Below are 112,275 nucleotides of genomic sequence, written 5' to 3'. Positions count from 1 at the left end.
CAAGACGCTGCTGGAGCGTGAGTGGATTCGCATCGTCGGCTACCGCGACGTGCCGGGCAAACCGGCGATGTTCGCCACCACCAAAGTGTTCCTCGACCACTTCAACCTGAAAAACCTCGATGACCTGCCGCCACTCGCCGAATTGCGCGAAATGGAGGCCGAACCGGTACTCGATTTCGACGACGCGCCGGTTCCGGCGGGGTTGCAGGAGCTGGCCGACGCCAGCGCCGAGCCGGAGGAGCCGAAGGACGAGACCAGTTTCCACACCCTGTTGCTGGAACTGGACGACATGGAGCAGGGCATCAAGACCGACTTCGATGACTTGCTGCGCGATGGTGAGGCCGAGCCCGAAGCCCCGGTCAGCGTGGAGGTCGAACCTGAACCTGAGGACGATATCCTCGGCGTTGCCGAAGCCCGCGAAAAACTCCTGGCCGCCGTCGCCGCCCTTGAACAACCGCCCTTGAGCGACGAAGAAGACGAAGCCCGGGCCCTGGCCGAAGCCATCGAGAACGAACGCCGCCAGTTCGAAGACTGACGCAGTCCAATGTAGGAGGGGGCTTGCCCCCTTCCACAAGGGTTCAGAGGTGCTTTGGGCATCACCGGTCGGCGGAAAAATCAATGACCTGGCGCTTATCGACTACTCTCTGATGCGCAACGCGCGCCATGCGCGTATGATTCGCGACCCTTTGCCGAGCTATTCGGCCAAAGCCCCGCTTTCAACACTCTTCAGGCCACGCCTGAATCGACCCACCGGGAGGTGCTTAAGATGAACGATAAAGACCAGAACGACAGCCAGGAAATCGGCCCAGCAGGCGAAAAGCTGCAAAAGGTGCTGGCGCGTATCGGCGTGGGCTCGCGCCGCGACGTCGAAGCCTGGATCACCCAGAAGCGCATCAAGGTCAATGGCGTGGAAGCCACCCTTGGCCAGCGCGTCGATCTGCATGATGCAATCACCATCGATGGCAAGGTCATCAAGCGCGAAGAGGCCGCCGAATCGGTGCGCCGCGTGATCATGTACAACAAGCCCGATGGCGAAATTTGCACCCGTGACGACCCGGAAGGCCGTCCGACCGTGTTCGACAAGATGCCTAAGCCGAAAGAAGGCCGCTGGATCAATATCGGTCGTCTCGACATCAACACCACCGGCCTGCTGATGTTCACCACCGACGGCGAGCTGGCCAACCGTCTGATGCACCCGTCCTACGAGATGGACCGCGAATACGCCGTGCGTGTACGTGGCGAAGTCGACGACGAGATGATCGAACGCCTCAAGGCCGGTGTGGTGCTGGAAGACGGCCCCGCCAAGTTCACCGACATCAAGCAGGCACCGGGTGGCGAAGGCTTCAACCACTGGTACCACTGCGTGGTGATGGAAGGCCGTAACCGCGAAGTGCGCCGTCTGTGGGAATCCCAGGGCCTGGTGGTCAGCCGCCTCAAGCGCGTGCGTTTCGGCCCGGTGTTCCTGAATTCCGACCTGCCGATGGGGCGCTGGCGCGAAATGAGCCAGTACGAAGTCGACATCCTCAGTGCCGAAGTGGGCCTGACCCCGGTGGCGATGCCGCAGATGAACGCCAAGAGCAAAGACAAGCTTGAGCGGATGCAGCGTAAATCGTCGCGCCCGGTAGCCCGTACCGAACGCGTTGCCCGCACCCTGCGCCCGGCCCTGAATGCACCTGCGACTGGCGGGCGTATCTCCCGCGAACCGCACATCGAAGGCGAGCGTCGCCCGACCGCGCCGTCGCGTCAGGAAGGCGAACGTGCGCCACGCGCTCCGCGACCTGCACCGACCGGTGGCCGCAGCAACCGGGGTGAAGCCGATCGCCCGGCCGACAGCGCCAGCACCAAGCGCCCAGCCAAGCCGGCGGCGAACAAACGCCCTGGCCCGAAACTGGTCGCGGACGAGCCATCGGGCAAGCGCCGTGGCGCTCCGGGCGGTTCCGGTCAGCGTCCAGGGTTTGGTCGCAAGAAGCCTTAAGAGCAGTGGTAAGTTTTTAGCTGCAAGCTGTAAGAAAAAGCGCTAGCCCTCACGGGTTGGCGCTTTTTTTTGTTTGTGGCTTGCAACTGGTAGCTGGCGCTAGAACGCAAACCTGCCATCGAACACGGGCTTGTCATCCAACGCCAACACCCCACTGGCAAAGATCAAGTCCAGGTGATGACTGCCTTTCTGCCCGCCCCCCAAGCCTAGATGCAAACCGCAATGGCGCTCCTCGAAGCCGGCATTGCGTGCGTATAAATCCTTGACCCCTTCATTGGTGCCGATGCCGAGTTCCTCCACACGGCGGTTGGACGGGTTGGCGTTGAGGTATTTGTTGAAGTCATCGGCCAGCCCCGGCACGTCGCTGGCCACGCTGCAGATGGTCGAATTCTCGATCCACAGCTCCAGCGGTGATTGCAGCACGCCGTATTTACGCGCGAAGGGGATGGTGCTGAGGAATGTGCCGACAAACCGCACCTGACCACTAATCGCTTCACTGTGGGTGGCGATCTCGCCGGGAGCCAGGTCGTGGTTGCCGACGCCGTTGATATTCGTCCACTTCTTGATGCTGCTCAGGGGCGCCTGAAGGCGTGAGCCGTGCTTGTCGGTGAAGCTCAGCACCGTGGCCTGGCCCATGCGTCGGATCAGCGTGGCGTTGAGGTCGGCGATGCGTTGTGGCTCGACGCTGAACGTATCGTAGAAATAGTCGCCGTAATCCTTGAACAGCAGGGACTTCTTCCAGTGTTCGGCCATCACCGCTTGCAGGGCGCGGATAAAGTCCGGGCCTTCGGCGCGTGGGTTGGGCAGCGTGGAGGAATCGTAGAGGAACAGGTACAGGTCGCAGGCTTCGATGGCCTGGGCCATGGCATCGCTGGCGGTCAGGTCCAGGCGCTGCACTTGGAAATTGAAGCGACCGGCGCTGCCTTGGGTAATGGCGCGGGCGATAGCGTCGTAGCGCTCGGTATGGCCCAGTAGCACGGTCGGGCAGCTCAGGCCGTTGAGGGCCGGATGATGAGCCAGGTAGTAGAGGAAATGTTCGACGGCGCGGGCCTTGTCCATGACGGATGTCCTTGTATGTCTTGGGTAAGGGAGCGGGCGCCGTGCACAGCACCCGCTGGATGCCTGTCGTGGGTTAGAAAGGCCACATCGCGGTGCCAAACGGCACAACGGCATCGGCTTGCATCATTTCTACGGCGGCCTCATGGGTCGGCGCTTCAAACCAATCGTCGAGTTGCAGTTCGGTTTCCAGGTCGTTTTCCAGTACTTGCATGGTGTATCTCCTAGAGGACGTTGTTTGAGAACGACTTGCCAGCGGTCTCGCTGGGCAAGTGGGAAACCTAGGTGAGGGGGTTTCAGAATGCAAAATTTTTATTGACACGGTCTCATTTGGATTTTTTGTTCTGATTTTTTGTGCGAATTTTTTTCCGAGGAAATTCAAGACACTGGGGATGGCCATCATGAAGGAAATTTCTGAGCGTCAATTTTCCCGTGAGTTACAGCTGTAACGAGGATTTTCCGCGCTGTAACGATTAATTTACGCCTTGTTCGCGACATTATTGAGTTATCCGGTGCTGTAAGGAATGCCTGACAGATCGTCGCACGCCCGCTGCAATGGCCGCCCCAGGCTGTCGAGCGGTGTACAATGCGCGCGTTTTACTGTGACCCCCCTTTGCGTACCTGCGCAAAAGGCCAAAACCTGGGATTAACCACCCCGATCACTCCGCCCGGCCACGAGCCGGACGGGTTCGATTTCGTCACAGATAAAAACAAACAGGTGACGCATGACCCTTAGAAAGACGCTGTATTCCTGGTGCCTGCGCTGGGGTTTGAGCGGCGCTGCTTGAGCAGAGATTCAAGACAGCAACGTGCATTCAACATCATCAAACCTTGCGTGAGACCCTTTCCATGAGTGGACCCGATTCCTCTTCAGGCGAACTGAAACGTGGCCTGAAAAACCGTCATATCCAGTTGATCGCCCTCGGTGGCGCCATCGGCACCGGCTTGTTCCTGGGCTCGGCCGGCGTGCTCAAGTCCGCCGGCCCGTCGATGATCCTGGGTTATGCCATCTGCGGCTTCATTGCCTTCATGATCATGCGCCAGCTTGGCGAAATGATCGTTGAAGAGCCGGTTGCCGGTTCCTTCAGTCATTTTGCCCACAAGTACTGGGGCGGTTTCGCCGGCTTCCTGTCGGGCTGGAACTGTTGGATTCTGTACATTCTGGTGGGCATGTCGGAGCTGACGGCTGTCGGCAAGTACGTGCACTACTGGTGGCCGGAGATCCCGACCTGGGTCTCTGCGGCGGCCTTCTTCGTGCTGATCAATGTGATCAACCTGGCCAACGTCAAAGTGTTCGGCGAAGCCGAGTTCTGGTTTGCCATCATCAAAGTGGTGGCGATTGTCGGCATGATTGCCCTGGGCAGCTACTTGCTGGTCAGCGGCAGCGGCGGTCCGCAGGCGTCGGTGAGCAACCTGTGGGACCACGGCGGCTTCTTCCCCCATGGCGTCGGCGGCTTGGTGATGGCCATGGCGATCATCATGTTCTCGTTTGGCGGCCTGGAAATGCTCGGTTTTACCGCTGCCGAAGCCGATCAGCCGCGCACCGTGATCCCCAAGGCGATCAATCAGGTGATCTACCGCATCCTGATTTTCTACATCGGCGCCCTGGTGGTGCTGTTGTCGCTGACGCCCTGGGACAGCCTATTGACGACCCTCAACGCGTCCGGCGATGCCTACAGCGGCAGCCCGTTCGTGCAGGTGTTCTCGATGCTGGGCAGCAACACCGCGGCACACATCCTCAACTTCGTGGTGTTGACGGCGGCGCTGTCGGTGTACAACAGCGGCACGTACTGCAACAGCCGCATGCTGCTGGGCATGGCCGAACAGGGCGATGCCCCGCGGGCGCTGGCCAAGATCGATAAGCGCGGCGTGCCGGTACGTTCGATCCTCGCCTCGGCGGCGATCACCCTGGTGGCGGTGCTGATGAACTACTTGATTCCGCAGCACGCGTTGGAACTGTTGATGTCGTTGGTGGTGGCCACGCTGGTGATCAACTGGGCGATGATCAGCTTTTCCCACTTCAAATTCCGCCAACACATGAACCGCACCGGCCAGGTGCCGTTGTTCAAGGCGCTGTGGTACCCGTACGGTAATTACATCTGCCTGGCGTTCGTGGTGTTTATCCTGGTGGTCATGCTGATGATTCCGGGCATCCAGGTGTCGGTGTATGCGATCCCGGTGTGGGTGGCATTTATGGCCGTGTGTTATTGGATCAAGAACAAACGCAGTGCGCAGCAGCGTCTGGACTTGGTCGCGTCTGCGCTGAAGTAAGGATTTTCGGCAGTCGAGCAAACCCGGCCATGCGCCGGGTTTGTCGTTTTAGGGCATAGGCTGAGCGCATTCGCGTATCCTTGGCCGCCCCCAGAGGAACCTATTGCCCATGCTGGTGATTTCCAACAACGTCCACCTGCCCGATGCCGAAATCGAGTTGACTGCCATCCGCGCCCAGGGTGCTGGCGGGCAGAACGTCAATAAGGTGTCGAGCGCGGTGCACCTGCGATTCGATATCCCTGCGTCGTCGCTGCCGGAGTTCTACAAAGAGCGGCTGCTGGCGCTGCGTGACAGTCGCATCACCAGCGACGGTGTGCTGGTGCTCAAGGCTCAGTCGTATCGGACCCAAGAGCAGAATCGCGCCGATGCGCTGGCGCGGCTGGTGGAATTGATCCAGAGCGCCACCAAGGTGGAGAAGAAGCGTCGCCCGACCAAGCCGACCCTGGGTTCGAAGAAGCGTCGCCTGGAATCCAAGACCAAGCGCGGCAGCATCAAGGCCGGGCGCGGCAAGGTCGATTTCTAGGCGTCGCGTGCTTCGCGGGCTTTGGGCGCCTGACGGTACAAGTACAGGCTTAGCAGCAAGCCACCGAGGGCGGCGAGGGCGGCGAACAGAAAGATCGAGGCAAAGCCGAAGCCCGCCGCCACGGCGCCGGCCAGCGGGCCGGTGACGCCCAATGATAAGTCGATGAACAACGAATAAGCCCCCACCGCCGAGCCACGGCTGGAGGCCGGCACCAGGTTGACCGCCTCCACCCCCAGCGCCGGAAACACCAGGGAAAACCCGAAGCCGCTCAACGCCGCGCCCGCCAGGGCCAGGTTGGCGTCCGGGGCCAGCCACAGCAACAGCAGGCCGAGGATCTCCACCGACAGGCAGGCGATTGCTACGCGAAAGCCGCCGATGCGGTTGATCAGGTTGCCAAACAACAGGCGCGCCCCGATAAAGCTGGCACCGAACAGGCTCAAGGCCCACACCGCGTTATCCCAGTGCTGGGTGGTGTAATACAACGTGATGAACGTGGCGATAGTGCCAAAGCCGATAGAGCCCAGGGCCAGCGCGCAGCCGTGAGGCAGCACGCGCCCCAACACATTCATAAATGGCAGGCGCACACCGCTCACAATCGGCGCCGCGACTTTGTTCCACGCCAGCAACAGCCCCACGGCGGCCAGCAGGATGATGCTCACCCCCATGCTCCACAGCCCCAGATGGCTGACCAGCAGCACCCCCAACGGCGCGCCGACGGCCAGCGCGCCATAGCTGGCGATACCGTTCCACGAGATGACTTTGGCGGTGTTGGCCGCGCCTACGCGGCCGATGCCCCAACCGATGGCGCCCGAACCCACCAGGCTCTCAGCGCTGCCCAGCACTAGGCGGCCGATCAGCAGGCTACCCAGGCTCAGCGCCGGCAGGCTGGAAAACCACGCCGCCAGTAGCATGAACACACCGCTCAGGCCGCAGCCCGTCAGGCCGATCAGCACGGCGCGCTTGCTGCCCAGGTTATCGATGATGCGCCCGGCGTACGGGCGGCTCAGCAATGTGGCCAGGTATTGCACGCTGATCACCAGCCCGGCGATCACCGCGCCAAACCCCAGTTCGCTGTGCACATAGCCTGGCAATACGGCCAGGGGAATGCCGATATTCAGGTAACCGATAAAGGTGAATAAGACGATGGAAACAACTTGCAGCGTGACCGCCATGGGGCGCTGGGTATCGGGCATGGGAAGGGTCCACATTCGCAGCAGGTAAAGATAGGCTGCTAATGATACCGGTGGTTTGGCCCGCGCAGGGCGGCAATCCACAAAAAGCTCAGTTCAAAAAGCTCACGCTTGGGCAGGGCTCAGCAATTGCGTGGTCACCAGAGCGGCCAGGGCGTTTTCCTGGGTGCCGAAACGCTTGAGCAGCATGGCTTGCTTATCGGCGCTCAGGCGATTCCACACCTCGACCATCTGCAAGGCCGCATCGAGGATGGCTGTGTCCGGGTTGTCGGGGAGGGTGTCGGTCATAGGAAAATCTCTTGGTTTCAGGCAGTGTGGAAAGCGCTCGATGGTGCGCTTTCCACACGGTCTGGTACGGCGTCAGTCGTGGCGTTCGCTGTCGACTGGTTTGGCTTCTTTGGCCTCAGGCTGCTTGTCGCTGGCCTGTTGCGGGGTTGGCTGCTCAGTTTCGTGCAGGCTTGGGAAGGGGAGATTAGGGATCTCGTGCATTGTCGTCGCTCCTCGCAAAGTCTGTTTTTTTCAATCGCAGGTGATTCCGCGCTTTCAAAAAGCTTTCGCAGGATACAGCACTGTAAATGACAAAAAGATTTTTATATCCACATGACCTAGAACGGCACCTTGCCCAGAATCATGTCGCGGTACATCACAAAATCCCCCAGCAGGCTGTAGAACGGGTGCTGAAACGTCGCCGGACGGTTCTTTTCGAAGAAGAAGTGGCCAACCCAGGCAAACCCGTAGCCGGCGATCGGCACCGCCAGCAGCAAGCCAAGTGAACCTCGGCCAATGGCATACGCCAGGATGGCGATCACCAGCGTGGTGCCGATAAAGTGCAGGCGGCGACAGGTGCTGTTTCCGTGTTCCTGCAAGTAGTACGGGTAGAACTCGGCGAAGCTGCTGAATCGCTTGGTATTTTCCACGGTGACCGGCCCTTTGATTGTTATGCCGCCCAACAGATGTTCGGCGGGGAGCTTATTTGAGTCTAGAGTGATCACTGGTAACAGCCAGTGACAATAGATGCCACTTTAGTATCCTTGCCTTCCTGGCTGGCGTTGAGCCTGCTTAATTAAGAAGACGCCATGAGCGAACGAACAACTTCTGCAAGCTGGGCGATGGGGATAGTCAAGGCATTGGAAATGGACGGCCTCGATTGCCAAGCCCTGTTCAAGCAACTGGGTTTGGACTACGCCGCCTTGAGCGATCCCGACGCGCGCTTCCCACAGGATTCCATGACCCGGCTGTGGCAGCGCGCGGTTGAGCTGTCAGGCAACCCGGCGATTGGCTTGAACATGGGCAAAGTGGTGCGCCCGGCGTCGTTCCATGTGGCTGGCTATGCGCTGATGTCCAGCAACACCCTGGCCGAAGGCTTTATGCGGCTGGTGCGCTATCAGCGCATCATTGCCGAAAGTGCCGACTTGAGTTTCCGCCTGTTACCCGAAGGCTATGCGCTGATTCTGACGGTGCATGGCGACCATCTGCCTCCAACCCGACAAAGCGCCGAAGCCTCCCTGGCCTGTGCGCTGGCGCTATGCGGCTGGTTGACCGGGCGAACCCTGCATCCGCGCAAAGTCCTGTTACAAGGCGAACCACCGCTGGACCTGGCGCCCTACAAGCAGGCGTTCCATGCGCCGCTGGAATTCAATGCGCCCTATGACGCGTTGATCTTCGAGCGTGCCGATATGGACACACCGCTGCCCACGGCCAATGAAGCCATGGCGCTGCTGCATGATCGCTTTGCCGGCGAATACCTGGCGCGCTTCTCGGAAAGCCGTGTGACCCACAAGGCGCGTCAGGTGCTCTGCCGCTTGCTGCCGCAGGGCGAGCCCAAGCGCGAGGTCGTGGCCCGGACGCTGCACCTGTCCCAACGCACCTTGCAACGGCGTTTGCAGGAAGAGGGCACCAGTTTCCAAACTTTGCTCGACGACACGCGGCGCGAATTGGCTGAGCAGTACCTGGCGCAGCCGAGCATGACCTTGCTGGAAATTGCCTACCTGTTGGGGTTCGCCGACCCGAGTAATTTCTTTCGCGCGTTTCGTCGTTGGTTCGATGCCACGCCCGGCGAGTACCGGGCGCGGTTGCAGGACGCGTCGACGGTCAGTGACGCCAGAACGCCGGGATACACAGAACAAAGACTGTGATGATCTCCAGTCGGCCCAGCAGCATGCCCAGGGACAGAATCCACTTGGCCGCGTCCGGCAGGCTGGCGAAGTTGCCGGCCGGGCCAATGGTCTCTCCCAGGCCCGGGCCGACGCCGGACACGGTGCTGGCGGCGCCGGTCAGGGCGGTCATCCAGTCCAGGCCCAGCAGCGACAGGGCCAGGGCGATGGCGCAGATGGTGATGGCGAAGAAAAACGAAAAGGTCAGGATCGAGCGCACGATCTCTTCGTCGAGGCGGTGGCCGTTGTACTTCTGCTTGATCACCGCGCGTGGGTGAATCAATTGGTTCAAGTTGGCCTTGAGCAGGATATAGGCGACCTGAAAGCGAAAAATCTTGATCCCGCCCGCCGTGGAGCCCGAACAGCCGCCGATAAACCCCAGGTAGAAGAACAGCATCAGTGAGAAATTGCCCCACAAGCTGTAGTCCCCCAGCGCAAAACCGGTGGTGGTCACTACCGATGTGACGTTCAGCGCGACGTGGCGCAGCGCCTCCAGCCAGTGCAGATTGGTGGTCCACCAATACCAGGTGCCGAGCACCAGCCAGGTCACCAGCAGCAAGCCAAGCAGACCTTGCACCTGCTGATCCTTGATCAATGCCCGACGGTTGCCGCGCAATGTGGCGACGTACAGGGTGAACGGCAGGCTGCCGAGGATCATCACCACCACCGCCACCCAGTGCACCGCCGGTTGCTCCCAGTGGGCCAGGGACTGATCGGAGGTGGAGAAACCACCGGTGGAAATCGCCGACATCGCATGGTTGATCGCGTCGAACAGGCCCATACCGGCCCACCAGAACGCCAGGCTGCCGAGGATGGTGATGCCCACATACGCGGCTACGATCAGCCGCGCCACCATGTGCGAGCGCGGCATGACCTTTTCCGAACGGTCCGAGGATTCGGTCTGGAACAGACGCATGCCACCAATGCGCAGCAGCGGCAGGATCGCTACCGCCATGCCGATAAACCCGATGCCCCCCAGCCAGTGCAGCAGCGAGCGCCACATCAGGATGCCCGGCGACATACTGTCCAGACCGCTCAGCACCGTGGACCCGGTGGCGGTGATGCCGGACATGCTTTCGAAAAACGAGTCGGTATAACTGATGTGCTGGGTCAGCAGAAACGGCAACGCGGCGAACACACACACCACCAGCCAACTGCTGACGGTGAGCAGGTACATGTCCCGCGGGCGCAGGTGCACCTGCTCGGGGCGACCGGGGATAACCAGCGCCAGGCCGGCGACAAACGTGATCAGGCTGGCCCATAAAAAGGAGGGCAGGTCGCTGGTGCGTTCGAAAATGACCAGAGTGGCCATGGGCACGACCATGGCGATCGCAAGGGTGATCAGGAAGATGCCGATGATGAATCCGATGATGCGCAGGGTCGGCAACGCCATGAAGTTCGCTCGAGATAGGGCAGAGGCGCCATTCTACCTGGGGTGCAGGGCATGTAAACCTGCGTAGCCGGGAACGCCGTGACTCAAATGTGGGAGCGGGCATGAACCCCGATGGCGGTGGGTCAGCCGATACCGCCCTCACTGAAACACTGCCATCGGGGGCAAGCGCCCTCTCACATGGTTTTGTGTGGCTATAAAAAAGGCGACCCGAAGGTCGCCTCTTTCAACTCGGCACTGATCAGAACTCGTGATCGGCGCTATCCGGGTTCAGGTCGCTGATGCCCAGCTTACCCGCTGCGGCTTCGATCGACCCGGTTTGCTTGACCAGGGCGGCGATGGCGTCGCGCACGATCTGGTTACCGGCGTCGTTACCGGCGGCGATCAATTGGTCATAGTGCTCGCCCTTGTTGGCGTGGTCGACCATGACCTGGATCTTCGCTTCGGTGGTCGCCAGGTCCGCTTTCAACGCGGTATCGGCAGCCGGGTCGGCCTTGGCCACCAGGGAGGACAGGCTGGCGCCGGTCATCTTGGTGCCGTCCACACGGGTGTACTCGCCCAGATAGACGTTACGGATGCCCTTGGCGTCATAGAAGTGCGAGTTGTGGGTGTTGTCGCTGAAGCAGTCCTGCTCGTCTTCCGGCGAGTTGGCTTCCAGGGATACTTTCATCCGCTCGCCAGCCAGTTCGCCCAGGGACAGGCTGCCCATGCCGAACAGCATTTTGCGCAGGCCGTCGGTGGCCGGTTCTGCTTCCAGCGTGGCGCGGTAGTTGTCTTCGACGTTGGGTTTCCAGTTGCCGACCATTTCTTCCAGATCGCTGACCAGCAATTGGGTGACCGCGCTCAGGTAGGCACGGCGACGCTCGTTGTGGCCGCCGGTAGCACCGGCGCCGGTCAGGTAGTCCGAGGCCGGGCGGTTGCCAGCGCCTGGGCCGGTGCCGTTGAGGTCCTGGCCCCACAGCAGAAATTCGATGGCGTGGTAGCCGGTGGCCACGTTGGCCTCGGAACCGCCCAGCTCATTTAGGCTGGCGAGTTTTTCCGGGGTGATGTCTTTCACATCGACCTTGTCTTCGCCAACCTGAACCTGGGTGTTGGCGATGATGTTGGCGGTGGCGCCGGGGTTACCCAAGGCGTGCTCGTAGGACTTGTCGACGTAGTCGATCAGGCCTTCGTCCAGGGGCCATGCGTTCACCTGGCCTTCCCAGTCGTCGATGATGGTGTTGCCGAAACGGAACACTTCGCTCTGCAAGTACGGTACGCGCGCGGCGATCCAGGCGGTGCGCGCGGCTTTCAAGGTTTCATCGTTGGGCTTGGCGAGGAACGCGTCGATGGCGGTCTGCAGGGTTTTTGCGGTGGATTCGGCATCGCTGTACACCGCGAACACCATGTCGGCGTAGTGCGCGACCACGGCCTTGGCGGCGGCTTCGTCGACTTTTCCGACAGGGGCGGGCGCCGCTGGCGCGGCAGTGCTGGCCGCCGGGGTCGGCGCCTGGGGCGCGGCGGCTTTGTCTTTACCTTCGCCGCAGCCGGCGAGAGAAATGGCAATGGCCAGCAGACTGGCGGTGGCCAGGGGCATACGAATCATGGCGAACATCCTGCTTCGGTTGTTGAGAGGGCGCGCGGGAGCCGCGCAAAACTGCAACATAATGCGAAAGATTTGCATTTTGTGTAAAGGGTTATACGCGGGAAATATTCAGTATCGTTTCGCCAGGTCAAAGAATGGCCGCGTTATTGCGCTCGACTTGCTTCAAAAAAACCGCCAACTCCCGTGCTGGTAAGGGTTTGCTGTAGTAGTAACCCTGACCCTCGTGGCAGCCCTCGGCGATGATATAAGCCTCCTGCTCTGCGGTTTCCACCCCCTCGGCGATCACCTGCATGCCCAGGCTCTTACCCAGTTGAATGATCGCCCGCACGATGGTGGCATCGTCATCATCGTCCAGCAGGTCCTGGACGAAGCTCTTGTCGATCTTGATCTTGTCCAGCGGCAGGCTTTTGAGATAACTCAGGGAGGAATAACCGGTGCCGAAGTCATCGATAGCGATCAGGGCACCGGAACGGCGCAGGCTCAGCAGGTGCTGGGCGGCAGTGCTGATGTCTTCCATCAGGCCGGTTTCGGTGACCTCCAGCTCAAGGCTGCGTGGCGGCAGGCGGTAGATTTGCATCAGATTGTTGACCACCCGTGGCAGCTCGGCGTGGTGCAGCTGCACCGTCGAGAGGTTGACCGCCATGCGCAGTTGGGTGAAGCCCTGGTCATGCCATTCGCGTAATTGCCGGCAGGCATGATCCAGCACCCATTCGCCAATGGGAATAATGGTGCCGTTCTGCTCGGCCAGGGGGATGAACAGGTCCGGCGGTACCAGCCCGTGCTCGGGGTGCTGCCAGCGCAGCAAGGCTTCGACGCCGACCACACGTTGTTCGCGATAGCTGACCTGCGGCTGATACACCAAGTGAAACTGCTCGCGGCTCAGGGCGTCGCGCAGGTCTTTTTCCAGCTCGCGGCGCCGGCGCATTTCGCTGTCGACGCTGGCGATATAGAACTGGTAACGGTTGCGTGAACGGCTCTTGGCCAGGGTCATGGTCTGTTCGGCTTTTTGGAGCAACTTCTCCGTGCTGTCGCCATCTTCAGGGAACAGAGTGATACCGATGGTGGCGCGCAGACGGATTTGTTCGTGCTCGAAGGCAAATTCCGCTTCGAGGTCATCCAGGATACTTTGCGCCAGTTCGGCGGCCTCGTAGGGCTGGTCGATATCGGCCTGCACCAGGGCGAACTGATCGCCCCCCAGGCGGGCCAGGGCGCCGAGCCGGCCGCTGTGGGCGCGCAGGCGGTCGGCCAGGGCCAGGAGCAATTTGTCGCCGGCCTGGTAAGTGAACTGCTCATTGACGCTTTTAAAATCGTCCAGCCCCACACACAGCACCGCGACACGGCGCTGACGACGGCCGGCGTCGATCAGGATTTTGTCCAACTGCTCCTGCAGTTTCTGGCGGTTCGGCAGGCCGGTGAGAAAGTCATACTGAGCCATGCGCAGCAGGCTGGATTCGGCTTCGTGGCGCAGGTGGGTGTTGCGTTCGATGGATTCGAGCAACTGATTGGCGGTATTGATCCACAACCCCAGTTCGTTGCGTTCGTGGCCCTTGAGCTGTGGGATTTTGTGTTCGCTGGGACGGTCCGGGTTGACGGATGTGAGGTGCTCGATAATCCGCGACAGCGGTTTGGTCAGCAACCAGTGATAGACCAGATACAGCACCAGCCCCATGGCCAATGCGCGCAGCACCCCGGAAATGAAAATAATCACCGAATTGACGATAAATCCCTCACCGTAGGTGGCGGTGTCGAGGGTAATGCTCAGATCACCGTAGTACTCGCTGTAAGGGCCCTTGCCCACCAGGGGCGTGGTGAAGGTGCGTTCCTGGCCAAGAATGAGGTCGGTCAGCCAGCGGCTTGGGGCGTGCTGCAACGCGCGGCTTTTTTCCGCCAACATGGTTTCGTTGGGATGGCCGATGGAGGCCATGCGCACCGCGTCGTCCTGAAACAGCCCCTCGATTACCTGCATGCCCATCTCGCGGTCCAGGCTATACACGGCCTGCGTAGAGGGATCGCGAAACATATCGAGGATACGCTGGGCATCGCTGGCCACGGCCTGGCGCGTCTTGTAGGCGTCATACACGATCTGCGCCACGCTCAGCGCCACGCCCACGACCAACGCCGACAGCAGCACAACCCGTAGCAACTTCACCGACAAGCTGTTCTTGAGTTCCAGCTTCAAAGGGGCATTCCTTGTCTCATGCGGGTGGCCTTCAATATGCCATGAGTATTGGCAATCTGGTGATGGCAGTCAAAGGGACATTAGGGGCTGAGATAAATTGAGGGTTTTGCTGGATGAAAGAGCAGCGGCGACAACTTATGTCGGGACTTTCAGAAGCGGGCAAAGGGGCAGCACATGCGCCGCAGACCGGGCGGGAGAAGGCGGAGGAGATCCGCCTTCCAGTTCGACGATTTTCTTAATAATTAATCTTGCTCTCTGGCTGGGGGGCTTCCCCGCCGATCTTGGCGCCCTGAGAGGCCATGTCTGCGAGTTTGTTCGCCAACTCCATACCGCTATTTGCAAGGTCCAGGCCCTTGTCGAGCAGGCCCATTCCGATGGGAAGTGCGCCCAAGATCGCTGAAATAGGGTCCATCGTCATTCTCCACATTGATTGAGGAGGTTCATTCCTCCTGATGTCTATGTGGTTAATTATTACCGTTGGGTTCCTGTATTTCTGGCATGGCAATCATAGCGGCCAAGAAAAAGCCCGGCGATTGCCGGGCTCTTCATACTGCAAGCGATGCTCAGGCAGTAAACGTCTTGCCTTCGAACTGCTCGGCAACGAACTTCCAGTTGACCAGGTTCCAGAACGCTTCCACATACTTTGGACGTACGTTGCGGTAGTCGATGTAGTACGCGTGTTCCCACACGTCGCAGGTCAGCAGCGGGGTATCGCCGCTGGTCAGCGGGTTGCCGGCGCCGATGGTGCTGGCCAGAGCCAGGGAACCGTCAGCCTTTTTCACCAGCCAGCCCCAACCGGAACCGAAGGTGCCGACGGAGGTTTTGGTGAACTCTTCCTTGAACTTGTCGAACGAACCGAACGCCGCGTTGATGGCTTCAGCCAGTGCGCCGGTAGGTTGGCCGCCGGCGTTTGGCGCCAGGCAGTTCCAGTAGAAGGTGTGGTTCCAGACCTGAGCGGCGTTGTTGAAGATGCCGCCCGAAGAGGATTTGACGATCTCTTCCAGGGTCTTGCCTTCGAACTCGGTGCCAGGCACCAGGTTGTTCAGGTTCACGACATAGGTGTTGTGGTGCTTGTCGTGGTGGTACTCCAAGGTTTCCTTGGAGATGTGCGGCTGCAGGGCATCGTGTGCGTAGGGCAGCGGCGGCAATTCGAAAGCCATGATGATTCTCCTAATCAGGTCAGTTGCGGTGAGCGCAAGGCCGATCACGGGCGGCCAAACATGCGCCGGGGAGTTTGTACTCTTTGCGGCGCAGGGGCAGGATCATAGCACCGGGGGTGTGGCAAAACCACGCAACAACTGTGTGGGATAGAGGTTCCAGAGCGTTTTGGAATATTGCTCACGCGCTGATCAATTGATAGGCCACGCTGAACATCATGATCGCCACCAGCAGGTCCAGCAGGCGCCAGGTCGATGGACGCGCCAGCCACGGAGCCAACCAGGCCGCGCCGAGTGCTAGAGTGGCGAACCACAGGAACGACGCGCTGGCGGCGCCGGCGACATAGGCGCCAGGCTCGGTTTGCTGAGCGCCCAACGAGCCGATCAGCAACACGGTATCCAGATACACATGGGGATTGAGCAATGTCACCGCCAGTGCGCTCAGCAGCACCGCGCGCAATGAGCGGACCTTGAGACTGCCGCCTTGCTCCAGGCTCTGCTTGGAAAACGCCCGGCGCAGCGCCAAAGTGCCGTACCACAGCAAGAACGCGGCACCGCCCCAGCGTGCAATTGCCAGCAGCAACGGGTTTTGCGCCAGCACTGTCGCCAGGCCAAACACCCCGGCGGCCACTAGAATTGCATCGCAGACCACGCACAGTGCCGCCACGGGCAAGTGATGTTCACGGCGCAGGCTCTGCGCCAATACAAAGGCGTTTTGCGAGCCGATCGCCATGATCAACCCCAGCGCGACCAACAGACCGTTCAGATAGCTTTGCCACATAAGGTTTACTCCGCGGTCGCCGCCAATTGGCGCAGTACAGCCATGGCGCGCTCGGCATCGGCGCGGCCGACAAACAGGTGATCGTGGTAATAGCCGGCAATCACGTTGCAACTGATGCTGGCCTTGCCCAGGGCGCTGGCGAAAGCGGCGGTCAGGCCCACGGCTTCCAGGGCCGAATGCACGTTCAAGGTGATCCATGCGGCGACGTACTCGAACGCCAGCCCGGCCTGTTCTGCCTGCTGACGTTCGACGATGAGGGTCAGGCCCTCCTGCTCACGGAAACTGCCGATGACCTCGCAGGCTGGCGGGATACGGCCGTCGGGCAGGGTACAAAATACGTAGTCACCCTCATTGAGGTGTGGGCTCATGCTGCGCAGCAGCGTTGCCAGTGCGGTTTCGCCGGCCATAGGCGGGGTTCCTTATAAAGAGAAGCAATGCTGGCTATTCTCCCGGCGCAAGCTGTATAAGAAAAACCAATATTGCTGATCGCTCATTAGAGAAACTGATGTTCGACTATAAATTGCTCTCTGCCCTGGCGGCGGTGGTAGAACAGGCTGGCTTCGAACGCGGTGCGCAGGTGCTGGGGGTGTCGCAGTCGGCGATTTCCCAGCGCATCAAACTGCTGGAGGCGCGTATTGGCCAACCGGTGCTGGTGCGGGCTACGCCGCCGGCGCCCACGGAGATCGGCCGTCGCCTGCTTAACCATGTGCAACAGGTGCGTTTGCTGGAACGTGACCTGCAGAGTCAGGTGCCGGCGCTGGACGAAGAGGGCATGCCCGAGCGCCTGCGTATCGCCTTGAATGCCGACAGCTTGGCCACTTGGTGGGCTGAGGCGGTCAGTGGGTTTTGCGCCGAGCAGCACTTGCTGCTGGATCTGGTGGTGGAAGACCAGGCCGTCAGCCTCAAGCGCATGCGCGCCGGTGAGGTAGCGGCCTGCATCTGCGCCAGCGAGCGTCCGGTGGCCGGCGCGCGTAGCCTGTTGCTGGGCGCCATGCGTTATCGCGCACTGGCAAGCCCGGCCTTTATTGCGCGGCACTTTGCCGGCGGTGTGCGTGCCGATCAGTTGGCCCGCACCCCGGCGCTGGTGTTTGGCCCGGATGATTTCCTGCAACACCGTTACCTGGCGTCGCTCGGTGTGGATGGCGGTTTCGAACACCATTTATGCCCCTCGTCCGAAGGCTTTATTCGCCTGACGGAAGCTGGGCTGGGCTGGGGCCTCGTCCCCGAACTACAGGTGCGCGACCAGTTGCAAAAAGGCGTGTTGGTGGAGTTATTGCCAGATAAGCCGATCGATGTGCCGTTGTACTGGCATCATTGGCGCAGTGGCGGGCAATTGCTGAACTTGTTGACTGACCATTTGGCCCACGCGTGCGGCCAATGGTTGGTGCCGTTGGACTGACGGCGTGCGTCAAGGCAACCGCGATGAAAAATGAAAGAACACGGGGTAATACATGAAGATTCTGGTCACCGGCGCAAGCGGCTTCATCGGCGGGCGCTTTGCGCGTTTCGCCCTGGAGCAGGGCCTGGACGTGCGGGTCAACGGGCGACGCGCCGAAGGTGTAGAGCACCTGGTGCGGCGTGGCGCCGAGTTTATCCAAGGTGATCTGAATGACGCCGACCTGGTGCGCGACCTGTGCCGAGACGTGGAGGCCGTGGTGCACTGCGCCGGCGCCGTGGGGCTGTGGGGCAAGTATCAGGACTTCCATCAAGGCAATGTGCTGGTCACCGAAAACGTGGTCGAAGCCTGCCTCAAGGAGCGGGTCCGGCGTCTGGTGCATTTGTCCTCGCCGTCGATCTACTTTGACGGCCGCGACCACTTGGGCCTGACTGAAGAGCAAGTGCCCAAGCGCTTCAAGCATCCCTATGCCGCTACCAAATACCTGGCGGAACAAAAAGTGTTCGGCGCCCAGGAGTTCGGTCTTGAGGTGCTGGCGCTGCGCCCGCGCTTCGTGACGGGGGCCGGCGATATGAGCATCTTCCCGCGCTTGCTGAACATGCAGCGCAAGAACCGCCTGGCGATCGTCGGCGACGGCCTGAACAAGGTCGACTTCACCAGCGTGCACAACCTCAATGAAGCGCTGCTCAGCAGTTTGCTCGCCGCCGGATCGGCACTGGGCAAGGCCTACAACATCAGTAATGGCGCGCCGGTGCCGGTGTGGGATGTGGTGAACTACGTGATGCGCCAAATGCAGTTGCCCCAGGTCACACGGTATCGTTCCTACGGTTTGTCCTACAGCGTGGCAGCGTTGAACGAGGCATTTTGTGCGATCTGGCCCGGTCGACCGGAGCCTGCCTTGTCGCGCCTGGGGATGCAGGTCATGAACAAAGATTTCACCCTCGACATCAGTCGGGCCAGGCATTATCTGGACTATGAGCCCAAGGTCAGCCTGTGGACCGCCCTCGACGAGTTCTGCGGCTGGTGGAAGGCTCAGGATCCGGGCACCCGGTAAGGTCACAAGCGGCAACACACCGGGAACCGAATGTGGGGTTCCCGGTCGATCGGTGCGGCGGGGCGGCGGTTTATACTGCCGCCGCTCGGCGTTCCAGCCAGCCATTTCAATGATTCAGGGTTGATCCATGCGTAACGATGCCAACGACGATTTCGACAACGTTCCCAGCCTGCGGGCCGACCTTGGGGACGACGATGATTTCGAACCCACCCCGGCCACCTCGGTGCGTTCGCGCACGACGCCGGTGGTCAAGGTCAAGAGCGCCAATACCGGGCCGTTGTGGGCCTTGATCGGCGCGCTGCTGATCGCCTTCGCCGGCCTGGCCTGGTGGAGCTTCCAGCAGATTTCCCTGATGGGCCAGCAATTGGTTGCCACCCAGGAGAGCTTTGCGCGCATCAGCGAAGAAGCGGCCGGGCGCTTGCAGGACATTTCCGGCAAGGTTGTGGCCAGTGAAGCCAATGTGAACAACGGCAGCGAAGCGTTGAAATTGCAGATCCAGCAGTTGGAAAAGCAATTGCTGGAGCAGGGCAAGCAGCAACTCGGCGTGGCCGGCCAGGCCACCGAGCTGGACAAGCGCCTGGCTCAGATGACGGCCAGCACCACCGACTTGTCCAACGCCAATGCCAAGTTGCAAGGCCAGGTGCAAGCCCTCACCGACGCCGTGGCGACGCTCAAGGCCGCCCAGGGCGATACCGCCAAGCGCGACGCCGAGATCAAGGACCTGGTCGCCGACGTTGCCGCGCTAAAAAAGCAGGGTAACCCAAGCGCCGCCATTGCCCGCCTTGAGCAGGACCTGGTGGTGCTCAAGAGTGCGCAGGAGACTCAGCCACTCAACAGTGATGCGCCCACCAACAAGGAATTCGATGTGTTCCGCATCCAGACCACGCGCAATATCACTACCCTGCAAAGCCAGGTGCAGAACCTGCAGCGCCAGATCGCCGCACCGACGCAATAATCGCTTGAGGAAATGTCACCGTCCGGTGACATTTCCTATCCCCTTCGTTACATGCCCCCGCAAGGCCCTTGTTTAGACTCCGGTCATCCCACAAAAAACAATAAGGGCCGCCCCATGACCACCCAACCACTGCCCGCCAGCAGTTGGCTGAATGCACCTGCCCATCACGCTTGGCTCGCCGCCGAAGGCCAGCGCCTGCTGACATTCGCCAAAGCCTCGCGGCTGCCCGACGGCTTCGGCAACCTGGACGCCACCGGCCAGTTGCCCGCCGACGCTCACGCCGAAACCATGAACACCGCCCGCATGACCCACAGCTTCGCCATGGCCCATGCCATGGGCTTGCCCGGTTACGCCGAGCTGGTGGCTCATGGCGTTGCGGCCCTAAGCGGCCCGTTGCGGGACCCTGAACACGGCGGCTGGTTCGCCACGCCTCGTGCATTGGATGGCAACCGAGGTAAAGCCGCCTACCTGCACGCATTCGTGGCGCTGGCCGCCAGTTCTGCGGTGGTGGTCGGTGCGCCCGGCGCGCAGCAGTTGCTCACCGATGCTATCCATATCATCGACCAGTTTTTCTGGAGCGAAGAGGAGGGCGTGATGCTCGAATCCTTTGCCCAGGACTGGAGCGGGCTGGAGGCCTATCGCGGCGCCAACAGCAATATGCACGCTACCGAAGCCTTCCTCGCCCTGGCCGATGTCACCGGCGATACGCGCTGGCTGGACCGCGCGCTGCGGATCGTCGAGCGATTGATTCACCAGCATGCCGCCGGCAGCCAATTCATGGTGATCGAACACTTCGACGCCCATTGGCAACCCCTGCTGGCCTACAACGAAGACAACCCCGCCGATGGTTTCCGCCCCTATGGCATCACCCCCGGCCATGGTTTCGAATGGGCGCGGCTGATGCTGCACCTTGAGGCCGCGCGCCTGTATGCCGGGTTGCCCACCCCCGCGTGGCTGCTGGGTGACGCTAAGGGCCTGTTCACCAGTGCCAGCGAATACGCCTGGTCTGTGGACGGTGCGCCGGGAATTGTCTACACCCTGGACTGGAACCATCGCCCGGTGGTGCGCGAGCGCCTGCACTGGACCCACGCTGAAGCCAGCGCCGCCGCCCAGGCCCTGCTCAAGCGCACCGGCGAGTTGCACTACGAAACCTGGTACCGGCGGATCTGGGAATTCTGCGACAGCCACTTTATCGACCGCGTGCAGGGCAGTTGGCACCACGAGCTCAGCCCACATAACCAACCCAGCAGCAAGATTTGGGGCGGCAAGCCAGACCTGTACCATGCCTGGCAAGCGGTGGTGCTGCCTGCGCTGCCGCTGGCGCCCAGCATGACCAGCGCCTTGAGCGCCGGAAGCTATGTCACCAAGTGGTGACGTTTGTGCATCCCTTTGTTACCTGCGCCCCAAAAATCCATGTTTAAACTCCGTGCAGCGCAAGCCTAAGACTTGCATGCATAACAACAAAAAAAGGTACTCAGATGAACGCGATTAATCGCCTCGCCGTTGCTATTTCCGTTGCCTCGTTGTTCCCCCTCAGTGCATTTGCCGCCGACTCCAAAGGTACGGTTGAAGTGGTGCATTGGTGGACCTCGGGTGGCGAAAAAGCGGCTGTGGATGTCCTGAAGGCCCAAGTTGAGAAAGACGGTTTCACCTGGAAAGACGGTGCCGTCGCCGGCGGTGGTGGCGCGACTGCCATGACCGTGCTCAAAAGCCGCGCCGTCGCCGGCAACCCACCGGGCGTAGCCCAGATCAAAGGCCCCGACATCCAGGAATGGGCGTCCACCGGCCTGCTCGACACCGACGTGCTCAAAGACGTCGCCAAAGAAGAAAAGTGGGATTCGCTGCTCGACAAAAAAGTATCCGATACCGTGAAGTACGAAGGTGACTATGTCGCCGTACCGGTCAATATCCACCGTGTGAACTGGCTGTGGATCAACCCGCAAGTCTTCAAGAAAGCCGGCATCACCAAGAACCCGACCACCCTCGAAGAATTCTACGCAGCGGGCGACAAGCTCAAGGCCGCGGGTTTCATTCCGCTCGCCCACGGTGGCCAGCCTTGGCAGGACAGCACCGTGTTCGAAGCCGTAGTCCTGTCGGTGATGGGCGCCGATGGCTACAAGAAAGCCCTGGTCGACCTGGATAACGCCGCGCTGACCGGCCCGGAAATGGTCAAGGCCCTGACTGAGCTGAAGAAAGTCGCGACCTACATGGATGTCGACGGCAAGGGCCAGGACTGGAACCTGGAAGCCGGCAAAGTCATCAACGGCAAGGCCGGTATGCAGATCATGGGTGACTGGGCCAAGTCCGAATGGACCGCCGCCAAGAAAGTCGCCGGCAAGGATTACGAGTGCGTAGCCTTCCCGGGTACCGACAAAGCCTTCACCTACAACATCGACTCCCTGGCGGTGTTCAAGCAGAAAGACAAAGGCACTGCGGCCGGTCAGCAGGACATTGCCAAAGTCGTGCTGGGTGAAAACTTCCAGAAAGTCTTCAGCATCAACAAGGGTTCGATCCCTGTTCGAACTGACATGCTCAATGAAATGGACAAGCTCGGCTTCGATTCCTGCGCCCAGACCGCGGCCAAGGACTTCCTGGCTGATGCCAAGACCGGCGGCCTGCAACCAAGCATGGCCCACAACATGGCCACCACCTTGGCTGTGCAAGGCGCGTTCTTCGATGTCGTGACCAACTACATCAACGACCCGAAAGCCGACCCGGCCGACACCGCCAAGAAACTCGGCGCTGCGATCAAGTCTGCCAAGTAGGAACTAGCTACAAGCTACAAGCTGCAAGCGGGCGCGGTATGTCTTGACGCTTGCCGCTTGTAGCTGCCTTCAGTCTTATTATTGGATTTCCCCATGAGTTCTGTTGCTGTGTTCAGCAAGGCCTCGCCGTTCGATGCATTGCAGCGCTGGCTACCTAAACTGGTGCTGGCGCCCAGCATGTTCATCGTGTTGGTCGGCTTCTATGGCTACATCCTTTGGACGTTTGTGCTGTCGTTCACCACGTCCACGTTCCTGCCCAACTATAAGTGGGCCGGTCTTGCCCAATACCAGCGTCTGTTCGACAACGACCGCTGGTGGGTGGCGAGCAAGAACTTGGCCGTGTTCGGTGGGATGTTCATCGGTATTACCCTGGTGATCGGCGTGCTGCTGGCGGTGTTCCTCGACCAGCGTATCCGTCGCGAAGGCTTTATCCGCACCATTTACCTGTACCCGATGGCGCTCTCGATGATCGTCACCGGTACGGCCTGGAAATGGCTGCTCAACCCAGGCATGGGCCTGGACAAACTCCTGCGTGACTGGGGCTGGGAAGGCTTCCGTCTGGATTGGCTGATCGACCCGGACCGCGTGGTCTACTGCCTGGTCATCGCCGCCGTGTGGCAAGCCTCCGGTTTCATCATGGCGATGTTCCTCGCCGGCCTGCGCGGTGTTGATCAGTCGATCATCCGTGCCGCCCAGATCGACGGTGCGAGCATGCCGCGTATTTATTGGAGCGTGGTGCTGCCGAGCCTGCGCCCAGTGTTCTTCAGTGCGGTGATGATCCTGGCGCACATTGCGATCAAGAGCTTCGACCTGGTGGCGGCCATGACCGCCGGCGGCCCGGGCTACTCGTCCGACCTGCCGGCGATGTTCATGTACTCGTTCACGTTCAGCCGTGGCCAGATGGGCATGGGCTCGGCCAGTGCCATCCTGATGCTCGGTGCGATCCTCGCGATCATCGTGCCGTACCTGTACTCCGAGCTGAGGACCAAGCGTCATGACTAGTCTCGCTGCCAAACCTTCCATCAGCCTGAGTCGCATCGCGATCTACGCGGTGCTGATCCTGGCGGTGTTGCTGTACCTGGTACCGCTGGTGGTGATGTTGCTGACCAGTTTCAAAACCCCCGAAGACATCAGCACCGGCAACCTGCTGAGCTGGCCCACCGTGGTCAGCGGTATCGGCTGGGTCAAGGCCTGGGCCACCGTGGATGGTTACTTCTGGAACTCGATCAAGATCACCGTGCCTGCGGTGCTGATTTCCACCGCCATCGGCGCGTTGAACGGTTACGTGCTGTCGATGTGGCGCTTCCGTGGTTCGCAGTTGTTCTTCGGCCTGTTGCTGTTCGGCTGCTTCCTGCCGTTCCAGACCGTGCTGCTGCCGGCGTCGTTCACCCTGGGCAAGATGGGCCTGGCCAGCACCACTACCGGTCTGGTGTTCGTGCATGTGGTCTATGGCCTGGCGTTCACCACACTGTTCTTCCGTAACTACTACGTCAGCATTCCGGATGCACTGGTGAAGGCAGCACGCCTAGACGGTGCGGGGTTCTTCACGATTTTCCGTAGGATCATTCTGCCGATGTCGACGCCGATCATCATGGTCTGCCTGATCTGGCAGTTCACTCAGATCTGGAACGACTTCCTGTTCGGTGTGGTGTTCTCCAGCGGCGACTCCCAGCCCATCACCGTGGCGCTGAACAACCTGGTCAACACCAGCACCGGGGCCAAGGAATATAACGTGGATATGGCGGCGGCGATGATCGCCGGGCTGCCGACCCTGCTGGTCTATGTGATCGCAGGCAAGTATTTCGTGCGCGGCCTCACGGCCGGCGCGGTCAAGGGGTAATCATGGCTACGCTCGAACTTCGCAATGTAAACAAGACCTATGGCCCCGGCCTGCCCGACACCTTGAAGAACATCGAACTGTCGATCAAGGAAGGCGAGTTTCTGATCCTGGTCGGCCCATCGGGTTGCGGTAAATCCACGCTGATGAACTGTATCGCGGGCCTGGAAACCATCACCGGTGGCGCGATCATGATCGGTGATCAGGACGTCAGCGGCATGAGCCCCAAGGATCGCGACATCGCCATGGTGTTCCAGTCCTACGCCCTGTACCCAACCATGAGCGTGCGCGAGAACATCGAGTTCGGCCTGAAAATCCGCAAGATGCCCCAGGCCGATATCGACGCCGAAGTGGCGCGCGTGGCCAAGCTGCTGCAGATCGAACATTTGCTCAACCGCAAGCCGGGCCAGCTTTCCGGCGGCCAGCAACAGCGCGTGGCCATGGGCCGTGCCCTGGCGCGTCGGCCGAAGATCTACCTGTTCGACGAACCGCTGTCCAACCTCGACGCCAAGCTGCGGGTTGAGATGCGCACCGAAATGAAGCTGATGCACCAGCGCCTCAAGACCACCACGGTCTACGTGACTCACGACCAGATCGAAGCGATGACCCTGGGCGACAAAGTGGCGGTGATGAAGGACGGCATCATCCAGCAATTCGGCACGCCGAAGGAAATTTACAACGACCCGGCTAACCTGTTTGTGGCAAGCTTTATCGGTTCACCACCGATGAACTTCGTTCCTATGCGTCTAAAACGCAAAGACGGGAAGTTGGTAGCGCTGCTCGACAGCGGTCAAGCCCGTTGCGAATTGCCACTGGGGATGAACGACGCCGGTCTGGAAGACCGCGATGTGATCCTGGGCCTGCGCCCGGAGCAAATCGTGCTGGCGGCAGGGGAGGGCAATGGCTCGTCGAGTATTCGCGCCGAAGTCCAGGTTACCGAGCCTACCGGCCCGGACACCCTGGTGTTCGTGCAGCTCAATGACACCAAAGTCTGCTGCCGCCTGGCACCGGATGTGGCACCGCAAGTGGGCGAGACCCTGACCCTGCAGTTCGACCCGGCCAAGGTGCTGCTGTTTGACGCCAACACTGGCGAGCGTTTGGGCACTGCCGCCGCGTTGCCTGCTCAGGTGCCTGCCGACAACGTGACCCAGTTCAAGGGCCGTTGATCGAGATAACTTGTTGTTTTGATTAAAAAAATGTAACCCACGTTAGATAAAAACAGTTTAATAACAATAAAGACGAGGATGTAGGGATGAAAAAGCAACACAACAACACTCGGCTGATCTGCCAACTGTCAGCAGCAGCAGCCCTGGTATTGTCCGCCAATGCGATGGCGGCCGATGCATTCAGCGCCGATTCCAAGTGGATGACCGGCGACTGGGGTGGCGAGCGTACTAAGCTGATCGAGCAAGGTATCGACATCAAGGCCGATTACGTCGGGGAAATGGGCTACAACGCCCGCGGTGGTTACAACAACGACAAGACCGGTCGCTACTCCGACCAGTTCGGTCTGGGTGTGGCGCTGGACCTGCAAAAACTGTGGGGCTGGGATAACACCCAGGCCAAGATCCAGTTGACCAATCGTAACGGCCAGAACATCTCCAACGACCGTATTGGCGACCCGCGTGCCGGCACGCTGAGTTCGTCCCAAGAAGTGTATGGCCGTGGCCATATGGTGCGTCTGACCCAGTTCTGGATCCAGCACCAGATGTTCGACAACAAGTTGGACGTGAAACTGGGCTACTTCGGTGAAGGCGAAGACTTCAACACCTTCCCATGCGACTTCCAGAACCTGTCGTTCTGCGGCTCCCAGGTCGGTAACTACGTCAACACCTGGTACAACTGGCCAGTCAGCCAGGCGGCTATCCGCGTCAAGTACAACATCACCCCTGAGCTGTATGCCCAGATCGGTGCCTACAACCAGAACCCGTCGCAGCTTGAACACGGCAACGGCTTCAAACTCAGCGGCAGTGGTACCAAAGGTACTGTGATCCCGGTGGAATTGGTCTGGTCGCCGAAAGTGAATAACCTGCCGGGCGAATACCGTGTGGGTTACTACAAGAGCGCCGCCGATGCTCCGGATGTGCGTAAAGACGTCAACGGTGGCGATGCGGTCCTCAGTGGTGCTGACTTCCGTACCCGCAGCAGCAAAAAAGGCTACTGGTTCGTTGCGCAACAGCAACTCACCACCCATAACGGCGACGCGTCGCGCGGCCTGAACATCGCAGCCAACGCCACGTTCCACGACAAGGAAACCAACCTTGTCGACAACTATCAGTCGCTCATGCTGGTGTACAAAGGCCCATTCGATGCGCGTCCAAAAGACGACGTCGGTATTGGTGCCGCGCGCCTGCATGTCAACAATGACGTCAAGCGCAACTCGGAACTGCTCAATGCCGCTAACGGCGTCAGCGACTATGACAACCCGCTGTACACGCCGATTCGTGAAACCGAATACAACTTCGAACTCAACTACGGCTTCCACGTTACCAACTGGCTGACCGTACGTCCCAACCTGCAATACGTCGTGCAGCCTGGCGGCGTGGACAAAGTCGACAACGCGCTGGTAGCGGGTCTGAAAATTCAGTCTACGTTCTAACGCTGTTGCGATAAGCTCCTTCTCTCTGTGCGCATTTGCGGATAGCCATGGCTATCCGCTTTTTTTTGCGCAGCACTGTGATACAGGACCGTGGCACATGCATGAGCATCCGCTGCAACGCTTTTTCAAATCCCTGCGCGAACGTCCGGTGTTCGCCTGGGAACGCTTTCAGATGCGCGACGTGTTGGTGATCGATCATCCGCTGTGCCAGGCGGTATTCAGTCGCCAGGGCGCGCAACTGTTGCATTTTCAGCCGCGTGGTCAGAAGCCCTGGCTGTGGTGCGCGGCCAAGTGGCCGCAGGTCGGTGCCATTCGTGGCGGCGTGCCGGTGTGCTGGCCATGGTATGGCCGTCACCCAAGCGAAAACGCCTGGCCGTCCCATGGCTGGGCGCGCCTGATCGACTGGAAACTGCTCGATAGCTCCAGCGATGACGAAGGCGTGAACCTGCACTGGCAACTGCAACTGTGCGACTGGCAGGTGGACCTGCACGCGCACCTGGGGGCTACCTTGGAATTGCGCCTGAGCACCGAGCATCAGGACGAACTGCCGTGCCAGTTGAGCCATGCGTTGCACGCTTACTGGCGTATTGGTCACGTTGATGAGGTAGCGCTGTCTGGGCTCGAAGGCGCGCAAGGTTACGATCAGCTCAACCGCCAGATGTGCCAGCAGGAGGGCGAGTTGCGCGTAGAGGGCGGATGCCAGCGGGTGTTCCAGCACGAAGGCGAACTGCACCTCAAGGATCACGCCTGGCAGCGCGAACTGTGCATCGACACGGGCGAGAGTGCCGACACTGTGGTGTGGCATCCGGGCAGCCGACCGCTATTGGGCGTGAGTTTTAACGAGGCGTCGGGGTTTGTGTGTGTGGAGTCGGCGATGGCCGGGGCCAGTTTGGCGCCGGGGGAGCGGGCGCACCTGAGTTTGCAGGCTCGGGCTGGAGTCTAGCGTTGTTGCTTATGGCTTCATCGCGGGCAAGCCCGTTCCTACATTTGGAACGCATTGCCCTGTGGGAGCGGGCGCACCTGAGTTTGCAAGCTCGGGCTGGAGTTTAGCGTTGTTGCTTGTGGCCTCATCGGGGGCATGCCCGCTCCCACATTTGGAACGCATTGCCCTGTGGGAGCGGGCTTGCTCGCGATGGCGGCGGTACTGCTGGTAGAGATTCGAGCTTAGTTAAACTCATCCCCCACCGGATACCGGCTGTCATTCAGACTCTCTTTGATCTTGCGCAAGTGCGGCTGGAAATCCACCCCGCGACGCAATGTCATGCCGGTGGCCAGCACATCCAGCACGGTCAGTTGGATGATCCGCGACGTCATCGGCATGTAGATATCCGTGTCTTCCGGGAGTGGAATATTCAGGCTCACCGTACTGGCCTTGGCCAGCGGTGAGTTCTCGGCGGTCACGCCCAGCACGGAGGCGCCGTTACTGCGTGCGATACGCGCCACTTCCACCAGCTCGCGGGTACGCCCGGTGTAGGAAATGATCACGAACAGCTCACCGGTATGGGCCACCGAGGCGATCATGCGCTGCATCAGTACGTCGGCGTGGGCGGTGACCGCCAGGTTGAAACGGAAGAACTTATGCAGGGCGTCCATGGCCACCGGGGCCGAAGCACCGAGGCCGAAGAAGTGGATCTGCCGAGCCTGGATCAGCAGGTCCACGGCCTTGCTGATCAGGTTCGGGTCCAGGGCCTGGCAGGCGCTGTCCAAGGAGGCGATGGCACTGCCAAAGATCTTCTGCGTGTAGGCCTCCGGGTTATCATCGGCCTCCACGGCGCGGCTGACATAAGCCGCGCCACTGGCCAGGCTTTGCGCCAACTGCAATTTGAGTTCAGGGTAACCGCTCACGCCGAATGAACGGCAGAAACGGTTGACCGTCGGTTCACTGACCGAGGCGGCCTGGGCGAGGGCGGCGATCGAGAAGCGTGTGGCCTGCTGCGGGTTGAGCAGGATGACTTCAGCGACTTTGCGCTCTGCCTTGTTCAAGTCTTCGAGGCGGCTCTGGATCTGCTCCAGAAGATTTCGCACGCGGTCCATTCAGTCTTTCCTTCGGGCGACGATGCAAATTAAGGGCGGCAAGCAATCGACGAGCGGCCTTTTGCGGTGGCCTATCCTACTGAGGGTAGCTGAACACCACCACTCGCAATGCGTATTTCGGGAAAATGTTGTGGTTATTACTACATTTTTCCTTGAGTGATACCTTGAAAAAAGGTATTTGTAGCTTAACTTGATAAAAGAACAAACATCATGCCTTCGATAACCGTGGAACCCTGCACCTTTGCCCTGTTTGGCGCCTTGGGTGATCTGGCGCTACGCAAGTTATTTCCTGCCCTCTATCAGTTGGATGGTGCAGGTCTGTTGCACGAAGACACGCGCATCCTGGCTTTGGCCCGTGAAGCCGGCTCCGAGCAGCAGCATCTGGCCCATATCGAAAAAGAACTGCGTAAATACGTCGGCAAGGAACTGGACGACAGCATCGCCCAGCGTTTCCTGGCGCGTCTGACCTACGTCCATGTCGACTTTATGAAAGCCGACGACTACGTGGCCCTGGCTGAAAAAGCCGGCACCGAACAACGCCTGATCGCCTACTTCGCCACTCCGGCGGCGGTGTATGGCGCGATCTGCGAGAATTTGTCCAAGGTCGGCCTGGCGGACAACACCCGCGTGGTGCTGGAAAAACCCATCGGTTCGGACCTGGAGTCCTCGCGCAAGGTCAACGACGCCGTGGCGCAGTTTTTCCCGGAAAACCGCACCTACCGCATCGACCATTACCTGGGCAAAGAGACCGTTCAAAACCTGATTGCGCTGCGTTTTGCCAACAGCCTGTTCGAGACCCAGTGGAACCAGCACTACATTTCCCACGTAGAAATTACCGTGGCGGAGCAAGTGGGCATTGAAGGTCGTTGGGGTTATTTCGACAAAGCCGGCCAGCTGCGGGACATGATCCAGAATCACCTGTTGCAGCTGCTTTGCCTGATCGCCATGGACCCACCGGCCGACCTGTCCGCCGACAGCATCCGTGACGAGAAGGTCAAGGTGCTCAAGGCCCTGGCGCCGATCAGCCCGGACGGCCTTACCACCCAAGTGGTGCGTGGCCAGTACATCGCCGGCTACAGCGCCGGCAAGCCGGTGCCGGGATACCTGGAAGAAGAAAACTCCAACACCCAGAGCGACACCGAAACCTTCGTCGCCTTGCGTGCCGATATCCGTAACTGGCGTTGGGCCGGTGTGCCGTTCTACCTGCGTACCGGCAAGCGCATGCCGCAAAAGCTGTCGCAGATCGTTATCCACTTCAAGGAACCGTCCCACTATATCTTCGCCCCCGAGCAGCGCCTGCAGATCAGCAACAAACTGATCATCCGCCTGCAACCGGACGAAGGGATTTCCTTGCGGGTAATGACCAAGGAGCAGGGCCTGGATAAAGGCATGCAACTGCGCAGCGGCCCGCTGCAACTGAATTTTTCCGACACCTACCGCAGTACGCGCATTCCGGATGCCTACGAGCGTTTGCTGTTGGAAGTGATGCGCGGCAATCAGAACCTGTTTGTTCGCAAAGATGAAATCGAAGCCGCGTGGAAGTGGTGTGACCAGTTGATCGCCGGTTGGAAAAAATCCGGTGATGCGCCCAAGCCGTATGCGGCGGGCTCCTGGGGGCCGATGAGCTCCATTGCACTGATCACGCGGGATGGGAGGTCATGGTATGGCGATATCTGAATTGAAACTGCCGCAGGGCGTCAGCGCCCATGAGTACCGTACGCCTGCGTTGCTGGCGGACGGTTTGGCTAACGATGTGGCCGAACAATTGCGCACGGCCATCAGCGCCCGTGGCGAAGCGACGCTGGTGGTGTCTGGTGGGCGCAGCCCGGTGGCGTTTTTCCAGAACCTGGCCAAGCAGGGCCTGGACTGGTCCAAGGTCACCATCACCCTCGCCGATGAGCGCTGGGTGCCGGTAGAGCATGCCGACAGCAATGCCGGCCTATTGAAGAAATATCTGCTGCAGGGCCCGGCCGCCAAGGCGCGGTTCCTCAGTTTGTACAGCGCCACCGCGAACCTGGAAGAGGCTGCCGAGCAGGCCGATCGCCTGCTGGCCGAACTGCCCGCCATCGATGTGCTGGTGCTGGGCATGGGCGATGACGGCCACACCGCGTCGTTGTTTCCAAACAGCCCGAACCTGAACGAAGCCCTGCAGCCCGACGGTACCCGCCGTTGCTGGCCCATGCTGGCGCCGACCGTGCCGCACCAGCGCCTGACCATGAGTCGCGCGTTGCTGGCCACGGCCCGCTACACCGTGCTGTCGATCTCCGGCAGTTCGAAATTGACCACTTTGAGCGCCGCGCTGGCCAGTGACGACGTCGCCGCCATGCCGATTCGCGCGTTTCTGCAACCTACTTTAGAGATTTACTGGTGCCCATGAGCCAAGGATCAGCCGCTATGAAAAGCCCTCAACCGACCGTGTCCATGGCGGATAAAGTTGCCTTGATCGACAGCCTCTGCGCCAAGGCGCGGATCCTGCCGGTGATCACCATCGCCCGCGAACAGGACATTCTGCCCCTGGCCGATGCCCTGGCGGCCGGCGGCCTGACGGCGCTGGAAGTGACCCTGCGTTCGGAGTTCGGCCTCAAGGCCATTCAGGTGCTGCGCGAGCAGCGCCCTGAACTGTGCACCGGCGCCGGCACCGTGTTGGATCGGCACATGCTGGAGGCCGCGGAAGTGGCCGGCTCGCAGTTTATCGTCACCCCCGGGATTACCCGCGACTTGCTCGAAGCCTCGGTGCACAGCCCGATCCCGCTGTTGCCGGGTATCAGCAATGCGTCCGGCATCATGGAAGGCTATGGCCTGGGCTACCGTCGTTTCAAATTGTTCCCCGCTGAAGTCAGCGGTGGCGTAGCGGCAATCAAGGCCCTGGGCGGCCCGTTCGGCGAAGTGAAATTCTGCCCGACCGGCGGCGTCGGCCCGGCCAATATCAAAAGCTACATGGCGTTGAAAAACGTGATGTGCGTGGGCGGCAGCTGGATGCTCGACCCAGAGTGGGTCAAGAACGGCGACTGGGCACGCATCCAGGAAGTTACCGCCCAGGCCCTGGCGCTGTTGGATTGATCTGATTTACCGAATCGTTGTTGCTGTGCTTAACGGCATTTTTGCGGTGCACTTGGTCGGTGTACCGCTTTTTTTTGCCTGCAATAAAACTGCGCCTGCTTTTATAGAGGGCTGCGGTGCAGTTCGGTGATGGCATTGGCCAGATGATGGATGTCCGCCACCGAGGTGACCAACCCGGGGGTGATCCGGATACACGTCCCGAACGAGGCCCCGACACGGGTCGTGGTGAAGACGTTGTAGTCCTTGAGCAAACGGTCCGCCATCGCCTGCTGGTCCCGACCGCTGAATTTGAAAGCACTAATCCCGCAATACAGCCTCGGGTCATCCGGCGTCAGCACCTCGATCCCCGGCAATGACCGTACCTGGCTCACCCATGTATCCCGCAGGTAATTGACCCGCGCACCTTTGGCAGCCGCGCCACCCAGTGCGCGATGCTCATCCAATACCAGTGGCAAGGTCATCAGCGCCGGAAAATTCGGCGTGCTGTAGGACGTCCGCGCGCGTACATCGGTGATGGGGTAGTGGAACTCGCCCATGTCCGGGTCGATATCGGCCAGGCGCTCGGGGGCGATATACAGGAAGCCCAGGGTCAACGGTGCGCCGATCCATTTGTGCAGGTTGAACCCGGCGAACTGGATGCCCAGATCGGCCAAGTTGAAGTCGATCTGGCCAAGGGCGTGGGCACCGTCGAGGATCACGTCAACACCGTGCGTCCGTGCCGCCTGAGCAATGGCGGCCACTGGCATTACCAGCCCGGTGCGATGGGTAACGTGGGTCATGGCCATCAGCTTGAGACGCGGGTATTGGGCGAAGGCATCACGATAGGTCTGTAGCAGGCTGTCGAAACTGGCCGGATGGGCGTGGGACAGTTCGATAACCTCCACACCGCGATGCGCCGCCAGCCAGCGCATCGCGCCCTTGACCGTGTCGTACTCCAGATCGCTGATCAGCACTTGGTCACCCGGTTGCAGGCGGTTGTAGTTGCGGATCAGCGACTGCAAGGCTTCGGTGGCGTTGCGGGTGAATGCCACCGACTCGGGTTCCACCTCTATCAAGGCGGCGAGCTGGCGCCGGATCTCGATGTTTTCGCCCTGTTCGAAACGCTGGCGCACATACACCGCATTGCTGCGGTTGATAAACGCCACATGCTCCAGGTACTGGGCCTGCACCGCGCGGCTCATGCGGCCGAAGTAACCGTTCTCAAGATTGATAGGGCCTGGCTCGCAGTCATAGCGTTGAGCGATGGCTTGCCAATGCGCTTCGTTTTGGGCGTTGCTGGGCATGGGTGGGCTCTTAATGGCGTGGGGCAGGCTTGCCGTGTTTGGCGCGCAGCGGTTCGAGCAGTTCTGACAGACCGTTGTGGTCAATTTCCTGCATCAGCGCCAGCAGACCACCCAATTCGCCGTGGGGGAAACCTTCGCGAGCGAACCAGTTCAGGTAGGGGCCTGGCAAGTCGGCAATGATCCGCCCTTTGTATTTGCCGAAAGGCATTTCGCGGGTGATCAACAGTTCGAGCTTTTCCGGGTTCATGAACGTCAGACGGTTACGAGAGGAGCTTGGAAAATACAGGCATTCTGCATGAAGGCCAAATGACAGATCATGCAAATAACGTACATACAGATGGTTCAATATTTCGTAAATGATTGAATTTAAACAATAAAGTTATTTTTTAAAACCTGGCACGGGCGCTGCAATCATTAAGACAACCTTTCTCAACCCACATAAGGAATTGGAAAATGACTGACATCAACAAAGAATCGATCTCCGTACTTAACGACCTGATCGAAACCAGCATCGACGGCCAAAAAGGCTTTAAAGAGTGCGCTGAAGATATTAAGCACCCAGAACTCAAGGCGCTGTTTGCTAAGCGTTCTGCCGATTGCGCCACCGCTGCCGCCGAGCTGAAAACCGCCGTGCGTGCCTTGGGTGGCGATCCGGAAGATTCCGGCAGCGTTGCCGGCGCACTGCACCGTGGCTGGGTCGACGTGAAGTCGATGGTTACCGGTAAAGATGAAGAGGCTGTGCTGAACGAAGCCGAGCGCGGTGAAGACCACGCACTGAAGGCTTATCGTGAAGCGATCGAGAAGATCAACAAGCACAACCTGCTGGGCATTCGTGACTTGGTTGAGCGTCAGTACCACGGCGTGCAACGCAATCACGACCAGGTTAAAGCCCTGCGTAACCAGGCTCGCGCTCAGTCGTAAGCTTACCGCCTAGTCAATGTGGGATGGGGCTTGCCCCCGATAGCGGTGAATCAGTCGATGTTTGAATGACTGACTCACCGCAATCGGGGCAAGCCCTCTCCCTCATTTGTATTCAGCCGATGCTGATCGGCGGCAGCTCGGTCAAGGTCACCACCTGCTGTTTACGCGGCGCAAGAATCTCTGCCTCGCCATCCACTACCAACTCGTCGCGCTGGTTGAACACGCGGGTGGCAATCCGCACGCGGAACTTGGGCAGTTTCTCCAGGATTTCCAGGCGCACCGTCAGGGTGTCGCCGATCTTCACCGGCTTCTGAAAGCTCATCTGCTGACCGATATAAATCGTGCCAGGCCCAGGCAGTTCACAGGCTACGGCTGCGCTGATCAAAGCGCCGCTGAACATGCCGTGGGCGATACGCTCCTTGAACATCGTGGCCTTGGCGTATTCGGCGTCCAGGTGCACCGGGTTGTGATCGCCGGACATTGCCGCGAACAGCTGGATGTCGCGCTCTTCGACAGTCTTGCTATAACTGGCGGTCTGGCCGACTTCAAGGGCTTCATACGGGGTGTTGGTTACCTGGGTCATCTAAGAGCGCATCCTGTGGCTAATCGGTAATTTAATTTGCTGATTTTAAAGGAAAATTTATTCGCAGCGGGCAGGCCGTTGCAAACTCAGGGCGTGATCCAGCCATGTCACCACATCCGCCGTGACTTGCGCACGATTGGTCTCATTGAACACTTCATGACGCGCCTGGGGGTAAATAGTCAGTTGCAGGTGCTGGCAGCCGGCCGCTTGCAGGGCTTGAGTCAGGTGGGTGAGACGCTTGCCCTCGCTCACCGGATCACATTCGCCGCCCATCACCAGAATCGGCAGGCCTGGATCGATCTGCGCGAGGTTGGACGCTTTGCTGATCTGCTGCAAGCCGCCTAGCAAATCCACCCACAGTTGGTTGGTGCAACGAAAACCGCAGAGAGGATCGTTGATGTACTTATCCACCTCATCCGGGTCGCGACTGAGCCAGTCGAAGGCCGTGCGGTTAGGTTTGAACGCTTTGTTGAAAGAGCCAAACGACAGGAAGTCGATCACGGCGCTGCGCCCCCGCAGGCCCTGGCGCAGGCGTTCGGCGCGAGCGATCAGGCGCGCGGCGCGGTACAGCGCCACCGGCTGGAAATTCGACCCACTGAGAATCGCCCCATGCAGGCTGGCACTGTGGTGCAGCAGATAAGCCTGGGCGATATAACTGCCCATGCTGTGCCCCAACAGTACGATCGGCAGCCCCGGATGCTGTTGGCCGATGTGTTGGTTGAGGCTGGCCAGGTCGCCTACCACTTTGTTCCAGCCATCGTGCTCGGCGAACAACCCCAGAGTGCCTTCATCGGCGGTCCGTCCATGGCCTCGCTGGTCCAGCGCGTACACACCGTAGCCCGCATCGCACAGGGCCTCGGCCAGGCGGGCGTAGCGCCCACTGTGCTCGGCCATGCCGTGGGACACCATTACCACAGCCTGGAGCGGCCCCTGTGGCAGCCATTGGTTGACGTATAGGCGGGTATGGTCGTTCGCAGTCAGCCAGAAGGTGCTGTGGTTCATGGCGGTTCCTTTGCTCGGTGTCGTTGCAGTGTATCGCTGATCTTCTGGCAAGCGGCTGATCAGTACAGGCCCTTGTAGGAAGATTCACGCAGTTGATGACACTCTTTCCTGTATTTGCCTGATTGGCCATAGCTGCTAACGTCCCCAAAGCTCCGCTTTCCATCGCAGCATAAAAGCGGCCGGACACACTCAGGTACAGAGGACAAGAATAATGCAACCTGATTTCTGGAATGACAAACGCGCGGCGGGCGTTCCCAATGACATTGACCTCACCACCTACAAGTCGGTGATCGAAGTCTTCGAGCGTTCCTGCAAAGCCTTTGCCGACCGTCCGGCATTCAGCAATATGGGGGTGACCCTGACCTACGCCGAGCTTGAGCGCCAGAGCGCGGCGTTCGCCGGTTACCTGCAGCATCACACCGACCTCAAGCCCGGCGAGCGCATCGCCGTGCAGATGCCCAACGTATTGCATTACCCCATCGCGGTGTTCGGGGCGCTGCGCGCCGGGTTGATCGTGGTCAACACCAACCCCTTGTACACCCCGAGGGAAATGCGCCACCAATTCAAGGATGCCGGCGTGCGGGCGCTGGTCTACCTCAACCTGTTCGGTTCACGGGTGCAGGAAGTGTGTGCCGACACCGAGATTGACTACCTGATCGAAGCCAAAATGGGCGATTTCCTGCCCGCCGCCAAAGGCTGGCTGGTCAACACCGTGGTCGACAAGGTCAAGAAGATGGTCCCGGCCTATCACCTGCCACGCGCAGTATCGTTCAAGCGTGCCCTGCGCATGGGCGCGGGCCTGGGTGTGACCCGTCACCCGGTGACCCTGGATGACATCGCCGTGTTGCAATACACCGGCGGCACCACCGGCCTGGCCAAGGGCGCGATGCTGACCCACGGCAATCTGGTGGCCAATATGCAGCAGGCGCGGGCGTGCATGTCCCAGGTCAGCGATAACGGCCAGCCGCTGGTACGGGAAGGGCAGGAGGTGATGATCGCGCCGCTGCCGCTCTACCACATCTATGCCTTTACGGCGAACTGCATGTGCATGATGGTGACCGGCAACCACAACGTGCTGATCACCAACCCGCGCGACATCGGCGGGTTTATCAAAGAGCTGAAAAAGTGGCGGTTTTCCTGCCTGCTGGGGTTGAACACCCTGTTTGTCGCGCTGATGGACCATCCGGATTTCAAGACCCTGGATTTCTCGCACCTCAAGATCACCAATTCCGGCGGTACCGCGCTGGTCAAGGCCACCGCCGAGCGCTGGAAGGCCCTGACCGGCTGCACCATCGGCGAAGGCTACGGCCTGACCGAAACCTCGCCGGTGGCCAGCACCAACCCCTACGGTAGCCAATCGCGGCTGGGCACCGTGGGTATTCCAGTGCCGGGTACGGCCATGAAGGTGATCGATGACGAAGGCCGCGAATTGCCCCTCGGGGAGCGTGGCGAACTGTGTATCAAGGGCCCACAAGTGATGAAGGGCTACTGGCAGCAACCGGCGGCAACCGCCGACACCCTGGATGCCGAAGGGTGGTTGAAAACCGGTGATATTGCGGTGATCGACACCGATGGCTTTGTGAGCATTGTGGACCGCAAGAAAGACCTGATCATCGTCTCCGGCTTCAACGTGTACCCGAACGAAATCGAAGACGTGGTCATGGCCCACCCAGCAGTGGCCAGCTGCGCGGTGATCGGCGTGCCGGACGAGCGCACGGGGGAGGCGGTGAAGCTGTTCGTGGTGGCGCGGGCTCAGGGGGTAAGCCTTGAAGAGCTGAAGGCGTACTGCAAAAGCAACTTCACCGGCTACAAGGTGCCCAAGCACATCGTGTTGCGTGAGTCGTTGCCGATGACGCCGGTGGGCAAGATCCTGCGCAGGGAGCTGCGCGACATCGCCTGACCCTGAAGTGAAGTGCAATCAAAATGTGGGAGGGGGCTTGCCCCCCGATGGCAGCGCAACAGTCACCATTTGTATCGACTGTTTAATGTCATCGGGGGCAACCCCCTTCCACATTTGTCTGTGTTTAATCTGCTAAGCCTTGTTCTAGAGCCTTTTTTGCGGATATAGAATCTTTGCTCTAAAAATGACCATTAGATATTCATGAGTCATGTTTATGACTGTAGGGCCCTCTTTTGGCTCTAGTCGGCCCTCGGCAAAGCTGCTACTCTCGGCGCGCTTTGTGACCTCTCGGCCTGCTTGAACGCGCCAGACTCACCTTAAAACTTAAAAAACATACACCAATAATAATCGCATCAAATGCGATGATGAATTCGCGTCGCTGAGGAGTGGGCTTCCATGAACGAAGACTTTTGGAAGGATAAGTACCCCGCCGGGATTGCTGCAGACATCAATCCAGACGAGTATCCAAATATTCAGGCGGTACTTAAACAGTCCTGCCAGCGCTTCGCTAACAAACCGGCGTTCAGCAACCTGGGCAAGACAATCACCTACGGTGAGTTGTACGAATTGTCCGGCGCCTTCGCCGCCTACCTGCAACAGCATACCGACTTGAAGCCTGGCGATCGAATCGCCGTGCAACTACCCAACGTTTTGCAATACCCAGTCGCTGTGTTCGGTGCCATCCGCGCCGGCCTGATTGTGGTCAACACCAACCCGCTGTACACCGCGCGGGAAATGGAACACCAGTTCAACGATTCCGGCGCCAAGGCGCTGGTCTGCCTGGCCAACATGGCTCACTTGGCGGAAAAGGTCGTGCCCAAGACCGCCGTCAAGCATGTGATCGTCACCGAAGTCGCGGACCTGCTGCCGCCGCTCAAGCGCCTGCTGATCAACAGCGTCATCAAGTACGTGAAGAAAATGGTCCCGGCGTATCACTTGCCCCAGGCGATCAAATTCAATGACGTGCTCGCCAAGGGACGCGGTCAACCGGTCAGCGACGCTAACCCGGTCAGTAGCGACGTGGCCGTGCTGCAATACACCGGCGGCACCACCGGCGTCGCCAAGGGCGCAATGCTGACCCACCGCAACCTCGTGGCCAACATGCTGCAGTGCAAGGCGCTGATGGGCTCCAACCTCAATGAAGGTTGCGAGATCCTGATCACACCGCTGCCGCTGTACCACATCTATGCATTCACCTTTCATTGCATGGCGATGATGCTGATCGGCAACCACAACATCCTGATCAGCAACCCGCGCGACCTGCCGGCGATGGTCAAGGAACTGTCGAAGTGGAAGTTCAGCGGCTTCGTCGGCCTGAACACGCTGTTCGTAGCGTTGTGCAACAACGAAGCCTTCCGCAAGCTGGACTTCTCCGCGCTGAAGGTCACCCTCTCCGGCGGTATGGCCCTGCAACTGGCAGCGGCCGAGCGTTGGAAAGCCGTGACCGGTTGCGGTATCTGCGAAGGTTACGGCATGACCGAGACCAGCCCGGTGGCCACCGTGAACCCGATCCAGCATATCCAGATCGGCACCATCGGCATTCCGGTGCCTTCGACGGTGTGCAAGGTCATCGCCGACGATGGCACCGAGCTGCCGTTGGGTGAAACCGGCGAGCTGTGCGTCAAGGGCCCACAAGTGATGAAGGGCTACTGGCAGCGCCAGGATGCCACCGACGAGATGCTCGACAGCGACGGTTGGCTCAAGACCGGCGACATCGCGATCATCCAGCCCGATGGCTATATGCGCATCGTTGATCGCAAGAAAGACATGATCCTGGTTTCCGGCTTCAACGTGTACCCCAACGAGCTGGAAGACGTACTGGCGGGCCTGCCGGGCGTGTTGCAGTGTGCAGCCATCGGCGTGCCGGACGAGAAGTCCGGGGAACACATCAAGCTGTTTATTGTGGTCAAGCCGGGTGCGACCCTGACCAAGGAGCAGGTGATGGAGCACATGCGCGCCAACGTCACTGGCTACAAGGTGCCCAAGGCGGTGGAATTCCGCGATGCCTTGCCGACGACCAACGTCGGCAAGATCCTGCGTCGCGAGTTGCGCGATGAAGAGCTGAAGAAACTCGGTCTTAAAAAGTAACGTAATTCAAATGTGGGAGGGGGCCAAGCCACCTCCCACATTTTTTCTGACCGCGGCTCTTACAGGGCAAACTGCGCGAAGTTCACACCCGCACCCGCCGGACGCACATCTTTCAAGAACGAATCCTTATCCGCGCTCAGCTCCAGAGTGATCTCCGGCTTGCGCTTGCCCGCATTACGCACCACCAGCCCTTCGAGTTTCTCGCGCAGAAACACCGTCGGCACCTTCAGGTGCAACAACTGGTCGGTCTCGGCGTTGTGCATCAGCAGGTGAATCCACTCGTACTGGCCCACCGCAATCCGTGCCACCGGCAGATCGAACCACCAGATGTTGCGTTTGCGGTCCAGGTCGGTGAAATGGCAGTTGTTGACGCCGAGTACGGCACCGCCCAGTTCCTGGTTTCTGCGGGCAATGGCCTGTGCTTTATTGAGTTTCATAACCTTCCTACGGGATCTGTTATTCAGCCTTATAGCCTGAATGTGCCGCGCATTCTCATGGGTTGGCCGCAAAACATAAAGCCCAACCTGTGCGCACCGATCAAATGCACCCTGAAAATAATTGAAACTCTGCCGAATCCGCTCCGGTCAATCTTCATGTAACGACCAATAACCCTTGATTGTTCTTTCGGAGAAATACCATGGGCAGCACAGCGGATAAGGCAAAAGGCTTGGCCAACGAAGCGGTCGGCAACATTAAGCAAGGTGTCGGCAAAGCCACCGATAACGACAAAATGCGCGCTGAAGGCGTCGTCCAAGAGAAGAAGGGCGAAGCTCAGCAGGCGGTCGGCAAAACCAAAGATGCCGTTAAAAAAGCCACCAAGTAACGCTGGCTTTGGCGGGTGTGAACTCGCCGTCCTGCGGCCATCCACGGATGGCCGTTTTTGTGTCGCCTGCTGCAACTAAAGTTTGGAAATTGTTTCAAAGTCGCCAGATGGGCTACTTTGATGTAGAAAACGGCCCTTGAGTCGCCCATGACCTTATCCTCTTTGCGGCGAAAGGAGACGCTATGATTTTTCCAGTACTTGATGGTCTCAAGCTGCACAAAGTGCTGTTGCGCACCGTCAAGGAATTCGTCGACGACGAAATGCCCACCTATGCCTCGGCGCTGGCTTACCAGATGCTGTTCTCGCTGTTTCCGTTCCTACTGTTTTTGATTGCGCTGATTGGTTTTCTGCACCTGCCGGACTTCTTCAGTTGGCTACGCCTGCAATCGGAGCTGGTGCTGCCGCCCCAGGCGTTGGAGCAGGTCAATCCGGTGATCGACCAGTTGCAGCAATCCAAGGGTGGCCTGCTGTCGGTGGGTATTGTGATCGCGCTGTGGACGGCCTCGGCCGGCGTGCGCCTGATGATGAGCGCCATGAACGCTGCCTACGATGTGGTCGAAGGTCGGCCGATCTGGAAGCGTTTTCCGCTGTCGATCTTTTACACCGTAGGCATCGCCGGGATGTTGCTCGCCGCCGCCGCGCTGATGGTGCTCGGCCCACAGGTGATGGAGTGGCTGGCCGGGCAGATCGGCATGCAGGAATTCGTGGTCACCCTGTGGACCATCGTGCGTTGGCCGCTGATCGTGATTCTGCTGATGTTCGCCGTGGCGCTGATGTACTACGTGATGCCCGATGTTGAACAGAAATTTCGCTTTATCACCCCTGGTTCCGTACTGGCGGTGGTGGTGTGGATCATTGCCTCGCTGGGGTTTGGCTACTACGTCAAGACCTTCGCCGATTACAACGCCATGTACGGCAGCATCGGTGCGATCATCGTGCTGCTCCTATACTTTTACATATCATCCGCCGTGCTGTTGCTGGGCGCGGAGATGAATGCGGTGATTGAACACATGTCAGCCGAAGGCAAGGAACCGGGGGCCAAGGATTTCGATGAGCCGCCGGTCCATGAGAAACAACATGTTTCCGGCCTTGGCCGTGACCATTCCATTAAGCCCACTACTGACGAAGCCTGATTAATGATCCGTGAAATCCTGAAAGTGGGCGATGAACGCTTGCTACGCATCGCCCCTCCGGTTCCGCCGGAAATGTTCGACAGCCCCGAACTGTGGCAATTGATCGATGACATGTTCCAGACCATGGAGCATGTGGGCGGTGTAGGCCTTGCCGCGCCGCAGATCGGCGTGGATCTGCAATTGGTGATCTTCGGTTTTGAGAGCAGCGAGCGCTACCCGGACGCACCGGCCGTGCCCCAGACCATCCTGATCAACCCACTGATCACGCCACTCAGCCCGGTGCTGGAAGAGGGCTTCGAAGGTTGCCTGTCGGTGCCTGGCCTGCGCGGTGCGGTGAACCGCTACCAGCAGATCCGTTATGAAGGTTTCGATCCCAAGGGCGAGCCTATCGTGCGCTTTGCCGATGGCTTCCATGCGCGGGTGGTGCAACACGAATGCGACCATCTGATCGGCCGATTATACCCATCGCGCATCACCGACTTCAGCAAGTTCGGCTTCATCGACGTGATGTTCCCGGAGTTGGATCCCGCCACGGCGGATTAACCAAAGAAATGCCGATCAGCATGTGGAAAAAGGGGCTTTCCCAATAGCCTTAGTTAGCTACACAAAATCCAAGCCTGCGCACCACACGGGATCGGCCCATAAAGTGGTTGTGGTGAGCGGGCTTACCCCGCGCCGGGCCGCGAAGCGGCCCTCTCTCCAGACACCGCGGTGTGCCAGACAAAAAGCATGGGCCCATTCCCTCTCGGTCACCTGCTATCCGAGGGCGGCCTCACTCCCGATTCCAAGCCCATGGCGATCATCGGTTTGTTGCGCTTGTAACGCACCAGCCGCTCGCCGAGGGACTGCGGCAATCGCGTGTCCTGGGTAAAGCCTATCCGCTGATACAACCGCTCCAAGTCAGGATGGCACAACAACCATACCGTGCCCTCGGCTGACGCCACTGCCTCAAGGATCAACCGCGTCGCCAAACCCTGGCTGCGATAATCCGGCGCCACAAACACGCCGGTCAGCCACTGCCCGCCCACCACGGGTGTCAGGCACAACCCGGCGACAATGTCGCCATCGCGCGCCACCCATAAACGCCCGCCCTTGAGCGCCTTCATCGATGAATCGTGGCGGCGGTAAAACTTGTTCAGCAGCGGCCATAGGGGCTCTGGCAGTGGATCAATGGGCAACTCGGGCATGGTATTCAAGCAGGCGTCGTGATGGGGGCCAAGATTATAAGCGCCTTCTGCCGGGCAATAGGTGGTATACCCAATGCTGCATCCCTTCACAGTGGAGTACGCAGCATGGCTAAAGGCATGGATTCAAAGAAAGCCGCGAAGAAAAAACCGGCAAAGACCGCCGATGAAAAACGCGCAGACAAGAAAGCCAAGAAATCCGAAACAGGTCTGTTCGGGCACTGATCCGCAAACGCCTGCTCGCTCAGGTGCGAGCAGGCTTGCGAAGCCATTCGACGACGACACGATCATGCTGGATGAACGCAGCGTTCTTGGAGGCTTCGCGAGCAAAAAACTCGCGGCCAGTGACGTCAGATGGCCGCCAGGGTTTCTTTAAACGTTCGCGCCTGAGGCTCAGCTGTCTTTGCCGCTACTTGTTGTTCCTGTTGCTGCTTCAAGCGTTCAGCCACTTGCTTGGAAATCGCGTCCTGCTTTTCCTGGGACATATTCTGCACATCCGCCTCGGTCAGCCCTTGTTCCTTGAGCAATTGCTCGCGGATGCGTTCGGCAGGGGATTTGCTCATATAGTCAGTGAATTCCGCGCGAGCCCCGGAGGTCGAGCTGGTTGCCGGTACTTCACTGGCGGTACTGGCTGTCTGCAATTGCACGCGGGTCTTGGCGAAGGCTTCGTCGATACGGTCGGCGGCTTTGTCCAATTCCTTCTGCGCGGCCGGTACGGTCACGTTTTGCTGCGCCGCTTGCAGGGCGCCGCTGTACAGCGCGCTGGCGGCGGCGTTGGCGGGGTCCATGTCGGGTCGCTTGATCTGTTGAACGGTCGACACGGCTTGGGTGTTGTTGTTTACCAGCATGATCGGTCACCTGTGTAATGTTCGGTGCCACAGCCGGAGCAAATAACATGCCGAGTGCCAGACCCCCGGTTTTGCTGGGGCGGCGCGCCGTCGGCGGCAACACTTATCCCGCCAACGGCCAATCGTTGCCGTCAATGGGCGATATGTTCCAGGGCCAGGTTGCGCGTACGTGGCCCGAACCAACTGATGGTGATCATCACAATCAGCATGCTGCTGGCGATAAATGCCAGCACCCCAGGTGTGCCCAGGTGTTCGAGGATGAACCCGATCAGCAGGCTGCTGAACACCGTCGACAAGCGGCTGAACGAGTAACAGAACCCCACCGCCCGCGCACGGATATTGGTGGGGAACAGTTCGCTCTGGTACGAGTGATAACTGAAGCTCAGCCAGGCATTGCAGAAGGTAATCATCACGCCGCAGAACACCAGCCCTACCGCCGTGGTCTGTAGTGCGAACAGGCTGCCGAAGATCACGGCGCCCATGGCCGAGCCGACGATCTGCCACTTGTTTTCAAAGCGGTTGGCCACCTTCACGAACAGCAATGGCCCCAGCGGGTAGGCGAGGGTGATGATAAAGGCGTACAGCAGGCTGTGGGTCACACTCACGCCCTGACCCGACAAGAGCGCCGGCAACCAATTGCCAAAGCCGAAAAAGCCGATGGCCTGGAACACATGGAACACGATCAGCATCAACGCCCGGCGCCGATACGGCGGTTGCCAGATATCGGCAAAGCGCCCGCTGCCCTGCACGCTGACGGCCTCTGGCTCGGGCTCGTCCAGCGGTTTACCGTGATCCTTGCGGCAGCGCGCCTCCAGGCTGTCCATGATCTGTCCGGCCTCGTCGAAGCGGCCTTGTTGCGCGAGCCAGCGCGGTGACTCCGGCAAGCGCTTGCGCAGTTGCCAGATAAATAACGCAAACACCGCGCTGCTAAGCACCACCCAGCGCCAACCGGCGATGCCGAACGGCGCCTGGGGCACCAGCCACCACGACATCAACGCCACCGCCGGGACCGACAGAAACTGGATAAAAAATGCGAAGGCAAACGCCGAACTGCGCATGCGCTTGGGCACCAGTTCCGAAAGATAAGCGTCGATGGTCACCAGTTCGATGCCCAGGCCGATCCCCACCAGAAAACGCATGCCGATAATGCCCAGGGCGGATGTTTGGATACCCATCAACACCGTGGCCACCGTGTACCAGATCAGCGCAAAGGTGAAGATCGCACGACGCCCGAAGCGGTCGGCAATCGGGCTGAGCAGGCTGGCGCCAAGGAACAGGCCCAGAAAGGTCGCCGAGGCGAATGCGGCCTGGTCGGAGAAACCGAACACGCCTTCACTGCCGGTGTGAAAAATCCCATCGCTGATTAGGCCGGGGCTGATATAGGCGGTCTGGAACAGGTCATACAGCTCAAAAAAACCACCGATGGACAGCAGCGCCACCAAGCGCCAGACGGTAGCGACGGCGGGCAGGCGGTCGATGCGTGCGCTGATGTGGGCAGCGCGCAGCGGGTCGATGCCGTCTGTGGTTGAAGCGGCGAGTATGGACATGGTGAGCGATTCCAGGTGCAGGACCTGGAATCTTAGCTGGCTAACGGAAATCGCTGCTTGTTAAATGGCAGGGCACGCCGGGCATATTTGGCGATTTATTGCGTTTACCGCTTATGGCTCAAGATTTTATGGCGCAACAATCAATTATGCCCGTCCAGGGCGAACGCCTTGAAGCCCGCATGCTGGCTGAGCCTTTCGTAATAGGCCGCCACCGCCGGAAAATGCGGATGCTCCATCGGCGTCATGCGCCAGCGGTGCACCGACAGGCCGATAAGGATGTCGGCCAGGGTGAACTCATCGCCGGCGACGTAGGCCTGCGTCTTGGCCAGCTGCTGTTCGAGGATGGCCATCTTGTCGTTCCAGCCCTGCACGCCGGCCTGGATACGTTGCGGGTCCTGATAGTCCGGGTTTTTGCGCACCAAGGCGTGGAACGCGTAGCCCCATGACGGGTTCAGCTCGGTGGCCTGCCAGTCCATCCACTGCTCCACCCGGGCCCGGGGCGCGGGCTCGGCGGGCAGCAGATCATGCCGTTGGTAAAGGCCGACCAGGTAACGGCAAATGGTGTTGGATTCCCACAACACGCCGTGGTCATCGATCAGCACCGGCACCTGGGCGTTGGGGTTCAGGGCCATGAACTCAGCGGATTGGGTGGGTGTGTAGCCGATGCCCCAGTCTTCACGCACGTAGTCGATGCCCAGTTCCTGGCAGGTCCAGAGCACTTTTCGCACGTTGATGGAGGACGTGCGGCCCAAGATTTTCAGTGAGTGTCCCATGGTGCTTTCCTGGCGATGGAGAGAAGGACAATCTAGCAGGGGCGGCAGGTTACGGCGATATTTCCACGCGGACACGGTTGAAAGGGTGAGAGGAGCAAGCCCCTTCCCACCGGCTGAACGGTTAAGCGCTCAACAGCGCGGGGTATGCTGATCCATGGCTTTGCCGACCAGCAATACGCTCAGCTCACTCAATTGATAAATGGCCAAGGCGATATCGCGGTGTTTGCCGGTGAGGTCATCGGACAGGTTGAGCAGCAAGGTGCTGACGGAACAGACGGTTTCGTAACTGTTGATCAGCAGGGTTTCGGTGGGGGCATCGGGGGTGACGGTGAAAAGCGTATGCGCGGGATGTGGGCTTGGCATGTTGAAGAACCTGATATGGGCTGATACCTCATCGCTACTAAACGAGGGTGGCAGCTGTACGCAGGTTAGTAGACCGGTATCCCACACAACCCGGCGCACCCGAAGGCGCCCTGCGCACAGCCACCATCAAGCATCGATTGGCTCATGCATCTTGTGTTGGGAAGCGCGGGCTACTAAACCCGATCACCGAGAAATTCAGCGACCGGCAAACCTTAAAGACCGCCCTCCAGGCGCACAAGCCGGCGGATTCTGGCGTAAGCGTAGGCAACCGGGCAAGACGCTTAACGCAATGTCAGCCGCTTCCTACACCCGTCCTACGTACTCTCCCGCACCCGCAACTCAAACCCCATATCCACCACCGGCTTGGCGATCTTGTTGCCCGCCATGATCGTCAATAAATGCTCCGCCGCACGCCGGCCAATCGCTTCGCGCGGGGTGCTGATGCTGCTCAGGCGCGGCACCATGAAGGACGAGGAGGGCAAGTCGTTGAAGCCCAGCACTGCCACGCGTTCCGGCACTTTGATGTTATGGCGCAGGGCTTCGAGCAAGGCGCCCTGGGCCAGGTCGTCGTTGCCGAAGAAAATCGCGTCCACCTCCGGATGGCTGGCCAGCAACTGCAGGAACAATTCGCCGCCCAGGCCCACAGAGGAGGGGCGCGGAGTCAGCAGTTCCAAGGCGGGGTCGTACAGGCCGGCCTGTTGCAGCGCACGGCGAAAGCCTTCGCCGCGCAGCAGGGTGCGTTGGTCCAGCTGCGCGCCGATGTAGGCCAGGCGCTTGCGCCCACGGGCGATCAAGTGCGCCGCCGCCGTTTCGCCGGCGGCCAGTTGCGAGAAACCCACGCAGTTCACGCCGGCATTCGGGTCCAGGTCCATCATGTAGACGCAGGGCACGTTGCTGGCCTCGACCATCCGTCGGGCGCTTTCGGTGCGGTCGAAGCCGGTCAGCAGCAAGCCACGGGGCTGGTAAGCCATGTAATTGCGCAGCAGGTTTTCTTCTTCGTCGCGCGAGTAGTGGGAGTTGCCGATCAACACTTCGAAGCCTTTGGGCCGCAGCACCTGGTGGATGGCTTCGAGGGTTTCGATAAACAGCAGGTTGGACAGCGAGGGCACCAGCACCACCACCGAATGGCTCTGGGCCGAGGCCAGTGCGCGGGCAGCGGGGTTGACCACGTAGTTCAATTCAGCAGCGGCCTGTTGGACTTTCTCCACCAACTCCGTCGCTACGGTGCTGATGCCGCGCAGGGCGCGTGAGGCGGTAATGGGGCTGACGCCGGCCAGGCGGGCGACTTCGTTGAGGGTGGGGCGCCCTGTGGTGCGTAGTTTTTTATCGTTCTTAGAGGTCATCAGGCGGCTTGCCAAACAAAAATCGAGGCACTAAGGTAGCGCTGTCTCCAAAAGGCTGCAAATACTTGAACGTTGGGTTGCCTGATCCTGTTCAAACCGTTGGAGCGGATGCACGCGTCACTCCATAAAAAAAGACAAGACGGCGCGGGAAAAGCCTGTTTTTGCACTAGCCTTACAGCGTGCAAAGGTAGCGCTATCTGCGTCCTGAGGTGTTTCATGAGTCAACCTGTTACCGCCCTGGTCATCATGGGTGTTGCCGGCTGCGGCAAGACCAGTGTCAGCGAGGCCGTGTGCCGCCTCAACGGCGCCACCGCCATTGAAGGCGACAGCTTTCACCCTGCCGCGAACATCGAAAAGATGAGTGCCGGCCACCCCCTCAACGACGACGACCGCGCCGGCTGGCTCGATATCCTCTGCGATGAGCTGCGCCGCTCGCTCAAGGCCGGTCAACACCCGGTACTGACCTGCTCGGCCCTTAAGAAAAAATACCGCGACCACCTGCGCGAAGCCGCGCCGGGCCTGGGTTTCGTGTTTCTGGAACTGACCCGTGAAGTGGCCGCCGACCGCGTGTCCCACCGCCCCGGCCATTTCATGCCCGCCAGTCTGATCGACAGCCAGTTCGCCACCCTCGAATCGCCCATAGGCGAGCCACTGACCCTGGCCCTCAACGCCAGCGAAGACAGCGTCGAGCAACTGGCCGAGCAGACCGATGCCTGGTGGCGTGAGCACGGTTTTGAACCATCCAAATAATTTTTTGCCGGACAAGATAGCGCTATCCCCGGCAGCGAATTCAACACCCGCTTTAATAACAACAACAAACAGGAGAGACCCCCATGTTTGGCATGTCCCACGAGTCCTACCTACTGCTTGATGCAGTAGTCACTATTATCGGGTTGATCGTATTGATCACCCGGTTCAAGGTTCACCCCTTTATTGCGTTGATCATCGCGGCGGGCTTTCTTGGCCTGACCTCGGGCATGCCCGTGGACAAGATCATCAAGGCGTTCCAGGACGGTTTCGGCGGGGTGCTCGGCTTTGTCGGCATCATCCTCGCCTTGGGCACGATGCTCGGCAAAATGATGGCCGAGTCCGGCGGTGCCGATCAGATCGCCCAGACCTTGATCCGCGCCTTCGGTAAGGAAAAAGTCCAGTGGGCCATGATGTTCGCCGCGTTCCTGGTGGGCATTCCGTTGTTCTTCGAGATCGGCTTTGTACTGCTGATCCCGCTGGTGTTTATCGTCGCGCGCCGCACCGGTGTGTCGCTGATCAAAATCGGCATCCCGCTGCTCGCCGGCCTGTCAGCGGTGCACGGCCTGGTACCGCCGCACCCGGGCCCGCTGCTGGCCATCGGCGTGTTTGGCGCGGACATCGGCAAGACCATCCTGTACGGCCTGATCGTCGCACTGCCGACCGCCATCATCGCCGGCCCGATCTTCGGTACGTTTATCGCCAAGTACATCCCGGGCAACCCGTCCCAGGAACTGGTGGATCAACTGGCCCGCGAGCCGGAAAGCAAAGACCTGCCGAGCTTTGGCATCACGCTGGTTACCGTGCTGCTGCCGGTGTTCCTGATGCTGCTCAAAACCTTTGCCGACATCGCCTTCGCCGAAGGCCACGTCGTGCGTAACTGGATGGACATGATCGGTCACCCGATCACCGCGTTGCTGCTGGCACTGTTGCTGTCGTTGTATACCTTCGGTGCGCGTCAGGGCATCCACTCCAAGCAGATCCTCAAACTGCTCGACGCCAGCCTTGCGCCGACCGCCGCGATCATCCTGATCATCGGTGCCGGTGGTGGCTTCAAGCAGATGCTGGTGACCAGCGGCGTGGGCGATGTTATCGGGCATATGGCCGTCACCGCGCAGATCAACCCGATCCTGCTGGCGTGGCTGGTGGCGGCGGTGATTCGCGTGGCAACCGGTTCGGCCACCGTGGCCACCATTACTGGCGCCGGCATTGTGGTGCCGGTGGTGGGCATGATTCCGGGGGTTAACCGCGAGTTGCTGGTGCTGGCGACGGGGGCGGGTTCGTTGATCCTGTCTCACGTCAACGATGCGGGGTTCTGGCTGGTCAAGCAGTACTTCAACATGACCGTGGCCGAGACGTTCAAGACCTGGACCGCGATGGAAACCATCCTGTCCGTAGTGGCGTTGATCTTCATTATGTTGCTGTCGTTGGTGGTCTAACAGGCAAACCACAAGGCAAGGGTGAAAACCCAATCAAATGTGGGAGGGGGCTTGCCCCCGATAGCGGTGGATCGGTCACTTGATGCAGTGACTGACACTCAGCTATCGGGAGCAAGCCCCCTCCCACATGTTTAACTCATTTCTGCAACAGAATGGCTCAGGCTTTCTGGATCAACCCATCCGCCCGGAACATCCCGCGAATCCCACGCACCGCTTGGCGAATGCGGTCCTGGTTCTCGATCAGCGCGAAGCGCACATGATCATCCCCATACTCGCCAAAGCCGATCCCCGGTGACACGCACACCTTGGCTTCCAGCAGCAGCTTCTTGGCAAATTCCAACGAGCCCATGGCGGCATACTGCTCGGGAATCTTGGCCCACACGTACATCGACGCCTTTGGATTCTCTACCATCCAGCCCAGCTCATGCAGGCCCTTGACCAGTACGTTGCGGCGCTGACGGTATTGCTCGGCGATGTCTTTCACACACTGTTGGTCGCCTTCCAATGCCGCAATCGCCGCCACTTGCAGCGGGGTGAAGGTGCCGTAGTCGTGGTAACTCTTGATCCGCGCCAGGGCGTTGACCAGTTCCGGGTTGCCCACCATAAAGCCGATGCGCCAGCCGGCCATGTTGTAGCTCTTGGACAGGGTGAAAAACTCCACCGCAATGTCCTTGGCGCCCGGTACCTGCATGATCGACGGAGCTTTCCAGCCGTCATAGACGATATCGGCGTAGGCCAGGTCATGGATCACCAGCACGTCATACTGCTTGGCCAGGGCGATGACCCGCTCGAAAAAATCCAGCTCCACGCACTGCGCGGTGGGGTTGGACGGGAAACCGAGGATCATCATTTTCGGCTTGGGGATCGAACCGCGGATCGCCCGTTCCAGCTCGGCGAAGAAATCCACGCCAGGCACCAGCGGCACCGAGCGCACCTGGGCGCCGGCAATCACGGCACCGTAGATGTGAATCGGGTAGCTGGGGTTGGGCACCAGCACGGTGTCGCCTTGATCCAGGGTGGCCAGCATCAAGTGCGCCAGGCCTTCCTTGGAACCAATGGTGACGATGGCTTCGGACTCGGGGTCGATGTCCACTTCATAACGGTCTTTGTACCAGCGCGAAATCGCTCGACGCAGGCGCGGAATGCCTTTGGAGGTGGAGTAACCATGGGTGTCTTCACGCTGGGCCACTTGCACGAGTTTTTCAACGATGTGCGGCGGCGTGGCGCCGTCGGGGTTACCCATGCTCAAGTCGATGATGTCTTCGCCGCGCCGACGCGCAGCCATCTTCAGCTCGGCAGTGATATTGAACACGTAAGGGGGGAGTCGATCGATGCGCGCAAAGCGGCGCGGCGAACCTTGTTCGGCCATTGTTGCCTCGAGAGTACGTAAGCGCCCGGAACCGTCCGAGCGACGTTGGCCACTGCGGTGGCCTGCGGGGCAGACAATACGGTCGGTGATGGCAAGTTGTCCAGATCCGTAGGAAAATTTTCTGCATGGAGTACAGTCCGGGTATGCCCCTATACTCGATGCGGGTTTGTTCCCTCATAAGAAGGAGACTGTTCGTATGGATCAGCAGACAAAACAACCGTTGGAACCGCGCATGGAAGAAGGCAATGCCATGGTGATCGCAGGGGTGCAAGGGCGGTATTCCAAGGCAACCGTGGGCGATATTCCACGCTTGTGGGAGTTATTCGACAGCTGCATCAAAGAGATCAAGCGACGTACCGGTGGCGTGACTTATGGGGTGTGTCACAACCCCCACCACGATGAGTTCGATTACCTGGCCGGGGTGCAAGTGCCGAGCAAGGATGACGTGCCGAGCAACTTCAAGTACGTCGAAATTCCGGCCCGCCGCTACGCGGTGTTCCCGCATTACGGCGCGGTTCAGGCGCTGGCGCAAACCTACGAACGCATCATGTTCGAATGGCTGCCACATTCCGGGTTCAAATTGGCCGGCGCGGATTTCGAGCGCTACAGCGCCGATTTCGATGTGAAAAAAGGTACGGGCACGGTGGAGGTCTGGGTGCCGGTCGAAAAGCGCGGCTGAGTTGAGCGCCCCTGTCGCGTAAACATGACACACGCGTCTGAACGGCATGTTTACGTGACATCCATTACTGCGGATTAAAGTGCAAGGCTCAATCTGCGCTCATAGCCAACCCGCCCCTTGTACGCCTCACCGCTGTCTACCCAGCCGAGCCCCAAATACAAGCCCATCGCCGCCACGTTGTCCGTGTCCACCGACAACTCCAACCCCTTGATCTGCGGCCATGCTTCAAGCGCCGCCGCCGGCAGTGCCAGCAGGCACGCCTTGCCGAACCCACGGCCCTGTTGCCGACGGTCCACCTGCAAGGCATGCAGAGTGGCGCTGTGTGCGTCGGCCCAGTGGGGCAGACAGGGAGGGCGTTTAAGCAACAGGAAGGCCACCGGGACGTCGTCGGCCAACAGTGCAAAGCCTTTCACGCCGGGGCTGGGTTTAGCCAACAGGTTATTGAGTGCGCAATACATATCGCCGCAAAACGGCAGTTGCTCAGGATGAACTTCGATGGCATTGAGCTGCTGTTGTTGCAGGTCAGTCAGTGCCCCATAGGCGACCAGGCGGGTATGCATCGAGGGTATCCGAAGGGCTGCAAGTAGGGCCGCAGTCTATCGGGTTTGATGGGGGCGAAATTATTTTTCAGCAGGCTGTCGATTTGCCCCCTGCGCGTTCGACTAAGGGTGACTTTCGGATTTTCCACCCCAAGGAGTTATCGCCATGAGCACCGCAATCAACAGCCTGATCGAAGAATGGAAAAATGCCGTCCTAAGCCGCGATATCGACAAGATTGTCAGCTATTACGCCGACGATATCGTCTCATTCGACGCCGTTAATGCTCTGCAATTCAAGGGTAAAGCCGCCTACCGCGCCCATTGGGAAGAATGCATGAAGCACTGCCCAGGCCCGGGGATTTTCGAGTTTCATCAATTGCGCATCGTCGAGGCGGCCGACAGCGCCTTTGCCCACTGGCTGGCCCACTGCGGCGGGACCGGCCCGGACGGTGAGTTGAAGGCCTGCTGGATGCGCGTCACCGCCGGTTATCAGCGCATCGCGGGCCAGTGGAAAGTGGTGCATGAGCATTGGTCGGCCCCCTTCGATATGGAGAAAGGCACCGCACTGTTCGACCTGAAACCTTGAGCTGCGCGAACTATAGTCAGCATTCCGACAACGGAGATATCCATGAAATACCTCTGCCTGATCTACAGCGACGAAACGTTGCTGCATAGCTCACCCGACAGCCCAAAAGATCCGGAGTGCCTTGCCTACGCCCAGGCCATTCAGGCCAGTGGTCGCATGCTGGCCGCCGAGCCGCTGCAACCTGTGGCCAGCGCCACCACCGTGCGTAAGCGCAATGGCCACTTATCGATCACCGACGGGCCATTCGCCGAAACCAAGGAGCAGCTCGCCGGTTTCTACCTGATCGAAGCGCGGGATTTGAACGAAGCGCTGCAGGTGGCCGGTGGCATTCCGGCGGCACGGGTCGGTAGCGTCGAGGTGCGGCCCGTACGCGAGTTGGCGCTCTGAACAGCCACTCTATCGAGGCCCTCTATCGCAGCGAATCGCGACGCGTCCTGGCGACGTTGATTCGCCTGCTGGGGGATTTCGACCTTGCCGAAGAAGCCCTGCACGAGGCGTTTTCCGTCGCGCTCGAACGTTGGCCCCAGGACGGTCTGCCCGACAACCCACGGGCCTGGCTGATCTCCACCGGCCGTTTCAAAGCAATCGATCGCTTACGCCGCCAGGCGCGTTTTACGCCGTTATCGCAGGCGCAGGCCGACGCGCTGGAAGCGGCTGAGTGGAGTGTCGAAGACGTGGAAGACGACCGCCTGCGCCTGATCTTCACCTGCTGCCACCCGGCGCTGGCGCCGGATGCCCAGGCTGCGTTGACCTTGCGCGAGATCTGCGACCTCACCACCGAAGAAATCGCCCGAGCCTTCCTGAGCACACCCACCACCATCGCCCAGCGCATCGTGCGGGCCAAGGCCAAGATCCGCGAGGCGAACATTCCTTATCAGGTGCCATCCCTGGCGGAACTGCCGGAGCGCCTCGACAGCGTGCTGCGCGTGGTTTACCTGGTGTTCAACGAGGGCTATTCGGCGTCCATCGGCGCAAACCTCACCCGCGACGAATTGAGCGGCGAAGCCATTCGCCTCGGGCGGCTGTTACTGGCGTTGCTGCCGGAGCCGGAAGTAATGGGCTTACTGGCGTTGATGCTGCTGCACGAATCCCGCCGTGCGGCGCGCACCTCGGCGAGTGGCGAGCTGGTGTTGCTGGATGAGCAGGACCGCACGCTTTGGGACGCGTCGTTAATCACCGAAGGCTGCGCGCTGGTGCAGCGAGCGCTGAGCACCCGAGGGTTTGGCCCGTATTGCCTGCAAGCAGCGATCGCTGCCGTACATGCCGAAGCGCCTCACGCGGCTCAGACGGATTGGCCGCAGATCGTCGGGCTGTACGACGTGTTGCTGGGCCTGCTGCCGTCGCCGGTGATTGCGCTGAATCGGGCGGTGGCGGTGGCCATGCGCGACGGGCCGCTGGCGGGGTTGCAGCAGGTCGATGGGATCCTGGCGCGCGGGGAGTTGCAGGATTATCACTTGGCGCACGCGACCCGGGGCGAGTTCTGCCGGCAACTGGGAAGGTTGAAAGAAGCGCGGTCTGCGTATGAAAAAGCCCTGTCACTGACCCAACAGGCCCCCGAAAAGGCCTTCCTCGAACAACGCCTGGCTCAACTTGTCAGCGCTTCAATGCCCTAGAAATATCATTCGAGCATCTTGCCCAACAACCAACTCCCCGCCGGCCCTGGCGGATGGTGCCGCGACCACAACGCATCTACCGCCACTGAGCGCGGCCAGCCGCGTGCCTTAAGTTCCACCAATTGCCCGCCGCCAAACCGCTCCACCAACCAGCGCGGAATCGGTGCCCAGCCGAAACCCAACTGAGCCATTTCCAGCAGCATCAGGTAGCTGGGGGCCGACCAGACACGTCCGCTGGCGCGGGTTTCATTCGGATTGATGATGCTTGCCAGGCGCAGTTCGCGATGCTGTTGCAGGGCGTGCGCGGTGAGGGTGTCGAGGCTGGCCAACGGATGCTTGGGGGATACGAACAGGGCGATTTCCGTGCGTTCCTCCACGGGCGCGCAGGTCAGGTCCGGCGGGTACAGGTCCTGGTGTTCAATAAATGCGATCTGCGCACGGCCGCTCTGCACCAAGGCGATCAGGTCTTCGCATTCGGCGATCAGGCATTCCAGCTCAAGGTCGGGGTAGCGTCGTTCGAACGCGCTGAGGGCGGCCTCGAAACGGTCGGACTGGTAGGTATCCGACATGGCGATACTCAGCTTCGGCTCCAGCCCCTGGGCCAACTGACTCGCCGTCAGGGCCAGCCGGCTATTGGCTTCCAACACCTGCTCGGCGCGTTGCAGCAACACATGGCCCGCCGGGGTCAGTGTGGGTTTGCGACTGCTGCGGTCGAACAGCTCCACATCCAGGTCGATCTCCAAGCTCGCCACCGCTGCGCTGACGGTGGACTGGCTCTTGCCGAGCTTGCGTGCCGCCGCCGAAAACGAGCCTTGGGTCGCCGCCTGGACAAATGCCTGCAGCACTTCATGTGAAGCCATGACTATCGCCTTGATCGATGGTTATTGGTTATGAAGTATCGATCCGCCGAGTAACCATGGCAACTCTCGTTACGCACGGAGCCGGGTTATGCACCCCACCAAATCGATGACTGAACGTGTTGGCCAAGCCTTGGGCTTTGAAGGGTTGGCCTTGTTGATCTGCACGCCGCTGCTGGTCTGGATCACTGGGCGACCGGCCTTGGAAATGGGCACGGTGACCTTTGGCCTCAGCCTGCTGGCGCTGAGCTGGAACATTGTGTTCAACAGCCTGTTCGACCGCCTCAAAGCGCGCCTGCAACTGTCGGGCGGCGCTTGGACGCGGGTGCTGCATGCGCTGCTGTTCGAAGGCGGGCTGATTGTCGTCGCGGTGCCGTTGATTGCGGCGTGGCTGAATATCAGCCTGATGCAGGCGTTGATGCTGGACATAGGTGTACTGCTGTTTTTTTTGCCGTACACCTATGTGTATCACTGGGGCTATGACGTGCTGCGCGAGCGTTTCTTACAGAAACATGCCGCCCGACGCCTCGATCCGCTGACCGGTGATCCAATGACTACCGTCGGCAAGCAAGCTGGCAATGGCCCCGCCGATATCGTCCGGTAAGCCCGCGCGGCCCAGGGCGGTGTTGCTGGCGACCATTGCGTTGAGGTCAGCGTTATCGCGCACGGCACCGCCGCCGAAGTCGGTTTCAATGGCGCCAGGGGCGAGGATGTTGACGCTGATGCCACGGCTGCCCAGCTCCTTGGCCTGATAGCGGGTCAGCACTTCCATGGCGCCTTTCATGGCCGCGTAAGCCGCATAACCGGGCAGGCTGAAACGCGCCAGGCCGCTGGACACGTTGAGGATGCGGCCGCCGTCGCGGATCAGTGGCAGTAGCTTCTGGGTCAGGAAAAACGGGCCCTTGAATTGGATCGCCAGCAGTTGGTCGAACTGTGCTTCGGTGGTTTCGGCGAAGCTGGCGTGGATGCCGATGCCGGCGTTATTGATCAGAAAATCAAAGCGATCCTGTGCGAAAACCTCTTTCAGCACGCCAGCCACATCGCCGACAAAATCACCGAACGTGGCACTCTGGCTCACATCCAGCTTCAGCATCGCCGCGCGCCCGCCCAATTGTTCGATCTGCGCCACCAGTGCCTGGGCTTCGTCGGCCTTGCTGTGGTAAGTGCCGATGATGTCGACGCCCTGGGCGGCCAGGTGCAATGCTGCGTTTTTACCCAGACCTCGGCTGGCGCCGGTGATCAATGCGATTTTACGGGTCATGGTGCAGTCCTCTGATGTGATCGTGGGAAGAAGTGTATTTGTCCGGTAATAACGTGATAAACAGCGCTATATCGGAAACACTGGCCGGATAAGGCGAACAATCCCATGAACAAACTTGAGCTGCTGCGCACCTTTGTGCGCGTCACCGAACTGTCGAGTTTCACCGGCGCCGGCGAGAGCCTGGGCCTGCCGCGTTCCACGGTGTCCGAGCATGTGCAGGCGCTGGAGGAGCTGCTCGGCGCGCGCTTGTTGCAACGCACCACGCGCAAGGTCCAAGCGACCCAGGACGGTCGCGTGCTCTACGAACGCAGCAAGGATTTACTGGCGCATATGGAGGAACTCGAAGGCTTGTTTCGCCAGGACGAAGCCCAACTGGCCGGGCGTATCCGCGTGGACATGCCCAACGCCCTGGCACGGGAAGTGATCCTGCCGCGGCTGCCCTCGTTCATGGACGCCCACCCGCTGATCGAGTTGGAAATCAGCGCTACCGACCGTCAGGTCGACCTGCTCGCCGAAGGGTTCGATTGCGTATTGCGCATCGGCGCGCAGCCGGATCAAACCGTGGTGGCCCGCGCGCTGTGCAGCCTGCCGATGATCAACTGCGCCAGCGCCACCTACCTGCAACGCTTCGGCGTGCCGCAGACCTTGGCCGATTTGGCCGACCATCACCTGGTGCATTACGTACGCCCGCTGGGGTCACGTTCGGCGGGTTTCGAGTATCTGCAAGGCAACAAGGTGCAACGGATTCCCATGGCGGGGCGGGTGACGGTCAACAGCACCGATGCGTACAAGTCGGCCTGCCTGGGTGGTTTCGGGATTATTCAAGTGCCGACCCTGGGCATGCTCGACGAATTGGCGCGCGGTGAACTGGTAGCGATCTTGCCGGACTACTCGCCACCGCCGTTGGAGGTGGCCCTGCTGTACGCCGGGCAACGGCATTTGCCGTTGCGTGTTCGGGTGTTTATGGACTGGTTGGCCGCCATGGTGCAGACCCACGTTTAATCCCGGCTCCATCCTGGTGGGAAGGGGGTTGCTGTAGTGAGCAGGCTTGCCCTGCGCTGGGCTGCGAAGCGGCCCCATTCCAGACGATATGGTTTAGCTGAGACACCGAGGTGCCTGGATTTGGGGCTGCTTCGCAGCCCAGCGCGGGGCAAGCCCGCTCACCACAGCAAGCCCGCTCACCACAGCGAGCCTGCTTCCCACAGCAGTACCACCCACAGGTTTGCTCAAGGTACGTCAGAACAGGTTGGTAAACAGCCAGTACAGGCTGCCGGACAACACAATCGCCGCCGGCAGTGTCAGTACCCAGGCCATCAGCAAATTGCGGATGGTCTTCATCTGCAAGCCGCCGCCATTGGCGACCATGGTGCCCGCCACGCCGGAGGACAACACATGGGTGGTCGACACCGGCAAGCCATACATGTCTGCCGCGCCGATGGTCAGCATTGCCACGGTTTCCGCCGCGGCGCCCTGGGCGTAGGTCATATGGGTCTTGCCGATCTTTTCACCCACCGTCACCACGATGCGCTTCCAGCCGACCATGGTGCCGAGGCCCAGGGCAATGGCCACGGCGATCTTCACCCACAGCGGAATGAAACGCGTGGAATTGTCGATCTGCTGTTTGAACAGTTGCAGCTTGTCTTGGGTGTCGGCATCGAAGTGACCGACTTTGCCCTTGTCCATCAAGCGGATGGTTTCGCTCGCCAAATACATGTCATTGCGTACGTTGCCGACCGCTTCGGCGGGGACTTTGGCCAGGGAGCCATAGCCTTTGACTTCATCGCCGATATGACCGGTCAGGGCGGCGAGGGCGGGCACCAGTTCCGGGGTGGCTTCCTTGGTGCGCACGTACACCGAGAGCACTCCACGCGGGTCGCCGGTCAGCGGCTGTGGGGCGGATTTGACCAGTGCGGCCTGGGTCACTTCGGCCACCGCCGCAAACTGCAACGATTGCTCGGCGGGCATGGCGCGGTTCAGGGCATAGGCCATCGGCAGGGTGCCGACTAGGATCAGCATGATCAGGCCCATACCTTTCTGGCCATCGTTGGAGCCGTGGGCGAACGACACCCCGGTGCAGGTGGCGATCAGCATGCCGCGGATCCACCACGGCGGCGGAGTGTCGCCTTTGGGCGCCTTGTACAGCGCGCGGTTCTTCACGAAGGCGCGCAGGGCCAGCAACAGCAACGCGGCAAACACAAAGCCGATCAGCGGCGAGAGCAGCAAGGCGTAACCGATCTTGATCGCCTGGCTCCAGTCCACCCCGCTGGTGCCGTCACGCCCGTGCATCAAGGCGTTTGCCACGCCCACGCCGATGATCGAACCGATCAGGGTATGGGACGACGACGCCGGTAAACCCAGCCACCAGGTGCCCAGGTTCCACAGGATCGCCGCGATCAGCAGGGCGAAGATCATGGCGAAACCGGCCTTGGAGCCCACCTGCAGGATCAGCTCCACCGGCAGCAGGGCGATGATGCCGAACGCCACCGCGCCGCTGGAAAGCAACACGCCGAGAAAGTTGAAAAAGCCTGACCACACCACCGCGAAATGCGGCGGCAGCGAATTGGTGTAGATCACCGTGGCCACGGCGTTGGCGGTGTCGTGGAAACCGTTGACGAATTCGAAACCCAGGGCAATCAGCAGTGCCACGCCCAACAGGAGGAAAGGCGTCCAGGTGGTGAGCTGTGCGCCCATTTCATGCATGTCGTGCATCAGGCTATAGGCGGTGAACAGCAAGCCCATGGCGAGCACGGTGAAAAAGATGATCACGGTCAACAGGCTGGGTTTCTTGTCCAGCCGAGGTTTAGGGTCTGCCGTTGCGGTGGACAGCGAGGCAGTCAGGGAAGGGGTGGCCATGCCGGAGCATCCAGATTAAGGAGGATGTCGCCCATGATCATTGCAGAATGTTACAGAGATGCTGCGTCAAGTCATGGTTTAAGCAATTGAGGCCACCGTCGGTCTGTTCCTACGGCGGGATTACTCGTCTCAGTAGTCTTTACGCTTGCGGAATGCCCAGCGCCCGGCAATCAGGGTGAACGTCGCCACCAGCGCCACCAGGATCCAGAAGCCCTCCGGGTCTTGGGAAAGCGGCACGCCGCCCACGTTCATGCCGAAGAAGCCGGCGATGATATTGATCGGCAGCGCCAGCACCGTTACCACGGTGAGGGTGAACAACGTGCGGTTGCTCTGCTCGTTGAGGTTGGCGGCGATTTCTTCCTGTAGCAACTTGATGCGCTCACCCAGGGCCGTCAGGTCGTTGATGATCAGCGCGAACTCCTCGGTGGATTTACGCAGCTCTTTCACGTCTTCCTTCTGCAACCACTGTGGCGGGCGATTAAGCAGGCGCAGCAGCGAGCCCGGCTCCAGCGCCAGCAGGCGTTGCAGGCGCACCAGCACCCGGCGCATGGCGCCCAGTTCGGCGCGGTTGGTAGACAGGCGCGAGGAGAGCAACTGGTCTTCGATATGGTCGACGCTGATGCTGGTTTTGCGCACGATCTGCGTCAGCACCTCGCCTTGATCGCGCAGCAGATGCACCAGCAATTCCAGGGGCGAACGAAAGCGCTCGCCGCCTTTGACCGACGAACGCAACTTGTCCACCGAGTGCAGCGGTTGCAGGCGCGCACTGATCAACAGGCGGCTGCGCGCGCATACCCACAGCGTGGAAATATCCGACGACACCATGCTGCTGAAGTTGAACACCACGTCGTTGACCACGGCCAGCAACGCCGAGTCGACATGTTCGATCCGCGTTGAACGGGAGCCTTCGTGCAACGCCTCAAAAAACTCCTCGGGCAATTGCAGATGCGCTTTCATCCAGCGCTCGCAGGCGGCGTGTGCCAGATTCAGGTGCAGCCATAGGAACTCATCCGGATCGGCCGGTTGCTGCAACGCTTGCAAGGCCGTGGCTGAATCAATCTGTTCGCCTTTTTCACCTGGGCGAAAACGAAAACCGTAGAGCAAGCCAAACAGATCGGAATCTTGGTGGCTGTGGTCGATGCTGTGGTTCATGGGGGCTCGCAGAGAAAGCGCCTGTAGGACGTTTCACAGGTTCGCGTGGGCGAATCATTGCAAGGCTGTATGACGCGGACATTACGGTTTGAAGGCGCCCATAAAAAGCGCCACCCGAAGGTAGCGCGTTTTTAAAGGGGTAGATCAATTGTCTTGCTTGTCTTCCAGCACCGCGCCGGTTTTGGCGTTGAGGGTCACGTCCCACTTTTTACCGGCGGTGTCGGTCATTTCGACCTCGTAGACCAGTACGCCGTTTTTGTGGTCCAGCTCGGTATCGGTGATGCTGGCGCCGGCATGTTTGGCCACGGCGGCGGCGTTGAGTTTTTCGAATGGCATCACTTCGCCGGACTTGAGCAGGCCTTCAATCTGGTCCGGGCGAACGTCCGCCTGGGCCAGGCCGGCGGTCAACGTCAGGGCAGTGGCAGCGAACAGGGCAGTCAGGGTTTTCATGGTGGGCTTCCTTCTCGGTTGAGCTGTTTAAGTGGCGCCAGATTAACCGGCGCAACTTAACTCATCCTTAAAGGCGCACTCAGTACTTATAGTCGTTGAGCAGATCCTGCACGCTCGACGACGGCCAGCGCTTGTAGAACTTCAGCAGTTCGGCGGCGCGGTTGGTGAAGATACCGTCGACGCCGGCCTTCATCACTTTGTCGAAGTCCACGGGCTCATCCACCGTGTAGACGTGGACCAGCAGGCCCTTGTCGTGGGTCAGCTTGTTCATTTCCGGCTTGACCAGGTCGGTGTAGCTCTGGTCGCCCAGGTTGGTCAGCTGAGCCGATGGGCCGGTGCCGATGGCGCCAAGGCTCTTGGCTTGATCCACCCACTTTTCAAATTCGGCGGCGTCCTTGGGTTCTTGCTTGGCGTAATACGCGGCCTTGGTTGGCTCGCCGGATTCGGCAAAGGTCTGCTTGGACTTCGGCTCGATGCTGCCTTCGCCTACCCACAGCAGCAGGATCTTCGGCGTGTTCGGCATTTCCTTTTGCAGTTCTTTGAGGCTGGCGGTTTCAAAGGTTTGCAGCACTACGCGGCCCTTGCCCTGACCCACGCCGGTGTTGCTCTTGCCCAGCTTGGAACCGGCGGAACTCAACCAGCCTTTATCCAGCAGCTTGTTTTTCAGGTCGGCTTCGATGCCAGGGAATTGCTGGGGCTCTTTGGTTTCGATGTACAGCCCGGGTTTGTGCTGCGGGTTGCCCTCGGCGATCTTGATGATGTCGTCCAGGCTGAGGATTTTCAGGCCGACGAACCCCGGCCGCGCGCGGTCCGGGTAGGCAGCGTTGAACCAACTGCCGGCATCGAGGGTTTGCAGTTCTTTCCAGGTGAATTCATTGGCCGGCGCGTCTTTGCGCTCGGGGAACTTGGTGGCCACATCGGTGGTGCGTTGCAGGTTGTTGTCGTGCAGGGCGAACAGTACGCCGTCCTTGCTGCGTTGCAGGTCCAGTTCCAGGTAATCGGCGCCCAGGTCGCGTGCGACTTTGTAAGCGGCGGCAGTGGATTCGGGAGCATCGTAGGACGCGCCACGGTGCGCGATCACGGCGGGGTATGGAATGCCTTCGTTGGTTGCCAATTCAGCCGGGCTGATCGGTTCGGCGGCCTGTGCGTGGCCCAGGCCGAGCATCAGGGCGAGCAGCAAGGCGCTCTTGGTGAACGTGGCAGGCATAGGCGAAGTCCTTTCTTGGAGGTAGCTTTGAGAAGGGCTCCTTTTTAACAATTGATTGCGAACGGCGCTATCACCAAACCGACATTAACGTGCGCTCGCGCCAATTTTCTGCGCATTTTTACCCTGCATTGCAGTACTCTTGCCCGCAGCTGCCCCGTCAGAGGACAGCAACTTCTGCCACGCGTGTAAACCATCTTTCCAGTCCCTGTGGGACTTTTCAGTGAGGTTTAGCATGCGCATCACTTCCGAGCTTATCTGCCAGGCCGCCGACCAACTCAACGGTTTCGTCGGCCTTAACCGCAAAACCGGCCAGTACATCGTGCGTTTCAGCGAAGACTCGTTCGGCATGGACGTGGCCGATGACGGCATTATCCCCTGCGCCGAATTTGTCTGGCTGCCGGCTCCGGGGCAAACCATGACCCTGTCCCGCGAGCGCATTCAGTTGCTGCTCGATCAGAACATCGACGATCGCATCAACATCACCGAACCGCTGCGGGTGTATATGCGCCGGGTGGAAATTCCGCAGATCAGCGCCATGCGCAGTCTGGTGCAGGCCCAGGCTCGCGCCTAAAAGGTGTAGTCCCGTTCTACCTTGCACACCCGCGTGTGAAACGCCGAGTACCAGGTGCTACGCCCTTGCTCACGCACCGCCCGGTGTTCGGCGTGATGTTTCCAGGCCAGGATCGCTGCTTCGCTGGCCCAATACGACACGGTGATCCCCAGGCCGTCCTCTCGCGCTGACTCCACCCCGAGAAACCCCGGTTGTTCACGAGCCAGTTCGAGCATGCGCATGGCGGCCTGGCTGTAGCCTTGATCGCCTTCGGTGCGCAGCGAGGTGAAAATCACCGCGTAGTAGGGCGCCGCCGGTGTGTCAGCGATCATGCCGACACCGCCTGGCAGGCCTTGAGCAGTGCTAGCGCCAGCGGCGGTGGGGTGCCTTTGAGCGCTGCACGTTCGGGCTGGAACAGGGTTGCGACAAAGAACGGATGATCCAGTAGCTCCACCGCGCGCAGGTCCCCGGCCGAATCGTGCCCGGTAGGGATCAGGTCGCCTTCGAATAGGGCCTGGGCGAAGTCCGGGTTCACGCCGTAGCGGCAGCGATAGCCTTCTTCGATCTCCAATTGGCCGTAGGCGTCGGCGATACGGGTGTAGGACGCTAACCGCACGGTATCGGTGGCCTCCACCAACGAGCAACTTAACGGTGTGATCACCACGCGGGCGGCGTGGGGCGCCAGCTCGCCGTGTTCGGCATCGACCCAGCCCAGTACATTGCGGGCATATTCGAGCACGGCATGTTGAAAGCCGCCGCAGGTGCCGAGGAAAGGACGCCGCTGTTCGCGGGCAAAGCGGATGGCATGCAAGGCGCCTTCGGTATCACGGTAGGGGCTGGCGGGCACGCACCAGAAACCGTCGAAGCGGTGCAACTGCGAACCGGCTGTGAGGGTGTCGGTGTCGAGCCACTGCGGATGGACCTGCACGCCGAGGCGGTCGGCAGCCTGTTGCAGCGCGACGGGAATCGCCTGGTGCGCAATCACATCGGGGTTGTAGTCGCCGATCAAGGCGAGGTGCAAGTGCTTGGCTTTCATCGTGGGCGTCCCATGGCTTGTGGTGTCCTGGCGTGCACTATAGATTGGCGCCCACGCAATCAATATTGGCGTTTGAACACATGCTCAATGCAGCGATGCACTATCAGCTCGACTATGCCGACCTCTCTCTGATCCTCGCGCTGGTGCGCGGCGGCAGCCTGGCGCGGGCGGCGGCGCTGCTGCGGGTGGATGTGTCCACGGTGTTCCGCGCCGTGCGGCGACTGGAGGCGGCGCTGGGCCAGACGCTGTTTGAAAAGAGCCGCGCCGGCTACCTGCCCACCGGCCTGGCCAGCAACTTGGCGCAACAGGCCGAACGGGCGGAGCAAGCGTTGGAAGCGGCGCGAATCGGCGTAGAGCAGGGCGGTGAAGTGATCAGCGGCACGGTGCGCCTGACGTGCACCGACTCCGTGCTGCAAGGTTTGCTGCTACCGGCGCTGGCGCAGTTCATGCCGGACTACCCGGCGCTGAGCCTGGAACTGACTACCTCCAATGACTTCGCCAACCTCAGCCGCCGCGATGCCGACATCGCCCTGCGCCTGACGCGCACGCCGCCGGAGCATCTTGTTGGCCGTTGTCTGGGGCGTGTGTCCTACCAAGTCTGCGCCAGCACCGACTATGCAGCCCACCACGCAGGCTGTGAGTTGGCGGAACTGGCCTGGATCGCACCGGATGATTTTCTGCCCGATCACCCCACCGTCGTCTGGCGCCGCCAGCACTTGCCGGGTGTACGCCCCAGCTATCGTTGCAACAGCATGTTGTCGGTCACCGAACTGGTGCGGGCGGGGCTTGGGGTGGCGGCACTGCCGGACTTTCTGCTGGGCAGCGGCCTGCAAGCGCTTGGCCCGGTGCTGACCGGGCATGACACCGCGCTGTGGCTGCTCACGCGCCCCGATTGCCGGGCCTTGCGCTCAGTGGTGACGCTGTTCGATGAGTTGGGAAAACAGGTGCGCTTGCCGCAAGGTTAAGTCTTGCGCACAAAGTGCTCATGCATTTCGCACGTCAGGCTGTCGATGTGCTCCGAGAGCTGCTTGGTGATTTCCGTCAGCCGGGTGTTCTGCTCCAGCAATTCCAGTAGCTGCTTGGTGGTTTGCTCGGCTTGGGCCTGGCGCTCGCTGTTGGCAATGGCCAAGGCTTCGCGGTGTTGGGCGTCGGCATCGGACTGGGCCTTGTCCCGTGCGGCCTGGCGCGTCTGGGCCAGCAGGATCAACGGTGCGGCATAAGCTGACTGCAGGCTGAAAGCCAGGTTGAGCAGGATAAATGGGTAGACGTCGAAGTGGGTGATACCACTTACGTTGAGGGCCACCCACAGGATCACGATCAGGGTTTGTGCACCGAGAAACGCGGGGGTGCCGAAGAACCGCGCAAACGCTTCGGCTTTGAGTGCGAAGGCGTCGTTACCGAACGTCGGCGCCAGGTGGGCGTGGCCTCGGTGGAAACGCAGGTGGTCGACAGGTTTTTTTTGAGGGGCATCTGGGGTCATGGCAGGCTCGGATCATCAACGGTGAGACAGTGGTTCACTATAGCTCTGGCCGACTGTCTACTGCATGAATGATCCGAGCCCCGGCTCAGTGAGCCCCCCGCACGTTGGCAAACGCACTCACTGCCTGCACCGCCTCGCTGGTGCCCTCACGGATCTGCACGATCACCGCGCCGGCGCGGTTGGCCAGGTCTACCCCCAGCGCCGCACGGTCACGGGTGCCGTCCATGCTGGTGATGGCCTGGCGGGTTTCATTCTGGATCATCGCGATCATGCTGGAGATCTCGGATGTCGAGCCACTGGTGCGCGCCGCCAATTGCCGAACTTCATCGGCGACCACAGCGAACCCGCGTCCTTGCTCACCGGCCCGGGCCGCCTCGATGGCGGCATTGAGCGCGAGCAAGTTGGTCTGGTCGGCGATCGCGCGAATGGTGTTGACGATGGCGGTGATCTGTTCGGAGCGCTCGCCCAATTTGGCGATCAAGTGCGAAGAACCGTCGATATCGACGGCAATGTCGCGCATCCCGCTGGCACTTTGCTGAATCACCTCGGCGCCTTTTTCGGCAATGTCCCGTGTGGTCATGGAGATGTGATAGGCCTGGGTCGCGCTGGCGGCATCGGCGGCGTGCTGCTGCACTCTGGCCGTTACGTCCGAGGCGAATTTGACGATTTTGCACAGGCGCCCGCCTGCGTCGTAGACCGGGTTGTAACTGGCTTCGAGCCATACGGTGTTGCCGTGTTTATCCACGCGTTCGAACTGCCCGCTGAACAGTTCGCCCTGGTTCAGGCGCCGCCAGAAATCGCTGTAAGCCTGGGTGCCGGCGGTGTTCGGGGCGCAGAAAATACGGTGATGCTGGCCCTGGATCTGCGCCAGGCTATAACCCATGCGTTGCAGGAAGTTTGTATTGGCTGTGATTACCGTGCCGTCCAGGTTGAACTCGATCACTGCCATGGCCCGACCGATGGCTTCGAGTTTGCCGTTGGATTCGCTTTCGCTTTGCAGGCGCGGGGTGACGTCCATGGCGTACTTGACCACTTTGATCAGGCGGCCGGTGTCATCGCATACTGGGTTGTAGCTGGCCTCCAGCCACACCGACTGGCCGTCGCCAGCCACCCGTTCGAACGTGCCGGACTGGAACTGGCCGCTGCGTAGGTTCGTCCACAACTGGGCGTATTCGGCGCTGCGGGCGAATGCGGTGGTGCAAAACATTCGATGGGGTTGGCCCAGCACTTGGTCGGCTCGGTAGCGCAAGGTTTTGAGAAAGTTGTCGTTGGCCCGCAGCACTTGGCCTTGCGGGTCGAACTCGATCACTGCCATGGAGCGTTCCATGGCGTTCAGCAGGCTGTTCTGTTGATTGAGGGTGTGTTGCAGGGTGTCGATCGTTTTCTTATGAGTGTTGAAAAACATGATGGTGTGCTCGAGCAAGCAAGCGTCTGAGGTTATCCGTGGTTATGCGCCTGCCCCCGTAAGGCATAGGCCCTACGGCTGACGTGCTCATTGCCAGCCTCCGTGTGCTGGCAGTGTGGGTGGAACAACCGGTTCAGAGTGATCAGCCCGACCAGAAGTTCGTTCCAAGGACAGGACCTTTGTTAGGCGGCCGACCAGTAATGGCATTATGGTATCTCTGCGGGAAAGCGCGGATATTTCGGACGAGATGTCATTGCGCCACTATCAGGCCGAGCGCGCTAGCCTGTCGGTGTTGGTGCAGACCCGGTTGCGGCCGGTGTGTTTGGCGGCATACAGGGCACGGTCTGCCGCATTCAGCCAACTGGCTGCATCGTCGTAGACCGGCTGGAAATCCGCCAGGCCGATGCTCAGGCTGACCTTAAGCTCCGGAAGGTGAGGGATGCGATAGTTGCAGAAGGTTTCCCGCAGGCGTTCCATGCGCTGCGCTGCCTTTTCCAGTGACATTTGCGGAAGGATCACACAGAACTCATCGCCTCCATATCGCCCGGCCAGGTCGTTATCCCGCAGGTTGCGCCGTAGCTCCAGGCTCAATTGCCGCAGCACCGTGTCGCCGACGATATGGCCGTGGGTGTCGTTGATTTGCTTGAAGTGATCGATATCGATCAGCGCGATGGTGGCGTGGCTTTTCTGATGCTGGCACTTGTGGAACTTGAGGTTCAGCAAGTCTTTCCAGGAACCGTGATTGAGCAGCTCCGTGAGGCTGTCGATACGGCTCAGGGCGCTGAGCGTGCGTTTGTGGTCCGACAGTTTTATCGCCAACTGATAGCAGACCATGCCGATAGCCATGGGGTAGAGCGTCAGCATCGGCAGGCAGGCATACACCTCTATCAGCCTGACATTGAGGTTCAGTTGCACGCCAAACAACACCCAGGCCAATCCTGCTCCGAACAATTGGGCCAGCAGCCCGCCTAGCAACAAACGCTGGCCGCCGGCGGCCACGTTGTTCATGGCTACCATCGACAGCAGGGTGACGCTGGTCAACGGCGTAAATTGCAGCGTTGCGGTCCAAAACCCGCTGAACAGGGCATCAAACAGCAGGTTGCGCCGTTCAGCGTTGTAGGGAAACTTGGCCCGGATAGCCAGTTGATACGCCACATGAGGCCAGACAAAACCATTGACCAGCAGCACCGCCCAGACCCACGCAGGCATCCCCAGCGGGTAGAGCGCGGCGGTCACACTGAGGCAGCACATGGCCGCGCCGATGATTCTTGGCTTGTAAATACGCCTGGCAAACGAGATCCCTTTGCCTTGTCGGTTTTCCATAGATACCTGGGTTAGCTGATTTTTTTGTAGATATAAAGGCACGCATTCTGGGGAATTACCGTTGATCGGATAACTCCCGTGAATATTGTCAATTATTCAGGTAGGAATAATCAGTGTCCTTCCAGGCCATTTGCGCAAAAAGGATGGCAGATGCGTCAAAAGCGACCAGGAATGTCGCTGTTGCAACAGTCGTTATGGCTGTGTGCTGGGCTTGATTTCGTAGCCGGCCAGAAACAGGTCGATGGCGGACTCAATCACGCGGGCCTGGGTGGCCGCGTCGAGGGTGGGTTGGCCCAGCGTAATCTGCGGCCAGAATGCAAACGCCTTGAGCAGGCTCTGGATCTGGTGAGCGGCAAAGGCCGGGTCGTTGCCGGATAGCCGCCCGTCTTCTTGAGCCGCGCGGACCCATTGGGTAAAGCCTTCTTCCCGTTGGCTCAAACGCGTGACCATATCCTGCGCGCGTTCTGGCGAATGGATCGTGGCGGCAATGGCAACTCGGGCCAGGTCGAGAAAGTTGTTATCCGACATCATCTTCATCTTCGCCTCCAACAACCCGCGCAACTGTTCGCGCAACGGGCGGTCGCTGCTGTAGCAGACGTCTAACTGCGCGACCGTGCTGGCCCAGAGTTGATGAAGTATCTCGGCGAACAATTCTTCTTTGCTCGGGAAATGGTTGTAGACCGTGCGTTTAGAGACCCCGGCAGTGGCGGCGATCTTGTCCATGCTGGTGACCTCGAAACCGTTTTCGCGAAATTCGCTGATCGCCGCGCTCACGATGGCTTCGCGTTTGCGGTCGGTAAGACGTTGAGGGGCAGTCATGGTTGGCGGTCGGCTCTCAGGAGGGAAATTACACTCGGTAGTTTACTTGCTACGGGTTTTGTTGCAATCTTGAAACTACACTGTGCAGTGTAGTTTATGAGCGGACTGTAGGAGTCACTCTGTCATGGCCATGATTTCATCCCGTGTCGTCCCTTCAGCCAAACCCGCCGAGCAGGGTAAAGGCGCTTTCAGCAACGAAGCCCCCGTGCAGCATGGCGGTTTCGGCAAAACGTTGCGTATTTTCTGGAACATGCTGTTTAACAAACCCCGCACAACGCGGCCGGTAGGGGCTATACCCGTCGAACCGCTGACCCGCGACCAGTTATGGAATGCGCCGGACCACAGTGTGTTTCGCCTGGGACATTCCACCGTGCTGTTGAAAATGCGCGGCAAGTTCTGGGTGACCGACCCGGTCTTCGCCGAACGCGCTTCCCCATTCAGTTGGGCCGGCCCCCAGCGTTTCCACCAACCGCCGATTAGTCTGGATGAACTGCCTGACCTTGAAGCGGTGATTCTTTCCCACAACCACTACGACCATCTGGACCGCAATGCTGTCATCCAACTGGCCGACAAAACCCGGCATTTCCTCGCGCCGCTGGGCGTGGGCGACATCTTGGTCAAGTGGGGGGTAGATGCCAGCAAAGTGCGTCAATTGGACTGGTGGCAGGGCACCGAGGTGGATGGCATTCGTTTTGTCGCCACCCCCGCCCAACATTTTTCCGGGCGCGGCCTGTTCGATGCCAACCACACCCTGTGGTGTTCATGGGTCATGATCGACGGCTCACGGCGAATTTTTTTCAGCGGCGACACAGGCTACTTCGACGGCTTCAAACGTATCGGTGAACACTACGGCCCCTTCGATCTGACACTGATGGAAACCGGTGCGTACAACGTCGACTGGCCCCATGTTCACATGCAGCCCGAGCAAACCCTGCAGGCCCACATCGACCTCAAAGGCCGTTGGCTGCTGCCGATCCACAACGGCACCTTCGATCTGGCGTTCCATGCCTGGCACGAACCCTTTGATCGCATCATGGCATTAGCGTGGGAGCGAAATGTGTCGATTGCAACGCCACCAATGGGACGGGCATTCAGTTTGAATCAGCCAGAGCGTGGGCATGCCTGGTGGCTGGACGTGGAAACCCATGGTGCTCGGGAGCATCTGGCGAGCTGACGAAAGTGTCGTCGAAAAAGGAGTTTTCAAGCTGTTTCAAGGCTGCGACAGGTGCCAGTCAAGGGTGCGATCATCCCCCGGAAAATCATCGCAGGGGGCCATCCGATGGAAAAGGATTACAGGAAACCGTGTTCAAAAACAGTCGTTTGCCCAGTGTCGTCACTGGGGCTGGTGCAGGGCGAATCGACAAAACCCGCCTGCGGTCCGCCTCAGGTCTCCACTGACGCTGGAGGCGCAAAAAAGGGTATTGCTTTCGATACAGCCCCCCAAGCTCGTATTCACCTGGAAAGTCATATGCCGATTCCCGGTTTCAGCGCGCCCAGCCTGCCTGCAAAACCCATGCGGGATCCGTCGCTGTCACTCATCGCGTTAAGCGGCGTGGACCCTACCGAGCCGGTGATGGTGGAAGTGCCATTGGTGCAAAACGACACCACCCGCACGGTTACCTCATTTTTGGCTGGCAAGCGTGTAGGGTTTGCCGACCGCTACCAGCAGGGCGATGCCCACGCCTCCATCGAGCACTCCGCATCCTTCATGCGCGCACTGGAGAGGCTGCGCCGGGGAGAGGCGTTGCTGTTTCCAGTGTCGGCACAGCGGTTGGACGCCAGCCTGCAATTCGACCTGCATACCCGCAATGAAATCGATGACCTGATGAACCAATACCGTCTGGATGCCCTGGTGTCGGACAGCCGCAGCGGGGCATTCCATGCGGCTTGCTGGACTGGCTACCCCAAGGTGGGCGAACCCCTCGAAGATGGGGCCACGTTATGGTTTTACGGCGCGCGATGGTCCAGGGACTCTCTGGCGGCGCTGGCACAGGCCTATCGCAACGCCGCTCGGCTGACATCTTCATAACCGCCGTAGGCACGGAATAGGCTGAGTGGCTAAGCTCCATTGGCGTGAGGCGTGGTCGAGTCCATGGCTGCCGCGGTGGAGCCCATCAGCCGTGCAATCATGCTCTGGGCGGCGGGTTCGGTGGGGCTGGCGGCCCACTTGCGAGCGGTCATACCCCATCCCGGTGCGAAGCCCGGGAAGAATACCAACCCTTCAGCCTCCAGCCGAAACGCCAACGCCAGGCGGGTTTCGTCATCGGCCTCGACGTGCTGCTCAAAGCGTTGCACGGCGTCGACCGTCACACCTGCCTGGCGTGCCAGCTCTTCCCGGCTCCAGCCCAACATGGCGCGGGCCTGCACGCAGTGCTTGGCGGTGAATTGGTGCAGCAGGATCTGTTGGTCTACGAAAGAACTGATTGCCAGAGAGGACATGGAATTTCTCCAGGGTTCGACGAGTGAAGGCAAACTATACTGTGTTTTTGTACAGTTGTTTTGACCGCTCATCAACTTGTGCCGTCTCTTGGCGTTGAGCCACCTGCTATTGCACCCCTGGCGCCTCGCGAATGATCAGGTGGTCCAGGTTCTCGATATCCGCGCTGAACACCCCGAACGTCTGTTCGGGGTTTTTCTTGCTCGGCACCTGTTTCAACTCCGGGGTCACGCCGTAAAAGAAGCAATATAGCGTGCGTTCACTGTCGACAGCCGCTTTGATCTGCTCCAGGAATGCCTTGCGTTTGCGATAGTTCTCGATGAGTTTTTTGCTCAGATAGACATTCACCGAATAGGGTTTCTTGTCCAGCCATACCTTCTTTTCGAAGTCGATGCGAAAGCTGTTGGTGTAGTCCTTGATCTCTTTGATCTTGCCCCAGTAAATCAGGCCCTTGTTGTCTTGCAAGTATTCGATTTTCTTGAAAAACGTCCAGTAGGTCGCGGTGTGATCGCCGATCTTCAACGGCATGCTTTTCAGCTTGTCCTTGTTGTCGATGTTCGACACATAGCACTCCACCGGATGGGCGAACACGCTGGTTTTGTCCGGTGCGCTTTCGTGGGAGCTGGCGGGGGAGCCTACGCGTGTTGAAGGCGACTTCGTCGGATCTTGTGGGATCTTCTCTTCGTGACCGGGCAGTGCGGGGTTGCGTGGGTAAGTACGTCGCGTCAGTACAAATTCTGATGGGAAATTGTCCTCTCGCTCGTCGTCGCTTTCGCCGGCAGCGCCCTTGTGCGTGCTGGCGTAACGGCAACCGTCGATATGCTGGGTGGCCGGGGTGTTTTTGAAATGTGGCGTGCGCAGGTAGTTGACGTTTTTCGCGTTGAAGGTGGTCAGCACGTTGCTCGCTTGGAACGCAGCGCGGCACACGTCGTTGGGGCACAGAAAGCTGTCCTTGTCAGAATCGAAGGCGACGGTTTCGTCGAAATTCAGCTCGCGCACATCATAGATCGATAGCTTTTCGTCGAGACTCAGGCAGTAGGCCGTGTCGAATTTCATGGGGCTCGGGTCCGTGAGAAAGTTCGCTATTAATAGCCGGATCCTAGGTAAATATCAGCAAGAACCTGCAACCCGCCGTCCACTCAGAAAACACAAGGTGCCGCCCAGCGCGGTCAACGCACCCAGGGCGTAGAACATGCTGGTGGGCGCTGCGTTGATCAACAGATAGCCGCAGATCACCGGGCTCATCGCGCCGCCGAACGCCGCCAGGTTCTGTGCGCCGTAGTAACTGCCACGCAGCGCTTGCGGGGCGATGGTGTCGATAAACAGGAACTCCGATGGGTAGATGATCATCTCGCCCAAGGTGAACACGAACATCGCCACGCACCAGCTCAGCAGACCGTCCGCGAGGCTGAAGCCAACCAACCCGGCGATGAACAGCGTGGTGCCCAGCACGATCCAGTAGCGTAATTGCTCACGCTTGAGGAAGCGGCCGATCTGGTATTGCATGGCGATCACGGTAACGGCATTGCATGCCAGCACCGCTGACAGAATTTTCAGCGCCTGCTCCGGCTTGTAGGCCACCAGCAGAAACTGTGACAGATAAAGCGTATAGCGCCCGTGGACAATGGTGCTGAACAAGCTGCCGCTGGTGAACAGGATCAACGTGCGATCATTGCGCAAGGTACGCAGCGTGCTGAGAAAACTCAGTGGCTTGACGCTTTCGTCGCGTTGAGTGGGCGGGATGCCGATCATCAGGAACACACTGCCCAAGGCAATCGCGCTGGCGATCAAAAACGGCGCCAACGGCATATGCCCGGCTATCACTACGCCCACCATGGGGCCGGTGGCGTAGCCGACGTTGGTCAGGGTGTAACGCAGGGAAAACACCTTGGCCCGTTCCCCCACCGGCAGGTTTTCGCTGATGATCGCCTTGGAGCCGATCAAAAACAGTGCCGAGGCGGCTTCGGTGATCACCAGGGTCAAGGTGGTGAGGTAGAGGTTGCTGGCAAAGGTCAGCAACAGAAAACCGATGGAGCTGGAGAGCATCGCCAGGATCAACAGCTTGCGTTTTTCCAAACGATCGATGATGTAGCCGCCATACAAGCCCAGCAGCGTGGCGATAAACACCGCGACGCCCATCAACAGGCCGATGTCCTGCTGGTTGAGGCCCAGGCGGGTGCTCAATAGCAGCGCCAGCAACGGGCTGGTCATGGCGCGGCTGACCACGATGGTCACCGAGCAGATCATCAAGCGGCGGATTACCAGGGAGTAGGTGGCCACGGTGAAGGCGAGCGTCCTAAAGAGTACTTAACGACAACATAGATCAAAGGTGGGAGGGGGCTTGCCCCCGATAGCGGTGTATCAGACAAGCATCAGTTAACTGAACCACTGCTATCGGGGCAAGCCCCTCGCACATTTTCAGACCGTGTTGTTACTGGCCGGCATTGATGGTGATTTTCTCGACCGCCCCTTGCTCCAGGTCCCACTTCTTCAGAATCTTGCTGTAGGTGCCGTCATCGATCATGGCCTGCAACGTCTCACTGATCGCCGTGACCAGCTCGGTGTTGCTCTTCTCGATGCCCAGCCCGGTGAATTGCTTGGAAATCGCCAGGCCCACCGGCTTGTACTTGCCCTTGTCCAACGACATCAGATACGGAATGGTTTCGCTGCCCTGCATCGCTGCATCCAGGCGGTTCTGCTGCAACTGCGCTCGCGCGTCCGCCGAACCTTCGGTACCGATCACTACGATGCCTGGCTTACCCGCCGCTTCGCAGTGTTCCTTGCTCCATGCGGTAATCTCCGACGGCCAAGTGGTGCGGCGGCTGGTGCCGACTTTTTTACCGCACAAGTCAGTCAATTCCTTGATCTCTTCACGCTTGGCCAGGGTGTACAGCTGTGGGCCGCTGGTGAAGTAGTCGATAAAGGTCACCGATTTCTGCCTTTCGGCGGTGTCGGTCATGCCTGACAGCACGATGTCCACGCGCTTGGTGGTCAGGCCGCTGAGCATCTGCTCGAAGCCGGTTTCCTGCCATTTGATCTTTACACCCAGGCGCTCGGCCAACGCATTGCCCAGGTCAAAGTCAAAACCGGTGAGTTTGTTGGTGGCCGGGTCTTTGAAATCCATCGGCGGGTAGTTCGGCACGATGGCCGCGCTGATTTCGCCTTTGTCCTTGATGGCCGCCGGCAAGGCGAACACAGCAGTGGAGGCCATCAGGCCGGCGAGCAGGGTAGGGATAAACAGGTTTTTCATGGGGACGTTCTCGTTAGTTATTTAGTTAAGTGCGAACGGCAGAAATAAAGCTTTGGGTACGCGGGTTTTGTGGGCTTATTAGAATTTCTTCGGGGCTGCCGGCTTCCACAATCTGGCCGGCGTCCATAAACACCATGCGGTTGGACACTTCACGGGCGAAGCCCAACTCATGGGTGACCACGATCATGGTCATGCCGGTGGTGGCTAAATCGCGCATCACCGACAGCACTTCTCCTACCAGCTCCGGGTCGAGGGCCGACGTGGGTTCGTCAAACAGCATCAACTTGGGACGCATCGCCAGGGCGCGGGCAATCGCCACACGCTGCTGCTGACCGCCGGACAATTCCACCGGATAGGCATTGCGCTTGTCCGCCAGGCCGACGCGGGCCAGCAGCTCCATGGCATCTTCGATGGCCTCTTTGGGCGAGCGTTTGAGCACCTGGCACGGGCCTTCGATGATGTTCTGCAGCACGGTCATATGCGGGAACAAATTAAAGCGCTGGAACACCATGCCGGTGGCCAGGCGTTGGCGGGCGATCTGCACTTCGTTCATCTCGTGCAGCTTGTTGCCGACCACCCGGTAACCCACCAGCTCGCCGTCGACCCATAGGCCGCCCTTGTCGATTTTTTCCAGTTGATTGACACAGCGCAGCAGGGTGCTTTTACCCGAGCCGGACGGGCCGATGATGCACATCACCTCGCCTTGCTCGACCTCGATATTGATGTCGCGCAGCGCGTGATACTGGTCGTAATACTTGTTCAGGTTGACGGCCTTGACGATGCTTCTCATGGGGCAAATCTCCTCAACCCAGACTTACGAACGCTTGCCGGCGCCGCGGGCAAAGCGACGCTCCAGGCGGCTTTGGCCAAATGAAAGAACGGTCACCACCGCCAGGTACCAGATGCCCGCGACGATCAGCAGCTCCATGACCCGCGCGTTGGCGTAGTAGATGTTTTGCGCGTTGTGCAGCAGCTCCGAGTACTGGATCACACTGGCCAGGCTGGTCATTTTCACCATGCTGATGAACTCGTTGCCTACGGGCGGAATAATCACGCGCATGGCCTGCGGCAGAATGATCCTACGCAGCGCTTGCAGACTCGGCATGCCGATGGATTTGGCCGCTTCGTACTGGCCTGTGTCCACCGAGAGCAAACCGGCGCGCACCACCTCGGCGGTGTAGGCACCCTGGTTGATGCTCAGGCCGAGCAGGGCGGCCACGAATGGCGTCATCAGGTCGACGGTGTCGATGCTGAACAGGCCGGGAATCGCGATCACCGGGAAGATCAACGCCAGGTTGAACCACAGCAGCAGTTGCAGAATCAGTGGCGTACCACGGAACAGCCAGGTGTAAGTGATGGCCACGTAGCGCAGGATCGGGTTGGCCGACATGCGCATGATCGCGGTGATCACGCCGATCACCACGCCCAGCGCCATGGCCAGAATCGACATGACGATGGTGTTCACCAGGCCCCACAGAATGGCCTCAGACGTGAGGAACTGACCGATGTAGGACCATTCGATCTGGCCATTGGCGAATGCGCGCAATAGTGCGGCCAGGACGATCACAATCAACGTGGCGAAGAACATGCGCCCGTAATAGCGCCGCGGCACATGTTCGTACTGGGTGATATCGAACTGGTTCTCGGACTGCTTGCGCTCGGCTTGCAAGCGCTCGGCAGGGGTTGGGTTCATGGTGATTCTCCAAAAAAGCGATTACCGCTGTACTCGGTGTAACTGTGAAATGCGGTCAAAATGTCGGAACTGGCTTGGCTGCGAAAACGTCCGTGCTGGCACCACCTATTCCAGTGGCTCAAAGCCGAAACCCCAGGTAACTCTCAGCCCATTTCTGCTGCTCAGCCAACGCCACCTTCAACCGCCCAATCTGCTCGCGCACTCGCTCCGGCGCCGTCCCACCCCAGCCACTGCGCGCAGCAATCGCCGCTTCCAGGGTCAGGCAATCGCGCACTTCAGGGGTCAACCGCGCATCCACCTCGGCCAGCATCGCCAGCGAGGCTTCCCACAATTCGATCTCATGCTTCTCACAGGCCTGCACCAAAGCGCCGGTAATCTCGTGGGCCTCCTTGAACGGCACGCCACGGGTGGCCAACCAATCGGCCACTTCGGTCGCCAAGGTAAAACCCATGGGGGCCTGGCGCCGCAGCTCTTCCACCTGCACCTTCATGGTCGCGACCATCCCGGCCATGGCCGGCAGCACCAGCAGCAGAGTGTCGACGCTGTCCAGCACGCTGTGCTTGTCTTCACTCAAATCGCGGTTGTAGGAGAGTGGCAACGACTTGAGCGTCGACATCAACCCGGTCAGGTTGCCGATCAAGCGCCCGGCCTTGCCCCGTGCCAATTCGGCAATGTCCGGGTTCTTTTTCTGCGGCATGATCGAGCTACCGGTGGCGTAGGCATCGTCCAGCACGACCCAGCGAAATTGGCGCGACGACCACAGGCAAAACTCTTCGGACAGCCGCGAAATATTCACCCCGAGCATGCCCGCCACAAACAAAAATTCCGCTACATGATCGCGGCTGGCCACGGCATCGATGGAGTTTTCGCAGGGTGCGCTGTAGCCCATTTCCTCAGCCGACTGCTGCGGTTGACGCGCAATCGCGGAACCTGCCATCGCCGCCGCGCCCAACGGCGACAATGCCGTGCGCGCATCCCAATCCACCAGGCGCTGTACGTCACGCAACATCGACTGGGCGTGAGCCAGCAAGTGGTGGGCGAACACAATCGGCTGGGCCTGCTGCAAGTGGGTAAAGCCCGGGCAGATACTCTCGATATGCTGTTCGGCTTGGGTCACCAATGCCTGCTGCAACCCCAGCACCTCGGTGGCGATGGTGCGCGCATGGTCCCGTAGGAAAAGGCGTAGATCATTGGCCGTCTGATCGTTGCGCGAACGCCCGGCGCGCAGCTTGCCGCCCAGGGCGCCGAGGCGCTCGGTCAGGACGCGTTCGATAAAGGTGTGGACGTCTTCGTCATCCAGGGTCGGATGCAGGCGGCCGGCGGCGAAGTCCTCGCCGATAGTGTCCAGTGCCTGCAGCGTGCGCTGGGTCTCCGATTCGTCCAGCAGCCCGGCGCGCTGCAACTCACGGGCATGGGCGCGGGAGCCAGCCAGGTCGTAGGGCGTCAGGCGGAAATAACGCTCAGGGCAACGGGACAGCGCCGCCAATGCCGCGGACGGGCCACTCTTGAAACGCGCGCCCCAGAGGCGGTCGGTAGGCTGAGACATAGGTGTTCCTCACGCTTGTTTTTAGAAGAGTCGGAGGCAGTAAAAGTAAGTTTTCAATCGCGTTGAACCGGCGTCTGACGCACCGTATTCAAGGTTGCCAAGGGCGGTTGTTTATGTTCATTATCGCCGCCTGGCTGTATTCAAGGATTGGGTCAAAGCCTGTTTGAATATGGCACTAGAGGTCAACGCGTATTATGGAAACCCCACTTTCCAATTCTGGAAACATAGCGCCAAAACCCGGCACTCGACCGCCTTTGCAACTGAGCGGCCTGGACTTCAAATTGCTCCGGGTATTTATGGCCGTGGTCGAGGCGGGAGGCTTCAGCGCCGCGCAAAACGAGCTGAACGTGGGCCTGGCAGCCATCAGCAAACAGATTTCCGACCTGGAAATCCGCATCGGCATGCGCCTGTGTACGCGGGGCCGCGAAGGCTTCGGGCTGACCGAAGAAGGCAAGTTGGTATATCAGGCCAGCATTGAGTTATTTGCATCGGTGGACAGTTTCAGAGACAAGCTTAGTTCGGCGCAAAACGAGCTTATTGGTGACCTTAGTGTCGGAGTTATTGATAACACCGTCTCCGATGTTAATTCACCATTGATTAAAGCCCTGGGCGCCTTACATAGCCAGTCGCCAAAAATAAGATTGCGCCTACATGCCTCGCAATTGGATGAGGTTGAGCGCGGCGTAGTGGAAGGGCGTTTGATCGTCGGTATTGTTCCCGTATACCAGCGCCGCGAAGAATTCGACTACTTCCCGCTCTACGAAGAAAGGGCCCACGCCTACTGCGCCGTAGGACATCCGCTGTTCACTGCGAACGACATCACGCCTGAGGTGCTGCGCCAATATGAAGTGGTCAACCATCGGTATGCGATCCATCGCGATAAGAGCCATTTCGTCAACTACGACAGCCAATCGGCCTCAGCCTCCCAGGTCGAAGCCGTCGCCATCCTGATCCTTACCGGCCGCTTTATCGGTTTCCTGCCCGAACACTACGCCACACCGTTGGTAAGGGAAGGGCGCCTGCGCGCACTGTGTCCGGAGCGGGTTCACTTGAGCACGGCGTTTAACCTGATCCTGCGCCACAACGCGCCGAGAAGTCCGCTGGTAAAAGCCTTTGCCACCGCCCTGGGCGTAAATCTCAAAGCCACCCCATAAACCCTTCGCCGAACACAGATCAACGGGCTGAAAAAGGTCAAATGTGGGAGGTGCCGAGGTTTAGCGAGGCTGCGATGGGACCGACTCGGTTTACCTGTCGAACGTCTCCACCCGCATCACCGCTGCAACCGAGCGCGCTTTTTCTTCTTCGCATGAAAATGCCGAAAATGCGCATCCTGCGCCGCCGCCAACAACTCCCGATCCCCACGCGTATCGCCCCAGGCCCGCAGTCGATACTCCCCCAGATCCCCGTACACCGCCTCAAGCCGCAGCACTTTATTCTCACAGCGGCAGTTATTGCCGGTGAGCTTGCCGGTCAACACCCCGTCGACCACCTCCAGCTCCGTGCCGATCAACTTGATCCCAAGCCGATCGGCAAATGGCTGCAGCACCAACGCCGGCGATGCCGAGCACAGCGTCACCTCCGCCCCTGAGCCCAACTCCTGCTCCACCGACAGCACCCCCGCCGGGCGCATCAGCCGCGCCCAATTGCGCTGGCAGTACTCTTCGGCTTTCTGCTGCACCCACGTCTTCTCCACCCCGGTCATAAAGGTGCGGATCAACTGTGCTTTCAACTCATCCCGGCTGATCTGCCGCACCAAAAAGCGCAGCCCCGGCACGGCCAGCTTGACCATCCGGCCATAGAACTCGCCGCTGCCGAAGGCAAACTTGAGGAAGGGCACGAAACTGTCGTGGTGGGTGAGGGTGCCGTCGAAGTCAAAGACGGAGAGTACTTTGGCATCAACGGGACCGGCTTCGAGCATGTCTGGGTTCACGGGTTGGCCTCGGTCCTATTTAGTATTTTTAAGCGTGCATCAGGTGTGACAGCAGGAGTCTACTCCCGTGCCAATCTTCCGACCTTGGTGTAAAGCGTTTCGGTGAAAGCATCCCGGTCGCTTGATCGGTGACAACGCTGATGGCAATTGGGGCACAAGGCTACAGCATTGGTGATGCGATCCGAACCCTTAGCATGCTGTAGGTCCGATCCTGAATTTTTGTCAAAAAAAAGAGCTGCGATTAGCAGCTCTTTTTTTTACTTGTAAATCAATCCCAGCTCAGCGCACCGCCGGTCTGGTACTCGATCACGCGGGTTTCGAAGAAGTTTTTCTCTTTCTTCAAGTCCATGATCTCGCTCATCCATGGGAACGGGTTGGTGGTCCCCGGATACTCTTCCTTCAAGCCAATCTGCGACAGGCGACGATTGGCGATGAACTTGAGGTAATCCTCCATCATCGCTGCGTTCATGCCGAGAACACCGCGCGGCATGGTGTCGCGCGCGTATTCGATCTCCAGCTGGGTCCCTTGCAGGATCATCTGGGTCGCTTCTTCCTTCATCTCGGCATCCCACAGGTGTGGGTTTTCGATTTTGATCTGGTTGATCACGTCGATACCGAAGTTCAGGTGCATCGACTCATCGCGCAGGATGTATTGGAACTGCTCGGCCACGCCGGTCATTTTGTTGCGGCGGCCCATGGAGAGGATCTGGGTGAAGCCGCAATAGAAGAAGATGCCTTCCAGTACGCAGTAGTAGGCGACCAGGTTGCGCAGCAGTTCTTTGTCGGTGTCGACGGTGCCGGTTTCGAACTTCGGGTCGGAGATCGAACGGGTGTACTTCAGGCCCCAGGCGGCTTTCTTCGCCACCGATGGGATCTCGTGGTACATGTTGAAGATCTCGCCTTCATCCATGGCCAACGATTCGATGCAGTACTGGTAGGCGTGGGTGTGGATCGCCTCTTCGAAGGCCTGGCGCAGGATGTACTGGCGGCACTCCGGGTTGGTGATCAGGCGGTACACGGCCAGCACCAGGTTGTTGGCGACCAACGAATCCGCAGTAGAGAAGAAGCCCAGGTTACGCATGACGATACGGCGTTCGTCGTCGGTAAGGCCTTCGGGGTTTTTCCACAGGGCGATGTCGGCGGTCATGTTGACCTCTTGCGGCATCCAGTGGTTGGCGCAGCCGTCGAGGTACTTTTGCCAGGCCCAGTCGTACTTGAAGGGCACGAGTTGGTTGAGGTCGGCGCGGCAGTTGATCATGCGCTTTTCGTCGACGGCGACGCGGGCGGAGGCGCCTTCGAGTTCGGCGAGGCCTTCGGCGATGTCGAGTTTGTCCAGGGCGGCTTTGGCGCGCACGATGGCGGCGGAGTCATTGGCGGTGACGGCGCGGGCTTCAATGGCGGCGGCGGCGCCGGCACCGTCGAGGCGGTCCATGTTGGCTTCGGTGGCGTGGCCGGCGTTGGCGCCTTTGGTGGCTACTTCGCCTTCATCTTCTTTGTCGAATTCGTCCCAGCTCAGCATGACGTGTCGTCTCCTGCGTGAGGGCTCCAAGGTGCCCGTGTGAAACCGGATGGTTGGGTATTCACACGGCCCGAGGGCCGCGGTGGATCTTAAGGAATCGTTTCTTGCAACAGCTCGCGCAGGCATTAAACGGAAATTGCGTAACGGGTGCGCTGCGTGAGGCTTGAGGGGCGGAGCGGTCGGTGCTGGCTCCGGCGATGGCCTCAGGTCTGGCTCTTCGTCCCTGTGTAAAGGGATATTGCAGGCCCGATTTACCCGCGCATTATAGGGAAAAAATCGGCTTTGTGTTGCGGCGGATGGTCACGATTGGCCGCTGTGAGGCCATGGTTTTCGGTCAAAGCGCGTGTTTGCAAGGCTTTGCTGGGGTAGGAATTTTTTGACGGGCGGTGGGATGTTTTGGGTAGGCGAGGGTGAGGGGGCACGTAGGGCTTTGTAAGGCAGGTTCTTGGCCGCAGAAACGATTTTCTGCGGCGGCCAAGATCCGAGTTTATATCTGAATAATTATGTTATTAGCCGTTAGAGCAGCCATTGCCCATTACATGGTAATTAAGAATATGACGCTGACCTTGGGAGTCTTCATATTCCATTTTTACCGGTACAACTTCGCAGACATTCGGCACGTTGCTCATGGACAGTACTTTGGCGATGTCCAAATGAGTGCTGTAGGTGTAGTCCTCGACAATCGGTGCGTTCTTGCCGGCCAGTTCGGTCGGGGCTTCGTCGGCCAGGGCGGCAGTGGCACACACGCTGCTGAGGGCCATCACTACTAACGCTTTCATTACTTTATTTACCTTCTTCAGGGCGAAAGGGGTCACGGGGCCCTTGTGAGGCCGCGTGTGTAACTTAAAAGTTGGGAAGTTCGGATTAACGTTGCCTTCGTGGGGGCTGTTGCGTTGTTAATCACAGTGCCTTGTTGGCGGAGTTGATTTTAGGCGTGCCGGTTATATTCATATACCCGTGCTTTTGATAAACACTTTTGGCGGTTTTTGTAACAATCGCCAGGTGAAGGATTTTTCATAGGCCGGTAAAGCCCCGTAGGCTGCGGGCCAGAGCGGTGGAAGGGGATAGCAGGGCAATTTGTAGGGTCTTGTTACTACCATCGTCGAATGGTTCTATAGGCTCACCCCGGCTAAAACAGGGGCCATACAAAAACAACTATTGTCACCGAGGTAAGAAAGATGAGTGCGGCTTCCCTGTACCCCGTTCGCCCCGAAGTAGCAGCCAACACGCTGACCGACGAGGCGACCTACAAGGCCATGTACCAGCAGTCGGTGGTCAACCCCGATGGTTTCTGGCGCGAGCAAGCCAAGCGTCTTGACTGGATCAAGCCTTTCACCACGGTGAAGCAGACGTCGTTCGACGATCACCACGTCGACATCAAGTGGTTCGCCGATGGCACCTTGAACGTTTCCTACAACTGCCTGGACCGTCATCTCGCCGAGCGCGGCGATCAGGCAGCCATCATCTGGGAGGGCGATGACCCTGCCGAGAGCCGTACCATCACCTACCGCGAGCTGCACGAAGAAGTCTGCAAATTCGCCAACGCCCTGCGTGGCCAGGATGTGCATCGCGGCGACGTGGTAACCATCTATATGCCGATGATTCCCGAAGCCGTGGTCGCCATGCTGGCCTGCGCGCGCATCGGTGCGATCCATTCGGTGGTGTTCGGTGGTTTTTCGCCGGAGGCCCTGGCCGGTCGCATTATCGACTGTAAGTCGAAGGTGGTGATCACCGCTGACGAAGGCATCCGCGCCGGTAAGAAGATTCCGCTCAAGGCCAACGTCGACGACGCCCTGACCAATCCGGAAACCAGCAGCATCCAGAAAGTTATCGTGTGCAAGCGCACCAACGGCGCGATCAAGTGGAACCAGCATCGCGACATCTGGTACGAAGACCTGATGAAAGTGGCAGGCGCGGTCTGTGCACCGAAAGAGATGGGTGCCGAAGAAGCTCTCTTTATCCTCTATACCTCCGGCTCCACCGGCAAGCCCAAGGGCGTGCAGCACACCACCGGCGGTTACCTGCTGTATGCGGCCCTGACCCATGAGCGCGTCTTCGACTACCGCCCAGGTGAGATCTACTGGTGCACCGCCGACGTCGGCTGGGTCACCGGCCACACCTACATCGTCTACGGCCCACTGGCCAATGGCGCGACCACGCTGCTGTTCGAAGGCGTGCCGAACTACCCGGACATCACCCGAGTGGCAAAGATTGTCGACAAGCACAAGGTCAATATCCTCTACACCGCCCCGACCGCGATTCGCGCGATGATGGCCTCGGGCACCGCCGCCTGCGAAGGCGCCGACGGCAGCAGCCTGCGTCTGCTCGGTTCGGTGGGCGAGCCGATCAACCCGGAAGCCTGGGACTGGTACTACAAGAACGTCGGTCAATCCCGTTGCCCGATTGTCGACACCTGGTGGCAGACCGAAACCGGCGGCAACATGATGAGCCCGCTGCCGGGCGCCCATGCGCTCAAGCCGGGTTCGGCGGCGCGGCCGTTCTTTGGCGTGGTGCCGGCGTTGGTGGACAACCTCGGCAACCTGATCGAAGGCCCCGCCGAAGGCAACCTGGTGATCCTCGATTCGTGGCCGGGCCAGGCCCGTACCTTGTACGGCGACCACGACCGTTTTGTGGATACCTATTTCAAAACGTTCCGTGGCATGTACTTCACCGGTGACGGCGCGCGCCGTGACGAGGATGGTTACTACTGGATCACCGGGCGCGTGGACGACGTGTTGAACGTCTCCGGCCACCGCATGGGCACCGCCGAGATCGAAAGCGCGATGGTCGCCCACCCTAAAGTCGCCGAAGCGGCGGTGGTGGGTGTGCCGCACGACATCAAGGGGCAGGGCATTTATGTCTACGTCACCTTGAATGGCGGCGAAGAACCGACCGAAGCCCTGCGCCTGGAGCTGAAAAACTGGGTGCGCAAAGAAATCGGGCCGATTGCTTCGCCGGATGTGATCCAGTGGGCACCGGGCCTGCCGAAAACCCGCTCGGGCAAAATCATGCGCCGCATCCTGCGCAAGATCGCCACGGGCGAGTACGACGGGTTGGGGGATATCTCCACCCTGGCGGACCCAGGTGTGGTGGCGCATTTGATTGAGACGCACAAGACCATGAACGTCGCGTAAGGCGGGATAGGTGGGAACAGCCCCATTCGGCGTAAGCCGAGTGGGGCTTTTTTATGATCTCTCAAAACTAGTGAGAACCAATGTGGGAGGGGGCTTGCCCCCGATGCCGGTAGGTCAGCTAAAGATTAACTGAATGATAAGTTGCTATCGGGGGCAAGCCCTTTCCCACATTTGGAGTGCAGTTCAAGGCGGGCATGGCGGAGGGGCTGACGGCCCGACATAACCACCAGACCAATAAATATCGATTTATTGTGTAGGAGGTTTCTGAATGTTACCGAGTGGTGCAAATGTGTAACCCGCTGCCCACACCTGAGGCGAACGGCTACGCGAATGCCCCGAAAAACCGCGTTTTAGACACCCCTGGAAATAAGATTAACCGCTAGACTTGCCGTGCTAGAAGGGTTTGCGAATAATAGGCCCGCAATTTGCAACATCAACAGGTTTAATATCTTTTGTCTCTGCATAAATTTCAGGGGCTGTCAATGAGCTGGAACCGCTTTCTCGGTGCTTCTGTAAATTGTTGTCGCATTGAGGAAATATCGGCTTCCGGCCTGTCGTTAGAATGCCGATCACTCGCTCGTCGTCGCAGGTAGTCACCGGCGTAGGACGCTGCAACGCTATTCGGTTTTACTCAATCGCATCATGGGCCATGGCTCATACTGCTGTTTCTGCCCTATACCGATGGAGTCCCAAGATGAAGAAACTCGTGCTGTTGGGCGCCCTGGCGCTGTCCGTGCTGTCCATGCAGGCTTTCGCTGAAGGCAAGCCACTGAAAATTGGTATCGAAGCAGCCTACCCTCCGTTTGCGTCGAAAGCGCCGGATGGCAGCATCGTCGGTTTCGACTACGACATCGGCAACGCGCTGTGCGAAGAGATGAAGGTCAAGTGCACCTGGGTTGAGCAGGAATTCGACGGTCTGATCCCCGCACTCAAAGTGCGCAAGATCGACGCGATCCTGTCGTCCATGTCCATTACCGAAGACCGTAAGAAGTCTGTGGACTTCACTACCCGCTACTACCTGACCCCAGCACGCCTGGTGTTGAAGGAAGGCACGACCGTCAGCGACAGCCTGGAAGAGTTGAAAGGCAAGAAGATCGGTGTGCAGCGCGGTTCGATCCACGATCGCTTCGCCAAGGAAGTGCTGGCCCCTAAAGGCGCCACCGTGGTTCCTTACGGCACCCAGAACGAAATCTACCTGGACGTGGCCGCCGGTCGCCTCGACGGCACCGTGGCTGATGCGACCCTGCTGCAGGACGGTTTCCTGAAGACCGACGCCGGCAAAGGTTTCGCCTTCGTAGGCCCTGCATTTACCGACGTCAAATACTTCGGCGACGGCGTAGGCATCGCGGTGCGCAAAGGCGACAAGGAAAACCTCGACCGCATCAACGCGGCTATCGCGGCGATCCGTGCCAACGGCAAATACAAGCAAATCCAGGACAAGTACTTCGACTTCGATATCTACGGCGCCGACGCCAAGTAAATCGTCGCAGCTGTCTGTCCAGAATGGCGCAAGCAACAGAATTCCTGCGGTTTGCGCCATTTTTTCATCCCCCTTTTCGAGGACCTGAATCATGTTGAAAGGCTACGGGGCCGTTATCCTCGATGGCGCATGGTTGACGCTTCAGCTCGCCTTGTCGTCCATGGCCTTGGCCATTGTTCTGGGTCTGATCGGGGTCGCCCTGCGCCTGTCGCCGGTGCGCTGGCTGGCTTGGCTAGGTGACTTGTACTCCACGGTGATCCGCGGGATCCCCGACCTGGTGTTGATACTGCTGATTTTCTATGGCGGTCAGGACCTGCTCAATCGCGTCGCGCCGCTGCTCGGCTTCGACGACTATATTGACTTGAACCCCTTGGCCGCCGGCATCGGCACCCTGGGTTTCATCTTCGGCGCCTACCTGTCGGAAACCTTCCGCGGCGCCTTCATGGCCATCCCCAAAGGCCAGGCCGAAGCCGGGCTGGCGTATGGCATGAGTTCGTTCCAGGTGTTTTTCCGGGTCATGGTGCCGCAGATGATCCGCCTGGCGATCCCCGGGTTCACCAACAACTGGCTGGTACTGACCAAGGCCACCGCGCTGATCTCGGTGGTGGGCCTGCAAGACATGATGTTCAAGGCCAAGCAGGCGGCCGACGCCACCCGCGAACCTTTTACCTTCTTCCTCGCAGTGGCGGCGATGTACCTGGTGATCACCAGCGTGTCGTTGCTGGCCTTGCGTTACCTTGAAAAGCGCTACTCGGTAGGCGTAAGGGCGGCTGATCTATGATCTTCGACTACAACGTCATCTGGGAGGCCATGCCGCTGTACCTCGGCGGTCTGGCAACCACCCTGAAACTGCTGGCCATCTCGCTGTTCTTCGGCTTGCTCGTGGCGGTGCCCCTGGGTTTGATGCGGGTGTCCAAGCAGCCGTTGGTCAATGGCGTGGCCTGGCTCTATACCTACGTGATCCGTGGCACGCCGATGCTGGTGCAGCTGTTTTTGATCTACTACGGTCTGGCCCAATTCGAAGTGGTGCGCGAAAGCTTTATGTGGCCGCTGCTGTCCAGCGCCACGTTCTGCGCGTGCCTGGCGTTTGCCATCAACACCAGCGCCTACACCGCCGAAATTATTGCCGGCAGCCTCAAGGCCACACCTAACGGTGAGATCGAAGCGGCCAAGGCCATGGGCATGTCGCGCTACAAGCTGTACCGCCGCATCCTGCTGCCGTCGGCCCTGCGCCGCGCGCTGCCGCAGTACAGCAACGAAGTGATCATGATGCTGCAGACCACCAGCCTGGCCTCCATCGTCACCTTGATCGACATCACCGGCGCCGCGCGCACCGTGAACGCGCAGTATTACCTGCCGTTCGAAGCCTACATCACTGCTGGCGCGTTCTACCTGTGCCTGACCTTTATCCTGGTGCGCCTGTTCAAGTTGGCCGAGCGCCGCTGGCTGAGCTACCTGGCTCCACGGAAGCACTGATATGCAACGTATCGATCACCTGTTGCCCTGGGGCCACCTGGGCTGCGAGCGCCAGTTGAGCGTGTTCCGTTTCGGCAGCGGCGAGCGCAAGGCTTATATCCAGGCCAGCCTGCACGCCGATGAACTGCCCGGCATGCGCGCCGCCTGGGAGCTGAAAAAACGCCTGACCGAACTGGAGCAGCAAGGCGCCCTCAACGGCGTGATCGAGCTGGTGCCGGTGGCCAACCCGATGGGCCTGGGCCAGTTGCTGCAAGGCAGCCATCAGGGGCGTTTCGAAGTGGGCAGCGGCAAGAATTTCAACCGCGATTTTGTCGAGTTGAGCGAGCCGGTCGCCGCGCTGCTGCACGGCAAATTGGGCGATGATCCTCACGCCAACGTGCGCTTGATCCGCCAGGCGATGGATCAGGCGCTGGACGCACTGCCCGAGCCCAGCAGCCAGTTGCAAGGCATGCAGCGCGTGCTGCTCAAGCATGCGTGCAGCGCCGATATCGTGCTCGACTTGCACTGCGACGCCGAAGCCGCGCTGCACATGTACGCGCTGCCTCAGCACTGGCCGCAGTGGCGCTCACTGTCGGCGCACCTGAATGTCAAAGTCGGCCTGCTCGCAGAAGATTCCGGCGGCAGTTCGTTCGATGAGGCTTGCTCACTGCCGTGGCTGCGCTTGTCGCGGGCGTTCCCCGAGGCGCAGATCCCGCTGGCGTGCCTGGCGACCACCCTGGAGCTGGGCGGGCAGGCCGATACCGGTCGCGCTGAGGCGATCTTCCACGCCGAGGGCATACTCGCGTTCCTCGCCGAGCAAGGCCTGATCAAGGGCCAATGGCCGGCGCCGCAGCACGAGCCGTGCGAAGGCGTGCCGTTCGAAGGCACCGAATTGCTGTTCGCGCCCCATGCCGGGGTGATCAGTTACCTGCGCAAAGCCGGGGACTGGGTCGACAAAGGCGAGCCGATTTTTGAAGTGATTGATCCCCTGACCGACCGCGTGAGCATTATCTGCGCGGGGACGTCGGGGGTGTTGTTTGCCGTTGAACGGCTACGTTATGCCCAAGCGGGTTTCTGGCTGGCCAAGGTGGCGGGGCGCGAAGCGCTGCGGCACGGGCGCTTGCTCAACGACTGACCACCTGTTTTTGTGAGAACCGACCGCATGTATAAGCTTGAAGTCCAAGACCTGCATAAACGCTATGGCAGTCATGAAGTGCTCAAAGGCGTATCCCTGGCCGCTGCCGCCGGTGATGTGATCAGCATCATCGGTTCCAGCGGTTCGGGCAAAAGTACCTTTTTGCGCTGCATCAACCTGCTGGAGCAACCCCACGCCGGCAAGATTCTGCTCAATAACGAAGAGCTGAAACTGGTGGCCAACAAGGACGGCGCCATGAAGGCGGCCGACCCCAAACAGCTGCAACGCATGCGTTCGCGCCTGTCCATGGTGTTTCAGCATTTCAACCTGTGGTCGCACATGACCGCGATTGAGAACGTGATGGAAGCCCCGGTGCATGTGCTGGGCGTGTCGAAGAAAGAGGCCCGTGAAAAGGCCGAGCACTACCTGGCCAAGGTCGGCGTGGGCCATCGCAAGGATGCGTTCCCCGGCCACATGTCCGGCGGCGAGCAGCAGCGCGTGGCGATTGCCCGTGCCTTGGCGATGGAACCGGAGGTGATGCTGTTCGACGAACCCACCTCGGCGCTCGACCCGGAATTGGTCGGCGAAGTGCTCAAGGTGATGCAGGACCTGGCTCAGGAAGGCCGCACCATGGTGGTGGTGACCCACGAAATGGGCTTTGCCCGTGAAGTGTCCAACCAGTTGGTGTTTTTGCACAAAGGCATCGTCGAAGAGCGCGGCAACCCCCGTGAAGTGCTGGTGAACCCGCAGTCCGAGCGTTTGCAGCAGTTCCTTTCCGGCAGCTTGAAGTAGCCACTCCTTGTGAGCGCTGCTTTATGTGGGAGGGGGCTTGCCCCCGATAGCTGAGTGTCAGTCAGCACATCTGATTCTGATACGCCGCAATCGGGGGCAAGCCCCCTCCCACATTGGATGTTCATCGTTTTTGAGATTTGTGTTCATTTACGGGCTAGCATTGGCCCACGGCTTCTTTCACTGTTTTTGCTTCGGATAGCCCTCCATGACTGCCCATCGAATTGGTTTCCTGATCTGGCCCAGCACAAAAGCACTCACGCTTGCGCTGGCTGAGGAGGCCTTGCGCGTGGCCCAGCGGGTGCATCCGGAGGTGGTGTACGAACTCTCGTTTTTGCAGGCAGAACCGCCAGTCGACGGTGCCTGGCAACTACCGGGTGAGCCCTGGGCCGGTAAGCTGGAGGGCTTTCAAAAGTTGTTCCTGCTGGCGGACGAGCCACCGGCCGTCATCGCTTCCCAACTCAGCACCGCCCTCAAGCAACTGGTGCGCACCGGCTGCGTGATCGGTGGGCTGTCGGCCGGGGTTTATCCATTGGCCCAGCTCGGCCTGCTCGACGGCTACCGCGCCGCCGTGCATTGGCGCTGGCAGGACGATTTCGCCGAGCGATTCCCCAAGGTCATCGCCACCAGCCATTTGTTCGACTGGGATCGTGACCGCCTGACCGCTTGCGGCGGCATGTCGGTGCTCGATCTGCTGTTGGCGGTGCTGGCCCGTGATCACGGCGCCGAACTGGCCGGTGCGGTGTCGGAAGAGCTGGTGGTCGAGCGTATCCGCGAAGGCGGCGAGCGTCAGCGCATTCCGCTGCAAAACCGCCTGGGCTCCAGCCATCCGAAGCTGACCCAGGCGGTGCTGCTGATGGAAGCCAACATCGAAGAGCCGCTGACCACCGATGAAATCGCCCAGCATGTCTGCGTGTCACGACGACAACTGGAGCGCATCTTCAAGCAATACCTCAATCGCGTTCCCAGCCAGTACTACCTGGAACTGCGCCTGAACAAGGCGCGCCAGATGCTGATGCAAACCAGCAAATCGATCATCCAGATCGGCCTCTCCTGCGGCTTCTCCTCGGGGCCGCACTTCTCCAGCGCCTACCGCAATTTCTTCGGCGCCACCCCACGCGAAGACCGCAACCAGCGCCGCAGCAGCAGCCCGTTCGAGCTGTCCTCGGTGCCGGCCGAACGCGGCTGAAAACTACCTCACGTCTCCATCGGCTCCGGTGTCCCCGGCGGCGGCAGCGGCACGCCATGCTCGTCGAACATCGCCGCTTCCACGCCGAGTTCGTAGCCAGTCTGCTGATAATACTGGCGCAGCAACTCGATGCTCTCGTCCGACAATGGGTTGCCACTCAGGTCGGAGTCGTCGTTAATCGGCAGAGGCATTTCCAGCAGATCGCTGGGCAGGTGCTCGATTAGGTTGTCGCTGGCATCCAGAATGCGCAGTCGCCCAAGGTTGAACACGCCGATTGGCACTTCGGTCATGCCGCAGTTGTGCAGGTAAAGGGTGGTCAGGCGCTGCAGGTTGCGCACATCCGGTGTGATGCCCAGGGTGTTGTCGCTCAAGTCCAGATAAATGAGATTTTCCAGACTGGCCAGTTGGCCCGCGCTCTGTGGGGTCAGGCGGATCATGTTTTCTGTCAGCGTCAGGTTACGCAGCGAATGCAAGGCGAACACCGGCGCGGGGATGTCGCCCAGAACATAGCGTTCGATCACCAGATGCTTGAGATTAGGGAAGCACCGCAACAGGCCGTCGACGCTTTGGCTGGTGCCTTCGCCGATCAATTCAAGCAAGGTGACGTGGCCGAAGTGGGCGCGCAGCGTCGGCAGCGGCCCGAGTAACTGGCCGTGGAACACCAGTTTGTAAGTGTGATACGGCGGGACGTTGCCCGCTTCATCCGGTTCGACTTCCCGGCGCCAGCAGCTTTCCAGCAGCGCTTTGAAGTGCATGCGCCGCAGTTGTTCTTCGGCGCGGGCACCCACGTCCAGTACCGTATCGAGCAGCGGATCGCGGGTGGGCACATTGAGTGCCCATTCCTGCAACTGGCTGCGCAGCTGTTCGTACTCTTGGCCCAGGCGCGTGATCTGGTGAGCGGCGCCATCGATGTCGCCAGGCAGATCGAAATAGATGCGTGCTTGTTCGGTGTCCGAGATGGCCGGATATAGCGCCCTGATCCGTTGCAGGTCCTCGGCGGGCGGAGTCGCCAGCCAGAACTCTCCGGTGGCCTGGTAGTAGGCTTTGATGCGGCGCAACGCTGGGCGCGACAGCGGGTTGGCGGACAGGTCGACCCTGGCCGCTACGTTGACGGGCAGGTTGAAGGCTTGATCCGGCAGGTTCTCCAGAGCGTTGTGGCTCAGGTCCAGATAGGTGCGGGGCGGCAGCGACAGCAGGTCGGCGGGAATCTCGGTCAGGCCGGTATTACTCAGTGACAGTCGGCTGAGCCGCGTCAGACGGCGCGTATCGGGAATATGTTCGAGGGGGTTGTCGCTCAAATCCAGCTGTTCCAGGTTGACCATCCCCGACAGTGCATTGGCGGCCAATGGGGTCAGGCGCAGCCGCGTGCGGTTCAGGCTCAATTGGGTGAGCTGGCGCAGGTTGGTGATGCTCAAGGGCAGCGCGTCCAGGGAGTATTGCCGCACGGTCAGCCGTTTCAACGCGGGGAAAGCTTGCAGGAACGCTCCCAGGCGCAGCTCGGCACCAGCGCCGTGCAGGCTGAGCGCTGTGACGTGGTCGAAGGTGGTATGCAGGCTTGGCAGTGTGCCGCTGACCGGTTTGCGCAGGGTCAGTTCATAGGCGTTGGTAAGGCCCTGATGCTGCGCATCGAGGGGGATTTCGCGCCGCCAGGCCGCCTCCATATCCTGCAGAAACAGGTTGCGGTAGGTGCGCTCGGCGGTGGACAGCAGGGGCGCGTCGGCCCAGTCCTGCATGTCGCCACGGATGCCCAGGTACTCAAGTTCGAGACGGGTCAGGGTGATCCTGCCGGCCTCCAGATTGCCAGGCAGGGCAAAAATGAAGCGATTGATTTCGTCGCTGCTGAAAGTGGGGTACAGCTGTTGGGCCAGGGCCACATCCGCCGGATCGGCGCTGATGCCCCAGTGCCTGGCAGTGCGTTGGAAATGCGCCTTGACCCGCTCCAGCGACGCGCGCGACAGCGGGTTTTCGGACAGGTCGAGCTTGTCGCTGATGCGCGCGGGCGCATCGAACAGCTCGGCGGGCAGTGTCTGGATACGGTTGTGCGACAGCAGCGCCAGGGTCAGGTCCTGGCGAGTCAACAAGCCCGCAGGCAGTTCGGTGATGCCGGTGTGGTTGAGGTCAAGGTATTTCAGGTTCGGCATGTGCTCGACCGTGGGGGTGCGGCCCAGCGGGTTGTTGTACAGGTCCAGCGTGACCAGGCGGCTCAGAGCGCTGAGGCGGCCATAGGCTTCCTGGTTCAGACGCAATTGGCAGTCGCTGAGGATCAGCTCGTTGAGGTTGGGCATCGCGGCGATGGTTTCCGGAAGCCCCTCAAGCGCCAGGTGGCGAAGGGTCAGGTTGCGCAGCCGGGGAAACAGTTGCAGGAACGTATTGATCTGTAACGGCTGGCCGTCGCCGACCACTTCCAGGCGCGAGATGTGTTCCATGCGCGCCGACAGGCGCGGCAGTTCACCGATGATCGGCGCGGTCAGTTTGAGTACATGGCCGTTGCGCGACATGGCTTCGTAGTACTGATCCACCTCGGTTTCCTGGCGCCATGCGCGCCGGATTTCTGTGGCCCACAGCTCACGGTTGCGCCGCGCGTAGTCATACTCGGCTTCACTCATTGGGGCTTCGCTGACCGCGCGAAAACGTGGGGTGCTGGACACCCACAGCAACAGGCCGACATCCAGCCTCATGTATTCGTTTTTCAGCGTCACCAGGGTGGCCAACGCTCCGCCGGGTCGGTTCTCCAGGGTCTGTACCAGATCGCGTACCTGTTCGGCGGACAGCGTCGGCAGTAAGTCGTGGGCGCGTTGTTCGAGGGTCAACTCCTGGCTGGAGCCGGGTTGCGGCGCATCGGCGGGCCGATAGCCGTCCATGCCGCCACGCAGGCGCATAAAGGCTGGGTTGTAGGGTGGCTTGATCAGCGGATCTGTATGCAACAGTCGGCGCAAGGGTTCGCGCCCGAGTGCGTGGGCGGCAATCGCCTGCTTGAGCCGTTCGCCTTGACCGATATGGATGTTCAGCGCGTCGCGGCGGGCGTCCGGCAGGGCCTGGAGGAGGGCGGTGTAAAAGTCGCTGCTGCCAAAGAGCGCGTTCTGCTGATCATAGGGAACGTAGTCGCCTTCCACGGTGTGCACCAGGACGCGGCGCACTTCGGCATCCTCGGGACCGATGGCGTCAAGCAGCGTGCCGTTGACCTGGTAGCGGCGAACTTCCAGGCGCGTACTGGCCTGCCATCCTGGCAGGTTTTCCAAGGAGTGCAGGGCCAGCCTGGGGGTGTCTGGGCTGTCGCTGGCTTCCAGGTACAGGCCTTCGTAGGCGCGGGTGGTCCTGACTTGCAGTTGCGCCCAGTCGGCCAGTTCTTTCAAGCGGGCGGGCACGGTGGCCCGGTCCAGTGCGCGCAGCTCGTCGCCGTCGGCACCGGCGAGGATTTCTTCGGCGACGCTGGTGGGCAAGCCGGGGTTCGGTGCGGCGTCGATGATGCGCTGCACGCGGGCATTGCGCGCGGTTTCCAGGCCGCGATAGTGGGCGTCGAACAGCGCAAAGCGCTTATTCCATGCTAGCCGCGCGAGGCGTTTGCGCCACGCGTTCGCACGGGTTTGCGCCGAAGACGGCGGCGTGCCGAATGGCTCCTCCAGCAGGCTTTTGCGCTCAGATTCGTCCAGGCTTTCGATCAGTACCCGCAGCAGGTCACCGTTCTCCAGTTGCGCCTGATGCACCTGCACCACGCTGGCCTCACCGTTGCGAGCAAACTCCCACAGGGTGTTGCCCCGAGGATCGAGGAATCGCAGGGTTCGGGTTTGCGGCCACGGTTCGTAGGTGACCACCAACTGCAGTTGGATACGCGGATCGGCCTGTCGATAGACCGCCGGGTCGTCGCTGTTCATCTGGGTGACGAAGTCTTGCAGGCGCTGGTCGAGGGTGAAGCGCTTGAGGCTGTCGGCCAGCAGCGGCGGCGGGGGTTGCTGGTTGATGTGCATGTGGCGCAGCAGGTTGTCGTGGGTGGCGCTGATGTCCTGGGCCTGTTGCAGGCGCGTATCGCTGAGGTTGTCGACCTGATGACCCAAGCGCCTGAGCAGGGTGGGCGTGTCCCAACTCAGCGGGCGTTCCAGCTCGGTGAGCCAGGCGCCGTGGCCATTGGTCATGACGCTGGGGCGATAGGCGTCGGCGCGCGTGGGATGCTCAAGGGTATGGCGCCCGGATGTCGCGTCTGTGCGCAAATGGTAGTACCCATCGCCAAGGCGCAGCACGGGCTTGCCGTGGTGCCAAAGGATGCCTTGTGCGTCCGGGCGCAGGTCCTTGGGAATGCTCAGGTCATGGCGATAGGGCGCCAGGTCGGGCTTCCACAAGCGGGTATCGCCGCTGGGCCTGGTGACCGGACTGAGCGCGTCGATAAAGCCCAACACATTGGCCGGCAGGGACGCGCGCAGCAGGTCGGCTGCAATGGGCAGGCCGACGCCGAACATCCCCAGTTGCACCAGTTGCTCGGAAAACGACAACGCGTGGCCAAGCGCCTCGCGCCTTTGGCCTTCGGCCCAGTCGACAATTCCCTCAAACGCGTCGTCGAGTAGTTGATAGGCGCTGTAGCCCAGTACCAACGCTCCCAGCGGCGGCACGAACGGCGTGGCGATAAACGCGAGGATTTGCAGCAACGTACTGCCGATCTTTTGCAGCACCGCCCAGCGTTCCCAGCGCGCTTGCTGATCGACACTGGCCGTGGACACCGCTTGGGTGCGCGCATCATTGAGCAGTTTATTGAGCTTGACCTGATACAGGTGCTCGAACAGATCGCCGGCGATGGGCATCGGACGAAACTGCAGGTTCGGCCGGACCACTGCGGTTTCGCGCCAGTTGGCGGTCGATTCGCCAGGGATGTGCGCATGCCAGGTGACCTGGGTAAGGCGTTGGTTGAGGTCGGCAAAGAACCTACCGAGGTCCTCGTGAGCGACAAAGCGGCTGAAAAAGCGCTGGTAATCCGGATCGCGCAATTGCTCGCACAACGCGCGCATAAACGCCTGGCCGCTGGGGTAGCGCTTGATCGGGTGCTGCGGGTCATCCGGGATCCAGGCGATCACCGGCACCACGCTGCGGCTGGTCGCCAGGTCGTCGGCGAACAGCACGATGCCGGCCAGTCGGGTGGACAGGATACTCAGCTCATACCGCAACAGAGGCTGGCAACCGTTAGCGCTGTGGGCTTGGCCATTGAGCAGGCCAATAACGCTGTCATAGCCACTCTGCGGCAGGTCTTGCTTGAGCAGGGCCATGTACAGCGCGCATTTCAGGGCGCTCATGTGGCTGTGTTGGAGACGTTGCCGCAGGCGGGCCTGGGCCACGGCGTTATCCAGGTCAAGGTAGTCGCGCAGGTAGCGCTGATACGCCGCGCCGATGTCGAGCTGGCGGCACAGCGCCGTGAATTGCGCGACTGTGATCTGCGCGGCCACCCCAGGCAGCGCTTCAAAGTGCCCGGCGGCCGTGGGTCGGGTGCTAAAGGTGGAGGCGCTGTCATAGGCATCGACTGCGGTTTCGCTGGCTTCAAAGTTGTGCAGCGCCGCCTCGATCAACGACACCGACCAGGTGCGCGCGGCGCCGGGTTTGACGGTGAAACCGGCGATTTTCAGCGGGATATAAAGCTGCAGCCAGGTGCTCCTCACGTCGATGCTCACGCCGTATTGCGCCTTGAGCGCCGCTTGCAGGTGCTCGGCGCCAAAAGCCTGGGGGCTTTTGAGCTGCGCCATGGCAGTGTCCACCGAGTTCTGGGCAATCCAGGCCTGGTCATTGAGGCGCTTGAGCGTTCGATGCTGCGCCGCGCTGGCATTGTTGTACCAGTCGGCGACTATCGATTCGGGCTGGGCCAGGTCGCTGCATCTGTCGGGTGTGATGTCGGCCAGCCATGGGGGCAGGGCGTTTTTCAGGATGTCGTAGTGGGGAACGGAGGAGGTGGGGAGTTCAGTCACAAGGGCTCCAGGGCAAGGTCAAGAAGCCCTCAGCAAACCAGTTCGCGTCGTGCAGCCTGTGGTAGCCGGTTAGGGCTGCGCGAAATTTGCCGATGGGCCGTAATCGAACCTGCCCACGGAGCGGGCGCACGGTTTAAACTGCGCCATTGCGACGCTATATGTCGCATTGCCGTAAACCCGCGTAAAACCGGGGTTGGCGCTATAAGAAGTTGTCGCTTGGCGGCAAGGTCGCGCTGAAAACTGTCCTTACAATCCCTGCATCGCCCGCCAGTTCCAGGCAGGCGTTCCTCTTCAGGAGACTCCGATGTCCGTTGAGCAAGCCCCGGTGCAACGTGCCGATTTCGACCAGGTCATGGTTCCCAACTACGCACCTGCCGCGTTCATCCCTGTGCGTGGCAAAGGTTCCCGCGTCTGGGACCAGGCCGGTCGCGAGCTGATCGACTTTGCCGGCGGCATCGCGGTCAACGTTTTGGGCCATGCCCACCCGGCGCTGGTCGGCGCGTTGACCGAGCAGGCCAACAAGCTGTGGCATGTCTCCAACGTATTCACCAACGAGCCGGCGCTGCGCCTGGCTCATAAGCTGATCGACGCCACCTTTGCCGAGCGCGTGTTTTTCTGCAACTCCGGCGCCGAGGCCAACGAGGCCGCGTTCAAGCTTGCGCGCCGCGTGGCGTTCGACCGCTTCGGCAGCGAGAAGTACGAGATCATCGCGGCGCTCAACAGCTTCCATGGCCGTACCCTGTTCACCGTCAACGTCGGTGGCCAATCCAAGTACTCCGATGGTTTCGGGCCTAAAATCACCGGCATCACCCACGTTCCTTATAACGACCTGGCCGCACTGAAAGCCGCCGTTTCGGACAAGACCTGCGCCGTGGTGCTGGAACCGATCCAGGGCGAAGGCGGCGTGCTGCCGGCCGAGCTGGCCTACCTGCAAGGCGCCCGCGAGCTGTGCGATGCACACGATGCGCTGCTGGTGTTCGACGAAGTGCAGACCGGCATGGGCCGTAGCGGCCATCTGTTCGCCTACCAACATTACGGGGTGACCCCGGACATCCTCACCAGCGCCAAGAGCCTGGGCGGCGGTTTCCCGATCGCGGCGATGCTTACCACTGAAGCGCTGGCCAAGCACCTGGTGGTCGGCACCCACGGCACCACTTACGGCGGCAACCCGCTGGCATGTGCAGTGGCCGAAGCGGTGATCGACGTGATCAACACCCCTGAAGTGCTGGCGGGCGTAACGGCCAAGCACGCACTGTTCAAGGCGCGCCTGGAGCAGATCGGCAAGCAGTACGGCATCTTTACCGAAGTACGCGGCATGGGCCTGCTGATCGGTTGCGTATTGAGCGATGCATTCAAGGGCAAGGCCAAGGACGTGTTCAACGCAGCCGAAAAAGAAAACCTGATGATCCTGCAAGCCGGCCCCGACGTGGTGCGTTTCGCTCCGAGCCTGGTGGTGGACGAAGCAGACATCAACGAAGGCCTGGATCGTTTCGAGCGTGCGGTTAAAACGCTGACCCAAGCCTGATACACATCTGTCTGTCGGACCGGATCAAGTGTGGGAGGGGGCTTGCCCCCGATGGCGGTGTATCAGTCACAGATGTATCAACTGACAGACTGCTATCGGGGGCAAGCCCCCTCCCACACTGGAATATGCCCACTTGAAGATATGTGGTGTTCCTGACCTGTTCGGTATTTTTTTTCTGTGAGTTCTAGAGTTAAGGAGTGACACCATGCTGGTGATGCGCCCCGCGCAAATGGCTGACCTGGGCGAGGTACAGCGTCTGGCTGCGGACAGCCCGATTGGTGTCACCTCCTTGCCGGACGATGTGGAACGCTTGAGCGACAAGATCGCCGCCAGCGAAGCCTCCTTCGCGGCCGAGGTGAGTTTCAACGGTGAAGAAAGCTATTTCTTCGTGCTTGAAGACACCGAGACCGGCAAGCTCGTCGGGTGTTCGGCTATCGTCGCCTCGGCCGGCTATTCCGAGCCGTTTTATAGTTTTCGCAACGAGACCTTCGTGCACGCCTCCCGCGAGCTGAAGATCCACAACAAGATCCATGTGCTTTCCCAGTGCCACGACCTGACCGGTAATAGCCTGCTCACCAGTTTCTACGTGGTGCCGGAGCTGGTCGGCTCGCCGTGGTCGGAACTCAATTCCCGCGGGCGCCTGTTGTTTGTCGCCAGCCACCCGGAGCGCTTTGCCGATTCGGTGGTGACCGAGATCGTCGGCTACAGCGACGAGAACGGTGACTCGCCGTTCTGGGACGCCATCGGGCGCAACTTCTTCGACCTCAATTACGCCGCCGCCGAGCGTCTGTGCGGGCTCAAAAGCCGCACCTTCCTCGCCGAGCTGATGCCCCATTACCCGATCTACGTGCCGCTATTGCCGGACGAAGCCCAGGAAGCCATGGGCCAGGTACACCCGCGTGCGCAGATCACCTTCGACATCCTGATGCGCGAAGGCTTCGAGACCGACCATTACATCGACATCTTCGACGGCGGCCCGACGCTGCACGCGCGGGTCTCGGGCATCCGCTCGATTGCCCAGAGCCGCGTGGTGCCGGTGAAGATCGGTGAGATGGTCAAGGGGGCGGGCCGCCAGTATCTGGTGAGCAATGCGCAGTTGCAGGATTACCGCGCGGTGATGCTGGAGCTGGACTACGCGCCCGGCAAACCGGTGACCCTGGACCTGGCCGCGGCCGAAGCCCTGGGTGTGGGCGAGGGCGCCAGCGTGCGTCTGGTCGCGGTTTAAAAGCAGAGTTTCGCGGGTGGCCCACGGCGGCCCGTTTGAGGAGATAGCATGATCGTTCGTCCCGTACGCAGCAGCGATTTACCGGCCCTGATTGATCTGGCGCGCAGCACCGGCACCGGCCTGACCACCTTGCCGGCCAACGAAGAGCGCTTGACCCACCGGGTGGGCTGGGCGGAAAAAACCTTTCGCGGCGAGGCCGGTCGCGGCGACGCCGACTACCTGTTCGTGCTGGAAAACGACGAAGGCCGCGTGGTGGGCATTTCTGCGATTGCCGGTGCCGTGGGCTTGCGCGAGCCCTGGTACAACTTTCGGGTGGGCCTGACCGTCAGCGCGTCCCAGGAGTTGAACATCTATCGCGAGATTCCGACGCTGTTCCTGGCCAACGACCTCACCGGCAACTCCGAGTTGTGCTCGCTGTTCCTGCACGCCGATTACCGCAACGGCCTCAACGGCCGCATGCTGGCCAAGGCGCGCCTGCTATTTATCGCGGAGTACCCGCAATTGTTCGGCAACAAGATCATTGCCGAGATGCGCGGCGTGTCCAACGAGGCCGGGCGCTCACCGTTCTGGGAAAGCCTGGGTCGACATTTCTTCAAGATGGAATTCAGCCAGGCCGACTACCTCACCGGCGTGGGCAACAAGGCATTTATCGCCGAGTTGATGCCGAAGTTTCCGCTGTATAGCTGCTTTTTGTCCGAGGACGCGCGCAATGTGATCGGCAAAGTCCATCCGGACACCGAGCCGGCGTTGAGCATGCTCAAAAGCGAAGGGTTCAGTTACCAGGGCTATGTCGATATTTTCGACGCCGGCCCGGCGGTGGAGTGCGAGACCACCAAGATTCGCGCGGTGCGTGACAGCCAGTCACTGGTGTTGGCCATCGGCACACCGGGGGACGACGCCACGCCGTTCCTGATCCATAACCGCAAACGCGAAGATTGCCGCATCACCGCCGCGCCCGCACGCCTGGCCGCCGGCACGCTGGTGGTCGACCCGTTGACCGCCAAACGCCTGCAATTGGTGGTCGGCGATCAAGTGCGTGCCGTACCGTTGTCCGCTGCTCGGGAGTCGAAATAATGAATTCGCTGTATATCGCAGGTAGCTGGCTGGCTGGCCAGGGTGAGCTGTTCGAATCACGCAACCCGGTGACCCAGCAAGTGCTGTGGGCCGGCAACGGTGCCACCGCCGAGCAAGTCGAGTCCGCCGTGCAGGCCGCACGCCAGGCGTTCCCGGCTTGGGCCCGGCGTACCTTGGAAGACCGCATCGCGGTGCTGGAAGCCTTCGCTGCCACCCTCAAGCGTCGCGCCGATGAAATCGCCCGCTGCATCGGCGAGGAAACCGGCAAGCCGTTGTGGGAAGCGGCGACAGAAGTCACCAGCATGGCCAACAAGATCGCCATCTCGGTGCAAAGCTATCGCGAACGCACCGGCGAGAAGAGCGGCCCGCTGGGCGACGCCACCGCTGTGCTGCGCCACAAGCCGCACGGCGTGGTGGCGGTATTCGGCCCGTATAACTTCCCCGGTCACTTGCCTAACGGGCATATCGTGCCGGCGTTGCTGGCGGGTAACACCGTGCTGTTCAAACCCAGCGAGCTGACGCCGAAAGTCGCCGAGCTGACCGTGCAATGCTGGATCGAAGCCGGGTTGCCGGCGGGCGTGTTGAACCTGCTGCAAGGCGCGCGGGAAACCGGAATCGCCTTGGCGGCCAATCCAGGCATCGACGGCTTGTTTTTCACCGGCTCCAGCCGCACCGGCAACCATCTGCACCAGCAGTTCTCCGGGCGCCCGGACAAAATCCTGGCCCTGGAGATGGGCGGCAACAACCCGCTGGTGGTGGATGAAGTGGCCGACGTGGACGCGGCGGTGTACACCATCATCCAATCGGCGTTTATTTCGGCCGGCCAGCGCTGCACCTGCGCCCGTCGCCTGTTGGTGCCGCAAGGCGCCTGGGGCGATGCGTTGCTGGCGCGGTTGGTGGCAGTCAGTTCGACCATTGAAGTCGGCGCGTTCGATCAGCAACCGGCGCCGTTCATGGGCTCGGTGATTTCCCTCGCCGCTGCCAAAGCCTTGATGGACGCCCAGGAGTTGATGCTGGCCAACGGTGCCGTGGCGCTGCTGGAAATGACCCAGCCCCAGGACCAGGCCGCCTTGCTGACTCCGGGCATCATCGACGTGACCGGCGTGGCCGAGCGCGAAGACGAAGAACTGTTTGGCCCGCTGCTGCAAGTGATCCGCTACAGCGATTTCGAAGCGGCGATAGTCGAGGCCAACAACACTCAGTTCGGCCTGGCCGCTGGCTTGTTGTCCGATTCCGAAGCGCGCTACCAGCAGTTCTGGCTGGAAAGCCGCGCCGGGATCGTCAACTGGAACAAACAGCTGACCGGCGCCGCCAGCACCGCGCCTTTTGGTGGGGTAGGGGCCTCGGGCAATCATCGCGCCAGTGCGTATTACGCGGCGGATTATTGCGCGTACCCGGTGGCATCGCTTGAGACCCCAAGCCTGGTGGTTCCGGCCACGCTAACCCCCGGCATTACGCTGATCTAAATGTGGCAGGGGGCTTGCTCCCGATGGCGGTGTGTCAGGCACCTGATTTATCAACTGACCAACTGCTATCGCAGGCAAGCCTTCTGCCACACTGGATTTGCGGTGTGTTGAAGACTTTTGATGCCTATAAAAACAGATGTTCGTGGAGCCTCGCCGATGAAATCCTATGAAGTCAATTTTGACGGTCTAGTGGGGCCGACCCATAACTACGGCGGTTTGTCCTACGGCAACGTCGCGTCCCAGAGCAACAGCCAGCAGTCTTCGAACCCGAAGGAAGCGGCGTTGCAGGGCCTGCAAAAAATGAAGGCCCTGATGGATATGGGCTTCGTGCAGGGCGTGCTGGCTCCCCAGGAACGTCCCGACGTGGCCGCATTGCGTAACCTCGGTTTCAGCGGCAGCGATGCCCAGGTGATCCAGCAGGCGGCCCAGCAAGCCATGCCGTTGCTGGTCGCCAGTTGCTCGGCGTCGAGTATGTGGGTGGCCAACGCCGCCACCGTCAGCCCCAGCGCCGACACCGCGGATGGCCGTGTGCATTTCACCGCCGCCAACCTCAACTGCAAATACCACCGCAGCATCGAGCACCCGACCACCAGCCGCGTGCTGGGCGCCATGTTTGCCGATCCGCAGCACTTCGCCCACCACGCCGCGTTGCCGGCGGTGGCGCAGTTCGGTGACGAAGGCGCGGCCAACCACACGCGTTTTTGCCGCGAATACGGCGAGGCGGGCGTGGAGTTTTTCGTGTTCGGCCGCAGTGCATTCGACACCCGCTACCCGGCACCGCAGAAGTACCCGGCGCGCCAGACCCTCGAAGCGTCACAGGCTGTCGCCCGCCTGCACGGCCTGAAGGACGACGGCGTGGTCTACGGCCAGCAGAACCCGGCGGTGATCGACGCGGGTGTGTTCCACAACGACGTGATCGCGGTGGGCAACGGCGAGGTGCTGTTCTATCACGAGGATGCGTTCCTCAATACCGAACAGATGCTCGGCGAACTGCAAGCCAAACTGGGCAAGCTGGGCGGCAATTTCCAGTCGGTGTGTGTACCGCGCGCCCTGGTCAGCGTCGAGGACGCGGTGCGCTCCTACCTGTTCAACAGCCAGTTGCTGACCCGCGCAGACGGCTCGATGCTGCTGATCGTGCCGGAAGAGTGCCGCGCCAACGAACGTGTCTGGCACTACTTGCAGGGGCTGACGGCCTCCGGTGGGTTGATTCGCGAAGTGAAAGTCTTCGACCTCAAGCAAAGCATGCAGAATGGCGGTGGCCCGGCGTGCCTGCGTCTGCGCGTGGCGTTGAACGAAACCGAACTGGCGGCGGTGAATCCAGGCGTTATCATGACCGCGCCGTTGTACGACACGCTGACCCAATGGGTCCACAAGCACTACCGCGACAGCCTGCGCGAATCCGACCTGGCTGATCCGCAATTGCTGCTTGAGTGCCGGACGGCACTGGATGAACTGACGCAAATCCTTAAACTGGGCGCGGTTTATCCTTTCCAGATCAATTAACGCCGCACGGCTGGGAGCATTTTATGAGCACCGATACCCTGAAACTGATCCTTGAAGACACCGACGGCACCCAGCTGGAAACTTCCTGCACCCGCGTTGCCGTGGTGTGGCAGGGCAAGGAGATCTGGATCCAGCACGACGGTCGCGGCCAACTGCTGATCGGTGTGGACGTCGAAGAAGGCGACGCCGAGTACGCCAACCTGCTGATGCGCCCATTGGCCACCAACCTGATGAGCCTGCAGCTGGAAATGGAACCGGCCGACATGGAAGGTGATGATGACGATCACGTCCACGGTCCTGGCTGCAACCACTAAGGAAGCTTGCGTATGCTCGCCCTCGGCAAACTGCTTGAACTGACCCTCGCCGGTCGCGAACCGGCGCAAAAAATTCAACTGACTGTCGACGGCGTGCAGATGCGCTGGCTCAGCGAGGGCGCGCTGGAAGTGCGTCCGCCGCAAGCCTCGGACAATGGCAGCGACCTGCTGCTGTCGTCCGGCATCCATGGCAACGAAACCGCGCCGATCGAATTGCTCGACCGCCTGTTGCATGGCATCGCCCGTGGGGAGATTAAACCCCGCACCCGTATTCTGTTCCTCTTCGGCAACCCCGAGGCCATGCGCCGCGGCGAGCGTTACCTCGAACTGGACATCAACCGGCTGTTCAATGGCCGTCATGAAAGCAACATCGGCCCCGAAGCCATGCGCGCCGCGGAGCTGGAACAACTGGCCCGTAGTTTTTTCAGCAAGCCCGAGCGCTCGCGCCTGCATTACGACCTGCACACCGCCATCCGTGGCTCGAAGATCGAGCAGTTCGCGCTGTACCCGTGGAAAGACGGGCGCCAGCATTCGCGACGCGAGCTAGAGCGGCTGCGTGCGGCCGGGATGGAAGCGGTGCTGCTGCAGAACAAAACGTCCATCACCTTCACGGCCTTCACCTACGAGCAACTGGACGCCGAGGCTTTCACCCTGGAATTAGGCAAGGCGCGGCCGTTCGGACAGAACCAGGGAGTGGACGTCTCACGCCTGGAGGCGCGCCTGACTCAGATCATCGAAGGCAGCGAGCCTGAGGCGGACAGCCTGGATGGGTTGAAACTGTTCGCCGTGTCGCGGGAAGTCATCAAGCACAGCGATGCGTTCCTGCTGCACTTGCCCGCGGACGTGGAAAACTTTTCTGAGTTGGAAAAGGGTTATCTGCTGGCCGAAGACGTGGCCAAGACCCGTTGGGTGATTGAGGAGGAGGGCGCGCGCATCATCTTCCCCAACCCGAAGGTGAAAAACGGTTTGCGTGCAGGGATATTGATTGTGCCGACCACGGACGTGGGCCTGGCATAGACCTGGACCGAATGTGAGAGGGGGCTTGCCCCCGATAGCAGTGTGTCAGTCAGCTCATCTGGAGCTGAGACACCGCCATCGGGGGCAAGCCCCCTCCCACATTTTGTTTTGCAGTATTGCTTAGACTGCTACCGCCCGTGGCTCGCTGCGGCGGATCGCCCGCACTTTGTGCAGGGTGTCGGCGCACGTACGCGCGGCTTCCTGACCCTTGTGCACGAAGTGCTCATAGAAGAATGTGGTGTGTTCACTGCCGGCGTGGAAGTGATGCGGGGTCAGGGACACCGAGAACACCGGCACTTCGGTTTCCAGCTGCACCTGCATCAGGCCGCTGACCACCGATTGGGCAACGAATTCGTGGCGGTAGATGCCGCCGTCCACCACCAACGCGGCGGCAACGATGCCCGCGTAGCGACCGGTCTTGGCCAGCAGTTTGGCGTGCAGGGGCATTTCAAAGGCACCGCCGACTTCGAAAAAGTCGATGTCCGATTCCTGGTAGCCCTGGGCGATCATTTCGGCGAGAAAGCCCTTACGGCTCTGGTCGACAATATCCTTGTGCCAGCAGGCCTGGATAAACGCGACGCGCTCGCCGTGATGGTTTTTGCTTTTGCTGTCGATAGCGGTGGGTTGCATGTTCTGACTCCTGTTTAAGAAAAAAACAGGGCGTTATGAATCGAATGGGATTTCAAGGGTATGCAACGCGTGGGCATGCGGGCATGCGGTCAACGTGCGGCCCTTGGGTGCCAATCCCGTTCTCTCTTCATCCGGACTATGACCGTCGGCCCCGGGATCACACCGGGTCTGCTGACCTTGCCGCTGGCCTGCGTAAGCAGTCCAAGGCGCCAAGCGCTCGCGGGCTATACACATTGCGTGTAATTACCGCCGGTGGGGAATTACACCCCGCCCTGAGAACGTTGCCGCCAGAACCCTGGCGGCGCAGAGTTTTTAACACGGTTTTTCAGAAACTGCACGGACGTCGTATCGATTAGCTATATCGGTTTGTTTGGTTGGTATTCGATTGAATGCACACGGGGCTTGATATTGCGCGGCTTTGCCCGCAGTAATCGTCAATACGACAAAACGCCCCACCTGCCCGAGGCCAGTTAGATGACCGTGATAGACCTTCGCAGCGACACCGTGACCCAACCCACCGCCGGCATGCGCGATGCCATGGCCAGCGCCGCCAGCGGCGATGACGTCTACGGTGAAGACCCTAGCGTCAATCGCCTGGAAGCCGAGCTGGCCCATCGCCTGGGGTTTGCCGCTGCGTTGTTCGTGCCCACCGGCACCATGAGTAACCTGCTGGCGCTGATGGCCCACTGCGAACGCGGCGAGGAATACATCGTCGGGCAGCAGGCCCACACCTACAAATACGAAGGCGGCGGTGCGGCGGTGCTGGGCTCGATCCAGCCACAGCCGCTGGAGGTGCAGGCGGACGGTTCTCTGGATCTGGATCAAGTGCTGGCGGCCATCAAACCCGACGACTTCCACTTCGCCCGCACCCGCTTGCTGGCTCTGGAAAACACCATGCAGGGCAAAGTGCTGCCCATGGAGTACTTGGCCAAGGCGCGAGCGTTTACCCGTGAGCATGACCTGGCTCTGCATCTGGATGGCGCGCGTCTCTACAACGCCGCGGTCAAGCTGGGGGTGGATGCGCGGGAGATCGCCCAGCATTTCGATTCGGTGTCGGTGTGCCTGTCCAAGGGCCTCGGCGCTCCGGTAGGCTCGGTGTTGTGCGGGTCTACCGCGCTGATCGCCAAGGCGCGCCGTTTGCGCAAGATGGTGGGCGGCGGCATGCGCCAGGCCGGTTCATTGGCGGCGGCGGGTCTGTATGCCCTGGATCATCAAGTGCAGCGCCTGGCCGAAGACCACGCCAATGCCCAGTGGCTGGGGGATGAACTGCGCAAGGCCGGTTACAGCGTAGAGCCGGTGCAGACCAACATGGTCTATGTGCAGGTGGGCGATCAGGCCCAGGCATTGAAGGCGTTTGCCGCCGAGCGCGGGATCAAGTTGAGCGCGGCGCCTCGTCTGCGCATGGTCACCCATTTGGATGTTAATCGGGCGCAGATGGCACAGGTGCTGGAAACATTCGTCGAATATTCGCGTAAATGAACGTGCAGACCGTCTAATTGAACCTATCTATCGCATAAACACGCTGTACCACCGGCAAAGGGCCGATATAATGCGGCCCTTTGCCGTCGCTCCGTCTGATGATGTTGCGCACTGGCCTTTGGCCGCAGCCTCCGTGGAAGAACCTAATGAAAAGCGCAGAAATCCGTGAAGCCTTCCTTCGCTTCTTCGAAGAGCAAGGTCACACCCGTGTCTCCTCCAGCTCCTTGATCCCAGGCAATGACCCTACCCTGCTGTTCACTAACGCGGGGATGAACCAGTTCAAGGACTGCTTCCTGGGCCAGGAAAAGCGCGCCTACACCCGCGCGGTCAGCAGCCAGAAGTGCGTGCGCGCCGGTGGTAAGCACAACGACCTGGAAAACGTCGGCTATACCGCCCGTCACCACACCTTTTTCGAAATGCTCGGCAACTTCAGCTTTGGCGATTATTTCAAGCAAGACGCGATCAACTTCGCCTGGACCTTCCTGACCGGCGTGCTGAAACTGCCGAAGGAAAAACTCTGGGTCACCGTCTACGCCAGCGATGACGAGGCGTACGACATCTGGACCAAACAAGTGGGCGTGCCGGCCGAGCGCATGGTGCGTATCGGCGACAACAAAGGCGCACCTTACGCGTCCGACAACTTCTGGACCATGGGCGATACCGGCCCATGCGGCCCTTGCACCGAGATCTTCTACGACCACGGCGCCGATATCTGGGGTGGCCCGCCGGGCTCGCCGGAAGAAGACGGCGACCGTTACATCGAGATCTGGAACAACGTTTTCATGCAGTTCAACCGCACCGCCGATGGCGTGTTGCATCCGCTGCCGGCACCGTCGGTGGACACCGGCATGGGCCTGGAGCGGATCAGTGCGGTGATGCAGCACGTTCATTCCAACTACGAAATCGATCTGTTCCAGAGCCTGCTGGCTGCGGCCGCCAAGGCCATCGGTTGCAGTAATGATGACCAAGCCTCGCTCAAAGTGGTGGCCGACCACATCCGTTCCTGCGGCTTCCTGATCGCCGACGGCGTACTGCCGTCCAACGAAGGCCGTGGCTATGTGCTGCGTCGCATCATTCGTCGCGCTTGCCGTCACGGTAACAAGCTGGGCGCCAATGGCAGCTTCTTCTACCAGATCGTCGCGGCCCTGGTCGCCGAGATGGGCGATGCCTTCCCGGAACTCAAGCAGAACCAGGCGCACATCGAGCGCGTGCTCAAGGCCGAAGAAGAGCAGTTCGCCAAAACCCTGGAACAGGGCCTGAAGATCCTCGAACAAGACCTGGCCAACCTGTCGGGCAACGTGGTGCCGGGCGACGTGGTGTTCAAGCTCTACGACACCTACGGCTTCCCGATGGACCTGACCGGCGACATCGCCCGCGAGCGCAACCTGACCCTCGACGAGGAAGGTTTCGAACGCGAGATGGAAGCCCAGCGCGTACGCGCACGCTCGGCCAGTTCCTTCGGCATGGACTACAACAGCCTGGTCAAGGTGGATGTGGCCACCGAGTTCACCGGCTACAAGGCCACCAGCGGCTCGGCCAAAGTGGTCGCGCTGTACAAGGAAGGCCAGTCGGTCGACGTGTTGAACGAAGGCGACGAGGGTGTCGTGGTGCTGGATCAGACCCCGTTCTATGCCGAATCCGGCGGTCAGATCGGCGACTGTGGTTTCGTCAAATCCAGCTCCGGTCGTTTCGACGTACGTGATACCACCAAGACCGGCGGCGCCTTCCTGCACCACGGTGTGCTGGCCTCAGGCAGTCTGACCGTAGGCTCCCCGGTGGACACCCAGGTAGACGCCGACGTGCGCCACGCCACGTCGCTGAACCACTCGGCCACCCACTTGCTGCATGCCGCCCTGCGCCAGGTGCTGGGTGAACACGTTCAGCAGAAAGGTTCGTTGGTCGACAGTCAGCGCCTGCGTTTCGACTTCAGCCACTTCGAAGCGATCAAGCCAGAGCAGATCAAGGCACTGGAAGACATCGTCAACGCCGAAATCCGCAAGAACACCCCGGTTGAAACCGTCGAGACCGATATCGAGACGGCCAAGGCCAAGGGCGCCATGGCATTGTTCGGCGAGAAGTACGGCGACAGCGTGCGCGTGCTGAGCATGGGCGGCGATTTCTCGGTGGAACTGTGTGGCGGTATCCACGCCAACCGTACTGGCGACATTGCCTTGCTCAAGATCATCAGCGAAGGCGGCGTGGCGTCCGGTGTACGTCGTATCGAAGCGGTGACCGGCGCTGCGGCCCTGGCATACCTGAACGCGGCGGAAGAACAACTCAAGGAAGCGGCCAGCCTGGTCAAGGGCAGCCGCGACAACCTGATCGACAAGCTGTCCGCTGTCCTGGAGCGCAACCGTGCCCTGGAGAAACAGCTGGAACAGTTGCAAGCCAAGGCTGCCAGCGCAGCGGGCGACGATCTGTCGGCTTCGGCCGTTGACGTCAAGGACGTGAAAGTCCTGGCCGCACGCCTGGACGGTCAGGACGGCAAGGCGTTGTTGGCCCTGGTCGATCAGTTGAAAAACAAGCTCGGCCGCGCAGTGATCCTGCTCGGCGGTGTCCATGAGGAAAAGGTCGTACTGGTTGCCGGTGTAACCAAAGACCTGACTGGCCAACTCAAAGCCGGTGATTTGATGAAGCAAGCCGCTGCGGCAGTGGGCGGGAAGGGCGGTGGTCGTCCTGACATGGCACAAGGCGGTGGTGTAGACGCCGGTGCCCTGGATGCGGCCCTGGCCCTGACCGTGCCGTTTGTCGAGGCTGGCATTTAAGGCACTGTGAATCGGCCCGCGGTCTAGTCGCGGGCCTGATCAGTGCTGGTTGATTGGATATTTAGGCGCCCCTTTACGGGCTGAGGCGGCTGGAAATGGCTTTGATCGTACAGAAATTTGGAGGCACCTCGGTCGGCTCTGTCGAAAGAATCGAGCAGGTGGCCGACAAAGTTAAGAAATTCCGCGACGCTGGCGACGACCTGGTGGTGGTGCTGTCGGCCATGAGCGGCGAGACCAATCGCCTGATCGATCTGGCCAAGGCAATCAGTGGCGACCAGCAACCGTTGCCGCGCGAGCTGGATGTGATCGTATCCACCGGCGAACAGGTGACCATTGCCCTGCTGGCCATGGCCCTGAACAAACGCGGCGTGCCGGCTGTGTCCTATACAGGCAGCCAAGTGCGCATCCTCACCGACAGCGCTCATACCAAGGCGCGTATTCTGCAGATCGACGATCAGAAAATTCGCGCTGATCTGAAAGCCGGGCGTGTGGTAGTTGTAGCGGGCTTCCAGGGTGTGGACGAGCAGGGCAACATCACCACCCTTGGCCGTGGCGGTTCGGACACCACCGGCGTGGCGCTGGCGGCAGCTCTCAAGGCTGATGAATGCCAGATCTACACCGATGTGGATGGCGTCTACACCACGGACCCGCGTGTGGTGTCCGTCGCGCAGCGCCTGGACAAGATCACCTTTGAAGAGATGCTGGAGATGGCCAGTCTCGGTTCCAAGGTGCTGCAAATCCGCGCGGTGGAATTCGCCGGCAAGTACAACGTTCCGCTGCGCGTATTGCACAGCTTCAAAGAGGGTCCGGGCACCCTCATTACTATTGATGAAGAGGAATCCATGGAACAGCCGATCATTTCCGGCATCGCTTTCAACCGCGATGAAGCCAAGCTGACGATCCGTGGCGTGCCAGACACCCCGGGCGTGGCATTCAAGATCCTGGGCCCTATCAGTGGCGCAAACATTGAAGTCGACATGATCGTGCAGAACGTTTCGCACGATAACACCACCGATTTCACCTTCACCGTGCACCGCAACGAATACGACGCGGCTGAGCGTATTCTGCAGAACACTGCAAAAGAAATCGGCGCCCGTGAAGTGGTGGGTGACACCAAGATTGCCAAGGTCTCCATCGTAGGCGTGGGCATGCGTTCCCACGCCGGCGTTGCCAGCCGCATGTTCGAAGCCCTGGCCAAGGAAAGCATCAACATCCAGATGATCTCCACCTCGGAAATCAAAGTCTCGGTGGTGATCGAAGAGAAGTACCTGGAACTGGCTGTACGCGCGCTGCATACCGCTTTTGAGCTGGACGCTCCAGCCCGACAGGGCGAGTGACGTAATGCCAGAAAGGCGCGGTTTACCGCGCCTTTCATTTTTTTGTGGGCTGCGTGTGTAGGACCTGTTCTTTTGCGCGCGCTCGACAATACTTAGGCGGGTAGGGCTATGGCTTTCGGGTTGTAGGTCGAAGGCCTTTTTTTTGCAGACTGTTGTTCCTGAACTGAAATGCGTGAGGAGAAAGGCATGCTGATTCTGACTCGTCGTTGCGCAGAAAGCCTGATTATCGGTGATGGAGAAATCACCGTGACCGTGCTCGGCGTTAAAGGCAATCAAGTGCGTATCGGGGTTAACGCTCCGAAAGAGGTAGCGGTCCACCGCGAGGAAATTTACCTGCGGATCAAGAAAGAGAAGGACGAAGAACCAAGCCTTTAATTTTTATCGTTTTTTATGTTTGCAAACGGGGATGAACGTGGTTAATATACGCCCCGTGTTGCGGAGAGCTGGCCGAGTGGCCGAAGGCGCTCCCCTGCTAAGGGAGTACACCTCAAAAGGGTGTCGGGGGTTCGAATCCCCCGTTCTCCGCCATTATTTGCTTAGTACGTTGCAATCTGGATTTATCGGTAAGTTGTTGAAATTACTCGAAAAAATCGCTTTACATAGAGATTGAACGGCCTATAATGCGCGGCAACAAATGCACTCGTAGCTCAGCTGGATAGAGTACTCGGCTACGAACCGAGCGGTCACAGGTTCGAATCCTGTCGAGTGCACCATTTAAGAGTTAGCTGCAGCGATGCAGGTAGCTTGGCTTCAACCAGTTGTGATCTGGTCTAAAAACACAATCTGCACTCGTAGCTCAGCTGGATAGAGTACTCGGCTACGAACCGAGCGGTCACAGGTTCGAATCCTGTCGAGTGCACCATACAAACAAAAAGCCCGCCTAGCGCGGGCTTTTTGCCGTCTGGGGTTTTATCTTTTTTCTCTCGGCCCATGTGTTTTCCTTTCCGTCTGCGTCGTCGCAGTTCATAGATGCGGCCAATACTCAACTTTGGCTCGCAAGCGCTTGTTCTTTCCAGTTTTTTAACGTTAAAAGCGGACGCAAGGTGTATCATTGCGCCCGTCAGCCCCGCCGGGGCTTGTGGAATACCTCCATGGACTTACCCAGTAGTTACTCAGTGCCCCGTTTCACCAATCATGAATTGACTGATTGATCCTTCCGGCGTGCCCCGCTGCTGGGAGTGGAGTTCGCCTATGACCGAAGTTGAAGTAAAGAAAACTCAAGAAAGCCTGCAGGATCGCCTTGCTCAAGTTATCGAGCTGCTGCAGCGCCAGCGTGTGGTCGAAGACCTAACGCACCGCCAGGAAGGTCCTCACCACGACCGCGTCGA

The 112,275-nt window shown here is 60.2% G+C and carries 106 protein-coding genes, 3 tRNA genes, 3 pseudogenes and 1 riboswitch (2 of these 113 cut by a window edge); of the genes and pseudogenes, 59 read left to right on the top strand and 53 right to left on the bottom strand.

Annotated elements, in window-relative coordinates:
* Both scpB and rluB read left to right on the top strand, forming a co-directional pair.
* Window positions 1-535, top strand: partial view of an SMC-Scp complex subunit ScpB gene (gene scpB, locus ACFZPT_RS11965; RefSeq protein ID WP_034114971.1) — the 3' portion only. Its footprint begins 380 nt before the window's first position; 535 of the gene's 915 nt are visible here — the last part of the coding sequence; its start codon lies off the left edge, out of view; it ends in the stop codon at window positions 533-535.
* Between the two features lie 231 nt (window positions 536-766).
* A complete protein-coding gene (rluB, locus tag ACFZPT_RS11960) occupies window positions 767-1,975 on the top strand; it encodes a 23S rRNA pseudouridine(2605) synthase RluB (RefSeq protein WP_034100103.1) in 1,209 nt (402 codons plus the stop codon).
* A 99-nt stretch (window positions 1,976-2,074) separates the two neighbouring features.
* Here the strand turns inward: rluB and ACFZPT_RS11955 are convergent, their stop codons facing one another.
* Together ACFZPT_RS11955 and ACFZPT_RS11950 are read right to left on the bottom strand one after the other, a co-directional pair.
* Window positions 2,075-3,034: a hypothetical protein gene (locus tag ACFZPT_RS11955; protein ID WP_034100101.1), complete on the bottom strand. Its 960-nt coding sequence runs from the start codon at window positions 3,032-3,034 to the stop codon at window positions 2,075-2,077.
* A gap of 73 nt (window positions 3,035-3,107) precedes the next feature.
* Window positions 3,108-3,245 (bottom strand): hypothetical protein, encoded by a 138-nt coding sequence (locus ACFZPT_RS11950; protein ID WP_034100099.1) that lies wholly within the window; start codon window positions 3,243-3,245, stop codon window positions 3,108-3,110.
* 635 nt (window positions 3,246-3,880) lie between these two features.
* Here ACFZPT_RS11950 and ACFZPT_RS11945 point away from each other — a divergent pair.
* Complete coding sequence (locus ACFZPT_RS11945; protein WP_034100097.1) at window positions 3,881-5,302, top strand: amino acid permease; 1,422 nt, start codon at window positions 3,881-3,883, stop codon at window positions 5,300-5,302.
* A 109-nt stretch (window positions 5,303-5,411) separates the two neighbouring features.
* Window positions 5,412-5,825: an alternative ribosome rescue aminoacyl-tRNA hydrolase ArfB gene (gene arfB / locus ACFZPT_RS11940; protein WP_034114970.1), complete on the top strand. Its 414-nt coding sequence runs from the start codon at window positions 5,412-5,414 to the stop codon at window positions 5,823-5,825.
* Here arfB and ACFZPT_RS11935 read toward each other — a convergent pair.
* The 4 genes from ACFZPT_RS11935 to ACFZPT_RS11920 form a co-directional block, all read right to left on the bottom strand.
* On the bottom strand, window positions 5,822-7,018 hold the full coding sequence (locus ACFZPT_RS11935) for an MFS transporter (RefSeq protein ID WP_034114969.1): 1,197 nt from the start codon (window positions 7,016-7,018) through the stop codon (window positions 5,822-5,824). The two genes, arfB and ACFZPT_RS11935, sit on opposite strands and share 4 nt — an antisense overlap.
* 102 nt (window positions 7,019-7,120) lie before the next feature.
* Window positions 7,121-7,303 carry a hypothetical protein gene (locus tag ACFZPT_RS11930; protein ID WP_034100091.1) on the bottom strand — a complete coding sequence of 61 codons (183 nt, stop codon included), beginning with the start codon at window positions 7,301-7,303 and terminating at the stop codon, window positions 7,121-7,123.
* 72 nt (window positions 7,304-7,375) lie between these two features.
* Window positions 7,376-7,504: a hypothetical protein gene (locus ACFZPT_RS11925; RefSeq protein WP_256203855.1), complete on the bottom strand. Its 129-nt coding sequence runs from the start codon at window positions 7,502-7,504 to the stop codon at window positions 7,376-7,378.
* 116 nt (window positions 7,505-7,620) lie between these two features.
* Window positions 7,621-7,932: a DUF962 domain-containing protein gene (locus ACFZPT_RS11920; RefSeq protein WP_034100605.1), complete on the bottom strand. Its 312-nt coding sequence runs from the start codon at window positions 7,930-7,932 to the stop codon at window positions 7,621-7,623.
* A 159-nt stretch (window positions 7,933-8,091) separates the two neighbouring features.
* Between ACFZPT_RS11920 and ACFZPT_RS11915 the strand changes: the two genes are divergently transcribed.
* On the top strand, window positions 8,092-9,150 hold the full coding sequence (locus ACFZPT_RS11915) for an AraC family transcriptional regulator (protein ID WP_034100089.1): 1,059 nt from the start codon (window positions 8,092-8,094) through the stop codon (window positions 9,148-9,150).
* Here ACFZPT_RS11915 and ACFZPT_RS11910 read toward each other — a convergent pair.
* The 7 genes from ACFZPT_RS11910 to ACFZPT_RS11880 all read right to left on the bottom strand — a co-directional run bounded on the left by ACFZPT_RS11910 (window position 9,107) and on the right by ACFZPT_RS11880 (window position 16,667).
* The gene (locus ACFZPT_RS11910) at window positions 9,107-10,561 is read right to left on the bottom strand and encodes a TrkH family potassium uptake protein (protein WP_034100087.1); all 1,455 of its coding nucleotides are present in this window, start codon (window positions 10,559-10,561) and stop codon (window positions 9,107-9,109) included. The two genes, ACFZPT_RS11915 and ACFZPT_RS11910, sit on opposite strands and share 44 nt — an antisense overlap.
* Window positions 10,562-10,799: 238 nt before the next feature.
* Window positions 10,800-12,143: an imelysin family protein gene (locus ACFZPT_RS11905; RefSeq protein WP_034114968.1), complete on the bottom strand. Its 1,344-nt coding sequence runs from the start codon at window positions 12,141-12,143 to the stop codon at window positions 10,800-10,802.
* A 127-nt stretch (window positions 12,144-12,270) separates the two neighbouring features.
* Window positions 12,271-14,322 carry a bifunctional diguanylate cyclase/phosphodiesterase gene (locus ACFZPT_RS11900; RefSeq protein ID WP_034100084.1) on the bottom strand — a complete coding sequence of 684 codons (2,052 nt, stop codon included), beginning with the start codon at window positions 14,320-14,322 and terminating at the stop codon, window positions 12,271-12,273.
* Window positions 14,323-14,557: 235 nt separating this feature from the next.
* On the bottom strand, window positions 14,558-14,734 hold the full coding sequence (locus tag ACFZPT_RS11895; RefSeq protein ID WP_158231144.1) for a hypothetical protein: 177 nt from the start codon (window positions 14,732-14,734) through the stop codon (window positions 14,558-14,560).
* 151 nt (window positions 14,735-14,885) lie between these two features.
* Window positions 14,886-15,482, bottom strand: a complete 597-nt coding sequence (locus ACFZPT_RS11890; RefSeq protein WP_003212997.1) for a superoxide dismutase — start codon at window positions 15,480-15,482, stop codon at window positions 14,886-14,888.
* A gap of 178 nt (window positions 15,483-15,660) precedes the next feature.
* Window positions 15,661-16,260 carry a LysE/ArgO family amino acid transporter gene (locus ACFZPT_RS11885; protein ID WP_034100080.1) on the bottom strand — a complete coding sequence of 200 codons (600 nt, stop codon included), beginning with the start codon at window positions 16,258-16,260 and terminating at the stop codon, window positions 15,661-15,663.
* Window positions 16,261-16,265: 5 nt separating this feature from the next.
* Window positions 16,266-16,667 (bottom strand): ACT domain-containing protein, encoded by a 402-nt coding sequence (locus ACFZPT_RS11880; RefSeq protein ID WP_034114966.1) that lies wholly within the window; start codon window positions 16,665-16,667, stop codon window positions 16,266-16,268.
* A gap of 98 nt (window positions 16,668-16,765) precedes the next feature.
* Between ACFZPT_RS11880 and ACFZPT_RS11875 the strand changes: the two genes are divergently transcribed.
* The 10 genes from ACFZPT_RS11875 to ACFZPT_RS11830 all read left to right on the top strand — a co-directional run bounded on the left by ACFZPT_RS11875 (window position 16,766) and on the right by ACFZPT_RS11830 (window position 27,809).
* Window positions 16,766-17,659 carry a LysR family transcriptional regulator ArgP gene (locus ACFZPT_RS11875; protein WP_034114965.1) on the top strand — a complete coding sequence of 298 codons (894 nt, stop codon included), beginning with the start codon at window positions 16,766-16,768 and terminating at the stop codon, window positions 17,657-17,659.
* Window positions 17,660-17,711: 52 nt separating this feature from the next.
* Window positions 17,712-18,710 carry an NAD(P)-dependent oxidoreductase gene (locus ACFZPT_RS11870; RefSeq protein WP_034114964.1) on the top strand — a complete coding sequence of 333 codons (999 nt, stop codon included), beginning with the start codon at window positions 17,712-17,714 and terminating at the stop codon, window positions 18,708-18,710.
* A gap of 127 nt (window positions 18,711-18,837) precedes the next feature.
* Window positions 18,838-19,665, top strand: a complete 828-nt coding sequence (locus tag ACFZPT_RS11865; protein ID WP_034114963.1) for an ATPase — start codon at window positions 18,838-18,840, stop codon at window positions 19,663-19,665.
* 114 nt (window positions 19,666-19,779) lie between these two features.
* Window positions 19,780-21,039, top strand: coding sequence for an AGE family epimerase/isomerase (locus ACFZPT_RS11860; protein ID WP_034114962.1), 1,260 nt, complete (start codon window positions 19,780-19,782; stop codon window positions 21,037-21,039).
* 104 nt (window positions 21,040-21,143) lie between these two features.
* Complete coding sequence (locus ACFZPT_RS11855; protein ID WP_034100070.1) at window positions 21,144-22,430, top strand: ABC transporter substrate-binding protein; 1,287 nt, start codon at window positions 21,144-21,146, stop codon at window positions 22,428-22,430.
* Window positions 22,431-22,523: 93 nt separating this feature from the next.
* Window positions 22,524-23,432: a carbohydrate ABC transporter permease gene (locus ACFZPT_RS11850; protein WP_034100069.1), complete on the top strand. Its 909-nt coding sequence runs from the start codon at window positions 22,524-22,526 to the stop codon at window positions 23,430-23,432.
* Entirely contained in the window at window positions 23,425-24,270 is an 846-nt protein-coding gene (locus tag ACFZPT_RS11845) for a carbohydrate ABC transporter permease (protein ID WP_034100067.1), read from the top strand. Before ACFZPT_RS11850 ends, ACFZPT_RS11845 begins: the two co-directional genes overlap by 8 nt.
* A gap of 2 nt (window positions 24,271-24,272) precedes the next feature.
* The gene (locus ACFZPT_RS11840) at window positions 24,273-25,433 is read left to right on the top strand and encodes an ABC transporter ATP-binding protein (RefSeq protein ID WP_034100065.1); all 1,161 of its coding nucleotides are present in this window, start codon (window positions 24,273-24,275) and stop codon (window positions 25,431-25,433) included.
* A gap of 86 nt (window positions 25,434-25,519) precedes the next feature.
* Window positions 25,520-26,866, top strand: a complete 1,347-nt coding sequence (locus ACFZPT_RS11835; RefSeq protein ID WP_034114961.1) for a carbohydrate porin — start codon at window positions 25,520-25,522, stop codon at window positions 26,864-26,866.
* A gap of 97 nt (window positions 26,867-26,963) precedes the next feature.
* Window positions 26,964-27,809 carry a D-hexose-6-phosphate mutarotase gene (locus ACFZPT_RS11830; protein ID WP_034114960.1) on the top strand — a complete coding sequence of 282 codons (846 nt, stop codon included), beginning with the start codon at window positions 26,964-26,966 and terminating at the stop codon, window positions 27,807-27,809.
* Between the two features lie 221 nt (window positions 27,810-28,030).
* Here the strand turns inward: ACFZPT_RS11830 and ACFZPT_RS11825 are convergent, their stop codons facing one another.
* Window positions 28,031-28,891 (bottom strand): MurR/RpiR family transcriptional regulator, encoded by an 861-nt coding sequence (locus ACFZPT_RS11825; protein WP_169868275.1) that lies wholly within the window; start codon window positions 28,889-28,891, stop codon window positions 28,031-28,033.
* A 219-nt stretch (window positions 28,892-29,110) separates the two neighbouring features.
* Between ACFZPT_RS11825 and zwf the strand changes: the two genes are divergently transcribed.
* From zwf to ACFZPT_RS11810, 3 genes are read left to right on the top strand one after another with little or no spacing between them, the layout of a single operon-like run.
* Complete coding sequence (gene zwf / locus ACFZPT_RS11820; RefSeq protein WP_034100057.1) at window positions 29,111-30,577, top strand: glucose-6-phosphate dehydrogenase; 1,467 nt, start codon at window positions 29,111-29,113, stop codon at window positions 30,575-30,577.
* Window positions 30,564-31,277: a 6-phosphogluconolactonase gene (gene pgl / locus ACFZPT_RS11815; RefSeq protein WP_034100055.1), complete on the top strand. Its 714-nt coding sequence runs from the start codon at window positions 30,564-30,566 to the stop codon at window positions 31,275-31,277. The genes zwf and pgl overlap by 14 nt, the downstream gene beginning before the upstream one ends.
* Before the next feature lie 17 nt (window positions 31,278-31,294).
* The gene (locus tag ACFZPT_RS11810) at window positions 31,295-31,960 is read left to right on the top strand and encodes a bifunctional 4-hydroxy-2-oxoglutarate aldolase/2-dehydro-3-deoxy-phosphogluconate aldolase (RefSeq protein ID WP_026067364.1); all 666 of its coding nucleotides are present in this window, start codon (window positions 31,295-31,297) and stop codon (window positions 31,958-31,960) included.
* Between the two features lie 101 nt (window positions 31,961-32,061).
* Here the strand turns inward: ACFZPT_RS11810 and ACFZPT_RS11805 are convergent, their stop codons facing one another.
* A complete protein-coding gene (locus ACFZPT_RS11805) occupies window positions 32,062-33,243 on the bottom strand; it encodes an aminotransferase class V-fold PLP-dependent enzyme (RefSeq protein ID WP_034114959.1) in 1,182 nt (393 codons plus the stop codon).
* Window positions 33,244-33,253: 10 nt separating this feature from the next.
* The gene (locus ACFZPT_RS11800; RefSeq protein ID WP_003213031.1) at window positions 33,254-33,490 is read right to left on the bottom strand and encodes a DUF3820 family protein; all 237 of its coding nucleotides are present in this window, start codon (window positions 33,488-33,490) and stop codon (window positions 33,254-33,256) included.
* A 206-nt stretch (window positions 33,491-33,696) separates the two neighbouring features.
* On the opposite strand from ACFZPT_RS11800, the gene ACFZPT_RS11795 reads away from it, so the two are divergent.
* Window positions 33,697-34,164 (top strand): PA2169 family four-helix-bundle protein, encoded by a 468-nt coding sequence (locus ACFZPT_RS11795; RefSeq protein ID WP_003175720.1) that lies wholly within the window; start codon window positions 33,697-33,699, stop codon window positions 34,162-34,164.
* Between the two features lie 112 nt (window positions 34,165-34,276).
* On the opposite strand, the gene ACFZPT_RS11790 is transcribed toward ACFZPT_RS11795, so the two are convergent.
* Both ACFZPT_RS11790 and ACFZPT_RS11785 read right to left on the bottom strand, forming a co-directional pair.
* Window positions 34,277-34,747 carry a MaoC family dehydratase gene (locus tag ACFZPT_RS11790; protein ID WP_003175719.1) on the bottom strand — a complete coding sequence of 157 codons (471 nt, stop codon included), beginning with the start codon at window positions 34,745-34,747 and terminating at the stop codon, window positions 34,277-34,279.
* A 57-nt stretch (window positions 34,748-34,804) separates the two neighbouring features.
* Window positions 34,805-35,749, bottom strand: a complete 945-nt coding sequence (locus tag ACFZPT_RS11785) for an alpha/beta hydrolase (protein ID WP_034114958.1) — start codon at window positions 35,747-35,749, stop codon at window positions 34,805-34,807.
* A 211-nt stretch (window positions 35,750-35,960) separates the two neighbouring features.
* Here ACFZPT_RS11785 and fadD2 point away from each other — a divergent pair, with 211 nt between their 5' ends.
* Window positions 35,961-37,649 (top strand): long-chain-fatty-acid--CoA ligase FadD2, encoded by a 1,689-nt coding sequence (fadD2, locus tag ACFZPT_RS11780; protein ID WP_034100047.1) that lies wholly within the window; start codon window positions 35,961-35,963, stop codon window positions 37,647-37,649.
* A gap of 396 nt (window positions 37,650-38,045) precedes the next feature.
* Window positions 38,046-39,737 (top strand): long-chain-fatty-acid--CoA ligase FadD1, encoded by a 1,692-nt coding sequence (gene fadD1, locus ACFZPT_RS11775; protein WP_034100045.1) that lies wholly within the window; start codon window positions 38,046-38,048, stop codon window positions 39,735-39,737.
* Window positions 39,738-39,796: 59 nt separating this feature from the next.
* Here the strand turns inward: fadD1 and ACFZPT_RS11770 are convergent, their stop codons facing one another.
* On the bottom strand, window positions 39,797-40,174 hold the full coding sequence (locus ACFZPT_RS11770; protein WP_024077075.1) for a hypothetical protein: 378 nt from the start codon (window positions 40,172-40,174) through the stop codon (window positions 39,797-39,799).
* Window positions 40,175-40,374: 200 nt separating this feature from the next.
* Between ACFZPT_RS11770 and ACFZPT_RS11765 the strand changes: the two genes are divergently transcribed.
* The 3 genes from ACFZPT_RS11765 to def all read left to right on the top strand — a co-directional run bounded on the left by ACFZPT_RS11765 (window position 40,375) and on the right by def (window position 42,236).
* Complete coding sequence (locus tag ACFZPT_RS11765; protein WP_034100043.1) at window positions 40,375-40,560, top strand: CsbD family protein; 186 nt, start codon at window positions 40,375-40,377, stop codon at window positions 40,558-40,560.
* A gap of 182 nt (window positions 40,561-40,742) precedes the next feature.
* The gene (locus ACFZPT_RS11760; protein ID WP_034100041.1) at window positions 40,743-41,693 is read left to right on the top strand and encodes a YihY/virulence factor BrkB family protein; all 951 of its coding nucleotides are present in this window, start codon (window positions 40,743-40,745) and stop codon (window positions 41,691-41,693) included.
* A 3-nt stretch (window positions 41,694-41,696) separates the two neighbouring features.
* Window positions 41,697-42,236, top strand: a complete 540-nt coding sequence (gene def / locus ACFZPT_RS11755; protein WP_034114957.1) for a peptide deformylase — start codon at window positions 41,697-41,699, stop codon at window positions 42,234-42,236.
* A gap of 206 nt (window positions 42,237-42,442) precedes the next feature.
* Here the strand turns inward: def and ACFZPT_RS11750 are convergent, their stop codons facing one another.
* From ACFZPT_RS11750 to ACFZPT_RS11725, 6 genes are all read right to left on the bottom strand, one after another.
* Window positions 42,443-42,880 (bottom strand): GNAT family N-acetyltransferase, encoded by a 438-nt coding sequence (locus ACFZPT_RS11750; protein WP_034100038.1) that lies wholly within the window; start codon window positions 42,878-42,880, stop codon window positions 42,443-42,445.
* 347 nt (window positions 42,881-43,227) lie between these two features.
* Window positions 43,228-43,725 carry a hypothetical protein gene (locus ACFZPT_RS11745; RefSeq protein WP_034114956.1) on the bottom strand — a complete coding sequence of 166 codons (498 nt, stop codon included), beginning with the start codon at window positions 43,723-43,725 and terminating at the stop codon, window positions 43,228-43,230.
* Window positions 43,726-43,856: 131 nt separating this feature from the next.
* On the bottom strand, window positions 43,857-45,272 hold the full coding sequence (locus tag ACFZPT_RS11740; RefSeq protein WP_034114955.1) for an MFS transporter: 1,416 nt from the start codon (window positions 45,270-45,272) through the stop codon (window positions 43,857-43,859).
* A gap of 140 nt (window positions 45,273-45,412) precedes the next feature.
* A complete protein-coding gene (locus ACFZPT_RS11735; RefSeq protein WP_034100034.1) occupies window positions 45,413-46,045 on the bottom strand; it encodes a glutathione S-transferase family protein in 633 nt (210 codons plus the stop codon).
* Window positions 46,046-46,174: 129 nt separating this feature from the next.
* Entirely contained in the window at window positions 46,175-46,408 is a 234-nt protein-coding gene (locus tag ACFZPT_RS11730) for a DUF6124 family protein (RefSeq protein WP_034100032.1), read from the bottom strand.
* 314 nt (window positions 46,409-46,722) lie between these two features.
* A complete protein-coding gene (locus ACFZPT_RS11725; RefSeq protein WP_169868277.1) occupies window positions 46,723-47,754 on the bottom strand; it encodes a LacI family DNA-binding transcriptional regulator in 1,032 nt (343 codons plus the stop codon).
* 213 nt (window positions 47,755-47,967) lie between these two features.
* Here ACFZPT_RS11725 and ACFZPT_RS11720 point away from each other — a divergent pair, with 213 nt between their 5' ends.
* Entirely contained in the window at window positions 47,968-48,501 is a 534-nt protein-coding gene (locus tag ACFZPT_RS11720; RefSeq protein WP_034114954.1) for a gluconokinase, read from the top strand.
* An 83-nt stretch (window positions 48,502-48,584) separates the two neighbouring features.
* A complete protein-coding gene (locus ACFZPT_RS11715) occupies window positions 48,585-49,937 on the top strand; it encodes a GntP family permease (RefSeq protein ID WP_034100026.1) in 1,353 nt (450 codons plus the stop codon).
* A 157-nt stretch (window positions 49,938-50,094) separates the two neighbouring features.
* Here ACFZPT_RS11715 and alaC read toward each other — a convergent pair whose 3' ends face one another.
* On the bottom strand, window positions 50,095-51,306 hold the full coding sequence (gene alaC, locus ACFZPT_RS11710; protein ID WP_034100024.1) for an alanine transaminase: 1,212 nt from the start codon (window positions 51,304-51,306) through the stop codon (window positions 50,095-50,097).
* Between the two features lie 196 nt (window positions 51,307-51,502).
* On the opposite strand from alaC, the gene ACFZPT_RS11705 reads away from it, so the two are divergent.
* A complete protein-coding gene (locus ACFZPT_RS11705) occupies window positions 51,503-51,985 on the top strand; it encodes a GyrI-like domain-containing protein (protein WP_034100022.1) in 483 nt (160 codons plus the stop codon).
* A 74-nt stretch (window positions 51,986-52,059) separates the two neighbouring features.
* On the opposite strand, the gene ACFZPT_RS11700 is transcribed toward ACFZPT_RS11705, so the two are convergent.
* Entirely contained in the window at window positions 52,060-52,545 is a 486-nt protein-coding gene (locus tag ACFZPT_RS11700; RefSeq protein ID WP_034114952.1) for a GNAT family N-acetyltransferase, read from the bottom strand.
* Between the two features lie 145 nt (window positions 52,546-52,690).
* On the opposite strand from ACFZPT_RS11700, the gene ACFZPT_RS11695 reads away from it, so the two are divergent.
* From ACFZPT_RS11695 to ACFZPT_RS11685, 3 genes are read left to right on the top strand one after another with little or no spacing between them, the layout of a single operon-like run.
* On the top strand, window positions 52,691-53,110 hold the full coding sequence (locus ACFZPT_RS11695) for a nuclear transport factor 2 family protein (protein ID WP_034100018.1): 420 nt from the start codon (window positions 52,691-52,693) through the stop codon (window positions 53,108-53,110).
* Window positions 53,111-53,152: 42 nt separating this feature from the next.
* Window positions 53,153-53,497: a YciI family protein gene (locus ACFZPT_RS11690; protein WP_034100016.1), complete on the top strand. Its 345-nt coding sequence runs from the start codon at window positions 53,153-53,155 to the stop codon at window positions 53,495-53,497.
* Window positions 53,494-54,723 carry an RNA polymerase sigma factor gene (locus ACFZPT_RS11685; RefSeq protein ID WP_034114951.1) on the top strand — a complete coding sequence of 410 codons (1,230 nt, stop codon included), beginning with the start codon at window positions 53,494-53,496 and terminating at the stop codon, window positions 54,721-54,723. Before ACFZPT_RS11690 ends, ACFZPT_RS11685 begins: the two co-directional genes overlap by 4 nt.
* A gap of 5 nt (window positions 54,724-54,728) precedes the next feature.
* Here ACFZPT_RS11685 and ACFZPT_RS11680 read toward each other — a convergent pair whose 3' ends face one another.
* Window positions 54,729-55,583: a LysR family transcriptional regulator gene (locus ACFZPT_RS11680; RefSeq protein WP_034100013.1), complete on the bottom strand. Its 855-nt coding sequence runs from the start codon at window positions 55,581-55,583 to the stop codon at window positions 54,729-54,731.
* Window positions 55,584-55,671: 88 nt separating this feature from the next.
* Between ACFZPT_RS11680 and ACFZPT_RS11675 the strand changes: the two genes are divergently transcribed.
* Complete coding sequence (locus tag ACFZPT_RS11675) at window positions 55,672-56,184, top strand: multidrug/biocide efflux PACE transporter (protein WP_034114950.1); 513 nt, start codon at window positions 55,672-55,674, stop codon at window positions 56,182-56,184.
* Here the strand turns inward: ACFZPT_RS11675 and ACFZPT_RS11670 are convergent.
* Complete coding sequence (locus ACFZPT_RS11670) at window positions 56,083-56,841, bottom strand: SDR family NAD(P)-dependent oxidoreductase (protein ID WP_034100009.1); 759 nt, start codon at window positions 56,839-56,841, stop codon at window positions 56,083-56,085. The genes ACFZPT_RS11675 and ACFZPT_RS11670 overlap by 102 nt on opposite strands.
* Window positions 56,842-56,946: 105 nt before the next feature.
* Between ACFZPT_RS11670 and ACFZPT_RS11665 the strand changes: the two genes are divergently transcribed.
* Window positions 56,947-57,843 carry a LysR family transcriptional regulator gene (locus ACFZPT_RS11665; RefSeq protein WP_034100007.1) on the top strand — a complete coding sequence of 299 codons (897 nt, stop codon included), beginning with the start codon at window positions 56,947-56,949 and terminating at the stop codon, window positions 57,841-57,843.
* Between the two features lie 234 nt (window positions 57,844-58,077).
* Here ACFZPT_RS11665 and ACFZPT_RS11660 read toward each other — a convergent pair whose 3' ends face one another.
* The 4 genes from ACFZPT_RS11660 to ACFZPT_RS11645 all read right to left on the bottom strand — a co-directional run bounded on the left by ACFZPT_RS11660 (window position 58,078) and on the right by ACFZPT_RS11645 (window position 62,503).
* Window positions 58,078-59,694 (bottom strand): inorganic phosphate transporter, encoded by a 1,617-nt coding sequence (locus ACFZPT_RS11660; protein WP_034114949.1) that lies wholly within the window; start codon window positions 59,692-59,694, stop codon window positions 58,078-58,080.
* 129 nt (window positions 59,695-59,823) lie between these two features.
* On the bottom strand, window positions 59,824-60,846 hold the full coding sequence (locus ACFZPT_RS11655) for a transporter (protein WP_034100005.1): 1,023 nt from the start codon (window positions 60,844-60,846) through the stop codon (window positions 59,824-59,826).
* 144 nt (window positions 60,847-60,990) lie between these two features.
* Window positions 60,991-61,296: a PepSY domain-containing protein gene (locus ACFZPT_RS11650; RefSeq protein ID WP_034100004.1), complete on the bottom strand. Its 306-nt coding sequence runs from the start codon at window positions 61,294-61,296 to the stop codon at window positions 60,991-60,993.
* A 79-nt stretch (window positions 61,297-61,375) separates the two neighbouring features.
* On the bottom strand, window positions 61,376-62,503 hold the full coding sequence (locus ACFZPT_RS11645; protein ID WP_034114948.1) for a glycerophosphodiester phosphodiesterase: 1,128 nt from the start codon (window positions 62,501-62,503) through the stop codon (window positions 61,376-61,378).
* A 232-nt stretch (window positions 62,504-62,735) separates the two neighbouring features.
* On the opposite strand from ACFZPT_RS11645, the gene ACFZPT_RS11640 reads away from it, so the two are divergent.
* Window positions 62,736-63,074, top strand: coding sequence for a DUF2025 family protein (locus ACFZPT_RS11640; RefSeq protein ID WP_034100001.1), 339 nt, complete (start codon window positions 62,736-62,738; stop codon window positions 63,072-63,074).
* Here the strand turns inward: ACFZPT_RS11640 and ACFZPT_RS11635 are convergent.
* Together ACFZPT_RS11635 and ACFZPT_RS11630 are read right to left on the bottom strand one after the other, a co-directional pair.
* A complete protein-coding gene (locus ACFZPT_RS11635) occupies window positions 63,071-63,385 on the bottom strand; it encodes an antibiotic biosynthesis monooxygenase (RefSeq protein WP_034099998.1) in 315 nt (104 codons plus the stop codon). The two genes, ACFZPT_RS11640 and ACFZPT_RS11635, sit on opposite strands and share 4 nt — an antisense overlap.
* Window positions 63,382-64,089, bottom strand: coding sequence for a CTP synthase (locus tag ACFZPT_RS11630; RefSeq protein ID WP_034114947.1), 708 nt, complete (start codon window positions 64,087-64,089; stop codon window positions 63,382-63,384). Before ACFZPT_RS11630 ends, ACFZPT_RS11635 begins: the two co-directional genes overlap by 4 nt.
* An 80-nt stretch (window positions 64,090-64,169) precedes the next feature.
* On the opposite strand from ACFZPT_RS11630, the gene ACFZPT_RS11625 reads away from it, so the two are divergent.
* Window positions 64,170-65,054: a LysR family transcriptional regulator gene (locus ACFZPT_RS11625; RefSeq protein ID WP_034114946.1), complete on the top strand. Its 885-nt coding sequence runs from the start codon at window positions 64,170-64,172 to the stop codon at window positions 65,052-65,054.
* On the opposite strand, the gene ACFZPT_RS11620 is transcribed toward ACFZPT_RS11625, so the two are convergent.
* The 5 genes and pseudogenes from ACFZPT_RS11620 to ACFZPT_RS11600 form a co-directional block, all read right to left on the bottom strand.
* The gene (locus ACFZPT_RS11620; protein WP_034099993.1) at window positions 65,051-65,569 is read right to left on the bottom strand and encodes a DUF1003 domain-containing protein; all 519 of its coding nucleotides are present in this window, start codon (window positions 65,567-65,569) and stop codon (window positions 65,051-65,053) included. The two genes, ACFZPT_RS11625 and ACFZPT_RS11620, sit on opposite strands and share 4 nt — an antisense overlap.
* An 85-nt stretch (window positions 65,570-65,654) precedes the next feature.
* A pseudogene (locus ACFZPT_RS11615) lies at window positions 65,655-66,092 on the bottom strand (methyl-accepting chemotaxis protein); the annotation flags it as partial.
* Window positions 66,093-66,203: 111 nt separating this feature from the next.
* Window positions 66,204-66,896: pseudogene (locus tag ACFZPT_RS11610) on the bottom strand (PAS domain-containing protein); the annotation flags it as partial.
* Window positions 66,897-67,238: 342 nt separating this feature from the next.
* Complete coding sequence (locus tag ACFZPT_RS11605; protein WP_034114944.1) at window positions 67,239-68,297, bottom strand: diguanylate cyclase; 1,059 nt, start codon at window positions 68,295-68,297, stop codon at window positions 67,239-67,241.
* Window positions 68,298-68,489: 192 nt separating this feature from the next.
* Complete coding sequence (locus ACFZPT_RS11600; protein WP_034114943.1) at window positions 68,490-69,116, bottom strand: TetR/AcrR family transcriptional regulator; 627 nt, start codon at window positions 69,114-69,116, stop codon at window positions 68,490-68,492.
* A 124-nt stretch (window positions 69,117-69,240) separates the two neighbouring features.
* Here ACFZPT_RS11600 and ACFZPT_RS11595 point away from each other — a divergent pair, with 124 nt between their 5' ends.
* Together ACFZPT_RS11595 and ACFZPT_RS11590 are read left to right on the top strand one after the other, a co-directional pair.
* Window positions 69,241-70,290, top strand: a complete 1,050-nt coding sequence (locus ACFZPT_RS11595; protein ID WP_034099986.1) for an MBL fold metallo-hydrolase — start codon at window positions 69,241-69,243, stop codon at window positions 70,288-70,290.
* A 294-nt stretch (window positions 70,291-70,584) separates the two neighbouring features.
* Window positions 70,585-71,145, top strand: a complete 561-nt coding sequence (locus ACFZPT_RS11590) for a hypothetical protein (RefSeq protein WP_256593260.1) — start codon at window positions 70,585-70,587, stop codon at window positions 71,143-71,145.
* Window positions 71,146-71,174: 29 nt separating this feature from the next.
* Here the strand turns inward: ACFZPT_RS11590 and ACFZPT_RS11585 are convergent, their stop codons facing one another.
* The 7 genes from ACFZPT_RS11585 to argH form a co-directional block, all read right to left on the bottom strand.
* Entirely contained in the window at window positions 71,175-71,555 is a 381-nt protein-coding gene (locus ACFZPT_RS11585) for a helix-turn-helix transcriptional regulator (protein ID WP_034099984.1), read from the bottom strand.
* 106 nt (window positions 71,556-71,661) lie between these two features.
* Window positions 71,662-72,609: a hypothetical protein gene (locus tag ACFZPT_RS11580; RefSeq protein ID WP_034099982.1), complete on the bottom strand. Its 948-nt coding sequence runs from the start codon at window positions 72,607-72,609 to the stop codon at window positions 71,662-71,664.
* Window positions 72,610-72,663: 54 nt separating this feature from the next.
* Window positions 72,664-73,833, bottom strand: a complete 1,170-nt coding sequence (locus tag ACFZPT_RS11575) for an MFS transporter (RefSeq protein ID WP_034099980.1) — start codon at window positions 73,831-73,833, stop codon at window positions 72,664-72,666.
* Window positions 73,834-73,984: 151 nt separating this feature from the next.
* On the bottom strand, window positions 73,985-74,803 hold the full coding sequence (locus tag ACFZPT_RS11570; protein WP_034114942.1) for an ABC transporter substrate-binding protein: 819 nt from the start codon (window positions 74,801-74,803) through the stop codon (window positions 73,985-73,987).
* Window positions 74,804-74,828: 25 nt separating this feature from the next.
* Complete coding sequence (locus tag ACFZPT_RS11565; RefSeq protein ID WP_034099976.1) at window positions 74,829-75,593, bottom strand: amino acid ABC transporter ATP-binding protein; 765 nt, start codon at window positions 75,591-75,593, stop codon at window positions 74,829-74,831.
* A 24-nt stretch (window positions 75,594-75,617) separates the two neighbouring features.
* The gene (locus ACFZPT_RS11560) at window positions 75,618-76,496 is read right to left on the bottom strand and encodes an amino acid ABC transporter permease (protein ID WP_034114941.1); all 879 of its coding nucleotides are present in this window, start codon (window positions 76,494-76,496) and stop codon (window positions 75,618-75,620) included.
* A 118-nt stretch (window positions 76,497-76,614) separates the two neighbouring features.
* On the bottom strand, window positions 76,615-78,042 hold the full coding sequence (gene argH, locus ACFZPT_RS11555; RefSeq protein ID WP_034114940.1) for an argininosuccinate lyase: 1,428 nt from the start codon (window positions 78,040-78,042) through the stop codon (window positions 76,615-76,617).
* A gap of 194 nt (window positions 78,043-78,236) precedes the next feature.
* On the opposite strand from argH, the gene ACFZPT_RS11550 reads away from it, so the two are divergent.
* Entirely contained in the window at window positions 78,237-79,196 is a 960-nt protein-coding gene (locus ACFZPT_RS11550) for a LysR family transcriptional regulator (protein ID WP_034114939.1), read from the top strand.
* A gap of 116 nt (window positions 79,197-79,312) precedes the next feature.
* Here the strand turns inward: ACFZPT_RS11550 and ACFZPT_RS11545 are convergent, their stop codons facing one another.
* The 4 genes and pseudogenes from ACFZPT_RS11545 to ACFZPT_RS11530 all read right to left on the bottom strand — a co-directional run bounded on the left by ACFZPT_RS11545 (window position 79,313) and on the right by ACFZPT_RS11530 (window position 82,270).
* Window positions 79,313-79,960, bottom strand: coding sequence for an HAD-IB family hydrolase (locus ACFZPT_RS11545; RefSeq protein WP_034099970.1), 648 nt, complete (start codon window positions 79,958-79,960; stop codon window positions 79,313-79,315).
* A gap of 71 nt (window positions 79,961-80,031) precedes the next feature.
* Window positions 80,032-80,163 (bottom strand): annotated as a pseudogene (locus tag ACFZPT_RS11540) (HNH endonuclease); the annotation flags it as partial.
* A gap of 77 nt (window positions 80,164-80,240) precedes the next feature.
* Entirely contained in the window at window positions 80,241-81,491 is a 1,251-nt protein-coding gene (locus ACFZPT_RS11535; protein WP_040269240.1) for a ribonucleotide-diphosphate reductase subunit beta, read from the bottom strand.
* A 509-nt stretch (window positions 81,492-82,000) separates the two neighbouring features.
* Complete coding sequence (locus ACFZPT_RS11530; protein WP_034099955.1) at window positions 82,001-82,270, bottom strand: DUF2790 domain-containing protein; 270 nt, start codon at window positions 82,268-82,270, stop codon at window positions 82,001-82,003.
* Window positions 82,271-82,669: 399 nt separating this feature from the next.
* Here ACFZPT_RS11530 and acs point away from each other — a divergent pair, with 399 nt between their 5' ends.
* The 7 genes from acs (at window position 82,670) to argR (ending at window position 90,673) form a co-directional block, all read left to right on the top strand.
* A complete protein-coding gene (acs, locus tag ACFZPT_RS11525; RefSeq protein ID WP_034099953.1) occupies window positions 82,670-84,625 on the top strand; it encodes an acetate--CoA ligase in 1,956 nt (651 codons plus the stop codon).
* Between the two features lie 694 nt (window positions 84,626-85,319).
* On the top strand, window positions 85,320-86,105 hold the full coding sequence (locus ACFZPT_RS11520; RefSeq protein ID WP_034099951.1) for an ABC transporter substrate-binding protein: 786 nt from the start codon (window positions 85,320-85,322) through the stop codon (window positions 86,103-86,105).
* Between the two features lie 91 nt (window positions 86,106-86,196).
* Window positions 86,197-86,886, top strand: coding sequence for an ABC transporter permease (locus ACFZPT_RS11515; RefSeq protein WP_003193627.1), 690 nt, complete (start codon window positions 86,197-86,199; stop codon window positions 86,884-86,886).
* Window positions 86,883-87,581, top strand: a complete 699-nt coding sequence (locus ACFZPT_RS11510; protein ID WP_034099949.1) for an ABC transporter permease — start codon at window positions 86,883-86,885, stop codon at window positions 87,579-87,581. Before ACFZPT_RS11515 ends, ACFZPT_RS11510 begins: the two co-directional genes overlap by 4 nt.
* A 1-nt stretch (window position 87,582) precedes the next feature.
* Window positions 87,583-88,695: a succinylglutamate desuccinylase/aspartoacylase family protein gene (locus ACFZPT_RS11505; protein WP_034114875.1), complete on the top strand. Its 1,113-nt coding sequence runs from the start codon at window positions 87,583-87,585 to the stop codon at window positions 88,693-88,695.
* 27 nt (window positions 88,696-88,722) lie between these two features.
* Window positions 88,723-89,487, top strand: coding sequence for an ABC transporter ATP-binding protein (locus ACFZPT_RS11500; RefSeq protein ID WP_010208310.1), 765 nt, complete (start codon window positions 88,723-88,725; stop codon window positions 89,485-89,487).
* Window positions 89,488-89,692: 205 nt separating this feature from the next.
* On the top strand, window positions 89,693-90,673 hold the full coding sequence (argR, locus tag ACFZPT_RS11495) for a transcriptional regulator ArgR (RefSeq protein ID WP_034099944.1): 981 nt from the start codon (window positions 89,693-89,695) through the stop codon (window positions 90,671-90,673).
* 8 nt (window positions 90,674-90,681) lie between these two features.
* Here the strand turns inward: argR and ACFZPT_RS11490 are convergent, their stop codons facing one another.
* Window positions 90,682-96,612, bottom strand: a complete 5,931-nt coding sequence (locus tag ACFZPT_RS11490) for a dermonecrotic toxin domain-containing protein (protein ID WP_379555341.1) — start codon at window positions 96,610-96,612, stop codon at window positions 90,682-90,684.
* Between the two features lie 304 nt (window positions 96,613-96,916).
* Here ACFZPT_RS11490 and ACFZPT_RS11485 point away from each other — a divergent pair, with 304 nt between their 5' ends.
* From ACFZPT_RS11485 to astE, 7 genes are all read left to right on the top strand, one after another.
* Window positions 96,917-98,137 (top strand): aspartate aminotransferase family protein, encoded by a 1,221-nt coding sequence (locus ACFZPT_RS11485; RefSeq protein WP_034099940.1) that lies wholly within the window; start codon window positions 96,917-96,919, stop codon window positions 98,135-98,137.
* A 205-nt stretch (window positions 98,138-98,342) separates the two neighbouring features.
* The gene (aruF, locus tag ACFZPT_RS11480) at window positions 98,343-99,362 is read left to right on the top strand and encodes an arginine/ornithine succinyltransferase subunit alpha (protein WP_034099938.1); all 1,020 of its coding nucleotides are present in this window, start codon (window positions 98,343-98,345) and stop codon (window positions 99,360-99,362) included.
* Between the two features lie 48 nt (window positions 99,363-99,410).
* Window positions 99,411-100,436, top strand: coding sequence for an arginine N-succinyltransferase (astA, locus tag ACFZPT_RS11475; protein ID WP_034099936.1), 1,026 nt, complete (start codon window positions 99,411-99,413; stop codon window positions 100,434-100,436).
* Window positions 100,433-101,902: a succinylglutamate-semialdehyde dehydrogenase gene (gene astD / locus ACFZPT_RS11470; protein WP_177449834.1), complete on the top strand. Its 1,470-nt coding sequence runs from the start codon at window positions 100,433-100,435 to the stop codon at window positions 101,900-101,902. The genes astA and astD overlap by 4 nt, the downstream gene beginning before the upstream one ends.
* 156 nt (window positions 101,903-102,058) lie before the next feature.
* Window positions 102,059-103,405, top strand: a complete 1,347-nt coding sequence (astB, locus tag ACFZPT_RS11465; protein ID WP_034099933.1) for an N-succinylarginine dihydrolase — start codon at window positions 102,059-102,061, stop codon at window positions 103,403-103,405.
* A gap of 23 nt (window positions 103,406-103,428) precedes the next feature.
* The gene (locus tag ACFZPT_RS11460; protein ID WP_034099931.1) at window positions 103,429-103,719 is read left to right on the top strand and encodes a hypothetical protein; all 291 of its coding nucleotides are present in this window, start codon (window positions 103,429-103,431) and stop codon (window positions 103,717-103,719) included.
* Between the two features lie 12 nt (window positions 103,720-103,731).
* Window positions 103,732-104,736: a succinylglutamate desuccinylase gene (gene astE / locus ACFZPT_RS11455; RefSeq protein WP_034099929.1), complete on the top strand. Its 1,005-nt coding sequence runs from the start codon at window positions 103,732-103,734 to the stop codon at window positions 104,734-104,736.
* Between the two features lie 120 nt (window positions 104,737-104,856).
* On the opposite strand, the gene ACFZPT_RS11450 is transcribed toward astE, so the two are convergent.
* Window positions 104,857-105,366 carry a 6,7-dimethyl-8-ribityllumazine synthase gene (locus ACFZPT_RS11450; protein ID WP_003193604.1) on the bottom strand — a complete coding sequence of 170 codons (510 nt, stop codon included), beginning with the start codon at window positions 105,364-105,366 and terminating at the stop codon, window positions 104,857-104,859.
* A gap of 114 nt (window positions 105,367-105,480) precedes the next feature.
* Window positions 105,481-105,650: riboswitch (FMN riboswitch) on the bottom strand.
* Window positions 105,651-105,840: 190 nt separating this feature from the next.
* Between ACFZPT_RS11450 and ltaE the strand changes: the two genes are divergently transcribed.
* The 8 genes from ltaE to mgtE all read left to right on the top strand — a co-directional run.
* Complete coding sequence (ltaE, locus tag ACFZPT_RS11445) at window positions 105,841-106,845, top strand: low-specificity L-threonine aldolase (RefSeq protein WP_034099927.1); 1,005 nt, start codon at window positions 105,841-105,843, stop codon at window positions 106,843-106,845.
* A gap of 146 nt (window positions 106,846-106,991) precedes the next feature.
* Complete coding sequence (gene alaS, locus ACFZPT_RS11440) at window positions 106,992-109,610, top strand: alanine--tRNA ligase (RefSeq protein WP_040269234.1); 2,619 nt, start codon at window positions 106,992-106,994, stop codon at window positions 109,608-109,610.
* A gap of 95 nt (window positions 109,611-109,705) precedes the next feature.
* Window positions 109,706-110,947, top strand: a complete 1,242-nt coding sequence (locus tag ACFZPT_RS11435; RefSeq protein ID WP_034099923.1) for an aspartate kinase — start codon at window positions 109,706-109,708, stop codon at window positions 110,945-110,947.
* A 186-nt stretch (window positions 110,948-111,133) separates the two neighbouring features.
* Window positions 111,134-111,322: a carbon storage regulator CsrA gene (gene csrA / locus ACFZPT_RS11430; protein ID WP_003175645.1), complete on the top strand. Its 189-nt coding sequence runs from the start codon at window positions 111,134-111,136 to the stop codon at window positions 111,320-111,322.
* Between the two features lie 62 nt (window positions 111,323-111,384).
* Window positions 111,385-111,475: transfer RNA gene (locus ACFZPT_RS11425), tRNA-Ser, on the top strand.
* A gap of 108 nt (window positions 111,476-111,583) precedes the next feature.
* Window positions 111,584-111,660, top strand: a tRNA-Arg gene (locus tag ACFZPT_RS11420).
* Window positions 111,661-111,732: 72 nt separating this feature from the next.
* Window positions 111,733-111,809, top strand: a tRNA-Arg gene (locus tag ACFZPT_RS11415).
* Between the two features lie 329 nt (window positions 111,810-112,138).
* A protein-coding gene (mgtE, locus tag ACFZPT_RS11410) for a magnesium transporter (RefSeq protein ID WP_034099922.1) crosses the window boundary here: on the top strand, window positions 112,139-112,275 show its start. The gene runs 1,306 nt beyond the window's last position; 137 of the gene's 1,443 nt are visible here — the first part of the coding sequence; the start codon lies at window positions 112,139-112,141; its stop codon lies beyond the right edge, outside the window.

The organism is Pseudomonas sp. MD330_10 (assembly GCF_042610415.1).
In the GTDB taxonomy this organism is placed as follows: Bacteria; Pseudomonadota; Gammaproteobacteria; order Pseudomonadales; family Pseudomonadaceae; genus Aquipseudomonas; species Aquipseudomonas rhodesiae.
Note: the sequence above shows the minus strand (reverse complement) of the source record. Positions and strands in the feature narration are given on the sequence as shown.

Bases quoted from the DNA above. Each gene is read 5' to 3' on its own strand.
- rluB (WP_034100103.1), top strand. From the start codon at position 767: ATGAACGATAAAGACCAGAACGACAGCCAGGAAATCGGCCCAGCAGGC.
- ACFZPT_RS11955 (WP_034100101.1), bottom strand. From the start codon at position 3,034: ATGGACAAGGCCCGCGCCGTCGAACATTTCCTCTACTACCTGGCTCAT.
- ACFZPT_RS11950 (WP_034100099.1), bottom strand. From the start codon at position 3,245: ATGCAAGTACTGGAAAACGACCTGGAAACCGAACTGCAACTCGACGAT.
- ACFZPT_RS11945 (WP_034100097.1), top strand. From the start codon at position 3,881: ATGAGTGGACCCGATTCCTCTTCAGGCGAACTGAAACGTGGCCTGAAA.
- arfB (WP_034114970.1), top strand. From the start codon at position 5,412: ATGCTGGTGATTTCCAACAACGTCCACCTGCCCGATGCCGAAATCGAG.
- ACFZPT_RS11935 (WP_034114969.1), bottom strand. From the start codon at position 7,018: ATGCCCGATACCCAGCGCCCCATGGCGGTCACGCTGCAAGTTGTTTCC.
- ACFZPT_RS11930 (WP_034100091.1), bottom strand. From the start codon at position 7,303: ATGACCGACACCCTCCCCGACAACCCGGACACAGCCATCCTCGATGCG.
- ACFZPT_RS11925 (WP_256203855.1), bottom strand. From the start codon at position 7,504: ATGCACGAGATCCCTAATCTCCCCTTCCCAAGCCTGCACGAAACTGAG.
- ACFZPT_RS11915 (WP_034100089.1), top strand. From the start codon at position 8,092: ATGAGCGAACGAACAACTTCTGCAAGCTGGGCGATGGGGATAGTCAAG.
- ACFZPT_RS11910 (WP_034100087.1), bottom strand. From the start codon at position 10,561: ATGGCGTTGCCGACCCTGCGCATCATCGGATTCATCATCGGCATCTTC.
- ACFZPT_RS11905 (WP_034114968.1), bottom strand. From the start codon at position 12,143: ATGATTCGTATGCCCCTGGCCACCGCCAGTCTGCTGGCCATTGCCATT.
- ACFZPT_RS11895 (WP_158231144.1), bottom strand. From the start codon at position 14,734: ATGGACCCTATTTCAGCGATCTTGGGCGCACTTCCCATCGGAATGGGC.
- ACFZPT_RS11890 (WP_003212997.1), bottom strand. From the start codon at position 15,482: ATGGCTTTCGAATTGCCGCCGCTGCCCTACGCACACGATGCCCTGCAG.
- ACFZPT_RS11885 (WP_034100080.1), bottom strand. From the start codon at position 16,260: ATGTGGCAAAGCTATCTGAACGGTCTGTTGGTCGCGCTGGGGTTGATC.
- ACFZPT_RS11880 (WP_034114966.1), bottom strand. From the start codon at position 16,667: ATGGCCGGCGAAACCGCACTGGCAACGCTGCTGCGCAGCATGAGCCCA.
- ACFZPT_RS11875 (WP_034114965.1), top strand. From the start codon at position 16,766: ATGTTCGACTATAAATTGCTCTCTGCCCTGGCGGCGGTGGTAGAACAG.
- ACFZPT_RS11870 (WP_034114964.1), top strand. From the start codon at position 17,712: ATGAAGATTCTGGTCACCGGCGCAAGCGGCTTCATCGGCGGGCGCTTT.
- ACFZPT_RS11865 (WP_034114963.1), top strand. From the start codon at position 18,838: ATGCGTAACGATGCCAACGACGATTTCGACAACGTTCCCAGCCTGCGG.
- ACFZPT_RS11860 (WP_034114962.1), top strand. From the start codon at position 19,780: ATGACCACCCAACCACTGCCCGCCAGCAGTTGGCTGAATGCACCTGCC.
- ACFZPT_RS11855 (WP_034100070.1), top strand. From the start codon at position 21,144: ATGAACGCGATTAATCGCCTCGCCGTTGCTATTTCCGTTGCCTCGTTG.
- ACFZPT_RS11850 (WP_034100069.1), top strand. From the start codon at position 22,524: ATGAGTTCTGTTGCTGTGTTCAGCAAGGCCTCGCCGTTCGATGCATTG.
- ACFZPT_RS11845 (WP_034100067.1), top strand. From the start codon at position 23,425: ATGACTAGTCTCGCTGCCAAACCTTCCATCAGCCTGAGTCGCATCGCG.
- ACFZPT_RS11840 (WP_034100065.1), top strand. From the start codon at position 24,273: ATGGCTACGCTCGAACTTCGCAATGTAAACAAGACCTATGGCCCCGGC.
- ACFZPT_RS11835 (WP_034114961.1), top strand. From the start codon at position 25,520: ATGAAAAAGCAACACAACAACACTCGGCTGATCTGCCAACTGTCAGCA.
- ACFZPT_RS11830 (WP_034114960.1), top strand. From the start codon at position 26,964: ATGCATGAGCATCCGCTGCAACGCTTTTTCAAATCCCTGCGCGAACGT.
- zwf (WP_034100057.1), top strand. From the start codon at position 29,111: ATGCCTTCGATAACCGTGGAACCCTGCACCTTTGCCCTGTTTGGCGCC.
- pgl (WP_034100055.1), top strand. From the start codon at position 30,564: ATGGCGATATCTGAATTGAAACTGCCGCAGGGCGTCAGCGCCCATGAG.
- ACFZPT_RS11810 (WP_026067364.1), top strand. From the start codon at position 31,295: ATGAAAAGCCCTCAACCGACCGTGTCCATGGCGGATAAAGTTGCCTTG.
- ACFZPT_RS11805 (WP_034114959.1), bottom strand. From the start codon at position 33,243: ATGCCCAGCAACGCCCAAAACGAAGCGCATTGGCAAGCCATCGCTCAA.
- ACFZPT_RS11800 (WP_003213031.1), bottom strand. From the start codon at position 33,490: ATGAACCCGGAAAAGCTCGAACTGTTGATCACCCGCGAAATGCCTTTC.
- ACFZPT_RS11795 (WP_003175720.1), top strand. From the start codon at position 33,697: ATGACTGACATCAACAAAGAATCGATCTCCGTACTTAACGACCTGATC.
- ACFZPT_RS11790 (WP_003175719.1), bottom strand. From the start codon at position 34,747: ATGACCCAGGTAACCAACACCCCGTATGAAGCCCTTGAAGTCGGCCAG.
- ACFZPT_RS11785 (WP_034114958.1), bottom strand. From the start codon at position 35,749: ATGAACCACAGCACCTTCTGGCTGACTGCGAACGACCATACCCGCCTA.
- fadD2 (WP_034100047.1), top strand. From the start codon at position 35,961: ATGCAACCTGATTTCTGGAATGACAAACGCGCGGCGGGCGTTCCCAAT.
- fadD1 (WP_034100045.1), top strand. From the start codon at position 38,046: ATGAACGAAGACTTTTGGAAGGATAAGTACCCCGCCGGGATTGCTGCA.
- ACFZPT_RS11770 (WP_024077075.1), bottom strand. From the start codon at position 40,174: ATGAAACTCAATAAAGCACAGGCCATTGCCCGCAGAAACCAGGAACTG.
- ACFZPT_RS11765 (WP_034100043.1), top strand. From the start codon at position 40,375: ATGGGCAGCACAGCGGATAAGGCAAAAGGCTTGGCCAACGAAGCGGTC.
- ACFZPT_RS11760 (WP_034100041.1), top strand. From the start codon at position 40,743: ATGATTTTTCCAGTACTTGATGGTCTCAAGCTGCACAAAGTGCTGTTG.
- def (WP_034114957.1), top strand. From the start codon at position 41,697: ATGATCCGTGAAATCCTGAAAGTGGGCGATGAACGCTTGCTACGCATC.
- ACFZPT_RS11750 (WP_034100038.1), bottom strand. From the start codon at position 42,880: ATGCCCGAGTTGCCCATTGATCCACTGCCAGAGCCCCTATGGCCGCTG.
- ACFZPT_RS11745 (WP_034114956.1), bottom strand. From the start codon at position 43,725: ATGCTGGTAAACAACAACACCCAAGCCGTGTCGACCGTTCAACAGATC.
- ACFZPT_RS11740 (WP_034114955.1), bottom strand. From the start codon at position 45,272: ATGTCCATACTCGCCGCTTCAACCACAGACGGCATCGACCCGCTGCGC.
- ACFZPT_RS11735 (WP_034100034.1), bottom strand. From the start codon at position 46,045: ATGGGACACTCACTGAAAATCTTGGGCCGCACGTCCTCCATCAACGTG.
- ACFZPT_RS11730 (WP_034100032.1), bottom strand. From the start codon at position 46,408: ATGCCAAGCCCACATCCCGCGCATACGCTTTTCACCGTCACCCCCGAT.
- ACFZPT_RS11720 (WP_034114954.1), top strand. From the start codon at position 47,968: ATGAGTCAACCTGTTACCGCCCTGGTCATCATGGGTGTTGCCGGCTGC.
- ACFZPT_RS11715 (WP_034100026.1), top strand. From the start codon at position 48,585: ATGTTTGGCATGTCCCACGAGTCCTACCTACTGCTTGATGCAGTAGTC.
- alaC (WP_034100024.1), bottom strand. From the start codon at position 51,306: ATGGCCGAACAAGGTTCGCCGCGCCGCTTTGCGCGCATCGATCGACTC.
- ACFZPT_RS11705 (WP_034100022.1), top strand. From the start codon at position 51,503: ATGGATCAGCAGACAAAACAACCGTTGGAACCGCGCATGGAAGAAGGC.
- ACFZPT_RS11700 (WP_034114952.1), bottom strand. From the start codon at position 52,545: ATGCATACCCGCCTGGTCGCCTATGGGGCACTGACTGACCTGCAACAA.
- ACFZPT_RS11695 (WP_034100018.1), top strand. From the start codon at position 52,691: ATGAGCACCGCAATCAACAGCCTGATCGAAGAATGGAAAAATGCCGTC.
- ACFZPT_RS11690 (WP_034100016.1), top strand. From the start codon at position 53,153: ATGAAATACCTCTGCCTGATCTACAGCGACGAAACGTTGCTGCATAGC.
- ACFZPT_RS11680 (WP_034100013.1), bottom strand. From the start codon at position 55,583: ATGGCTTCACATGAAGTGCTGCAGGCATTTGTCCAGGCGGCGACCCAA.
- ACFZPT_RS11675 (WP_034114950.1), top strand. From the start codon at position 55,672: ATGCACCCCACCAAATCGATGACTGAACGTGTTGGCCAAGCCTTGGGC.
- ACFZPT_RS11670 (WP_034100009.1), bottom strand. From the start codon at position 56,841: ATGACCCGTAAAATCGCATTGATCACCGGCGCCAGCCGAGGTCTGGGT.
- ACFZPT_RS11665 (WP_034100007.1), top strand. From the start codon at position 56,947: ATGAACAAACTTGAGCTGCTGCGCACCTTTGTGCGCGTCACCGAACTG.
- ACFZPT_RS11660 (WP_034114949.1), bottom strand. From the start codon at position 59,694: ATGGCCACCCCTTCCCTGACTGCCTCGCTGTCCACCGCAACGGCAGAC.
- ACFZPT_RS11655 (WP_034100005.1), bottom strand. From the start codon at position 60,846: ATGAACCACAGCATCGACCACAGCCACCAAGATTCCGATCTGTTTGGC.
- ACFZPT_RS11650 (WP_034100004.1), bottom strand. From the start codon at position 61,296: ATGAAAACCCTGACTGCCCTGTTCGCTGCCACTGCCCTGACGTTGACC.
- ACFZPT_RS11645 (WP_034114948.1), bottom strand. From the start codon at position 62,503: ATGCCTGCCACGTTCACCAAGAGCGCCTTGCTGCTCGCCCTGATGCTC.
- ACFZPT_RS11640 (WP_034100001.1), top strand. From the start codon at position 62,736: ATGCGCATCACTTCCGAGCTTATCTGCCAGGCCGCCGACCAACTCAAC.
- ACFZPT_RS11635 (WP_034099998.1), bottom strand. From the start codon at position 63,385: ATGATCGCTGACACACCGGCGGCGCCCTACTACGCGGTGATTTTCACC.
- ACFZPT_RS11630 (WP_034114947.1), bottom strand. From the start codon at position 64,089: ATGAAAGCCAAGCACTTGCACCTCGCCTTGATCGGCGACTACAACCCC.
- ACFZPT_RS11625 (WP_034114946.1), top strand. From the start codon at position 64,170: ATGCTCAATGCAGCGATGCACTATCAGCTCGACTATGCCGACCTCTCT.
- ACFZPT_RS11620 (WP_034099993.1), bottom strand. From the start codon at position 65,569: ATGACCCCAGATGCCCCTCAAAAAAAACCTGTCGACCACCTGCGTTTC.
- ACFZPT_RS11605 (WP_034114944.1), bottom strand. From the start codon at position 68,297: ATGGAAAACCGACAAGGCAAAGGGATCTCGTTTGCCAGGCGTATTTAC.
- ACFZPT_RS11600 (WP_034114943.1), bottom strand. From the start codon at position 69,116: ATGACTGCCCCTCAACGTCTTACCGACCGCAAACGCGAAGCCATCGTG.
- ACFZPT_RS11595 (WP_034099986.1), top strand. From the start codon at position 69,241: ATGGCCATGATTTCATCCCGTGTCGTCCCTTCAGCCAAACCCGCCGAG.
- ACFZPT_RS11590 (WP_256593260.1), top strand. From the start codon at position 70,585: ATGCCGATTCCCGGTTTCAGCGCGCCCAGCCTGCCTGCAAAACCCATG.
- ACFZPT_RS11585 (WP_034099984.1), bottom strand. From the start codon at position 71,555: ATGTCCTCTCTGGCAATCAGTTCTTTCGTAGACCAACAGATCCTGCTG.
- ACFZPT_RS11580 (WP_034099982.1), bottom strand. From the start codon at position 72,609: ATGAAATTCGACACGGCCTACTGCCTGAGTCTCGACGAAAAGCTATCG.
- ACFZPT_RS11570 (WP_034114942.1), bottom strand. From the start codon at position 74,803: ATGAAAAACCTGTTTATCCCTACCCTGCTCGCCGGCCTGATGGCCTCC.
- ACFZPT_RS11565 (WP_034099976.1), bottom strand. From the start codon at position 75,593: ATGAGAAGCATCGTCAAGGCCGTCAACCTGAACAAGTATTACGACCAG.
- ACFZPT_RS11560 (WP_034114941.1), bottom strand. From the start codon at position 76,496: ATGAACCCAACCCCTGCCGAGCGCTTGCAAGCCGAGCGCAAGCAGTCC.
- argH (WP_034114940.1), bottom strand. From the start codon at position 78,042: ATGTCTCAGCCTACCGACCGCCTCTGGGGCGCGCGTTTCAAGAGTGGC.
- ACFZPT_RS11550 (WP_034114939.1), top strand. From the start codon at position 78,237: ATGGAAACCCCACTTTCCAATTCTGGAAACATAGCGCCAAAACCCGGC.
- ACFZPT_RS11545 (WP_034099970.1), bottom strand. From the start codon at position 79,960: ATGCTCGAAGCCGGTCCCGTTGATGCCAAAGTACTCTCCGTCTTTGAC.
- ACFZPT_RS11535 (WP_040269240.1), bottom strand. From the start codon at position 81,491: ATGCTGAGCTGGGACGAATTCGACAAAGAAGATGAAGGCGAAGTAGCC.
- ACFZPT_RS11530 (WP_034099955.1), bottom strand. From the start codon at position 82,270: ATGAAAGCGTTAGTAGTGATGGCCCTCAGCAGCGTGTGTGCCACTGCC.
- acs (WP_034099953.1), top strand. From the start codon at position 82,670: ATGAGTGCGGCTTCCCTGTACCCCGTTCGCCCCGAAGTAGCAGCCAAC.
- ACFZPT_RS11520 (WP_034099951.1), top strand. From the start codon at position 85,320: ATGAAGAAACTCGTGCTGTTGGGCGCCCTGGCGCTGTCCGTGCTGTCC.
- ACFZPT_RS11515 (WP_003193627.1), top strand. From the start codon at position 86,197: ATGTTGAAAGGCTACGGGGCCGTTATCCTCGATGGCGCATGGTTGACG.
- ACFZPT_RS11510 (WP_034099949.1), top strand. From the start codon at position 86,883: ATGATCTTCGACTACAACGTCATCTGGGAGGCCATGCCGCTGTACCTC.
- ACFZPT_RS11505 (WP_034114875.1), top strand. From the start codon at position 87,583: ATGCAACGTATCGATCACCTGTTGCCCTGGGGCCACCTGGGCTGCGAG.
- ACFZPT_RS11500 (WP_010208310.1), top strand. From the start codon at position 88,723: ATGTATAAGCTTGAAGTCCAAGACCTGCATAAACGCTATGGCAGTCAT.
- argR (WP_034099944.1), top strand. From the start codon at position 89,693: ATGACTGCCCATCGAATTGGTTTCCTGATCTGGCCCAGCACAAAAGCA.
- ACFZPT_RS11485 (WP_034099940.1), top strand. From the start codon at position 96,917: ATGTCCGTTGAGCAAGCCCCGGTGCAACGTGCCGATTTCGACCAGGTC.
- aruF (WP_034099938.1), top strand. From the start codon at position 98,343: ATGCTGGTGATGCGCCCCGCGCAAATGGCTGACCTGGGCGAGGTACAG.
- astA (WP_034099936.1), top strand. From the start codon at position 99,411: ATGATCGTTCGTCCCGTACGCAGCAGCGATTTACCGGCCCTGATTGAT.
- astB (WP_034099933.1), top strand. From the start codon at position 102,059: ATGAAATCCTATGAAGTCAATTTTGACGGTCTAGTGGGGCCGACCCAT.
- ACFZPT_RS11460 (WP_034099931.1), top strand. From the start codon at position 103,429: ATGAGCACCGATACCCTGAAACTGATCCTTGAAGACACCGACGGCACC.
- astE (WP_034099929.1), top strand. From the start codon at position 103,732: ATGCTCGCCCTCGGCAAACTGCTTGAACTGACCCTCGCCGGTCGCGAA.
- ACFZPT_RS11450 (WP_003193604.1), bottom strand. From the start codon at position 105,366: ATGCAACCCACCGCTATCGACAGCAAAAGCAAAAACCATCACGGCGAG.
- ltaE (WP_034099927.1), top strand. From the start codon at position 105,841: ATGACCGTGATAGACCTTCGCAGCGACACCGTGACCCAACCCACCGCC.
- alaS (WP_040269234.1), top strand. From the start codon at position 106,992: ATGAAAAGCGCAGAAATCCGTGAAGCCTTCCTTCGCTTCTTCGAAGAG.
- ACFZPT_RS11435 (WP_034099923.1), top strand. From the start codon at position 109,706: ATGGCTTTGATCGTACAGAAATTTGGAGGCACCTCGGTCGGCTCTGTC.
- csrA (WP_003175645.1), top strand. From the start codon at position 111,134: ATGCTGATTCTGACTCGTCGTTGCGCAGAAAGCCTGATTATCGGTGAT.